97 protein-coding genes, 1 tRNA gene, 1 pseudogene and 1 riboswitch (2 of these 100 only partly in view) are annotated in these 113,752 nt (G+C 65.1%); of the genes and pseudogenes, 52 read left to right on the forward strand and 47 right to left on the reverse strand.

The features are described 5' to 3' along the window. The 3 genes from KVP10_RS00775 to KVP10_RS00785 form a co-directional block, all read left to right on the forward strand. Positions 1-358 carry the end of a Bug family tripartite tricarboxylate transporter substrate binding protein gene (locus KVP10_RS00775; protein ID WP_217962565.1) on the forward strand. 629 nt of this gene lie to the left of the window's left edge, so only the last 358 of its 987 coding nucleotides appear in the window; the start codon falls outside the window, past its left edge; the stop codon is at positions 356-358. 219 nt (positions 359-577) lie between these two features. Next, positions 578-1,564: a Bug family tripartite tricarboxylate transporter substrate binding protein gene (locus KVP10_RS00780; RefSeq protein ID WP_217962566.1), complete on the forward strand. Its 987-nt coding sequence runs from the start codon at positions 578-580 to the stop codon at positions 1,562-1,564. A gap of 285 nt (positions 1,565-1,849) precedes the next feature. Further along, complete coding sequence (locus tag KVP10_RS00785; protein ID WP_217962567.1) at positions 1,850-2,173, forward strand: hypothetical protein; 324 nt, start codon at positions 1,850-1,852, stop codon at positions 2,171-2,173. Between the two features lie 181 nt (positions 2,174-2,354). On the opposite strand, the gene KVP10_RS00790 is transcribed toward KVP10_RS00785, so the two are convergent. From KVP10_RS00790 to KVP10_RS00805, 4 genes are all read right to left on the reverse strand, one after another. Further along, on the reverse strand, positions 2,355-3,596 hold the full coding sequence (locus KVP10_RS00790) for an arginine deiminase (RefSeq protein WP_217962568.1): 1,242 nt from the start codon (positions 3,594-3,596) through the stop codon (positions 2,355-2,357). Positions 3,597-3,612: 16 nt separating this feature from the next. Beyond that, entirely contained in the window at positions 3,613-5,034 is a 1,422-nt protein-coding gene (locus tag KVP10_RS00795) for a basic amino acid/polyamine antiporter (RefSeq protein WP_217962569.1), read from the reverse strand. Positions 5,035-5,062: 28 nt separating this feature from the next. Beyond that, on the reverse strand, positions 5,063-6,139 hold the full coding sequence (locus tag KVP10_RS00800; RefSeq protein ID WP_217962570.1) for an AI-2E family transporter: 1,077 nt from the start codon (positions 6,137-6,139) through the stop codon (positions 5,063-5,065). Positions 6,140-6,961: 822 nt separating this feature from the next. After that, a tRNA-Pro gene (locus KVP10_RS00805) sits at positions 6,962-7,038 on the reverse strand. Between the two features lie 874 nt (positions 7,039-7,912). Between KVP10_RS00805 and KVP10_RS00810 the strand changes: the two genes are divergently transcribed. After that, entirely contained in the window at positions 7,913-8,554 is a 642-nt protein-coding gene (locus tag KVP10_RS00810) for a uracil-DNA glycosylase family protein (RefSeq protein ID WP_343218668.1), read from the forward strand. Positions 8,555-8,623: 69 nt separating this feature from the next. Here KVP10_RS00810 and KVP10_RS00815 read toward each other — a convergent pair whose 3' ends face one another. Continuing rightward, complete coding sequence (locus tag KVP10_RS00815; RefSeq protein ID WP_217962572.1) at positions 8,624-9,577, reverse strand: LysR family transcriptional regulator; 954 nt, start codon at positions 9,575-9,577, stop codon at positions 8,624-8,626. 272 nt (positions 9,578-9,849) lie between these two features. On the opposite strand from KVP10_RS00815, the gene KVP10_RS00820 reads away from it, so the two are divergent. The 5 genes from KVP10_RS00820 (at position 9,850) to KVP10_RS00840 (ending at position 14,272) form a co-directional block, all read left to right on the forward strand. Continuing rightward, positions 9,850-10,635 (forward strand): class II aldolase/adducin family protein, encoded by a 786-nt coding sequence (locus KVP10_RS00820; protein WP_246600224.1) that lies wholly within the window; start codon positions 9,850-9,852, stop codon positions 10,633-10,635. A 119-nt stretch (positions 10,636-10,754) separates the two neighbouring features. Further along, complete coding sequence (locus KVP10_RS00825) at positions 10,755-11,720, forward strand: Bug family tripartite tricarboxylate transporter substrate binding protein (RefSeq protein ID WP_246600225.1); 966 nt, start codon at positions 10,755-10,757, stop codon at positions 11,718-11,720. A gap of 15 nt (positions 11,721-11,735) precedes the next feature. After that, positions 11,736-12,629, forward strand: a complete 894-nt coding sequence (locus tag KVP10_RS00830; protein ID WP_217962573.1) for an amidohydrolase family protein — start codon at positions 11,736-11,738, stop codon at positions 12,627-12,629. Between the two features lie 73 nt (positions 12,630-12,702). Beyond that, the gene (locus KVP10_RS00835; protein ID WP_217962574.1) at positions 12,703-13,794 is read left to right on the forward strand and encodes an alkene reductase; all 1,092 of its coding nucleotides are present in this window, start codon (positions 12,703-12,705) and stop codon (positions 13,792-13,794) included. 82 nt (positions 13,795-13,876) lie between these two features. Then, positions 13,877-14,272 carry a BPTD_2524 family lipoprotein gene (locus KVP10_RS00840; RefSeq protein WP_217962575.1) on the forward strand — a complete coding sequence of 132 codons (396 nt, stop codon included), beginning with the start codon at positions 13,877-13,879 and terminating at the stop codon, positions 14,270-14,272. Between the two features lie 108 nt (positions 14,273-14,380). On the opposite strand, the gene KVP10_RS00845 is transcribed toward KVP10_RS00840, so the two are convergent. From KVP10_RS00845 to imuA, 4 genes are all read right to left on the reverse strand, one after another. After that, entirely contained in the window at positions 14,381-14,839 is a 459-nt protein-coding gene (locus KVP10_RS00845) for a GatB/YqeY domain-containing protein (RefSeq protein WP_217962576.1), read from the reverse strand. Between the two features lie 246 nt (positions 14,840-15,085). Then, positions 15,086-18,349: an error-prone DNA polymerase gene (locus tag KVP10_RS00850; protein ID WP_246600227.1), complete on the reverse strand. Its 3,264-nt coding sequence runs from the start codon at positions 18,347-18,349 to the stop codon at positions 15,086-15,088. 141 nt (positions 18,350-18,490) lie between these two features. Next, the gene (locus tag KVP10_RS00855) at positions 18,491-20,047 is read right to left on the reverse strand and encodes a Y-family DNA polymerase (protein ID WP_217962578.1); all 1,557 of its coding nucleotides are present in this window, start codon (positions 20,045-20,047) and stop codon (positions 18,491-18,493) included. After that, positions 19,977-20,708 (reverse strand): translesion DNA synthesis-associated protein ImuA, encoded by a 732-nt coding sequence (gene imuA / locus KVP10_RS00860; RefSeq protein WP_246600228.1) that lies wholly within the window; start codon positions 20,706-20,708, stop codon positions 19,977-19,979. Before imuA ends, KVP10_RS00855 begins: the two co-directional genes overlap by 71 nt. Before the next feature lie 170 nt (positions 20,709-20,878). On the opposite strand from imuA, the gene ypfH reads away from it, so the two are divergent. Then, on the forward strand, positions 20,879-21,688 hold the full coding sequence (gene ypfH, locus KVP10_RS00865; protein ID WP_217962579.1) for an esterase: 810 nt from the start codon (positions 20,879-20,881) through the stop codon (positions 21,686-21,688). Positions 21,689-21,757: 69 nt separating this feature from the next. Here the strand turns inward: ypfH and KVP10_RS00870 are convergent, their stop codons facing one another. The 3 genes from KVP10_RS00870 to pbpG all read right to left on the reverse strand — a co-directional run bounded on the left by KVP10_RS00870 (position 21,758) and on the right by pbpG (position 24,369). Next, positions 21,758-22,144 (reverse strand): carboxypeptidase-like regulatory domain-containing protein, encoded by a 387-nt coding sequence (locus tag KVP10_RS00870; RefSeq protein WP_217963047.1) that lies wholly within the window; start codon positions 22,142-22,144, stop codon positions 21,758-21,760. A gap of 369 nt (positions 22,145-22,513) precedes the next feature. Next, positions 22,514-23,311: an NRDE family protein gene (locus KVP10_RS00875; protein WP_217962580.1), complete on the reverse strand. Its 798-nt coding sequence runs from the start codon at positions 23,309-23,311 to the stop codon at positions 22,514-22,516. Positions 23,312-23,349: 38 nt separating this feature from the next. Continuing rightward, positions 23,350-24,369, reverse strand: coding sequence for a D-alanyl-D-alanine endopeptidase (pbpG, locus tag KVP10_RS00880; RefSeq protein WP_246600229.1), 1,020 nt, complete (start codon positions 24,367-24,369; stop codon positions 23,350-23,352). A 473-nt stretch (positions 24,370-24,842) separates the two neighbouring features. On the opposite strand from pbpG, the gene aqpZ reads away from it, so the two are divergent. Beyond that, complete coding sequence (gene aqpZ / locus KVP10_RS00885; protein WP_217962581.1) at positions 24,843-25,547, forward strand: aquaporin Z; 705 nt, start codon at positions 24,843-24,845, stop codon at positions 25,545-25,547. Positions 25,548-25,603: 56 nt separating this feature from the next. Further along, positions 25,604-26,251, forward strand: coding sequence for a DNA-3-methyladenine glycosylase I (locus KVP10_RS00890; RefSeq protein ID WP_217962582.1), 648 nt, complete (start codon positions 25,604-25,606; stop codon positions 26,249-26,251). 84 nt (positions 26,252-26,335) lie between these two features. Here KVP10_RS00890 and argG read toward each other — a convergent pair whose 3' ends face one another. Together argG and KVP10_RS00900 are read right to left on the reverse strand one after the other, a co-directional pair. Further along, a complete protein-coding gene (argG, locus tag KVP10_RS00895; RefSeq protein WP_217962583.1) occupies positions 26,336-27,664 on the reverse strand; it encodes an argininosuccinate synthase in 1,329 nt (442 codons plus the stop codon). 124 nt (positions 27,665-27,788) lie between these two features. Then, positions 27,789-28,802: a LysR family transcriptional regulator gene (locus KVP10_RS00900; protein ID WP_217962584.1), complete on the reverse strand. Its 1,014-nt coding sequence runs from the start codon at positions 28,800-28,802 to the stop codon at positions 27,789-27,791. Between the two features lie 311 nt (positions 28,803-29,113). On the opposite strand from KVP10_RS00900, the gene KVP10_RS00905 reads away from it, so the two are divergent. The 3 genes from KVP10_RS00905 (at position 29,114) to KVP10_RS00915 (ending at position 35,264) form a co-directional block, all read left to right on the forward strand. Further along, positions 29,114-30,307 carry an efflux RND transporter periplasmic adaptor subunit gene (locus KVP10_RS00905; protein ID WP_217962585.1) on the forward strand — a complete coding sequence of 398 codons (1,194 nt, stop codon included), beginning with the start codon at positions 29,114-29,116 and terminating at the stop codon, positions 30,305-30,307. Positions 30,308-30,492: 185 nt separating this feature from the next. Then, the gene (locus KVP10_RS00910) at positions 30,493-33,702 is read left to right on the forward strand and encodes an efflux RND transporter permease subunit (RefSeq protein WP_217962586.1); all 3,210 of its coding nucleotides are present in this window, start codon (positions 30,493-30,495) and stop codon (positions 33,700-33,702) included. A gap of 26 nt (positions 33,703-33,728) precedes the next feature. Then, entirely contained in the window at positions 33,729-35,264 is a 1,536-nt protein-coding gene (locus tag KVP10_RS00915) for an efflux transporter outer membrane subunit (RefSeq protein ID WP_246600230.1), read from the forward strand. On the opposite strand, the gene KVP10_RS00920 is transcribed toward KVP10_RS00915, so the two are convergent. Both KVP10_RS00920 and KVP10_RS00925 read right to left on the reverse strand, forming a co-directional pair. Next, complete coding sequence (locus KVP10_RS00920) at positions 35,210-37,552, reverse strand: ATP-dependent DNA helicase (RefSeq protein ID WP_217962587.1); 2,343 nt, start codon at positions 37,550-37,552, stop codon at positions 35,210-35,212. The two genes, KVP10_RS00915 and KVP10_RS00920, sit on opposite strands and share 55 nt — an antisense overlap. Continuing rightward, positions 37,549-39,192 carry a VRR-NUC domain-containing protein gene (locus KVP10_RS00925; protein ID WP_217962588.1) on the reverse strand — a complete coding sequence of 548 codons (1,644 nt, stop codon included), beginning with the start codon at positions 39,190-39,192 and terminating at the stop codon, positions 37,549-37,551. The genes KVP10_RS00920 and KVP10_RS00925 overlap by 4 nt, the downstream gene beginning before the upstream one ends. Positions 39,193-39,445: 253 nt before the next feature. Between KVP10_RS00925 and KVP10_RS00930 the strand changes: the two genes are divergently transcribed. Further along, the gene (locus KVP10_RS00930) at positions 39,446-40,393 is read left to right on the forward strand and encodes a 5'-methylthioadenosine/S-adenosylhomocysteine nucleosidase (RefSeq protein ID WP_217962589.1); all 948 of its coding nucleotides are present in this window, start codon (positions 39,446-39,448) and stop codon (positions 40,391-40,393) included. Between the two features lie 68 nt (positions 40,394-40,461). After that, a complete protein-coding gene (locus tag KVP10_RS00935; protein WP_217962590.1) occupies positions 40,462-40,962 on the forward strand; it encodes a cupin domain-containing protein in 501 nt (166 codons plus the stop codon). A gap of 34 nt (positions 40,963-40,996) precedes the next feature. Here the strand turns inward: KVP10_RS00935 and KVP10_RS00940 are convergent, their stop codons facing one another. Then, complete coding sequence (locus KVP10_RS00940; RefSeq protein WP_217962591.1) at positions 40,997-41,695, reverse strand: FadR/GntR family transcriptional regulator; 699 nt, start codon at positions 41,693-41,695, stop codon at positions 40,997-40,999. A 173-nt stretch (positions 41,696-41,868) separates the two neighbouring features. On the opposite strand from KVP10_RS00940, the gene KVP10_RS00945 reads away from it, so the two are divergent. Both KVP10_RS00945 and KVP10_RS00950 read left to right on the forward strand, forming a co-directional pair. Next, on the forward strand, positions 41,869-43,077 hold the full coding sequence (locus KVP10_RS00945) for a mandelate racemase/muconate lactonizing enzyme family protein (RefSeq protein ID WP_217962592.1): 1,209 nt from the start codon (positions 41,869-41,871) through the stop codon (positions 43,075-43,077). Between the two features lie 262 nt (positions 43,078-43,339). Then, a complete protein-coding gene (locus KVP10_RS00950; RefSeq protein ID WP_217962593.1) occupies positions 43,340-44,308 on the forward strand; it encodes a Bug family tripartite tricarboxylate transporter substrate binding protein in 969 nt (322 codons plus the stop codon). Positions 44,309-44,461: 153 nt separating this feature from the next. Here KVP10_RS00950 and KVP10_RS00955 read toward each other — a convergent pair whose 3' ends face one another. The 5 genes from KVP10_RS00955 to KVP10_RS00975 form a co-directional block, all read right to left on the reverse strand. Beyond that, complete coding sequence (locus KVP10_RS00955) at positions 44,462-45,286, reverse strand: phosphodiesterase (protein WP_217963050.1); 825 nt, start codon at positions 45,284-45,286, stop codon at positions 44,462-44,464. A 61-nt stretch (positions 45,287-45,347) separates the two neighbouring features. Next, positions 45,348-46,394: an ABC transporter ATP-binding protein gene (locus tag KVP10_RS00960; protein ID WP_217962594.1), complete on the reverse strand. Its 1,047-nt coding sequence runs from the start codon at positions 46,392-46,394 to the stop codon at positions 45,348-45,350. 22 nt (positions 46,395-46,416) lie between these two features. Further along, positions 46,417-47,211 (reverse strand): ABC transporter permease, encoded by a 795-nt coding sequence (locus KVP10_RS00965; protein WP_217962595.1) that lies wholly within the window; start codon positions 47,209-47,211, stop codon positions 46,417-46,419. Continuing rightward, on the reverse strand, positions 47,211-48,038 hold the full coding sequence (locus KVP10_RS00970; protein WP_217962596.1) for an ABC transporter permease: 828 nt from the start codon (positions 48,036-48,038) through the stop codon (positions 47,211-47,213). Before KVP10_RS00970 ends, KVP10_RS00965 begins: the two co-directional genes overlap by 1 nt. Positions 48,039-48,057: 19 nt before the next feature. After that, the gene (locus KVP10_RS00975) at positions 48,058-49,071 is read right to left on the reverse strand and encodes an ABC transporter substrate-binding protein (protein ID WP_217962597.1); all 1,014 of its coding nucleotides are present in this window, start codon (positions 49,069-49,071) and stop codon (positions 48,058-48,060) included. Positions 49,072-49,672: 601 nt separating this feature from the next. Here KVP10_RS00975 and KVP10_RS00980 point away from each other — a divergent pair. From KVP10_RS00980 to KVP10_RS00990, 3 genes are all read left to right on the forward strand, one after another. Then, a complete protein-coding gene (locus KVP10_RS00980) occupies positions 49,673-51,517 on the forward strand; it encodes a phosphoenolpyruvate carboxykinase (GTP) (RefSeq protein WP_217962598.1) in 1,845 nt (614 codons plus the stop codon). Between the two features lie 194 nt (positions 51,518-51,711). Next, complete coding sequence (locus KVP10_RS21185) at positions 51,712-52,806, forward strand: NUDIX hydrolase (protein ID WP_246600231.1); 1,095 nt, start codon at positions 51,712-51,714, stop codon at positions 52,804-52,806. Between the two features lie 1,310 nt (positions 52,807-54,116). After that, positions 54,117-57,212 (forward strand): autotransporter outer membrane beta-barrel domain-containing protein, encoded by a 3,096-nt coding sequence (locus KVP10_RS00990; RefSeq protein ID WP_217962599.1) that lies wholly within the window; start codon positions 54,117-54,119, stop codon positions 57,210-57,212. Between the two features lie 177 nt (positions 57,213-57,389). On the opposite strand, the gene KVP10_RS00995 is transcribed toward KVP10_RS00990, so the two are convergent. The 3 genes from KVP10_RS00995 to KVP10_RS01005 are packed head-to-tail and all read right to left on the reverse strand — an operon-like array spanning position 57,390 to position 61,435. Further along, positions 57,390-59,036: a long-chain-fatty-acid--CoA ligase gene (locus KVP10_RS00995; RefSeq protein WP_217962600.1), complete on the reverse strand. Its 1,647-nt coding sequence runs from the start codon at positions 59,034-59,036 to the stop codon at positions 57,390-57,392. A gap of 31 nt (positions 59,037-59,067) precedes the next feature. Beyond that, positions 59,068-60,216, reverse strand: coding sequence for an acyl-CoA dehydrogenase family protein (locus KVP10_RS01000; protein WP_217962601.1), 1,149 nt, complete (start codon positions 60,214-60,216; stop codon positions 59,068-59,070). A 1-nt stretch (position 60,217) separates the two neighbouring features. Next, a complete protein-coding gene (locus tag KVP10_RS01005; RefSeq protein ID WP_246600232.1) occupies positions 60,218-61,435 on the reverse strand; it encodes an ABC transporter substrate-binding protein in 1,218 nt (405 codons plus the stop codon). Between the two features lie 111 nt (positions 61,436-61,546). Between KVP10_RS01005 and KVP10_RS01010 the strand changes: the two genes are divergently transcribed. Then, positions 61,547-62,356 carry an AraC family transcriptional regulator gene (locus KVP10_RS01010; protein ID WP_217962602.1) on the forward strand — a complete coding sequence of 270 codons (810 nt, stop codon included), beginning with the start codon at positions 61,547-61,549 and terminating at the stop codon, positions 62,354-62,356. A 100-nt stretch (positions 62,357-62,456) separates the two neighbouring features. Here KVP10_RS01010 and KVP10_RS01015 read toward each other — a convergent pair whose 3' ends face one another. Continuing rightward, on the reverse strand, positions 62,457-63,512 hold the full coding sequence (locus KVP10_RS01015) for an RNA methyltransferase (RefSeq protein ID WP_217962603.1): 1,056 nt from the start codon (positions 63,510-63,512) through the stop codon (positions 62,457-62,459). A gap of 190 nt (positions 63,513-63,702) precedes the next feature. Here KVP10_RS01015 and KVP10_RS01020 point away from each other — a divergent pair, with 190 nt between their 5' ends. Beyond that, positions 63,703-64,056, forward strand: a complete 354-nt coding sequence (locus KVP10_RS01020) for a DOPA 4,5-dioxygenase family protein (protein ID WP_217962604.1) — start codon at positions 63,703-63,705, stop codon at positions 64,054-64,056. Then, positions 64,053-64,456: pseudogene (gene arfB, locus KVP10_RS01025) on the forward strand (alternative ribosome rescue aminoacyl-tRNA hydrolase ArfB). The gene KVP10_RS01020 and the pseudogene arfB overlap by 4 nt, the downstream one beginning before the upstream one ends. A 356-nt stretch (positions 64,457-64,812) precedes the next feature. On the opposite strand, the gene KVP10_RS01030 reads toward arfB, so the two are convergent. The 4 genes from KVP10_RS01030 to KVP10_RS01045 form a co-directional block, all read right to left on the reverse strand. Then, positions 64,813-65,133, reverse strand: coding sequence for an addiction module antidote protein (locus tag KVP10_RS01030; protein ID WP_217962605.1), 321 nt, complete (start codon positions 65,131-65,133; stop codon positions 64,813-64,815). 37 nt (positions 65,134-65,170) lie between these two features. After that, a complete protein-coding gene (locus KVP10_RS01035) occupies positions 65,171-65,443 on the reverse strand; it encodes a hypothetical protein (RefSeq protein WP_217962606.1) in 273 nt (90 codons plus the stop codon). Further along, positions 65,430-65,762: a type II toxin-antitoxin system RelE/ParE family toxin gene (locus KVP10_RS01040; RefSeq protein WP_217962607.1), complete on the reverse strand. Its 333-nt coding sequence runs from the start codon at positions 65,760-65,762 to the stop codon at positions 65,430-65,432. The genes KVP10_RS01035 and KVP10_RS01040 overlap by 14 nt, the downstream gene beginning before the upstream one ends. A 297-nt stretch (positions 65,763-66,059) precedes the next feature. Continuing rightward, the gene (locus KVP10_RS01045) at positions 66,060-67,031 is read right to left on the reverse strand and encodes a YicC family protein (protein ID WP_217962608.1); all 972 of its coding nucleotides are present in this window, start codon (positions 67,029-67,031) and stop codon (positions 66,060-66,062) included. 281 nt (positions 67,032-67,312) lie between these two features. On the opposite strand from KVP10_RS01045, the gene rph reads away from it, so the two are divergent. The 6 genes from rph (at position 67,313) to ntrC (ending at position 74,435) form a co-directional block, all read left to right on the forward strand. Continuing rightward, positions 67,313-68,053, forward strand: a complete 741-nt coding sequence (rph, locus tag KVP10_RS01050) for a ribonuclease PH (RefSeq protein WP_376810905.1) — start codon at positions 67,313-67,315, stop codon at positions 68,051-68,053. Between the two features lie 51 nt (positions 68,054-68,104). Next, positions 68,105-68,734 carry an RdgB/HAM1 family non-canonical purine NTP pyrophosphatase gene (rdgB, locus tag KVP10_RS01055; protein WP_217962609.1) on the forward strand — a complete coding sequence of 210 codons (630 nt, stop codon included), beginning with the start codon at positions 68,105-68,107 and terminating at the stop codon, positions 68,732-68,734. A gap of 14 nt (positions 68,735-68,748) precedes the next feature. Further along, positions 68,749-70,074 carry a radical SAM family heme chaperone HemW gene (hemW, locus tag KVP10_RS01060; RefSeq protein WP_343218669.1) on the forward strand — a complete coding sequence of 442 codons (1,326 nt, stop codon included), beginning with the start codon at positions 68,749-68,751 and terminating at the stop codon, positions 70,072-70,074. Positions 70,075-70,293: 219 nt separating this feature from the next. Continuing rightward, entirely contained in the window at positions 70,294-71,706 is a 1,413-nt protein-coding gene (gene glnA, locus KVP10_RS01065; RefSeq protein ID WP_217962610.1) for a type I glutamate--ammonia ligase, read from the forward strand. 105 nt (positions 71,707-71,811) lie between these two features. After that, positions 71,812-72,864, forward strand: a complete 1,053-nt coding sequence (glnL, locus tag KVP10_RS01070) for a nitrogen regulation protein NR(II) (RefSeq protein WP_217962611.1) — start codon at positions 71,812-71,814, stop codon at positions 72,862-72,864. Between the two features lie 98 nt (positions 72,865-72,962). Next, the gene (gene ntrC / locus KVP10_RS01075) at positions 72,963-74,435 is read left to right on the forward strand and encodes a nitrogen regulation protein NR(I) (protein ID WP_217962612.1); all 1,473 of its coding nucleotides are present in this window, start codon (positions 72,963-72,965) and stop codon (positions 74,433-74,435) included. Between the two features lie 180 nt (positions 74,436-74,615). On the opposite strand, the gene KVP10_RS01080 is transcribed toward ntrC, so the two are convergent. After that, positions 74,616-75,551 carry a LysR family transcriptional regulator gene (locus tag KVP10_RS01080; protein WP_217962613.1) on the reverse strand — a complete coding sequence of 312 codons (936 nt, stop codon included), beginning with the start codon at positions 75,549-75,551 and terminating at the stop codon, positions 74,616-74,618. 150 nt (positions 75,552-75,701) lie between these two features. Between KVP10_RS01080 and KVP10_RS01085 the strand changes: the two genes are divergently transcribed. The 6 genes from KVP10_RS01085 to KVP10_RS01110 all read left to right on the forward strand — a co-directional run bounded on the left by KVP10_RS01085 (position 75,702) and on the right by KVP10_RS01110 (position 82,188). Next, entirely contained in the window at positions 75,702-76,403 is a 702-nt protein-coding gene (locus KVP10_RS01085; protein ID WP_217962614.1) for a pirin family protein, read from the forward strand. Between the two features lie 204 nt (positions 76,404-76,607). Further along, complete coding sequence (locus KVP10_RS01090; protein WP_217962615.1) at positions 76,608-77,384, forward strand: ferredoxin--NADP reductase; 777 nt, start codon at positions 76,608-76,610, stop codon at positions 77,382-77,384. A 74-nt stretch (positions 77,385-77,458) separates the two neighbouring features. Next, on the forward strand, positions 77,459-77,845 hold the full coding sequence (locus tag KVP10_RS01095; RefSeq protein WP_217962616.1) for a Rid family detoxifying hydrolase: 387 nt from the start codon (positions 77,459-77,461) through the stop codon (positions 77,843-77,845). A gap of 78 nt (positions 77,846-77,923) precedes the next feature. Then, positions 77,924-79,990, forward strand: coding sequence for an ATP-dependent DNA helicase RecG (recG, locus tag KVP10_RS01100; RefSeq protein WP_217962617.1), 2,067 nt, complete (start codon positions 77,924-77,926; stop codon positions 79,988-79,990). Between the two features lie 47 nt (positions 79,991-80,037). Next, complete coding sequence (locus tag KVP10_RS01105; protein WP_217962618.1) at positions 80,038-80,994, forward strand: LysR substrate-binding domain-containing protein; 957 nt, start codon at positions 80,038-80,040, stop codon at positions 80,992-80,994. A gap of 63 nt (positions 80,995-81,057) precedes the next feature. After that, the gene (locus tag KVP10_RS01110) at positions 81,058-82,188 is read left to right on the forward strand and encodes a branched-chain amino acid ABC transporter substrate-binding protein (protein WP_217962619.1); all 1,131 of its coding nucleotides are present in this window, start codon (positions 81,058-81,060) and stop codon (positions 82,186-82,188) included. Positions 82,189-82,394: 206 nt separating this feature from the next. Here the strand turns inward: KVP10_RS01110 and KVP10_RS01115 are convergent, their stop codons facing one another. The 4 genes from KVP10_RS01115 to ugpB all read right to left on the reverse strand — a co-directional run bounded on the left by KVP10_RS01115 (position 82,395) and on the right by ugpB (position 86,896). Beyond that, positions 82,395-83,480: a sn-glycerol-3-phosphate import ATP-binding protein UgpC gene (locus tag KVP10_RS01115; protein WP_217962620.1), complete on the reverse strand. Its 1,086-nt coding sequence runs from the start codon at positions 83,478-83,480 to the stop codon at positions 82,395-82,397. 156 nt (positions 83,481-83,636) lie between these two features. Continuing rightward, complete coding sequence (gene ugpE, locus KVP10_RS01120; RefSeq protein ID WP_217962621.1) at positions 83,637-84,479, reverse strand: sn-glycerol-3-phosphate ABC transporter permease UgpE; 843 nt, start codon at positions 84,477-84,479, stop codon at positions 83,637-83,639. Positions 84,480-84,514: 35 nt separating this feature from the next. Continuing rightward, positions 84,515-85,396, reverse strand: a complete 882-nt coding sequence (gene ugpA, locus KVP10_RS01125; RefSeq protein WP_217962622.1) for a sn-glycerol-3-phosphate ABC transporter permease UgpA — start codon at positions 85,394-85,396, stop codon at positions 84,515-84,517. 192 nt (positions 85,397-85,588) lie between these two features. Next, the gene (gene ugpB, locus KVP10_RS01130) at positions 85,589-86,896 is read right to left on the reverse strand and encodes a sn-glycerol-3-phosphate ABC transporter substrate-binding protein UgpB (RefSeq protein WP_217962623.1); all 1,308 of its coding nucleotides are present in this window, start codon (positions 86,894-86,896) and stop codon (positions 85,589-85,591) included. 272 nt (positions 86,897-87,168) lie between these two features. On the opposite strand from ugpB, the gene proC reads away from it, so the two are divergent. The 6 genes from proC (at position 87,169) to KVP10_RS01160 (ending at position 92,458) form a co-directional block, all read left to right on the forward strand. Further along, positions 87,169-88,002, forward strand: coding sequence for a pyrroline-5-carboxylate reductase (gene proC / locus KVP10_RS01135; protein WP_217962624.1), 834 nt, complete (start codon positions 87,169-87,171; stop codon positions 88,000-88,002). Continuing rightward, the gene (locus KVP10_RS01140) at positions 87,999-88,604 is read left to right on the forward strand and encodes a VUT family protein (RefSeq protein ID WP_217962625.1); all 606 of its coding nucleotides are present in this window, start codon (positions 87,999-88,001) and stop codon (positions 88,602-88,604) included. The genes proC and KVP10_RS01140 overlap by 4 nt, the downstream gene beginning before the upstream one ends. 229 nt (positions 88,605-88,833) lie before the next feature. Beyond that, complete coding sequence (livH, locus tag KVP10_RS01145; RefSeq protein ID WP_217962626.1) at positions 88,834-89,760, forward strand: high-affinity branched-chain amino acid ABC transporter permease LivH; 927 nt, start codon at positions 88,834-88,836, stop codon at positions 89,758-89,760. After that, positions 89,757-90,989, forward strand: coding sequence for a high-affinity branched-chain amino acid ABC transporter permease LivM (locus tag KVP10_RS01150; protein ID WP_217962627.1), 1,233 nt, complete (start codon positions 89,757-89,759; stop codon positions 90,987-90,989). Before livH ends, KVP10_RS01150 begins: the two co-directional genes overlap by 4 nt. After that, positions 90,986-91,756 (forward strand): high-affinity branched-chain amino acid ABC transporter ATP-binding protein LivG, encoded by a 771-nt coding sequence (gene livG, locus KVP10_RS01155; RefSeq protein ID WP_217962628.1) that lies wholly within the window; start codon positions 90,986-90,988, stop codon positions 91,754-91,756. The genes KVP10_RS01150 and livG overlap by 4 nt, the downstream gene beginning before the upstream one ends. After that, positions 91,757-92,458, forward strand: a complete 702-nt coding sequence (locus KVP10_RS01160) for an ABC transporter ATP-binding protein (RefSeq protein ID WP_217962629.1) — start codon at positions 91,757-91,759, stop codon at positions 92,456-92,458. A gap of 30 nt (positions 92,459-92,488) precedes the next feature. On the opposite strand, the gene KVP10_RS01165 is transcribed toward KVP10_RS01160, so the two are convergent. Further along, the gene (locus KVP10_RS01165) at positions 92,489-93,097 is read right to left on the reverse strand and encodes a glutathione S-transferase family protein (RefSeq protein ID WP_217962630.1); all 609 of its coding nucleotides are present in this window, start codon (positions 93,095-93,097) and stop codon (positions 92,489-92,491) included. Between the two features lie 218 nt (positions 93,098-93,315). Next, on the reverse strand, positions 93,316-95,253 hold the full coding sequence (locus KVP10_RS01170; RefSeq protein WP_217962631.1) for a S9 family peptidase: 1,938 nt from the start codon (positions 95,251-95,253) through the stop codon (positions 93,316-93,318). Positions 95,254-95,436: 183 nt separating this feature from the next. Here KVP10_RS01170 and KVP10_RS01175 point away from each other — a divergent pair, with 183 nt between their 5' ends. Continuing rightward, positions 95,437-96,417, forward strand: coding sequence for a D-2-hydroxyacid dehydrogenase (locus KVP10_RS01175; RefSeq protein ID WP_217962632.1), 981 nt, complete (start codon positions 95,437-95,439; stop codon positions 96,415-96,417). A 104-nt stretch (positions 96,418-96,521) separates the two neighbouring features. Then, positions 96,522-97,658: a glycerate kinase gene (locus KVP10_RS01180; protein WP_217962633.1), complete on the forward strand. Its 1,137-nt coding sequence runs from the start codon at positions 96,522-96,524 to the stop codon at positions 97,656-97,658. Between the two features lie 128 nt (positions 97,659-97,786). Here the strand turns inward: KVP10_RS01180 and KVP10_RS01185 are convergent, their stop codons facing one another. Then, positions 97,787-99,220 (reverse strand): MFS transporter, encoded by a 1,434-nt coding sequence (locus KVP10_RS01185; protein WP_217962634.1) that lies wholly within the window; start codon positions 99,218-99,220, stop codon positions 97,787-97,789. A gap of 242 nt (positions 99,221-99,462) precedes the next feature. Between KVP10_RS01185 and KVP10_RS01190 the strand changes: the two genes are divergently transcribed. The 4 genes from KVP10_RS01190 to KVP10_RS01205 all read left to right on the forward strand — a co-directional run bounded on the left by KVP10_RS01190 (position 99,463) and on the right by KVP10_RS01205 (position 103,731). Beyond that, positions 99,463-100,338, forward strand: coding sequence for a LysR family transcriptional regulator (locus tag KVP10_RS01190; protein ID WP_217962635.1), 876 nt, complete (start codon positions 99,463-99,465; stop codon positions 100,336-100,338). Positions 100,339-100,534: 196 nt separating this feature from the next. After that, complete coding sequence (locus KVP10_RS01195) at positions 100,535-101,605, forward strand: type I glyceraldehyde-3-phosphate dehydrogenase (protein ID WP_217962636.1); 1,071 nt, start codon at positions 100,535-100,537, stop codon at positions 101,603-101,605. A gap of 192 nt (positions 101,606-101,797) precedes the next feature. Then, positions 101,798-103,192: a class II fumarate hydratase gene (fumC, locus tag KVP10_RS01200; RefSeq protein WP_217962637.1), complete on the forward strand. Its 1,395-nt coding sequence runs from the start codon at positions 101,798-101,800 to the stop codon at positions 103,190-103,192. 140 nt (positions 103,193-103,332) lie between these two features. Further along, positions 103,333-103,731 (forward strand): DUF488 domain-containing protein, encoded by a 399-nt coding sequence (locus tag KVP10_RS01205; RefSeq protein ID WP_217962638.1) that lies wholly within the window; start codon positions 103,333-103,335, stop codon positions 103,729-103,731. A 17-nt stretch (positions 103,732-103,748) separates the two neighbouring features. On the opposite strand, the gene KVP10_RS01210 is transcribed toward KVP10_RS01205, so the two are convergent. Together KVP10_RS01210 and crcB are read right to left on the reverse strand one after the other, a co-directional pair. Then, positions 103,749-104,075, reverse strand: coding sequence for a DUF190 domain-containing protein (locus tag KVP10_RS01210; protein ID WP_217962639.1), 327 nt, complete (start codon positions 104,073-104,075; stop codon positions 103,749-103,751). A gap of 11 nt (positions 104,076-104,086) precedes the next feature. Continuing rightward, on the reverse strand, positions 104,087-104,470 hold the full coding sequence (crcB, locus tag KVP10_RS01215) for a fluoride efflux transporter CrcB (protein ID WP_217962640.1): 384 nt from the start codon (positions 104,468-104,470) through the stop codon (positions 104,087-104,089). A gap of 206 nt (positions 104,471-104,676) precedes the next feature. Then, positions 104,677-104,756: riboswitch (Fluoride riboswitch) on the reverse strand. A gap of 391 nt (positions 104,757-105,147) precedes the next feature. On the opposite strand from crcB, the gene KVP10_RS01220 reads away from it, so the two are divergent. Together KVP10_RS01220 and KVP10_RS01225 are read left to right on the forward strand one after the other, a co-directional pair. Continuing rightward, positions 105,148-105,648 carry a PCC domain-containing protein gene (locus KVP10_RS01220; RefSeq protein ID WP_217962641.1) on the forward strand — a complete coding sequence of 167 codons (501 nt, stop codon included), beginning with the start codon at positions 105,148-105,150 and terminating at the stop codon, positions 105,646-105,648. Then, the gene (locus KVP10_RS01225; protein ID WP_217962642.1) at positions 105,638-106,060 is read left to right on the forward strand and encodes a PPC domain-containing DNA-binding protein; all 423 of its coding nucleotides are present in this window, start codon (positions 105,638-105,640) and stop codon (positions 106,058-106,060) included. Before KVP10_RS01220 ends, KVP10_RS01225 begins: the two co-directional genes overlap by 11 nt. Positions 106,061-106,117: 57 nt before the next feature. Here the strand turns inward: KVP10_RS01225 and KVP10_RS01230 are convergent, their stop codons facing one another. Next, positions 106,118-106,816: a haloacid dehalogenase type II gene (locus KVP10_RS01230; protein WP_217962643.1), complete on the reverse strand. Its 699-nt coding sequence runs from the start codon at positions 106,814-106,816 to the stop codon at positions 106,118-106,120. A gap of 303 nt (positions 106,817-107,119) precedes the next feature. Between KVP10_RS01230 and KVP10_RS01235 the strand changes: the two genes are divergently transcribed. Further along, positions 107,120-107,371, forward strand: a complete 252-nt coding sequence (locus tag KVP10_RS01235) for a hypothetical protein (protein ID WP_217962644.1) — start codon at positions 107,120-107,122, stop codon at positions 107,369-107,371. Positions 107,372-107,516: 145 nt separating this feature from the next. Here KVP10_RS01235 and KVP10_RS01240 read toward each other — a convergent pair whose 3' ends face one another. From KVP10_RS01240 to KVP10_RS01265, 6 genes are all read right to left on the reverse strand, one after another. Further along, a complete protein-coding gene (locus tag KVP10_RS01240; RefSeq protein ID WP_217962645.1) occupies positions 107,517-108,074 on the reverse strand; it encodes a peroxiredoxin in 558 nt (185 codons plus the stop codon). Positions 108,075-108,260: 186 nt separating this feature from the next. Further along, entirely contained in the window at positions 108,261-109,310 is a 1,050-nt protein-coding gene (locus tag KVP10_RS01245) for an aldo/keto reductase (RefSeq protein WP_217962646.1), read from the reverse strand. A 130-nt stretch (positions 109,311-109,440) separates the two neighbouring features. Then, positions 109,441-111,126, reverse strand: a complete 1,686-nt coding sequence (locus KVP10_RS01250) for an ABC transporter permease (protein WP_246600233.1) — start codon at positions 111,124-111,126, stop codon at positions 109,441-109,443. Between the two features lie 2 nt (positions 111,127-111,128). Continuing rightward, positions 111,129-112,214 carry an ABC transporter ATP-binding protein gene (locus KVP10_RS01255; protein WP_217962647.1) on the reverse strand — a complete coding sequence of 362 codons (1,086 nt, stop codon included), beginning with the start codon at positions 112,212-112,214 and terminating at the stop codon, positions 111,129-111,131. 10 nt (positions 112,215-112,224) lie between these two features. After that, complete coding sequence (locus tag KVP10_RS01260; protein ID WP_217962648.1) at positions 112,225-113,253, reverse strand: ABC transporter substrate-binding protein; 1,029 nt, start codon at positions 113,251-113,253, stop codon at positions 112,225-112,227. 262 nt (positions 113,254-113,515) lie between these two features. Beyond that, positions 113,516-113,752, reverse strand: partial view of an MFS transporter gene (locus KVP10_RS01265; RefSeq protein ID WP_217962649.1) — the final stretch only. It continues 930 nt past the right edge of the window; 237 of the gene's 1,167 nt are visible here — the last part of the coding sequence; the start codon falls outside the window, past its right edge; it ends in the stop codon at positions 113,516-113,518.

The following is a 113,752-nucleotide window of genomic DNA, read 5'->3' on the forward strand; positions in this document are numbered from 1 at the left end:
GAGTATCCTGCCGGTGCTGTCGTTGATCCAGAGCGGCAGGCTGGTCGGGCTGGGCGTGGCCGCCGACGAACGCCTGAAATCCTTGCCGAAGGTGCCTACGCTGAAAGAGCAGGGCATAGACCTGGCAACCGGCACCTGGTTCGGGTTTTTCATTAGATCGGACACCCCCGGGCCGATTGTGCACAAGCTCGATGCGGCGCTGTCTGCGGTGATGAGCCGGCCGGCCATGCGCGACTTCATCGAGAAAGAGGGCGCCCAACCCATGGCGGGCGGACGCAAGGCCTTCATGGAATTCGTGGGCAAGGAAGACCAGCGCTGGAAGAAGGTCATCCAGTCGGGGAAAATCAGCGTGGAATGAGGCCCGCGGGCGCCGGGAGATCAATACTTCCGGCCTAGCCTTAGATCAGGGTCGGAGGCATCGCGGGGCCTGCGTCCGTGGGCATGTGCCGGTTCGTTGCGAAGCGTGGGGGGCGTATCGGCCAGCCGTCATCCGTGAGGATGCATCGATTCAGTCGGGGAGTCGAATCTGTCCGGCCACAACAAGCCCGTATCCGGGCGCACTGATCGAGGAAGACAAATGAAACACATGTTTATCAAGGCCGTCATGTCGGCCTGCCTGCTTGCTTCGGGTTTCGTCGCCGCCCACGCGGCGGCCTCCGGCTCCTATCCCGACAGGCCCATCAAGATTGTCGTGGGCTTCGTGCCGGGAGGCCCCACCGACCTCTATGCGAGGATCGCCGCGCATGGGCTGGAGCAAATACTCGGGCAGCAGTTCGTCGTCGAGAACCTGGCCGGGGCGAGCGGCGCGATCGCGGCGGCGACGGTAGCCAAATCCAAGCCGGACGGCTATACCTTGCTCGTGAATGTCGTGTCGGACATCATTACTCCTCTTGCCAAGAAAAATCCCGGGTACAACCTCGAGAAGAACTTCTCGCCCATAGGCCTGATCGCCGATGCCCCGAACGTCCTGGTGGTGAATCGGGGCGTGCCTGTGGATACGCTGAAGGGCCTGATCGATTACGCGCGCCGGCATCCCCATACGATCAATTACGGCTCCGCGGGCACGGGGACAGTAAGCCATCTGGCAGGCGCGCTATTGGCCTCCGCAGCCGGCATCGACATTACGCATGTGCCGTACAAGGGGACCAACGGCGCGCAAATGGATCTGCTCGCCGGGCGGGTTTCGATGATGTTCGACAATTTGACCAATGGCCTGGCCAACGCGAAGGCGGGCAAGGTCAAGGCCTTGGCCGTCACTTCGCCGCAGCGCTGGCCAGGCGCCAAGGATCTGCCGACCATGGCCGAGCTCGGGTTCCCCGGCGTGACCATAAGTTCGGTGTTCGGGCTGATGGCCCCCGCCGGAACCCCGAAGCCGGTCGTCGAGAAACTCTCGCGCGCCCTTGCCAAGGTGCTGCAGAACAAGGCCTACCGGGAAAAAATCGTTCAGTCCGGGGCGCAGCCCGGCGCGCTGGATGCGAAGGAATACGGGGAATACATCGCCAAGGAGTCGCGGCGCTGGAAACTGTTCTTGCAGAAACACCCCGGCATTATTCCCGCTGAATAAGCTCCGTCTGCGTGTCGAGCATCCAGGGCCGCCGCCGTACCGGTCAAAGGTTGAAACAAGGGTTTCCCCTAGTTACTTTTTGCTCATTTAGGCGGAAACTTTCCGATACGCAGCCACATCGGGCTGATTGTGCGACGGCGGGGCAATCCAGCTCCCATCTCGCAAAGGAAGGTCGCCATGGATCGTACCCAACTTCCCGGCCGGGCTGTACGCGCGGCGAAACGGGGCTCCGCGGTTTGCGCTGTCTTGGCCATGGCCGCCGGCTTGGCGTTCGCCGGCGCCGCGATGGCGGATTCCTCCGGAATCGCTTCCTATGCTCCCATAAGCGGCTTCACCCCCGTCGGTTCTTATGGCCAGGGGCTGGCGACCGACAATCAGAAGTGGCCCTCGACTTTCGGCACCGGCATGCCCTCGTCGTCCCAAAGCGGCTCAAGCCAGGCCGTCGCCCTGCAGACCCTGGACAATAGCGCGTTGGCGCGCAATATAGACGTCGGCCTGAATGCGGGCACGACCGCCGCCATTACTGGCAACGCAAGCAACTTCGTCTCCTCCACGGGCAGCCTGAACAGTACCTCCCAGTCGTCCAACCTCGTCCTGGTCGGTAAATAGCGCCGGCTCGCCTGCCGTGCGGATGGGCGCAGGCCCGCCCGCTGCGCAGTGCATGTCCGGCGCAAGCTGCACGAGCATCGCGTCACCCCCCGGAACCGGATCGCCGTCCCGCTACGCCATGGGAGCATTCCGCGATGCCATGATGTGGGCCTATAACTGTGGGCCTATATCGCGGCCGGAGTCAGGCAGGATCGCGAATGATGGGGCAGGTCATGCAGTGGCCACCGCCTCGTCCACGGCCCAATTCCGCGCCGACTATGGACACCACTTCGATACCGGCCTTGCGCAACAGCGTATTGGTATACACATTACGGTCATAGGCCATGACAACGCCCGGAGACAGACAGACAAGATTGGCTCCGCTGTCCCACTGCGTGCGCTCGCGTAGATACGCATTCCCGCCTGTTTCTATGACACGCATTTTTTTTATGCCCAGCGCCCCGCCGATCACCTCTACGAGCGATCCCTTTTCCCGATGGAGTTCCAGTGCCCCGGGCTTGCTGCCGGGCCGATAGGAAAAAGCCTGAATACCGTTGGCGATGTCGGGATAGATCAGCACACAATCGCGATCGGCAAACGTCAGCACGGTATCTAGGTGCATGGCCGCGCGCAGCTTCGGCATCGCAGCCACAATCACGCGATCGACAACTTCCTGGGCGAACAGGGAAGCGGCCAGCTGGCTGATGGCCTGCCGGGACGTACGTTCGCTCATGCCTATCATCACGGTACGGTTGCCGATGGGCATGACATCTCCGCCCTCCAGCGTGGCAAGCCCGTGATCTTGGGTCGGATCGCCCCACCAGACCCGTGTCTTCCCGGCAAAATCCGGGTGAAAGCGATAGATCGCGGCGGCCAGGATGGTTTCTTCATGGCGCGCCGGCCAGTAGAGCGGATTGAGCGTGACCCCGCCGTAGATCCAGCAGGTCGTATCGCGCGTATACAAGGTGTTTGGCAGCGGCGGCAGCAGGTATTCCGTAACGCCCGCGGCATCCCGTATGAGGGCCAGCTGTTCGCCGCCGATGTCCTCGGGAAATTCCTCGGTCGAAAGGCCGCCGATCAGTGTTTCGGCAAGCTTGCGCGGCGGCAGGCCGTCGAGATAGCCGCGAATCTCGTCCAGCAAGCCCAGGCCCAGCTGATTCGCCACCACCTGGTTGTCCAGGATCCACTTTTTCGCTTCGGGTCGCGTCACGGTTTCGGTCAGCAGATTGTGCATTTCCACGACCTCCACGCCGCGGTCACGCATCTTGTTCATGAAGTCGAAGTGGTCGCGCTTGGCATTATCGACCCACAGCACATCGTCGAAAAGCAAAGCATCGCAATTGGAAGGGGTCAGCCGTTCATGGGCTTTTCCGGGTGCGCAGACCAGTACTTTGCGCAATGTGCCCACTTCGGAATGAACTCCCAGTTCAGTGTTGTTAGCCATTATTTTCCCTTGGATGTCAGATAATGATCCAGCCTTGGTGCAGGCCGGCAACAGCAGCGAGGCAACCGACGAGAGCCACCGCAAATACGACGATTTCCCAGCTCTTGAACAGCTTCCGGCCCCGTTCGCGGCGGGCCCAGTAGTACAAAGCCGTGCCCGGTGCATAGAGCAGTGCCGACAGCAATACGAACTTCAGTCCGCCTGCATAGACCAGGAATGCGGTATAGAGCACTGCGATCCCCGCGACAACCAGGTCTCGGGTGCGGCCGTTGCCGTTTTCGTAAGTTTCTCCGCGCCTGGCGAGCATGAATCCGAACGCCGCCACCAGGAAATAAGGAATCAACGACACGGCACTGGTCAGATTGAGCATCAGCGAAAAGGCATCCGACGACCAGTAGGTGCTGATGACGAAAAGCTGGACAACGATATTGGTAAGCCACAGCGCGGCGGCCGGCACGCCGTTCTTGTTCTCGCTGGCGAAGATGCGCGGCATGTCTTCGTTTTTCGAGGCGGCGAACAGGACTTCGGCGCAAATCAGCGACCATGCGAGGTAGGCGCCGAGGACCGATATAAGCAGTCCTACGCTGATGAAAACGGCGCCCCAATGGCCGACTGCCGACTCCAGCACGCCCGCCATGGACGGCTGGCGCAGCGCGGCAATTTCGCTTTGGTGCATGACCGCGTATGGCAGCAGAGTCACCAACACCATCAGGCAAAGCGCTGTCATGAAGCCGATCAGTGTCGCCACGCCGACGTGCGATCGCTTGATCGCGAAGCGGGAATAGACGCTGGCGCCTTCGATCCCCAGGAATACGAAAACCGTGACCAGCATGGTTCGTCGAACCTGCGCAAAAATACCCTCCGTCCCGAAATCTCCCCACAAGTTCGTCCGGAACAGATCCAGCTTGAAGGCGACAATGAGCATGACGATGAACGCCAGGATAGGAATGATCTTGGCCACCGTGACCACGGCGTTGATAAATGCGGCCTGTTGCACGCCTCGCAGGATCAGGAAGTGGAATAGCCAGATCCCGATTGATGCGGCGAGGATGGCGGGCAAGGTGTTGCCGTTGCCGAATACAGGAAAAAAGGCGCCTAGCGTGGACTTGATCAGCACCCAATACGAAACATTGCCTATGCAGCTTCCAAGCCAGTACCCGAACGCGGACAGGAACCCCAAATAGTCTCCGAATCCCGCCTTGGCATAAGCAAAAATGCCGGCGTCCAGGTCGGGCTTTCTTTGGGCCAGGCTTTGAAAAACCCGGGCCAGCGTGTACATGCCGGCTCCTGCGATGGCCCAGGCAATAATTGCACCGATGACGCCCGTCGCATTGCTAAAAGTCCTCGGCAGCGAAAAAATCCCCGCTCCGATCATCGAACCGACCACCATCCCGGTCAATGACAACAAGCCCAGCTTCTTTTCCTCGCCATTCTGCATTGCTCGCCTCCGATGAAATATTACGTGTTCACATGAGAGAACTTCCTGCTTTTGGATCTTCTCGATTCGGCGAGCCCGGGTCGACGGCACCCGGGTCGTGCGATCGTTGCAGCCCTTGGCTTGTCCAGATCGATGTGGCCGCGATCAGGATGGGCACGCCGATGAAAGTTCCGGGAATGCCCCAAACAAGCCCCCAGAAGAACACCGCCACCATCACGGCCAGCGGGGAAAGGGAAAAGGCGCTACCGGCGAGGCGGGGCTCCAGGTAGCAACCGTAAGCGATCTGGATGACATTCAGGATCAGAAGCACGATGACCGCGGCGTTCAGGGATCCGAATTGCACGAACGCGAAGAAGGACGGGAAAAGCGTGGCCAGCAAAGGGCCGAGAAACGGGATGTAGTTCAGCAAAAACGCCAAGGCTCCCCAGGCCGTGGCCAGCTCCAGTCCCGCGTACATTGCGAACAACCAGACCGTCAGGCCGGTCAACAGACTCGCGACGGTGCGGATCAGCATATAACGCCGCAACTTGGCGGATATTTGCTCGGTTACGTCCGCCCAGTGGTCCGGGTGGCGCGTGATGCGGCGTATGCGCGATGGCACTTCGTCCAGCTCGAAGACTCCAAGCGTGACGAACAGAAATGACAGGAATATGAGGCCGGCCGTGCTGTTGATGCGGACCAGCAGTTCCTGGAGCGCTCGCAAGACCCAGGTCACGTTGAAGCCATCCTGGAACAAGGTCAGCACCAGCGTGAATCGCGGATCCAGGTCAGCCAGCTCGATATTGAACAGACGCTGCAGCCGCGCCGAATTGGCGATTGTCCATTGCGCTACCACGGTGAGCCCCCAGGCCGCCAGGCTCAAGAACAATATCGCCACGCCGATAGTGATGACGAGCGTCAATATACCGGCTGCCATGCCTCCCAGGGCACGCCGCAAAGCGCGTTCCAGCGGCGCCACGAGCGCCAGGATGAACAGGGCGAATGCCAATGGCACCAACACTGCGCTGGCCAGGTACATCAGGCCCAGTGTCAGAAGGGCTGCGATCCAGCACAAGTAGGCGGCAGGCCATATTGTCCCACCCGGCCCCTCGAGGGGGAGCCTCATCTCGGAATTACTCCATCGATGCGTTGGATCAGATAAGGCTGGATGTCATCGAGGCGGGTGCCTGTCGGCGCGAGCAAGAATACGGCCGCAATCGGCCCAAGGGCGCGCAGGACACTTATGGTATGGCTGCATCTAGTACATTGCGTACTGTGTTCCTCGATACCATCGGAGCCCATGGCCTTTCTCCTCCTGGCGCAGCATAGAATGGAACATCACTCTGCAATACCGGATTCCGCAGCTATGGGCATCTGAAGCTTGCTATTGGCGAGGCCGTGCCGCGCATCCCGGAAACACATCATCCCAATGCCCCGAGCCGGTCCGAAACGCGATGGCGGGCCGGCTCGTTGAATTCGCGGATTTCGCTGGCGCTGTATATCGATTGGCTGTGCCACGTCCAGCCCGCCAGGTAAAAAATATTGTTTCTATTCGAGCAAAAACCCGGCTCACTTTATGGCTCTGTTACATGAGCACAGGCTCCGGTAGCCTCAACCGTCGCAAAGCAAGGACAAACGACGCGGAACCAGTTCTATCCAAGAATCGGGGCCAATAAAACCAAGCTCCGGTGTACGACGTCACTTCAAAATTGATATCACAATTCAGATCTGTCTAGCCCAGAGGCCCGACCGGACATCAGTCTTCCCTCTGTGCCTTGAAATACAGGCGAATTCTCTTATATGGAACGTAGTGGATACCCGTGATAGTACCACTCTTCGAAGTGAAGGCCGGGGCGCTCGAGCATAGATTCAAGGGACGGCCCCGCCGAGGCCAATCCCATCAAAGACAAGGGCTTGCAGACCGAAATCTGCAAGCCCTTGGTTTTTCTGGTCGGGACGGCGGGATTCGAACTCGCGACCCCTTGCACCCCATGCAAGTGCGCTACCAGGCTGCGCTACGCCCCGATACCGGACGCCTCGCGGCCCCCGGTTTTGCTTTCCGCGGGCCTTGCCCCCGGTCAGCGAAAGCCGAGATTCTAGCATAAATATTTTGCAGCAGTTTGGGCCGGGAAGAGGCCGCCCGTAACGGGGCTTGCATGGGGTGCAAGAGGCCGCAAGTGCCGTCGATATGTTCCGTCATCGAAGCTTTTGCTTGCATTTTCAATGGCTTTCCCTGCGTTTCCGGCCGTCGTGGCTTTGGTATAAGGATAGGTTTAGCAGCTTTATATCGAGGCCCTGAATATGTCCATGCGAACCTTGTGCCGTTGCGGCGCCGCGTTGTTTCTTGCCATGCTCGCCGCCGGGTGCAGCAGTACTTCGTCGGGCAGCCACCGGGATACGCTGCTGGGCAACCAGTGCAAGTGGAATCCCCGGAGTTGCGATTATTCGGGGCCCTACGATCCCGGAGAGCGGGCTTATGCCGAGAAAGAGGCGGCGCGCCTGAATGAGGCCGAAACCGATAGGTTGCGCCATATCAATCTATCGGGGAAATAAATCCGCGCAGGCACTGTGCCCTCTGTGGCGTGCCCCGTCGAATCGGCCGATAATTTCACATTTGGCTTTCGGTAAATCTCGCATTCCGCACATTTGGTTTTAGGTAAATCTCGCTGCGTGGCCGTGCCGCCCGTCGTTGCCGTGACGCGGGCGCGTGTCGCGGCCTTGTGTCTCGTCCAGCCGGCATCTGGCAGGTTCATGAGCCCGGATTCGATGGATGCACCAGCCGGGCCAGGCACGAGCCCCAGCGAGAGCGGACGGCCATGGCGCGGCTTGTCGACGCCATGCAGGTCGCGCAGGCGCCGAATCCGGGCATGCGAAAACAAACAGGACACTGGATTCAGTCGTGACCAAGAACAAGAAGAATTTCGAGGCGCTGTTGGCCTCTATCCGCGCCTGCAGGGTATGCCGCGATCAGCCGCGCTACGGCGGCCCGCTGCCGCATGAACCGCGGCCTGTGATCCAGGTGTCGGAAACGGCGCGTATCTGCATCGCCAGCCAGGCCCCGGGCGCACGCGTGCATGCAAGCGGCCGCCCGTTCAATGACCGGTCCGGAGTCCGATTGAGGCAGTGGCTGGATATTGAAGAGGGCGACTTCTACGACGCGTCGCGCGTCGCGATCGTTCCCATGGGTTTCTGTTTCCCCGGCAACAAGCACGACGGCAGCGACCTGCCGCCGCGGCGGGAATGCGCGGAAATCTGGCGGGAACAGTTGTTCGCGCAACTGCCGAACTTGACGCTGTTGCTGCTGATAGGCGGCTACGCGCAACGCTGGCATCTCGAACGGCTGGTTCCTGGCCTGCCCAAGCGGGACGTTACGGAAACGGTGCGTTCGTGGCGCGAATTGCGCCGCACGCTGCCGGCGCTGCATGTGTTTCCCTTGCCGCATCCTTCATGGCACAACCAGAATTGGCTCAAGCGCAATCCATGGTTCGAGGCCGAGGTGCTGCCGGTATTGCGGGCGGATGTGCGCAACGCGCTAGCCTGATCGGGTACTGCCGCTGCAAGCCGATAGGCCTCGCGCCGGCGCCATGCATACCGGCGCATGCGCCGGATCCTACACGATAGGCGCCGGCTCGAGCCCTTTCTCGTCGAGGATGGAGGCACCTTCCCAGTCTCCGCTGCGGATCAGGCCGTGCGCCACCTCCCTGAGCACGACGCGGGTGGCCAGGGCGGCGGGAGACAACTCGTCGTCGGGGTGGCTGGTCAGGATGCTGCAGCGGTACAGCGATTTATCGGCGATGGGCACCAGCACGATGCGTTCGTCGTTCGTGACCGATACCGCCGAGCTGGGATGGATCGTAGCGCCCATGCCGGTCTGCACCGCGCCCATCAGGGTGTTCAGCCCGTCGATTTCCGACACCACATTGGGTACGGTGTTGCGCCGCTTGAAGGCGTTCATGATGATGCTGACCAGGGTGTGCCGGCCGCTGGGCAGGATCAGCGGCAGCTTGGACAGGTGCTCCAGGCGCGTGCTGCGCCCGCGCGGCATGCCGGGCAGGTCGCTGCGACCGATGACGTACAGGTATTCCTTGAGCAGCGGCCTGACGTGCATGCGCGGGTCTTCGCCCATGTCGAAGCGCAGGCTCAGGTCGAGCCGGCGGGCGTCGAGCAGCACGGTCAGGTAGGCCGAGAGGCCCTCGACGATATTCACCCGTATCTTGGGATAGCGTTCGCGCATGGCGCGGATCAGGGGCAGCGCCAGGCGCAGCGCGGAGGTAGGCGCCATGCCGATTCTCACCGCGCCCGACAGCCTGCCTTCCTGCGCCGCGTTGGCGGCGATCTCGACCTGGCGCAGCACGGTCTGCGCGTGTTGCCAGAACTCGATGCCCGCGCCGGTGGGCACGACGCCGGTGGACAGGCGCTGCAGCAATCGGGTCGAGAGTTCGCTCTCGAGGCGGCTGATCTGCTGGCTGAGGGTCGAGGTGGTCACGTCCAGCTCGAGCGCCGCGCGCCCCATGCTGCCCAGTTCGACGACCCGCACGAAATAGCGTAATTGCCTGAGTTCCATTGCTTGGATTGATACCTCATAGTGCGGTCTTTTATACGCTCGGTCCGATGGCCTTCGCCGGCCTGGGCGCGCACGGCGGGCCTGGGCCCGAGGGTGGCAAGTCTTTAATTTTATTAAACCCCTCTTGTGCCGTGCTGTCTAGCGCCTGGCTCGAAGAGGGCATAGAGTTTCGAGATCGAGGTCCGCCGCCCTGGTGCGGCAGCGGTTTCGCGCGGCTTGCCCGGTACGGGGGGGCCGTACGCCCATTCAGGCAACAATTGCAGAGGTAAGCCATGGCCGATCAGGCATTGAAGATATCTTCCATGAAGGACAAGTGTTCCCCCGAGGAATGGCAGCGGCGCGTCGATCTGGCCGCCTGTTATCGGCTGGTGTACATGTACGGCATGTCGGACATGATCGCCAATCATATTTCGTGCAATGTGCCGGGCGAGGACGGGGCTTTCCTCATCAATGCCTACGGCATGATGTACGAGGAAATCACGGCTTCCAGCCTGATCAAGGTGGATCTCAGCGGCAAGATCCTGTCCCAGCCCGACTTCGGCTCCCTGAACTACGGGGTCAACAAGGCGGGTTACGTCATTCATAGCGCCATCCACGAAGCGCGCCACGACGTGGCCTGCGTCATCCACATCCACAGCTGGCCCACCATGGCGGTGTCGGCGCTGGAATGCGGCCTGCTGCCCATCACGCAGACGTCCATGCGCTTCCTGAAGATCGGCTATCACGATTACGTAGGCGTGGTGCTCAACGAATCCGAGAAAGAATCCCTGGTGCGCGACCTGGGCGACAGCGAGGCCTTGATCCTGCGCAACCACGGCGCCATCACGGTGGGCAAGAGCATCGGTGAAGCATTCAACTGGATGCACCGGCTGGAACTGGCCTGCCGCACGCAGCTCGCCGCGATGGCCTGCAATACGCCGCTGTCCAAAGTCAGCCCGGAAGTGCTGCAGGACACCTGGAACAATTATCAACCCGGCACCCGCCGGCCTTACGGGCTGATGGAATGGCCCGCGCTGCTCAGGAAGCTCGATCGCATCGACCCTTCCTATCGCGACTGACGTTCCGTGCGCCGGCCGCCTGGCCGGGCATCGGGCGTATTTTGCGGCCTGCGTCCGCCCGGGCGCTGCGCCGCTACCCGCTGTTCATAACTCTTAGATAACGCTCCAAGGAGAACCCCATGTCCACCAACAAGATTTTCAAGCTGTCCCTGCTATGCGCCGCCATGGCGGCCAGCTCCGCAGCGCTGGCCGCCTATCCCGACCGGACCATCACGATGATCGTGCCCTTCGCCCCAGGCGGCAATCTCGACATCACTGCGCGCGCCATCGCCCCGGCCCTGTCCAAGGCGCTGGGTGGCGAATCGGTCGTGGTAGAAAACAAGCCCGGCGCCGGCGGCTCCATCGGTGCGGGCTATGTGGCGCGCACCAAGCCGGACGGCTATACGCTGCTGGTGACCACGCCCAACGCGATCGCCGTCACGCCGTACATGACCAAGACGCCATATAGCCTCAAGAGCTTCCGCGCCGTCGGGCTGGTGGCCTATACGCCGCTGATCATCGACGTCAATGGCAAGAGCAAGTTCAAGACCATCCAGGACCTGATGAAATACGCCTGCGCCAATCCCGGCAAGGTGACGGTGGGCCACTCGGGCATCGGCACTACCAACTACATCGGCCTGATCCGCCTCGAAGAGGCCTCGAATTGCAAGTTCTCGGCCATCCCCTACAAGGGATCGGGCCCCGCTCTGGTGGATCTGCTGGGCAATCAGATCGACGTGGTTGTCGACCAGCTCAGCAGCTCGGCGCCGCAGGTCCATTCCGGCAACCTCAAGGCCCTGGCGGTGATGACGGCCAACCGGGTGCCCGACCTGCCCAATGTGCCGACGTTGCAGGAAGCCGGCGTCAAGGGTGTGGATGCTTCCACCAGCACCGGCCTGCTGGTGCCCGAGAAGACCCCCGACGATGTCGTGAATACGCTCAACAAGGCCCTGCAGAAAGTGGCGCAGGACCCGTCGGTGCGCAATGTGCTCGGCAAGGTGGGCAGCTCGGCCATTTCGTCCACGCCCGAGAAATTCATGAGCATGATCGACGATGAAAGCAAGATCGCCGGCAAGCTCAGCGCCGAAGGCAAACTCAAAAAGTAGGAGATGGCGGTAGATATGTCGAATGCTTGCTGCGCGCCTCTGGACGCATTCCAGAAACTGACTTTCGCGATGCCTGCGAATGCGTGCGATTCCCACGCGCACATATTCGGGCCCTATGATCGCTATCCGCTGGCCGAAGAGCGCAGCTACACGCCGGCGGAAAACGACGTCGGGCGCTTCCTCTGGCATCTGGACAGGCTGGGAATGGCGCGCGGCGTGCTGGTCACGGCCAGCGCCTGCGGCACCGACAACAGCTCGGTGCTGGATGCGCTGGGCAAGCATCCGCAGCGCTTGCGCGCCGTGGCGGTCTGCGACGGCAGCACCGACCGCGCCACGCTGGCGGCCTGGCGCGAGGCCGGGGTGGCGGGCCTGCGCTTCAATCTGTACCGGCTCAATGGCCGTTCGGTATACAAGAACGGCGTGGGCTTCGAGGCGTTGCAGGCGCTGGCGCCGGTCATGCGCGAGCTCGGCCTGCACGCGCAGATATGGGTGCATGCGCCGGACCTGCCCGACCTGGCGCCGGAACTCGAACAGCTCGGCATCCCCCTGGTGGTGGACCACATGGGCCGGATGAATACCGAACTGGGCGTGGACAATCCGGGCTTCAAGAAACTGTGCGCCATGCTGGCCGACGGAACGGCATGGACCAAGATATCGGGGGCCGACCGCAACACCAAGCGCAGGGGCGATTACAGCGATGTCGATGCCTATGCGCTGAGCCTGCTGCGGGCCAACCCCGAGCATGTCGTGTGGGGCAGCGACTGGCCGCACATCAATTATTTCGACCCGGGCCATGTGCCCGACGATGGCGTGCTGCTCAATACCCTGCGGCGCTGGGTGCCCGACGATGCGCTGCTGCAGCGCGTGCTGGTGGACAACCCTGCGACCCTGTACGGCTTCGAGAAATAGTCGGCGGCGCACTTTTTTTGCGTTGCAGCATAGCGTACACTCGGTACCGTGATCTCGACACGGAAGTGAAGCTATGATCGATTTATTCAAGCCCGTGCAGTTCGGGGCGACCCAGCTGAATAACCGCATCGTCATGTCGCCGCTGACGCGCACCCGCGCGTCGGCCGGCCGCGTGCCCAACGACTTGATGATGGAATATTATCGCCAGCGCGCCGGCGCCGGCCTGATCCTGTCCGAGGCGACCTCGGTGTCCGCCCAAGGTGTGGGCTACCCCGACACCCCGGGCATCTGGTCCGCCGAGCAGGTGCAGGGCTGGCGCCGCATCACGCAGGCGGTGCACGAGCGCGGGGGCAAGATGTTCCTGCAACTCTGGCACGTGGGGCGGGTGTCCGATCCCGTCTTCCTCGACGGCGATCTGCCGGTGGCGCCCAGCGCTATACCCTGCGGCGGCCATGTCGCCTTGTTGCGTCCCAGGATCGACTACGTGACGCCGCGGGCGCTGGAACTCGCCGAACTGCCCGGCATCGTCGCCGATTTCGAGCGCGGCGCGCGCAATGCGCTCGAGGCGGGCTTCGACGGCGTCGAAGTCCACGGCGCCAATGGGTATCTGCTCGACCAGTTCCTGCAGGATGGCGCCAACAAGCGTCTCGATGCGTATGGCGGGCCTGTACAGAACCGCGCTCGTTTGTTGCTGGAAGTCGTCGATGCCTGCATCGGGGTATGGGGCGCGGATCGCGTGGGCGTGCACTTGTCGCCCCGGGGCGGTGCGCATTCGATTTCCGATTCCAACCCGGCCGCTGTGTTCGGCCAGGTGGCTGCCGAACTGGGCCGGCGTAGCGTGGCCTTTCTATGCATACGCGAAGCGCTGGGCCCCGATAGCCTGCTGCCCCTGGTCAAGCGCGCGTTCGGCGGTCCGGTCATCGCCAATGAAGGCTTCGACCTGGACAGCGCGCAGCAGGTCGTGGATCGCGGCGATGCCGATGCGGTGGCTTTCGGCAAGCTCTATATCGCCAACCCGGACCTGGCGCAGAGGCTGCGTGGTGATCGCCCCTTGAATCAGTGGGACGCCGGCACTTTCTACGCCTCGGGTCCCCATGGGTATACGGATTACCCGAGCCTGGAATCCGAACAGGATGCCGCCGAGCTGGAGACTTGCAACGGCTGAGCAGGCAGCGGGGCCCCGTAGCCGCGGCGGCCCCGTAGAATACGAACAAACAGCGCGTGCGCGCAGGCCTCAAGGAGCCAGAATGAAAGTTTGGATTTGCGGCTTGCTGGCCGCGGGATTGCTGTCGGGTTGCGCGATCGGCATACAGGGAAATTCCCCCACGATTTCCTATACGGTGCCGCGGGATTACCTGACGGTATACCACCGTGCGGAAGACCAGGCGCAGAAGTGCCTGCGCGGCCAGAACGCCTATAACGTGCGGGGCAAGCTGGATCGTGCCTCGCGTTCGGGCAGCGTCGACGTGCTTGCGCCCCTGGGCGACAGCACGGTGGCGCGCACCCAGTTCCAGGCGCTGGATGCCGGGCATACGCGCGTGATCCAGACCGTTTGGGGGCGTTCCATATGGGATGCCAAGGCGCTGCGGGCCATGCGCGAATCCGTGTTCATGGATACCTCGGTCTGCACCGCGTATCTTTGATCAGGTCTTGATCGGGGATGCCAGCCCGGGCCGAAGGCCGGGCAGGCGCCCCTGGCGGGACACCGGCATCGTGTCGGGATGGCCTGGCGCGGGCTGGCGCCCTCAGGATCAGGCCAGCCTGGCCTTGACTTGGGCCGAAACGGCGGCCATGTCGGCACGGCCGGCCAGTCGCGTTTTCAGCAGGCCCATGATCTTGCCCATGGCAGGACCGCCGCTCAGGCCTTGAGCGGCGATCTCGGCCATGGCCGCCTGGATGGCGGCATCGACCTCTTCGGCGCTGGCGGCCTGGGGCAGGAATTCCTGCAGCACGGCCAGTTCGGCCTGTTCCTGCGCGGCGGTTTCGGCACGGCCGGCCTGCTCGAAGGCGGCAATCGATTCGCGCCGCTGTTTGACCTGTTTCTCGATGATGGCGGTGACGGCGGCGTCATCGAGTTCGAGGCGCTCGTCGACTTCTTTCTGCTTGACGGCAGCCAGCAGGAAACGCAGCGTGCCCAGCCGCGCGGTATCCTTGGCGCGCATGGCGTTCTTGACGGCCTCGGCCAGCCGAGGCTTGAGCGTGTTGCTCATGTTTTATTTCCCATAGTCCGGTGCGGGTTTGCGATGGCGGCGGCAGTTGCCCTGGATAAAACCTGGCCGCGCCTTGCCGGCGCGGCGCGCTTGTTGCGGCGCCTGGAAACCCGCATGCATGTTCCGGCGCCGGCCGATTGCGCGGCGTCGTGCTACCGGCATTTTACCGTGCGCCGCGCGGGCGCCGGGCAGCGATGTAAATCGCCTGCGCCCTGCCCGTTCGACAGTGAAAGCCGCGGGCGCTCTTCAATGGAAATCGCGGCTGGGGACTTCCAGGCCGCCCAGCAGCTGGCTGAGATCCACCAGGCGGTGGGCGATCAGGTGCGCGACCTCGTGGCGCCGCTGCCAGACGCCGTAGACCCCCAGCAGGCGGGCGTGCACGAGTTCGGCGCGCTGGCGCTCGACCAGCTCGGGCCGCACTATCAGATTGACCGCCCCGGTTTCGTCCTCGATGCTGACGAAGACAATGCCCTTGGCGGTCAGGGGGCGCTGGCGCATGGTGACCAGCCCGCAGGCCCGCGCCAGGCGCCGGTCTGGATAGCCGGCGAGATCGGCAGCGCAGGCGAAGCGCCGCGCCTGCAATACCGGGCGCAGCAGCGCCACGGGATGGCGGCCCAGCGTCAGCCCGGTGGCGCGGTAGTCGGCCAGCACGGCCTGGCCTTCGGTGGGGGCGGGCAGCACGGGCTGTTCCGCCTCGACAATGGGGGCGGGGCGCAGCATGTCCCTGAACGGAATGCTTGCCGCCTGCCAGTGGGCCTGGCGCCTATGGCCGCTGAGCGAGCGCAACGCGTCGGCGGCAGCCAGCGCATCCATGTCGTGGCGTTCCAGGCCGGCGCGCAGCGCCAGGTCATGCGTATCGGCATAAGGCCTTGCGCGCCGGGCTGCCTCGATGCGTTGCGCCGCCTGGGACGACAAGCCCTTGACCTGGTTCAGCCCCAGCCGCACTTGGGGACGGGGCACGGCCGGGTCGGGATCGTAAGGCCCCAGATTGCCGGCGGACTGCGCTTGCGCAGTGGGAGCAGGCGGGCCGCCCGGTGTTGCGCGGCCAGGCGCATGCCTGTCCGGTGCAGGCCCATTCGGCGCGTGCCATTCGAAGCCGGCTTCCCAGTTGCTGGCGGCGACGTCCACCGGCAGCACTCGCACGCCGTGCCTGCGGGCGTCCTGCACCAGTTGGCGCGGGGAATAAAAACCCATGGGCTGTGAATTCAGCAAGGCGGCCAGAAAGGCCTCGGGCTCGTGCCGCTTGAGCCAGGCGCTGATGTAGGCCAGGATGGCGAAGCTGGCCGCGTGGCTTTCGGGGAAGCCATATTCGCCGAAGCCTTCCAGTTGCTTGAAGATGCGTTCGGGGAAATCTTCGCCGTAGCCGTTGCTCTTCATTCCTTCTATCAATTTGTCGTGGAACTTGTGGATGCCGCCCTTGCGGCGCCAGGCTGCCATGGAGCGGCGCAGCTCGTCGGCCTCGTCGTCGCTGAAACCCGCGGCTTCCTTGGCGATCTGCATGGCCTGTTCCTGGAAGATGGGTATGCCCAGGGTGCGCCCGAGTATGCCTTCCAGGCCGGGCGGACAGACGTCGGCCTGGAATGTCTCGCGCTGCTGCAGGTAGGGATGCACCATGCCGCCCTGGATGGGGCCGGGCCGCACGATGGCCACTTGCACCACCAGGTCGTAGAAGGTCTTGGGCTTCAGGCGCGGCAGCATGCTCATCTGCGCCCGCGATTCGATCTGGAACACGCCTATGGTGTCGGCGCGCTGGATCATCTTGTAGACCTCGGCATCGTCGCGCGGTATGGCCTGCATGGGCATCGGCTCTTGCCGGCACCAGTGGGTCAGGGCCAGGGCGCGGCGCAGCGCTGAGAGCATGCCCAGGGACAGCACGTCGACCTTGAGCAGGCCCAGGGCGTCGAGATCGTCCTTGTCCCACTGGACCACGCGGCGCTCGGGCATAGCCGCGTTTTCGATGGGCACCAGGCGCGTGAGCTTGCTGCGCGCGATGACGAAGCCCCCGGGGTGCTGCGACAAATGGCGCGGAAAGCCGATCAGGTGCTCGGTCAGCCAGACCCAGGACTGGATCGTGGGGGATTGCGGATCCAGGCCTTGCGCGGCAGCCTTGGCCAGCAGGGCCTGCTTGCCGTCCCAATACTGGCAGGAGCGCACCACGCGTTCTATGAGTTCCAGGTCCAGCCCCAGCGCCTTGCCGGTGTCGCGCAAGGCGCTGCGCAGCCGGTAGGTGATGGCGACCGCGGCCAGCGCGGTACGGTGGCGGCCGTATTTTTCGTAGATGTACTGGATGATTTCTTCGCGTCGCTGGTGTTCGAAGTCTACGTCGATATCGGGCGGCTCGTTGCGCTTGCGGCTGATGAAGCGCGCGAACAGCAGCTTGGTCTGGGTGGGGTCGACCTCGGTGATGCCCAGGCAGTAGCACACGGCCGAGTTGGCCGCCGAGCCGCGGCCCTGGCACAGTATGCCCAGTTCGCGGGCTTGCCGCACGATGTCGTAGACGGTCAGGAAATAGGGTTCGTATTCCAGTTCGGCAATGATGGCCAGTTCGTCTTCGAGCTGTTTGCCGACTGCGTGGGGAATGCCGCCGGGGTAGCGCCGCCGGGCGCCGGCATAGGTTTGTTCGCGCAGGTAGGTCTGGACGCTGTGGCCGGCCGGCACGATTTCTTCCGGGTATTCGTAGCGGATGTCGTCCAGGTTCAAAGTGCAGCGTGCGCTGATTTCCATGGTTGCCCGCAGGGCGTCCACGGGAAAGAGCAGGGCCAGGCGCTCCAGCGGCCGCAAGTGCTGCTCGGCGTTGGCCTTGAGCGCATAGCCGCATTCGCTGATGGGACGCTTGAGGCGGATGGCCGTCAGGGTATCGTGCAGCGACTGGCGCGAGCGCTGGTGCATTTCCACGCCGCCCAGCGCGGCCAGGGGGATGCTCAGCCGCTGCGACCAGGCCCGCAGCGCGGCATCGGGACGCGTGTCGCCGGCCCGATAGTGCCGGCTCAGCCCCAGCCACAAGCGGCCGGCGTAGGCTGCGCGCAGCGCTTCCAGTTGCGCTTGCCAGGCCTGTTGCCGCGACATGTCGCCGGGCTTGAAGATGACCAGGCAGTCCGGCAGATGGCGCAGGTGTTCCCAGCCGCGTGGAGGCGAAAGCATGTCGGACGCTTCCAGGCGGTAGCTGCCTTTGGCGCAACGCGAGCGTGCCAGGGTGATCAGCTCGGACAGGTTGCCGTAGCCCTCCAGCGTGCGGGCCAGGACGATGAGCTCGGCGGGGCCGTCGTCCAGGACGAACCGGCTGCCGACGAGCAGCTTGATGCCGGATTCCTTGGCCGCGACGTGCGCCCGCACGATGCCGGCCAGCGAGCATTCGTCGGCCAGGGCCAGGGCCCGGTAGCGCAGCGCAGCGGCTTGCTCTACCAGTTCATGGGGATGCGAGGCGCCGCGCAGGAACGAGAAGTTCGACAGGCAGTCGAGCTCGGCGTAGCCGGGCAGCGCCAGGCCGGGCATGGCACAGTCGGCGCGCATGGCGGATGAGTCGGGCGAGGCTGGCGGATCAGGCGAGGCGGGAGACATGGCGGGCAAAAGTAGCGGGAAAGTAGCGGGAAAGTAGCGGGAAAGTAGCGGGACGGCGACGGAAGATATGGCGGGCGCGGCCTGTGCCGCGGATCAGGCGAACAGGCCGTGCAGGAACCAGCGCGGCTGGCCGGGCTTGTGGTCCAGGTAGATCCAGTAGCGTGCCGCGGAGGCGTCCTGGGCCACGAAGTAGTCGCGCGAGACATGCCCGGCATCGTCCCACCAGCCGGCCTCTATGCGTTCGGGCCCGCGCACCAGCCGCAGCGCCGCACCCTGGTAGCAGGGGCGGTCGTTGCGGGTTTCGAGGGGAATGGCGGCGCGCAGCAGCCAGAAGGGCCTGTCTGTGCCGGGAAAGCGGCCTGCTGCCTGGCCGTCGGGCGTGTCGGATGCGCCGGCCGCGTCGACGGTGGGCGCGTCTGCTGCTTCTTGAGGCCGCGCGGCGCCGCGGCCGGGATAGGAATCCGGTGTCAGGGGTTCCCACAGATTGGCGTGTTCGGGCCGGTGGTCGGCGCGCGGGCGGGGCTGCCACAGGCCTTGCGGCCCCAGGCGGACGCGCAGCACGTCCAGCAGGCGGCCTTCGCGGGAAGCCCACTGTGTTGGTTCGATGAACAGGCCCTGGCTCTGTCCGGGCCTGGCTTCGATGCGATCGACGGAGAGTTCCAGCGCAATGGCGGGAGCTTCCAGGCTCATGCCGCGCAGGCGTTCGTCCAGGACCGCCAGGAAATCGCCAGCCTGCCATGCGGCCTGCGAGAAGGCCAGGCCCAGGGCGGTGGGAGGCCTGGCGTGGCGGCCTTTTTCGTGATGCAGCAGGAAGTCGAGCCTGTCGGTGGCGCCGTGCCGCGCCTGCAGCCAGCCGCACAGCAGTTCGATGAGCCGGACCGCCGCATGCCGCAGGCCGGCGACGTGCTCGATGCGCTCGATGAAATCGTGGCGCTGCGCGAATCGCGGCGGCGCCTCGAACCATACGAAGTGCTCGTCGGCGTCGCCATAGGCCGCATCCAGGCTGCGAACCACGGCGGGCGCGCTGCGGCGCTGCAGGCCCTTGCGAGGCAGGCAGCGCAACTGGCCCAGCGTGCTGCAGCCTATGTCGTCGAACCAGGCGGCATGGGTCTCGCCGGCGGGCAGCGAGGCGGCAGGCAATTCGTCCAGCAAGCGCCGCAGCGTATCCGTGCAGAGCGTGCGGCGCCGCACGCCCGTACCTGCGCGCCAGGCCAGCATGCAGGCGCCGGCGGCGGTGGGGGCCATGCCCAGGCGGGCCCTGGCCTGCAGCGCGGCGAGACTGGCGGCGAGCCTGCGCCCGAGGGCGCGCGGGCCGCCGAACAGGCGCAGGCTGGCGCCGACATCCAGCACCAGGGTGTGCGCGTCGAAATAGGCCAGGCGCGGCGTGTATTGCAGCATGGCGAGCGCCAGTTGCCGCAAGCAGGCGTCTTCGGCCTGCGGGTCTTCTTCGCGCAGGATGATGCCCGGCGCCAGGCCCAGCGCGCTGCCGCGGCGCATGCCCGGACGCAGCCCCAGGGCCAGGGCGGCCGGCGTGCAGGCGCAGACCCGGCCCTGGCGCAGGACCGCCGCCTGCGGCGCCTCAGCCGACCAGTTCGGGAACAGGGCGTCCAGGCTGTGCGTGGGCAGGTAGAGGCTGATCCAGAGCTGCATGGGACGAGGCGGCGTCGCTGCGGGAACGCATGCCGCCGAAGGACAGGACGATGGGATGCGGGCAGGCCGGCCCGTGCCGCTTGACGATGGTCAGGGATAGCCCTTGCGGCGCGGGGGCCAGTTGCAGGCGCAGCGGCGCGGAGCTGGGCTGGTGCGCGGCTTCGACCGGCCGGAACAGGGCGCACAGCGTGTCGCTGCCCTGTGCCAGCCACTGCAGGCGCCGCAATGCGGGGGAACGTATATGGCCGGCCCAGAGCAGCACGGCGGCGCAAGCCTGGTGCCGCAGTATCTGTTCGACGGCCCACAGGCCGTCGGCGGCCGTGGCGGGGCAGACCCAGAGCAGGCGCCGTTCTTGCAGGCGCCAGCGCTGCCAGCAGGCAATGTCGGGTACATGGGGCGGATCGACCAGTACGATGCGCCGGCAGGGTTCCAGCCGCTGCAGGGCGGGACGCAGCAGCTGGACTTCGCCTATGCCGGGCCGGCAGGGCATGAGTTCGACCAAGGCGCCCAGGGGCCAGCCGCCGCCGGGCAGTTCGCGGTCGAGCTCGGTGTAGCCGGTGGAGAGGGTGGCCTGCCGCCCCTGCGCGAGTTGCGAACCCCGCCACAAGGCGGGGTGGATGCGCTCGGGATGCAGCAGGGCGGGGGAACGCGGGGGCTTCATGGTCTGCCTGGTGCTTATGTTTCGGCTTATGTTCCGGCTATTTTACTGTATAAAAAAACAGTATTGTAGGGGGCATGGCAGGATTGATGTAAGTGTGTATCATCGAAATACGAGCTTGCGCGCGCCGGTGCGCGCCGCAATCCTGCAACGCGACACACCACAGCACCTCTATGCCGATCACGACACCCGCAGCCCCCGAACCCTTGACCCTGTTTCCCGAGCAAGGCGCCCCGCAGCAGCTTTTCGTGCTGGTGCACGACGAGGCGGCCGGCCCGCAGCAACTGCTGCCGCTGGCGCAGGCCTGCAAGAAGACATTCGTCAATGCGCTGGTGGTACTGCCGTATGGCCCGGTCCGCGATGAAAACGGCCAGTACGGCTGGCTGGAACCCGACCCCGATGCCCAGGGCGAAGCGAAGCTGCCCGAACGCGTGGCGCGCGCATTGCCCGCATTGACGGAACTCGTACGGGGCCTGCAGGCCCGCTACGAATTGTCCGGCGAGCAAACCGCCCTGGCGGGCTTCGGCGTAGGGGCGATGCTGGTGCTGGAAGCCTGCTCGGCCCAGCCCGGCCTGGCCGGACGGGCCCTGGCTTTTTCCGGGCGTTACGCCCGCCTGCCGCTAGAGGCGCCGCCGGTCACTACCTTGCACCTGCTGCACGGCGCCGCCGACCGGGTCATCCCCGCCGATCGGGCGCGCGAAGCGCACGCCCACCTGGCTGAACTGCGCGGCGATGCAACCCTGGACATCGCCTCGACCGTCGGCCATGAATTGCACGAAGCCCTGATCCAGCAGGCCCTGCACCGCCTGCAGACCTGCCTGCCCCTGAGAAGCTGGGAAGCGGCGCTGGGCGAACTGAGCCGGCAAGCGCAAGAGCAGGACGATGATGCCGATACGGGCGCAGCGGCATCCGGCGGCTCCGCGTCGGACGATACGCCCTCGGGCACGCCGCCGGACCGTGGCGGCAAGCCTACCTTGCACTGAGGCCGTAAAGGCCCGGCCGCAAGCCTGGTTCCTTACGGGGCATGCCCGCCCGGGCCATTTCCGCCCGGGTCACTTCCATTCGAAGACGGCGCGCGCCGTGCCCTGGTCGTGCACCTGTACGCTGCGCGATTGGGTCTGGCCCTTGTAGGTGGCGAACACTTTGTAGTCGCCGGCGGGCAGGCGCACCAGGAAATAAGGCCCCTGGGACGCGGCGTTCAGCACGCTGGCGTCGTGGCTGTCGCGTATGACCACCTGCACCTCGGCCACATAGGCGGCATTGCCGTCGACATTGCTGGCGAATGTCAGCGCCAGCGGGAACTGGGTGGCGGCTTCTTTGAAGGACGCGGATTCGTCGCTGCCTATGCCGCCGCTGACGTATTCCACCGAGCCTTGGTGTTGAAGGGGCGGCAGCGCGGCATAGGCCTGCGCGCCCGCCAGCACGCCGGCCAGCAGCATTGCCGCCCACGCCAGTTTCGGCGCGGCGCGGCGGCGTGCGCCAGTGGAAGAATGCACAGTGCTTGTGGAAATTTTCTGCATGTTTTTCTCCTGGAGGACTGGCTTTCGATCTACCGATTTTATTCCTGCAGCGGCCGATACGCTTTTTTACGATCGTCCCTGGGGGCGTACGCAAGGCAGCGCCATGTCGTGAAAGGCGAGACTGTGAAAGCGGATGTCACGGAAAAAGCAGCGCCATAGAACCAATGGCACCACAAAAAACAGTGTCGCGACGCGGCCTGTAAAAACAGGGCGTAAAACTAAAAACAGGCAGCAAGACCGAAACCCGCTGCGACCACGATAAACACGAAAGCCGTGTCTATTGGATGATCAGGCGCGGCTCGAGTTCCGCGTCGTGCGCGTGTAGGGCCAGTCATGGCGCTCGATCGCAATGCCTTGCGGATCGTATGTGGTTTCGCTCAGGATGCAGTGGCCGTCGGCGCGCATGGCCACTACGGTGGAGCAGCGCGTGCCGTAGTCGGGGCTGACGATGAAGGGACTGCTCAGCAGCCGTTCGCGCTCGAGCGGAATGCCGGTGCGCGGCAGCGTGTGGTCTTCGGCCGGCGTGCGATCGCGCAAGATCTCGAATACCGGCGTAAGCGAACGATCGAGCCCGGACGGGTCCAGGGCATCCAGGGCGGCGCGCAGCCGCCGCGACTTGGGCCAGGGCGTATCCAGCAAATGGTTGGACAGCACATAGCGGCCGGCGGCCAAGCTGCGCACCTGGCCCGCGGGGTCGCGGTTGCCGAGATAATACGCACCCTCGGCATCGCCCACGATCAGATTGAAGCCGTTATAAGCGGCGGCGCTTGCGTGTACCTGCCGGATGTAGGCGCCGGCGTCCAGGCCGCCCGAGAGGAAATCGCTGACCAGCGCGCCGCGCGACGGCGCCGCGGGCAACTGTCCGGCAGCCGGGTCGCGATAGTTGGTGATCAGTGCATAGCGGCCGTCGCGGCGCACCCCGAGCCAGGTGCCGCCGGCGCGCACGTCGGTGCCGGCGATGATGTCGGGTTGTTGCGGCCATGGCGCGGCCGCGAGGGCGGGGCGTGCGTGGAATTCGTCGCGATTGGCGGCGACCAGCACCGGCCAGTCGCGATGCGCGCCCAGCGCCAGATAGGCTATGCACATGCGGCGCGTACCGGCAAGGCGGGGCGCGGGCCCGCGCCTTACATCATGGCCAGGTTGGTTTCGCGCTCGACCAGGTTGCGCACCCGCACGGCGTCACCGACGCGGGAATAGCGCCCGACCGAGTTCAGCAGCACGATGGCGACTTCGCGGCGGTCGATGCGGGTGAGCATGACCAGGCATTCGCCGGACTCGTTGATGAAGCCGGTCTTGGAGATCTGGATGTCCCACTTGTGGTTGCGCACCAGCCCGTTGGTGTTGTTGAACGCCAGGCGGCGGCCGCGCCCGATGTCGACTTCGTAGTGGTCGGCGGTGGTGTAGCGATGGATCAGCGGTTGCTTGCTGACGGCCACCAGCAGCTTGACCAGGTCGCGCGGGGTCGAAACATTATCGCTGGACAGGCCCGTGGGTTCGAGGAAATGCGTCTTGCGCATGCCCAGGGCGCGAGCCTTGTCGTTCATGGCGCGCACGAAGGCGCGCACGCCGCCCGGATAGTTGCGGGCCAGCGCATGCGCTGCCCGGTTCTCGGATGACATCAGCGCCAGGTGCAGCATGTCGGTGCGGCTCAGGCGGGCGCCCACGACCAGGCGCGAACGCGAATGGCGCAGGTGGTCGACGTCGTCTTCGGTGATGGTAAGCATCTCGTCCATGGGCTGCTTGGCCTCGGTGACGATCAGCGCGGTCATGAGCTTGGAGATCGAGGCGATGGGGCGGACTTCATCGCTGTTCTTGTTGTAGAGCACCGTGGAATTTTCGAGGTCCTGGACGTAGGCGACTTCAGACTTCAGGGATGCGTGGGCGGCCAGCGATTCGATGCTGCGGCGCGCGGCGGTGTCGCGGCTGTCGTAGGAAACCTTGCGCACGCCGGATTCGTGGCCGCGCCGCACATTGGTGCGATGGATGACATGATGGCGATGCACCACCTTGCGGGCGTGATGGACTTTCTTGGCCTTGGTTTGCACATGCGACGCCGGCCCGGCAGCCTGAGCCGCCGTAGGCATGGCAAGGCTGAAAGACAATGCCGCGGCGGGCAACAGGGCCAATAGAATCTTGTGTTTCAAGAAGTGTCGCATGATGATCGCTGGGCGGTTGGGCATCGAGATTCGCGTCGCTCTGGTGGGCGAGCGTAGTGGAGCAGATAATATCAGAGAAAAACAAAAAAGTACCAGTATTATTAGCTAGTTACATCATTTATTTAAGTTGGATTTTAAGTGGAGGCGGGGATTTGTCCGCCCGCTGTCTATTTTCCTGTTGATAGATACAGTGTTTTGCCGCAAGCAAGCGCAAATGTCGATGCGCAAGGCCGCCATGTCGATTATTCGACAAAAATTGTCAATTCGGCTGCGGCGCATGTCCTGATTCCGCATTGCGACATTACCATGTCAGGCCGTGGGCGCGCATCGGTATGAGCATCAGTTGCGTCCGCAAGCGGGTGGCGGCCCGCGAGGGCCGATGCGCCTGGATCGGCATCGCTTGCCGGGGCCGCCCGGTTCTTTCTTGCAATGATCGTAGAACTGAAGAACAGGAGAAAGTCATGCCATTGTCCAAACGCGCCCTGGCGGAATTGATCGGAACCTTCTGGCTGGTATTCGGCGGCTGCGGCAGCGCCGTGCTGGCCGCGGGCTTTCCGCAATTCGGCATAGGCTTCGCGGGAGTCGCCCTGGCGTTCGGGCTGACCTTGCTGACCATGGCTTTCGCCATCGGCCATATTTCGGGCTGCCACTTGAATCCGGCAGTTTCCATAGGCCTGGCCGCGGGCGGGCGCTTTCCCGCTCGCGAGCTGCCGGCCTATATCGTTGCGCAAGTGATAGGCGCCATCATCGCGGCCTCGGTGCTGTATGTCATCGCCAGCGGCAAGGCCGGATTCAGCCTGTCGGCGGGCCTGGCCTCGAATGGCTACGGCGCGCACTCGCCGGGCGGATACCCCTTGCTGTCCTGCGCAGTGATAGAAGTGGTGATGACCGCGGCATTCCTGTTCGTGATCATGGGCGCCACCGACAAGCGGGCGCCGGCGGCCCTGGCGCCGATCGCGATCGGCCTGTGCCTAACCTTGATCCACCTGGTCACCATCCCGGTAACCAATACCTCGGTCAACCCGGCGCGCAGCACGGGGCCAGCCTTGCTCGTCGGCGATTGGGCCCTGTCGCAGCTATGGCTGTTCTGGGTCGCGCCCATCGTGGGCGGCATCATCGGCGCGCTGATCTACCGTTGCGTGGCTGGCGAGCCGCCGCGCGACTGAGTGTTCTATAGTACGGTCATTCGACTGCGGCCGCGGCCGCCAACGGAGTGATCGATATGGGCGAGAATCGGGCAGCCGCAAGCGGCCTGTTTGCGGGCGAAGACAAGCTCAAGCGCTGCATCTGGTGCCAGGCGAGCGAGGCCTATCGCCATTACCACGACCATGAGTGGGGCTTTCCCGTCATCGACGAGACGCGGCTGTTCGAGAAGATCTGCCTGGAAGGTTTCCAGGCAGGCCTCAGTTGGAGCACCATCCTGCACAAGCGCCCGGCGTTTCGCGAGGCTTTCGCCGGCTTCGACATGGAACGCGTGGCGCGCTTCGGCGCGCGCGACGTGCAGCGCCTGATGGACAATGCCGGCATCGTGCGCCATCGCGGCAAGATCGATTCGGCGATCAATAACGCAAAACGGGCGATCGAGCTGCGCGAGCAGTACGGCTCGCTGGCGGCCTACTTGTGGCGCTACGAACCCGAACGCGCATCGCGCCCGAAACGCATCACCTACGAGGCGCTGCGTACCATGACGACGTCGCCCGAATCGGTGGCCCTGTCCAAAGACTTGAAAAAACGCGGCTGGACCTTCGTGGGCCCCACCACCATGTATGCGCTGATGCAGGCCATGGGGCTGGTCAACGATCACGTCGACGGTTGCCACGCCCGCAAGCAGGCGCTGGCGGCCCGCGTCGACTTGCAGGTTCCGGTTTGATGCGGGCCCGGTTTTTGCGGGCCCGGCTTACGCGGATGTGACCCCGGACGGCGATGCCCGGGGATCCGTATCCGCGCGGCGCCTTTATTTTTCTTCGAGCTTGGGCAGCGGGGCGTTGCCGGCGGAACTGAGCAGGCCGCTGCGCGCGTAAGTCATCAGCTTCTCGCGCGTGTCGACGATGTCCAGCGTGCGCATGGTGAGCTGGCCGATGCGGTCTAGCGGCGAGAACGCCGATTCGCCTTTTTCCATGGTGAGCCGCTCGGGCTTGTAGGTCAGGTTGGGCGAGGTGGTGTCGAGGATCGAATAGTCGTTGCCGCGGCGCAGTTCCAGCGTGACTTCGCCGGTGACGGCGCGCGCCACCCAGCGCTGCGCGGTTTCGCGCAGCATCAGCGCCTGCGGGTCGAACCAGCGGCCCTGGTAGAGCAGCCGGCCCAGGTGGCGGCCATTGTCGCGGTACTGCTGGATGGTATCTTCATTGTGGATACCAGTGACCAGGCGTTCGTAGGCGGCGAACAGCAGCGCCAGCCCCGGGGCTTCGTAGATGCCGCGGCTCTTGGCTTCGATGATGCGGTTCTCGATCTGGTCGCTCATGCCCAGTCCGTGGCGCCCGCCGATGCGGTTGGCTTCGAGTATGAGTTCGACGGCGTCGGTGTATTCCACTCCATTGAGAGCCACCGGGCGGCCTTCTTCGAAGCGGACCCGGACTTCTTCGGGCTTGACGGCGACGTCTTCGCGCCAGAAAGCCACGCCCATGATGGGCTGCACGATCTTGATGCCGCGGTTCAGGTGCTCGAGATCCTTGGCCTCGTGCGTGGCCCCCAGCATATTGGAATCGGTCGAGTAGGCCTTTTCCGCCGACATGCGATAGTCGAAGCCGGCCTGGCGCATGAATTCGGACATTTCCGCGCGTCCGCCCAGCTCATCGATGAAGGCCTGGTCGAGCCAGGGCTTGTAGATCTGCAGGTTCGGGTTGGTGAGCAGGCCGTAGCGGTGGAAGCGCTCGATGTCGTTGCCCTTGAAGGTGCTGCCGTCGCCCCAGATATTGACGTCGTCTTCCTTCATGGCGGCCACCAGCATCGTGCCGGTCACGGCCCGCCCCAGCGGCGTGGTGTTGAAGTAAGTGATGCCGGCGGTGGAAATATGGAAGGCCCCGGACTGCAGCGCGGCAATGCCCTCGGCCGCCAGTTGCTGGCGGCAATCGACCAGGCGCGCCTTTTCCGCGCCGTATTCGCGGGCGCGGCGAGGGATGTCTTCGTAGTCGGGCTCGTCGGGCTGGCCGAGATTGGCGGTGTAGGCGTAGGGAATCGCGCCTTTCTGGCGCATCCAGAGCAGGGCCGCACTGGTGTCCAGGCCGCCGGAAAAGGCAATGCCGACGCGCTTGCCGGTGGGGATATGCTGCAGAATGTGGGTCATCGGTATGGATTTGAAGAATATGGGTCGTGGACGGACGCCGCAGTGTCGCCCGGCGCAGGGCGGCATCTCGGCGCCAGCCCGTCATTGTACGCGGTCGCCGTGCGGCCCGCAGGGCGGCGCGAACTCAGAATGCGCTTTCGGCCAGGTTTTTCTCTTCGAGTATGTCGCGCAAGGTATTGGACCGCGAGTGCCCCCCGAAGCAGCAGTCTGCGGCTTCGTCGGCCAGCCCGCAGCCGCCCAGCAGCGGGCAGCGGCCGAAAAGCTCCGCCAGCCAGTCCACGAACACACGCACTTTGGGCGACAAATGCCGGTTGCGCAGGTAGACCACTGAAATAGGCATGGGCGCGGGCACGCATGCCGGCAGCACCTCGCGCAGCGCGCCCGATTCCAGGTGCGGCAGCACCATGTAGCGCGCCACCTGGATCAGCCCGAAGCCCTGCAAGGCGCAGGCCACGTAGGCTTCCGCGTCGTTGACCGAGACGGTGCTGGACATGGCCACATCGGTGGCGGCGCCGTCGATCATGAAACTCCAGTCGATATTGCGCCCAGTGCGGCTGGAAAAATAGTTCACCGCGTAATGGTTCTGCAGGTCTTCCAGGCTTGCGGGTTCGCCATGCCTTTCCAGATAGGACGGCGCCGCGCAAGTGACGCTGGAGAAAGTGCCTATGCGCTTGGCCACCATGCTGGAGTCCTGCAGGGCGCCCACGCGTATCGCGCAGTCCACCGCTTCCTGCACCAGGTCCACGGGACGGTCGCCCAGGCCTATGGCCAGTTCGATGTCCGGGTAGCGGCTGTGGAACTCGCATAGCGCGGGAATCAGGACCAGCCTGCCTATGGACGAAGGCGCATCGATGCGCAGGCGCCCCTTGGGGCCGCGGGTCACGTCCTGGAAGGCCGCTTCCGCTTCTTCCAGGTCGGCCAGGATGGCGGCGCAGCGTTCGTAATAGGCGGCGCCGTCCGGCGTCAGGCTGAGCCGGCGGGTGCTGCGGTTCAAGAGCCGCACTTGCAGGCGGCGCTCCAGCCTCTGGATGGCGTTGGTCACGGTTGCGCGGGGCAGGCCCAGGCTGTCGGCGGCCTTGGTAAAGCTGTTGGCATCGACGACGCGCATGAAGACTTGCATGGCTTGGAAGCGGTCCATGGATGGATTCCCGGAGGCGTGTCGGGCGCAGCGCGGCCGTGCTGGACGGAAGCTGCGCCGGACGGATTGTTCATTCTGGATGAATAGTGTTCGCAAATAATAGATATTTATCTGGATTCAATCAACATTAATAATGCATACCTTTCGGACGATTCCGCCGGCGCCCGCGATGGCTGCCCGCGGCGACTGGCCCTGGGGAGGGCCGCGCCGCGTGGGCTGGAACTTGTCGGCCCGTCGAGGCCCGCGCCCTCAGGGGTGGCCTGACGACACGGCCGGCGGATACGCGAATCACAATATCCAAGAGGGATTCCATGCATTTCCCATACAAACGATCGGCCTTTGCGGCCATCGCCCTGTTGGCCGCCATGGGCGGCGGGTTTGCCGCCCTGCATTCCGACGCGAGCCAGGCAAAGGCCGGCGCCGCGTCACAGGCTCCTGCCGTCCCGGTCGACGCGGCCGCGGCGCTCGGCCGCGACATAACCGACTGGCATGAATATTCCGGCCGGCTCGAAGCCGTGAACCGGGTCGAGATCCGGCCGCTGGTGTCCGGCACCTTGATCGCCGTGCACTTCAAGGACGGCAGCCTGGTGCACAAGGGCGACGAACTGTTCACCATCGATCCGCGCCCCTATGCTGCCGCAGTGGATCGCGCACGCGCCCAATTGGCGGCGGCGCGCGCCCGGGCCGCCTATGCGGATTCCGACCTGGCCCGCGGCCGGCGCCTGCTGGCCGACAACGCCATCGCGCGGCGCGATTTCGACGAGAAGCGCAACGTCCAGCGCGTGGCCGCGGCCGATCTGCAGGCGGCGCAGGCCGCGCTGGAATCCGCGCAGCTCGACCTGGAACACACGCGCATCGTCGCGCCGATTTCGGGCCGGGTCTCGCGCGCCGAAATTACCCCGGGCAATGTGGTGTCGGCCGACGCAGGCTCCAGGCCGCTGACTACCCTGGTGTCGGTGGCGCGCATGTATGCCTCGTTCAATGTGGACGAGCAAAGTTTCCTGCAGTTCGTCGCACCGGCCCACGGGGCGCAGTTGCCGGTGTACCTGGGCCTGGCCGACGAGCGCGGCTATCCGCGCAAGGGCCGGCTGGAATCCGTGGACAACCGGCTGGATACCGCTAGCGGCACCATACGCGTAAGGGCGGTGTTCGACAACGCCGACGGCGCACTCGTGCCCGGGCTGTATGCCCGCATCCGGCTGGGCGGCGGCGTCCCGCACCCGGCGGTGCTGGTCGACGAAAAAGCGGTGGGCACCGACCAGGACAAGCGCTATGTGATCGTCATCGATGCCGCGGGCCGCGCCCATTATCGCGGCGTGCGCATAGGAAGCGCCTACGAGGGCTACCGGGTCGTCGAAAGCGGCCTGAAACCGGGCGAGCGCATCGTCGTCGACGGCCTGCAGCGCGTGCGCCCCGGCGACAGGCTGAATGCCAGGACGGTCTCCATGCAAGGGGCCGACGCGAACCTGGCGGCGGCCGAGCCTGCGGGCGCCGGCAAATCCTGAGCGCGCCGCGCCGGCCCGGACGCTGACTCGACTGCCGCAACGCGGCGCTCGGGGCCTGGCCGGCCGCCCGAGGGCCCCGCGTGTCCCCGGGACAAGCCGGGCGCCGGGCCGCGCAGGCCGCGGCAAGCTGGTGCGCCAAGATGGGCGCGGCCCTCCGCTTGCGCCACACATCAATCGGAAACTCCATGAATATCTCGAAATTCTTCATCGACAGGCCCATATTCGCCGGCGTGCTGTCGATCCTGATCCTGCTGGCCGGCGCGCTGGCGATGTTCCGCCTGCCGATATCGGAATACCCCGAGGTCGTGCCGCCTTCGGTGGTGGTGCGTGCGCAATACCCGGGGGCCAATCCCAAGGTCATCGCCGAAACGGTCGCCGCGCCGCTGGAAGAAGCTATCAATGGCGTGGAAGACATGCTGTACATGCAATCCCAGGCCAATAGCGACGGCAATCTGACCTTGACGGTGAATTTCCGCCTGGGCGTGGACCCCGACAAGGCCCAGCAACTGGTGCAGAATCGCGTGGCGCAGGCGCTGCCGCGCCTGCCCGAGGACGTGCAGCGCCTCGGCGTCACGACGGTCAAGAGTTCGCCCACGCTGACCATGGTGGTGCACTTGATCTCGCCCGACAATCGCTATGACATGACGTACCTGCGCAATTATGCGGTGCTGAATGTGAAAGACCGGCTGGCGCGCATCCCCGGCGTGGGCGAAGTGCAGCTCTGGGGCGCGGGCGACTATGCCATGCGCGTCTGGCTCGATCCGCACAAGGTGGCGCAGCGCGGCCTGACGGCGGCCGACGTGGTGGCGGCCATACGCGAGCAGAACGTGCAGGTAGCCGCCGGCGTGATCGGCGCGGCGCCCAGTTCGCCCGACGTGCCCATGCAGTTGTCCGTCAATGCCCAGGGACGCCTGCACACTGCGGAAGACTTCGCCAATATCGTGCTCAAGACTTCGGACGATGGCGCGGTGACCCGGCTGGGCGACGTGGCGCGCGTGGAATTGGCGGCTTCGGAATACGGGCTGCGTTCGCTGCTGGACAACAAGCCGGCGGTGGCGCTGGGCATCATGCAGTCGCCGGGCGCCAATGCGCTGGCGGTTTCCGACCAGGTCCGGGCGGCCATGAAAGAACTGTCCGCCGACTTCCCGGGCTCGGTGCAGTACCGCATTGTCTATGATCCGACGCAGTTCGTGCGTTCCAGCATCAAGGCAGTGGTCGAGACGCTGCTGGAAGCCATCGCCCTGGTGGTGCTGGTGGTGATCGTGTTCCTGCAGACCTGGCGCGCCTCCATCATCCCGCTGCTGGCGGTGCCGGTCTCCATCATCGGCACTTTCTCCCTGCTGCTGGCCTTCGGCTACACCATCAATGCGCTGTCGCTGTTCGGGCTGGTGCTGGCCATAGGCATCGTGGTCGACGATGCCATCGTGGTGGTGGAAAACGTCGAACGCAACATCGCCGCCGGCCTCGCGCCGCGCGCGGCTACCTATCGCGCCATGCGCGAAGTCAGCGGCCCCATCATCGCCATCGCGCTGACGCTGGTGGCGGTGTTCGTGCCCATGGCTTTCATTACCGGCCTGAGCGGGCAGTTCTTCAAGCAGTTCGCCATGACGATCGCCATTTCGACGGTGATCTCGGCCTTCAATTCGCTGACGCTGTCGCCGGCCCTGGCGGCGCTGCTGCTCAAGGGGCACGATGCGAAGCCCGATGCGCTGACCCGTGTCATGAACCGCGTGCTCGGCGGCTTCTTCGCGCGCTTCAACCGGTTTTTCGGCTGGTCCTCGCGGCGCTATTCCACGGGCGTGTCGGGAGTGATCGCGCGCAAGGCATCCTCCATGGGGGTGTACCTGCTGCTCCTGGCGCTTACGGCGGGCGTGTCCTATATCGTTCCGGGCGGCTTCGTGCCGGCGCAGGACAAGCAATACCTGATCGCCTTCGCCCAGTTGCCCAGCGGCGCATCGCTGGACCGCACGGAATCGGTGATACGCAGCATGAGCGACATAGGCCTGAAGCAGCCCGGCGTCGAAGACGCGGTGGCATTTCCCGGCCTGTCCATCAACGGCTTTACCAACAGTTCCAGCGCCGGCATCGTGTTTTTCACGCTCAAGCCCTTCGGCCAGCGCCGTGGCGCCGACTTGTCCGCGCAGGCCATCACCGCCGCGCTCAACCAGAAGTTCGCCGCCATCAAATCGTCCTTCATCGCCGTCTTTCCGCCGCCGCCGGTCATGGGGCTGGGCACCATGGGCGGCTTCAAGCTGGAACTGGAGGACAGGGGTGCGCTGGGCTACAACCAGCTCTATGCCGCGACCCAGGCCTTCCTGGCCCAGGCGCGCAAGACGCCGGAACTCGGCCCGGCGTTTTCCAGCTACGAGGTTAATGTGCCGCAACTGGACGTAGACCTGGATCGCGTCAAGGCCAAGCAACTGGGCATACCCGTTACCGATGTGTTCGACACGATGCAGATCTACCTCGGATCGCTGTACGTGAACGACTTCAACCGCTTCGGCCGCGTGTACCAGGTGCGGGTGCAGGCCGATGCGCCGTTCCGCGCGCGACCCGAGGACATCCTGCAGCTTAAGACCCGCAACAGGGCCGGCGACATGGTGCCGCTGTCGACGCTGGTGAAGGTCGAGCCCGGCCATGGGCCCGAGATGGTGGTGCGCTACAACGGCTACACGGCGGCCGACATCAACGGCGGCCCGGCGCCCGGCTATTCGTCGGACCAGGCGCAGGCCGCCGCCGAGCGCATCGCCGCGCAAACCCTGCCGCGCGGTGTCAAGTTCGAATGGACGGACCTGACCTATCAGCAGATCCTGGTGGGCAATGCCGGCGTCTGGGTGTTTCCCATCAGTGTGCTGCTGGTGTTCCTGGTGCTGGCCGCCTTGTATGAAAGCCTGGCGCTGCCGCTGGCGGTGATCATGATCGTGCCCATGGGCGTGCTGGCCGCGCTGACCGGCGTCTGGCTGACGCGCGGCGACAACAACATCTTCACCCAGATCGGCCTGATGGTGCTGGTGGGCCTGGCTTGCAAGAACGCCATCCTGATCGTGGAGTTCGCCCGCGAACTGGAACTGCAAGGCAGCAGCGCGGTAAAGGCGGCGATCGAGGCATGCCGCCTGCGCTTGCGGCCCATCCTGATGACGTCGATCGCCTTCATCATGGGCGTGGTGCCCCTGGTCACCGCCAGCGGCGCGGGGTCCGAAATGCGCCATGCCATGGGCGTGGCGGTGTTCTTCGGCATGCTCGGGGTGACGTTCTTCGGGCTCTTCCTGACGCCGGTGTTCTATGTGCTGCTGCGCGCGCTGGGCAAGCGCAGCCTGCATTCGGCCGCGCGACACGAGGCCCCGGCGCCGCTGGGCGCGGCCGCGGGCGAGGCGCAAGACGCGCCTTCCGCCTGACACGTACCGCACTCTCTGGAATTTCTATGTGGAACTTTGAAAAATTTATCGGCAAGGCCGGCAGGCTGTCGGCCGGCATGATCCTGGCGCTATTGGCCGCCTGCGCCACGCAGCCGCGCTACCAGAAGCCGGCGGTGGACACGCCGCCGGCCTTCAAGGAGGCTTTCATGCCGGCGCAGGCGGCCCGGCAATGGAAGGCCGCGCAGCCCGCGGAAGCCCTGGCGCGCGGGCAGTGGTGGAAGATATTCGGCGATGCGCGGCTCGATGCGCTCGAGCAACAGGCCATGGCGGGCAACCACGACGTGCAGGCCGCGGCCGCGAGGCTCGGCCAGGCGCGCGCCATGTTGCGCGGCTCGCGTTCGGCGCTGCTGCCGCAGGTCGACGCGGGCTTCGGGCCGACCCGCCAGCGCGCGTCCAATGCGTCCCAGGGCTTGCCGCAGGACGCGCCCAATGCGCCCTTTACCTTGTGGCGCACGCAACTGGGCATTTCGTACGAAGCCGATTTGTTCGGCCGGGTGTCCTCGTCCGTGGATGCCGCGACTGCCGACGCGCAGCGTAGCGCGGCCCTGTACCGCTCCGTCCTGCTTGCGCTGCAGGCCGACGTGGCGCAGGCCTATTACCGCATACGCGAGCTGGACGCCGAGCAGGCGCTCTACCACGAGACCGTGGGCTTGCGCGAACATGCCTTGCAACTGATGCAGCGCCGCTACGCGGACGGCGACATCGGCCGGCTGGACGTGGCGCGGGCCGAATCCGAGCTGGCTTCGACGCAGTCCGATTCCCTGGGCATCGCGCGGCGCCGCGCCGCCGCCGAGCATGCGCTGGCGATACTGCTGGGCAAGGCGCCCGCGGAATTTTCCATGGCGGCGCAGCCCTTGCAGCGTGTGGCGGTGGATATCCCCGCAGGCCTGCCGTCGTCGCTGCTGGAACGGCGTCCGGACATCGCCGCGGCCGAGCGCGCCATGGCCGCGGCCAATGCCCGCGTGGGCGCGGCCCGCGCGGCATTCTTCCCGCGGCTGGACCTGACCGGCGCGCTGGGCTATGAATCCGCGCAGTTGAGCGATGTGTTCCTGTGGTCCAGCCGTACCTTCCTGGTCGGGCCGCTGGTGGGCACCATGCTGTCGCTGCCGATATTCGACGGCGGCAGGCGCCAGGCGGGCCTGGATCGCGCCCGTGCCCAATACCAGGAAGACGTGGCCGACTATCGCCAGAAAGTGCTGGTGGCTTTCAGGGAAGTGGAAGACAGCCTTGCCAACCTGCGCATCCTAGGCCAGCAGACCCAGGTGCAGGACAGGGCGCTGCAGGCCTCCGCGTACGCCGCCCGCCTGCTGCACGTGCAATACCGGGAAGGCTCCATCAATTACCTGGACGTGATCGACGGCGACCGTGTCCTGCTGCAGCAGCGCCGCACGGCCGTGCAGCTGGACGGCGAGCGTGCCGCTGCAGCGGTGAGCCTGGTACGTGCGCTGGGCGGAGGCTGGGGCCGGCCGCAAGCGGCCGCGCGGGATCAGGCTCCGCCGTCCGTGGCCAGCCTGTCCATGGACGCCACCCGCCACCACTGAGGCAGCAACTCGCGCACCTCGCTGCGCTCGTAGCGGTCGTCGATCAGGTACAGCACGCCGCGGTCGTCCTGGCCGCGGATGACGCGGCCCGCGGCCTGCACCACTTTGCGCAGGCCGGGATACAGATAGGCGTAGTCGTAGCCGCGGCCGAAGGCGGCGTCCATGCGCCGCATGATTTCTTCGTTGACGGGATTGATCTGCGGCAGCCCGAGCGTGGCGACGAAGGCGCCGATCAGGCGCCGCCCGGGCAGGTCCACGCCTTCGGCGAAGGCGCCGCCCAGCACCGCGAAGCCTATGCCGCTGCCGTGCTCGGTGAAATTTTCCAGGAAGGCGTGGCGCTCGGCTTCGTTCATCGAAGGCGCCTGCACCCAGACGGGAATGTCGGGGTGCAACTGGCGGAACATATCTGCGAGCTGCCCGAGATAATCGAAGCTGCTGGCGAAAGCCAGGTAGTTGCCGGGCCGCGCCCGGTATTGTTGTGCCACCAGCTGGGCCATCGGCGCGAGCGAGGCCCGGCGATGCTTGTAGCGCGTAGAGATATGCCGGGCTACATAAACCTGCAACTGCTCGGCCTTGAACGGCGATTCCACGCCGGCCCAGGCGGCCTGGGCGGGCAGCCCCAGGGTGTCCACGTAGTAATTCCAGGGAGCCAGCGTGGCCGAGAACAGCGTGCAGGTATGCGCCGCGGCGTAGCGCTCGGCCAGGAACGGGGCGGGGATGAGATTCCTGATGCACAGCGTCGATAGCCCGCGCGCGCCGCCCGCCGCGGGCGCTTCGGCCAGGCTCGTGTCCAGCACCGAATGGGCGCGATCGTAGAGTTCGGCCATTTGCAGGAAATGCAAGGCATCGAAATAGAAGCGCAGCAGCGCGCCGTCGGCGCTGCGCGGGTTCGCTTCCTGGTCGTCGGACAGCACGCCGACGGCGCGCTGCAGGGCGGCGATGAGGGCTTCGGGCAGTTCGTCGCGCGTCTCGTAAGCCTGGGCCTGGTCCGCGACCAGTGCGCTCCAGCGGCGCGCCACGGCGTCCAGCGCGCTCCTGGCTTCGGCGGGCGCTTCGCGGCGCGCCGCCGACAACTGGGATCGGTGCAGTTGCGCCGTGTACATGCCGCGCGCGCGATCGAGCAGATTGTGGGCTTCGTCCACCAATACCCCGACACGCCATTCATGGTCTTGCGCCAGGCGATACAAGGGCGCGTGCAGGTCGAAGTAATAATTGAAGTCGCCTACCGCCACATCGCACCAGCGCATCAAGTCCTGCCCCAGGTAATAAGGGCACACTTGATGTCGGGCCGCAACTGCGCGCAGGGCAGGGCGGTCGAGCTGGGCTCCGTGCAGCGCTTCTGCCCGGGCTGCGGGCAGGCGATCGTAGAAGCCCTGGGCCAGCGGGCAGGACTCGCCGTGGCAGGCCTTGTCGGGATGTTCGCAGGCCTTGTCGCGCGCCTGCAGTTCGAGCACCCGCAAGGCGCCGGGCGCGGCCTGGGCCGCCGCGATCCGTTGCAGCGCCTGCAGCGCCGGCGCGCGCCCCGGCGTCTTGGCCGTCAGGAAGTAGATCTTGTCCAGGCCCTGGGCCGGCATGGCCTTCAGCAGCGGAAACAAGGTGCCAATGGTCTTGCCGATGCCGGTCGGGGCCTGCGCGCCCAGGCACAGCCCCTTGCGCGCGGCGTTGTAGACGGCCACGGCCAGCGGCCGCTGGCCGGGCCGGAAGCCGGGGTAGGGGAATTGCAGTTGCGCCAGGGCCGCGTCGCGCCGCGCGCGGTGCGCCAGTTCCTGTTCGGACCATGCCAGGAAGCTCGCGCACAGCGCCTCGAAGCGCAGGCGCAGGTCCGCCGCGTCGTGGGTCTCGGCAAGCACGGTTTCCCGTTGCGTGCCGATGTCGAGATAGACCAGCGCCACTTCGATCCGCGCCAGCCCCCGTTGCCGGCACATCAGGTGCGCATAGGTAAGCGCCTGGGCCCAGTGCAGGTGACGGTGGTTTTCGGGCATGCGCCGCAGCTCGCCGCGGTAGGTCTTGATTTCTTCGAGGCGATTGCGCGCCGGATCGTAGCCGTCGGCGCGGCCGCGCACCCGCAGATGGCGGTACTCGCCGTCGAGGGCCACTTCGGCCTGGTAGCCGGCGCCGCGCTGCGACCTGACCCAGGCATGGCCGGCAATGCCTTCGCGGGCGCTGGGCGCCGGCGTGAAGCGCAGGTCGAGGTCGCCGCGGCGCGCGCCGAATTCGCACAGGGCGCGCACGGCGATGGTGTAGACACTTGCAGAGTCGCCGGGCCGTTCATCTACCAGGGCATTCATGTTGCCGCGGCTTCCCATTGCACGTGGCACACCGCCACCGGCATGCCGTGCTCGATGCAGTCTTCGAGCCAGCGGCGCTGATTGTCCTGGACCCGGTCGCCCGGCCCCTTGACCTCGACCAGGCGGTAGCCGCGGGCTTCCGGCCAGAACTGGATCAAATCGGGCAGGCCCGAGCGGTTGCCGGCCGGGTCGGCCAGCAGGCGTTCGAACCAGCGCCGCAGGTGCGCCGGCGGAATACATTCCAGGGCAAGTTCCAGCAGTGTCTCGTCCAGGGCCTGCCAGGCGACGAACTGGGACTGCAGGCCGGTCTTCTCGCGGAAATTGCGCAGGATGGCGCGCTTGTATGCGCCGTCGTCCAGGCGCGCCAGGCATGCGTCGAACAAGGCCTGGCGCCGCTTGCGGAAATCCGGGCTGCGCAGGTCCGCCGGCCCGCTCTGGAACGGATGGAAGAATGCCCCCGGTATTGCGGCATACAGCGCGTCCCAGCACAACAGGCCGAACAGCGCGTTGATCAAGGTGTTCTCGACGTAATAGGCCGGGCCGCCGTCTTGTTCCAGATGGGCTCTGGCCGCTTCTTCCACCCAGCCCGGCGCCGGCGGCAGGCACAGATGCATGACGGGAATGGCGCCTGCCTTGCGCACCGGCGTCGCGGGCCGGCCCAGATTGCGCCGCAGCCTGGGCCCGATGCGCCGCAAGGCCTGCAGTTCCGCCTCGCCGGCGCGCCCTTGCTCGACAATGGCTTCGAGCCAGCGCAGCGCGGCGCGTTCGCGCTCCAGGCGTTCCAGCACGCGGATGGCGCGCACCCGGCATGCGCCGGGACCGCCGCGCCGGTAGGCTGCGAGAGCCGTGGGCAGTTCGCCCGATCTTTCGAGCTGCCTGCCGATATGTTCCAGCAGCCGCACGCGCCGGCGTTCGACCCATTCATTGGCGTAGGGCCGCGGCGCAATCGAGGGCAGCAGGGCGGCGGCCGGTACGCCGGCTTCCAGCCGTGCGCCGCAGTCGTGCAGGAACAGATAATCGTCGATATCGGCGCGGCGCTGGAAGGCGCGCGCCGACGGCGCGAAATCGACTTTTTCGTAGCGATACATGCCGAGATCGGCGAGCACGAATTCGGTCCAGTCCTGGCGCAGGTTGCCGAAGAACATCAGGCGCACGCGTTCGCACAACGGCATGACTCGCAGTTCATAGACGCGGCCCGCGGCCTCGGGGTGCCAGGCGGACAAGGCTTGCGCTTGTTCGCGGCCCGGCAGCAGGGCTGCCAGCAGTTCGACCTTGCGGCAGGCCGCCGCCGCGGGCCTGCCGAACATTTGTGCCAGTTCCGCCTTGCCGTACAGGGCGAAGAGCTGTTCGAGATCGAGCAGGGGGTCGGCTGCGACCCAGCCGCGTTCGGCCAGGGCGGCCGCGGCCGCATCGGGGCAGCCGATTTCCGGGTAGCGCAGCTTGTCGCTGCGAAACAATGTGCCCTTGCGCACGACCATGCGCACGAGCAGCGCCCGCGACGCGCGCGGCAGCGTGGGGAATTCGTCGATGAAGCCCAGTTCCGCGGCGTCGAGCAGGTCGGCGCTGCGCGTGCGCACCCAGTCGAGCGCCGTCTCGAAGTTGGTGAGGTAGTAGTAGGGATCTTCCAGGACCCGCTTCATGGTTGCTGATTGGGCTTCGAGGCTGTCATGGCCATATCGGCATGGCGCGATGGCTGTGCCGATAGGCGCGGCAGCGCAAATAGGGCGATGGAACGTGGCGGCAAATGCATGGCCTGCCTGGGGATCCCGTGCGGCATGCGTAGCGGAAACCCGCCTGGCGACATACTGTACATCAATACAGTATGCGATGCACATTTACATGCATTTACAATGCATCGCACGCGGGCCGCCCGCACACCTCCTGGAATCCACGATGCTCATTTCGAAACTGCCGTACCGGTTCATGTTCGTCCTTGCCGTGCTGCTGTTCTCGGGAGCTTCCTGGCTCGGCCTGCCCAGGCCGGCGGCCGCGGCCGAGCTGCTCGATCGCACGCCGCGCATCGCCGTGATCTCGGCCTTCGAGCCCGAACTGGCCTTGCTGCTGAAAAAAGTGCATGCGCCGCACAGGTATTCGGCCAATGGCGTGCAGTTCACCACCGGCACGCTGCAGGGCAAGCCCGTGGTGCTGTTTCTCAGCGGCATCAGCATGACCAATGCCGCCATGACCACGCAGCTCGCGCTGGATCGCTTCCGCATCAGCCATATTGTCTTCAGCGGCATCGCCGGCGGCGTCAATCCCGACCTGCACATTGGCGATGTCACCGTGGCGCAGCGCTGGGGCCAGTACCTGGAGCTGGTGATGGCGCGCGAAACCGGGCCGGGCGTATTCAGCCCGCCGCCCGGCAAGGATTCCCTGAAGCTGCCTCATTTCGGCATGATGTTCGTCCGGCCCGTACGGGTGCGGTCGGCCGCGCATCCGCAACTGGAAAGCAAGTTCTGGTTCGATGTGGATCCGCACATGCTGGCGGTGGCGCGCGGCCTGGGCAAGGTACACCTGGGCGCCTGCGACCACGCCGGCAAGTGCCTGAACCGGCCGCCCGAACTGGTGGTGGGCGGCAGCGGTGTCTCGGGCTCGGCCTTTGTGGACAATGCGGCGTTTCGCCGCTACGTATACGATACTTTCCATGCCAATGTGCTGGACATGGAAAGCGCGGCCTGCGCGGCGGTAGCCTACAGCAACGGGGTGCCGTTCATCGCCTTCCGTTCGCTCAGCGACCTGGCCGGAGGCGGCGAAGGCGTGAACGAAATGCATACCTTCCTGAGCATCGCGGCGGACAATTCCGCCAAAGTGCTGCTGGCTTTCCTGGCCGCGTGGCACTGATTTACGTATCCTGAACGCAGGCCTGCGGGCCGGGCAAGCAGGCCACCGTCCATTCCACGAGGCGCTCGATGAACGACATTGCAGCAGAACTGATCCGCCGCCTCGGCCTGCAGCCGCATCCCGAGGGCGGCCATTATCGCGAGACCTATCGCAGCGCGCAGCAGGTGCTGCGCACCGCCGCCGGCCCTGCACGCAGCGCCGGCACGGCCATCTATTACCTGTTGCATGCGGGGGCTTATTCCGCCTGGCACCGCATCGCCTCGGACGAAATCTGGCATTTCCACGCGGGCTGCGACTTGCACGTGCACGTCCTGCGGGCTGGGGCGGGCCTGGCCAGCCATAGGCTGGGCGATGCCTTGCGCGATCCGGCGGCGTCTTACCAGGTGGTGGTGCCGGCCGGCAGTTGGTTCGCCGCGGAACTGCTCGAACCCCAGGGCTATGCGCTGGTGGGCTGTACGGTGGCGCCAGGCTTCGAATTCAGCGAGTTCGAGCTGGCCGAGGTAGCCGCGCTGCTGGCCGATCATCCCGATCACGCGGACTTGATTCGCAGGCTTGCGCCGCAGCACTGAGCCTGCGCCGTTGCGGCCGGCGCGCGCCCCGGCCTTACTTGCCGAACAGGCGCGCGATGCCTCCCACCAGGTGCGCGGTCATGGCGTCGCGGGCCGCCGCGGGGTCGCCCGAGGCGATCGCCTGCTCGATGGCGGCATGTTCGCGATATACATCCTGCATGCGCAGCGCCAGCGGCCGGTCCGACAACTGGCGTATCAGCCCGATGCTGAATCGGGTCTGCTCGGCCAGCGCTTCCATGGTCATGGAAAAAAAGCGGTTGCCGCTGGCCTGGGCTATGGCGGCGTGGAAGGCGATGTCTTCTTCGATGCCGTCGCCGCCGGCCGCCATGGCGGATTCCAGCCGGCGGCGGCGCCGGCCGATTTCGGCGAGGCTTTCGCGATCGTGGTGCACGGCGGCGCGCGCCGCCATTTCCCCTTCCAGGCTGCTGCGGAATTCGAGAAAGCTGCGCACGTCGGGAATGCTGGTCAGCGGCCCGAAGCTGACTTTCGGCGTCGTTGCGGCCGAGCTGTCGGCGACATAATTCCCCGCGCCTTTGCGCGTGGAAATCCGCCCCTCGGCGCGCAGCCGGGCCAGGGCCTGCCTGAGCACCGGCCGTGAGACGCGCAAGCGCTGCGACAGCTCGTTTTCGGACGGCAGCCGCGATTGCGGCGGCAGCTCTCCGGAACCCAGCAATGCCGTCAGTTCTTCGTAGACCACATCGCCCAATAGGCGTTCTGCGCGAGGATTGTTCATGGGGCGTAAGTGTGAGGCAAGTTTCGGGGCATGAGCAAGCCGGGCCGGCTTAGCATGTAAAATCAGTAAATCATAAAATTAATAATACAAGAATTTGATTGACAGATTTTACACGGCTGAGCAGAATACCGTGCATTCGCATTCGTCAACCAAGCTCGTGGGGCCTCCTTCTTATGTCACGCATCACCGCAATACGCAGCATACGCATTGCCGAACGACCCAATCTCATCTGGGTGGAAATAGAAACCGAAGACGGGCTGACCGGCCTGGGGGAATCCTTTCGCGGCGCACAGGCGGTGGAGGCCGTGCTGCACGAGCAGGTGGCGCCCTGGCTGCTGGGGCGCGACGCCCGGCACATCGAGGCAGTCTCGAACCATCTCATGAATCCCTATCTGGGCTTCGACGGCACGGGCGCGGAAATCCGCGCAGCCAGCGCCGTGGACATTGCTCTCTGGGACCTGGCCGGACAGCGCCAGGGCGTGCCCGTGCATGTGGCGCTGGGCGGCGGTGTGCGCGACAGCATCCGCGTCTATAACACCTGCGCCGGCTATGCCTACAACACCGCGGGCGTCAACCGGCGCCATGCGACGTCCGGCGATGCCATGGCGGGCCCCTACGACGACCAGGTGGCCTTCATGACGGACGCCGGCCGCCTGGCGGAAAGCCTGCTGGACGAGGGCTATGCGGCCATGAAGATCTGGCCCTTCGACAGCTATGCGGCGGCCAGCGGCGGCCATCTGATCACGCTGGCCGACCTGAAGGCGGGGCTCGAGCCTTTCCGCAAGGTGCGCCAGGCGGTGGGCGATCGCATCGAAGTCATGTGCGAGCTGCATAGCCTCTGGGATGCGCCGGCCGCGGCGCGCATCTGCCAGGCGCTGGAAGACTATGGCGTGTTCTGGGCCGAAGACCCGATATCCAAAATGGGCGATGCCGTCGCGCTGGCCGACTTGCGCGCCCGCACCCGTACGCCGATCTGCGGCAGCGAGACCCTGGGCGGCGCCCGCTCGTTCCGCGAGCACCTGGCCGCCGGCGCCCTGGATATCGTCATGCTCGACCTGGCCTGGTGTGGCGGCCTGACCGAAGGGCGCAAGATCGCGGCCCTGGCGCAGACCTATGCCAGGCCCATCGCGCCGCACGACTGCACCGGCCCGGTAACGCTGATGGCCGGCCTGCAACTGGCCCTGCATGCACCCAATGCCATATTCCAGGAGGTGGTGCGAGCGACGCTGGCGAGCTGGTACCGCGACCTGGTCACCGGCCTGCCCGAGGTGCGCGAGGGCATGGCCCAGGCGCCCACCGCGGCGGGACTGGGCATGGCCCTGGCGCCCGACGTGCACCGGCGGCCCGACGCCACGCTGCGAGTGAGCGGGGCGGCGCGATAGTCTGCCGCCGATCGGCGCGCCGCCCGCCATGCGCTGCCGGCGAGGCCGCTATACCAGTGTTGCCGAAAGAGCGGCCCCGGGCAGAATCCGGGTCGAACTCGATTGACAGATTCCATCTTCATGCCCGAGAATTCAGCTCGGCCAAATTCTTAAAATCTGACGTCGTACAACTTGGAAAATATTTAATGAATACCAAGTAGATATTTAGAGTTGTGTAGTCAGAACATATCGTATTTCACATTTTTACTGCCATGGAGGACACATGTCCAAGTTCAAGATCCTGATGGGCGCCGCACTGCTGGCGGCCGGCGTCGCGACCGCCCAGGCCGCGCCTTACCCGAACCATGCCGTCACGATTGTCGTGCCGTTCCCGGCCGGCGGGTCCACCGACTATGCAGGGCGGCTCGCGGCCGACATTCTGTCCAAGCAACTGGGCGGCAATTTCATCGTCCAGAACAAGCCCGGAGCCACCGGCTCCATAGGCGCGGCTGAAGTCAAGCGGGCCGCGCCCGACGGCTACACCTTGCTGGTGTCTTCGCCCGCCGTGTTCTCCATCAACCAGTACCTGTTCAAGAGCCTGCAATACGATCCGGTCAAGGACTTCGATCCCATCACCATCCTGGTGCGCGCGCCCAACGTGCTGGTGGCCAATCCCAAGGCCCCGGCGCTGGACGTGCCCAGCCTCATCAAGGCGCTTAAAGAGCATCCCGGCACCTTGACTTTCGCCTCTTCGGGCAATGGCGCCACCGATCACCTGACGGCCGAGCTTTTCTGGCAGAAGACCGGCACCAAGGGCCTGCATGTGCCTTACAAGGGCGGTGCGCCCGCCATCGCCGACCTGATGGGCGGCCAGGTGCAGTATTCCTTCCAGAACGTCAATGCCGTGATAGGCCAGATTCGCGCCGGCAAGCTCAAGGCGCTGGCCGTGACGGCCGACGAGCGCTCGCCTGTGCTGCCCGACGTGCCCACCATGGCCGAAGCAGGCGTTCCGGGCCTGGCGGTCTATTCCTGGCAGGCCGCCGTGGCCCCGCATGGGATACCCGCCGATATCCAGGCCAAGCTCAACCAGGCGCTCGCCAAAGGCCTGCAGCAGCCGGACGTCAAGGCCAAGCTCGAGCACCTGGGCTTCCAGGTCGTGGGCGACACGCCCGAGCAGTTCCGCCAGTTCCAGTTGCAGGAAATGGCGCGCTGGAAGAAGGTCATAGAAACCGCGCACATCAGCATCAACTGATAGCAAGGCCCGGCGCGGCCCCAGCGGCAAGCCCAGGGTCGCAGGGCCTTGCCGCGTCCGGAGCCGCGGGCAAGCAAGCCCCGGCCGCCGTGCATCGCACCCCAAAAGCTGGACGCCGGTCCAGCCCTTGGGGTGTTTTTCATGGCTTGCGCATCAATCGATCAGCTTGCCCTCGGCATCGTAAAAAGGATACCTGCCGCCGTAGTCTTCGACGTATACGGTGTGGGTTACCCAGCGGCCCTGCACGCGGGCGTGCATATGCAGCGCGGGCGGCTCCATGATGAAGGCGCTGGGGCCGTCTGGCACGAGGTCGTAGGCCACCTGGTGGGCCGGGGAAGGGCAGATGCTGGCCACGGTGTGCGCATAGCGCATCGTCACCGAGCGATGCACGTGGCCGCAGATCAGGCGCTCGACGTTGTCGTAGCCCGACAGCAGCGCTTCCAGGCGCTGTGCGTCGGCCGGCGCCAGCGCCTGCCTGTCCATGTGATCGATGCCGCAGGAAAACGGCGGATGGTGCATGCCTATCATCACGGTCTTGCCGCGCCGCGCCTCGAGCTGCGCAGCCAGCCACGACAAGCGTTCGCCGTCGAGGCGGCCGCCGCTATTGGGCAGGTCTTGCGTGTCCAGCGCCAGCAGGCTGATTTCGTCGAAGTCGATGGCGTACTGCACATAGCCCGGGCCGCTGCCCAGGTAGGTATGCTCCGGAAAGGCTGCGCGCAGGTTCTCGCGATGGTCGTGGTTGCCCACCATCAGGTAGTAGGGCATTTCCAGCAGCGACAGTTCGCGGCGCAGCGAGGCATATTCCTGCGGTGCGCCGAAATCGGCGAGGTCGCCGGTGATGACCAGCGCATGCGGGCGCGGTGCCAGCGCGTTGAGCTTGGCCACGCAGCGGCGCAGATAGGCCGTGGTGTCGACTTTCTTGTAGGCCAGCAGGCCCGGCCTCTTGATGTGCAGATCGCTGATCTGCGCTAGCAGCATGCTCATTGATGTACCTTTCCGTCGCGTTGCGGCATTTTTTCCGGGTGCGGGGCGCGCGGCCTCATTGCCCGCCCACGATCAGCAGGCGCTCGGCGGGGATGCGCACGCCCACTTCCTCGCCCGGCTGCAAGGTGCTGCGGCTGGGGGCTTCCACGCAGACGCGCGTCTCGGACAGGCCGTCCAGGTAGACGCGGCTGCGGTCGCCCAGGAACTGCACACTGGCCACCGTGCCCCGCAGATCGGCCTCGGCCGCGGGCAGCAGGCTGGCGTCCTCGGGCCTGAAGTGGATTTCCGCGAGGCCCGCGGCGCCTTGCGGGCAGGGCAGCCTGCCGCCCCGCACATGGAATTCGCCGTCGCGGAATTCGCCGCGCAGGCTGTTGAGCGAGCCCAGGAACTGCGCCACGTGGCGGCTGCCCGGGTGGAAATAGATTTCGTGCGGCGTGCCAGCCTGTTCGATGCGGCCGTTGCTCATGACCACGACGCGGTCGCCCAGCACCATGGCCTCGGCCTGGTCGTGGGTGACGTACACCGTGGTCACGCCCAGGTTCTTCAGCAGCAGGTCCATGTCGGTGCGCAGCGTCTCGCGCAGCTTGGCGTCCAGCGCCGTGAGCGGCTCGTCCAGCAGCAGCACGCGCGGTTCCGGGGCCAGGGCGCGAGCCAGCGCCACGCGCTGCTTCTGGCCGCCCGACAATTGCGAGATCTGCTTGTCGCCGTGTTCGGTGAGGTGCACCAGTTCCAGCAGCTCGTCGACCCGCTGGCGGCGTTCGCGGACGGGCGTCTTCTTGATCTTCAGGCCGTAGCCGATGTTGTCGCGCACGCTGAAATTGGGAAACAGCGCATAGTTCTGGAACACCATGCCGACGCGCCGCTCTTCGATGGGCTTGGCGGTGACGTCCTCGTCGCCGAAGTACACGCGGCCGCCCGGATCGGGGCGTTCCAGGCCGGCGATCAGGCGCAGGGTCGTGGTCTTGCCGCAGCCCGAGGGGCCGAGCAGCACCACGGTCTCGCCGGCGCCTATGCTCAGGCTGGTGGGCTGCAGCACCCGGGCGTTCGAGCCGTAGGTCTTGGCGCAGTCTTCCAGCCTTATGGGGATCGAGTTCAGCTTCATTGGCGATGTGTTCTTGATGCGTTCAGGGCTTGCGGCGCTGCGAGCGGTCCATGGCCTGCAGCGCCAGCAGCAAGGGTATGACGATGACGAAGAAAATCGTCGTGTAGGCGCTGCCCACCTCGATGCGCAGCGACGCATAGGCATCGGCCAGCCCCACCGGCAGGGTCTTGGTTTCCGGCGTATGCAGCATCCAGGTCAGGTTGAATTCGCCCAGCGACAGGGTCACCACCATCAGGGCCCCGGCCGTGATGCCGGAACGGATGTTGGGGATCACCACGGTCGTGAAGCGCTGCACGAAGCGCGCGCCCAGGCTGGCCGCGCCTTCTTCGAGCAGGCGGATGTTCTGGCCGGCACAGGCGGCGGCCACCGAGCGCACCATGAAGGGCAGGGTGAACACCACGTGGCCGACGATGATGAACCAGAGGCTGACGCGGAAGTCGCGCAGGCCGCCGTAGACGCTGATGATGGCCAGGGCGCTGGCCAGGCCGGGCAGGGCGATGGGCAGGGTGATCAGTTCTTCGATCAGGCGCGCGGCGCGGCTCTGCCAGCGCGACAGCACATAGCCGGCCGGCACCCCGACCAAGGTCACGACGACCAGGGTGCACGCGGCCACCAGCAGCGAATTGACGATGGCGCCGTGGTAGTCGGTAAGAACCTGAATCACCCACTTCAAGGTCAGCCCCGCCTTGATGCCCCGGAAATAATTGACCGAGAAGCCGGTCAGCGCCGAGGCGATCACCGGCACGAACAGGAACGCGCATAGCGCCAGCGTAACGACAAGCTGCGCGGCGAACAGCAGGCGCTTGCGCAGCTTCATCAGCCCCCCGCCGCCATGGTGGCCGGGCCGGCCGCGTTGCGCGCCAGCATGAGTATGGCCCAGGTGACCACGCCGAGAATCACGCTCAGCGCCGCGGCCGTGACCAGATTGGCATTGAGCGTGAACTCGGTGTAGATCGTCATGGGCAGCACATTGATGTCGGTGGCCAGCGTGAAGGCCGTGCCGAAGGCGCCGATGGAAGTGGCGAAGCAGATGGCCCCCGAGGCGATCAGCGAGGGCGCGAGCGCGGGCAGGGTGACGTCGCGCATCACCGCCCAGGACCCGGCGCCCAGCGAGCGCGCGGCCTCGGCCACCGACTTGTCCAGCGATTGCGCGGCGGCCATCACCGCCAGCACGATCTTGGGTATGGAAAAGTACAGGTAGCCCAGGAACAGGCCCGACATGGAATAGGCGAACACCAGCTTGTGGCCGAACAGCGCCTGGCTGGCGCTGCCGATCAGGCCCTGGCGCCCGGCCAGCATGATCACCATGAAGCCCACCACCACGCCGGGGAAGGCCAGCGGCAGCGTCAGCAGCGACACCAGCAGCCGCTTGCCGGGAAATTCGTGCTCCGTCAGGAACAGCCCGGCGATGACCGACAGCACGATGGTGGCGGCGGTCACCACCAGCGACAGCAGCACCGTCTGCCACAGACTGCTGAGATAGCGCGCATCGGTGAGTATGGCCGCGTAGGTGGCCAGGAAATGCCCGCCCGCGCTGATGCGCACCAGCACCGCGATGGGTATCAGCCAGAACGCGGCGAACAGGCTCAGTGCGGGCAGCAGCAGCGCCAGGCGCCACTGGGCGGGCAGGGTCAGGTCACGCATGGGGCGGCCGGCTTGCGCGTCAGTGGACTTGGTCCAGGTACAGGCGCTGGAAGGGCTCCTGCTGCTTGGCGACCTCCGCGTAGTTCACCGTCTTGGCGCGCGCATAGTCCGAGGCCGGCAGGAACTTGGCCGCGATGTCGGCGGGGATCTTCACATTGCGCACCGGCTTCAGGAACGCATTGGCCCAATGCGCCTGGCCCTTGTCCGACAGCAGGTAGTCCAGCACCTTGTGGGCGTTTTCCGGATGGGGCGCGCCCTTGACCATGGCCATCACGTACGGGAACGAGACCGTGCCTTCCTTGGGAATCACGAAGGCGATATTGGCGTGGTCCTTGTACTTGCCGCGGTAGGCATTGAAGTCGAAGTCGATCAGGATGGGAATCTCGCCCGAGAGCACGCGCGCATAGGCGGTCTGCTTGGGGATGATGGCCTGGTTCTGCTTGAGCTTCTTGAAGTAGTCGATGACCGGCTTGAAGTTGGACAGCGAGCCGCCCAGCGACTGGTTGATGGCGATGGCCGCGGCATAGCCGACGAAGGCGCTGCTGGGATCCAGGCAGCCCACCATGCCCTTGTACTCGGGCTTGAGCAGGTCGGCCCAGGATTGCGGCACCGGCTTGCCTTCGAGCGCGTCCTTGTTGATGAACAGCCCGACGGTGCCGGAATGGATCGCGAACCAGTGGCCGTTGGGGTCTTTCAGGTCGGCGGGGATTTCGTCCCAGTGCTTGGGCTTGTAGGTGCCCAGCACGTCGTACTTCATGGCCTCGATGGCCGAGGTGATGCCGAGGTAGACCACGTCGGCCACCGGGCTTTTCTTCTCGGCGATGATCTGGGCCAGCGACTGCCCGGAATTCTTGTTGTCCAGCGGCACGGTGATGCCGATGTCGCGCTTGATGTTCTTGACCTGGCCGGCCCAGTCGGCCCATTCGGGGGGACAGTTGTAGCAGATGGCCATTTCGTCGGCCCGGGCCGCGCCCGCGGCCAGGCAGGCCGCCATCGCGAACAGGCCGATCAGCCCACGCAGTAATGTCTTCATGTCTCGATTCCTTTGAAGTGGAGCGGGCGCCCGGCGGTGGATGCCAGGCCGTCGCCTGCCGCCGGCCCGCCCTGGTCAGTGAGCCGCAAAGGGTGGGCCACCCCTTGTGGAAGGCCAGAAGCTTCCCACGGACTCGTGACGCTTTTGTGACCGGCTTGCGCCATTTTTTTTCCGTATGGTTGAAAACGTTTTCATATGGCCCGGATGAAGTGTATATCAAGCCCCGGAGGATTCATCCCTAGGGAAACTACCGAGGCCAGGTGTCGGGAAGCACGCGGCGCCTTGCGTCTCGCTCCTGTACAGGTCCAGGGGTTCCGGACGGCTCTCGTGAATTCGGCATTGCCGGCGCGCGCACGGCCCCGGCTGGCACCGCTTAGGCGCGTCGGCCGCTGGCCTGCGAGGCGGCCCGTCGCGGCATCGGTAAAGATTGAGTACAGCTTGCGGCGGCGCGGGGCGGCAATCGGTCTTAAAATGGCCTATTTCGCCGCCGCGTCCGCCATGGCCCATGGGCCGGGCGCCACGCAGGCCGGCGGCGGCGCGGCCCGGTGCCGCGCCGCCTTGCTACAGATTCCATCCATCGATACCACGGAGAATCCTGTCCATGAATGCCGCAGCCGCTGTAGGAACCCCTGTTGCCCTGAATGCCCCCGATTGGGTGCGCCATGCGCGCCTCAAAGAATGGGTGGCGAGCATCGCCGCGCTGACCCGCCCCGACCGCATCGAGTGGTGCGATGGTTCCCAGGAAGAATACGACCGGCTGTGCGCCGCCATGGTCGAGGCCGGCACCTTGCGCCGCCTGAGTCCGGCCAAGCGGCCCAATTCCTACCTGGCCTGGTCCGACCCGGCCGACGTGGCGCGCGTCGAAGACCGCACCTTTATCTGCTCGGAAAAGCAGGCCGACGCCGGCCCCACCAACAACTGGGTCGCGCCGGCCGAAATGCGCCAGACCCTGAACGGCCTGTTCGACGGCTGCATGCGCGGGCGCACGATGTACGTCATCCCGTTTTCCATGGGCCCGCTGGGCTCGCCCATCGCCCACATCGGCGTGGAACTCAGCGATTCGCCCTATGTAGTGGCCAATATGCGCATCATGACCCGCATGGGCCGCAAGGTCTACGACGTGCTGGGCGCCGACGGCGAGTTCGTGCCCTGCGTGCACAGCGTGGGCAAGCCGCTGGCCGCGGGCGAGGCCGACGTGGCCTGGCCTTGCAACACCACCAAATACATCGTGCACTTTCCCGAAAGCCGCCAGATCTGGTCCTTCGGCTCGGGCTACGGCGGCAACGCGCTGCTGGGCAAGAAATGCTTCGCCTTGCGCATCGCCTCTACCATGGGCCGCGACGAGGGCTGGATGGCCGAGCACATGCTGGTGCTGGGCGTTACTTCGCCCGAAGGCAAGAAAATGCACGTGGCCGCCGCTTTCCCCTCGGCTTGCGGCAAGACCAATTTCGCGATGATGATCCCGCCGCAGTCGCTGGCCGGCTGGAAGGTCACCACCATCGGCGACGACATCGCCTGGATCAAGCCGGGTGCCGACGGCAAGCTCTACGCCATCAACCCCGAGGCCGGCTATTTCGGCGTGGCGCCGGGCACCAGCGAGAAAACCAACTACAACTGCATGGCCTCGCTGCGCGAGAACGTGATATTTACCAACGTAGCCCTGACCGACGACGGCGACGTCTGGTGGGAAGGCATGGGCCCCGCGCCCGAGCATTGCACGGACTGGCAGGGCAATGACTGGACACCTGGCTGCGGGCGCAAGGCGGCCCACCCCAATGCGCGCTTTACCGTGGCCGCGGTGCAGAACCCGGCCATAGACCCGGAATGGGACAACCCCGCCGGCGTGGCGATCGACGCCTTCATCGTCGGCGGCCGGCGTTCCGACACGGTGCCGCTGGTAACCGAGGCGCGCAATTGGGCCGAAGGCGTGTACATGGCGGCCACGCTGGGTTCCGAGACCACCGCGGCCGCTGCCGGCGCGCAAGGCGTGGTGCGCCGCGACCCGTTCGCCATGCTGCCTTTCTGCGGCTACAACATGAGCTCTTATTTCGCCCATTGGCTGAAGCTGGGGGAACAGTTGCGCAAGGCCGGCGCCAAGCTGCCGCGCTTTTTCTGCGTCAACTGGTTCCAGGTCGACGACCAGGGCAAATTCATCTGGCCCGGTTTCGGCGAGAACATGCGCGTGTTGAAGTGGATGCTCGATCGCATCGAAGGCAGCGTGCAGGGCCAGGAAAACCTCATCGGCATTTCGCCGCGCTATGAAGACATCGCCTGGGAAGGCCTGGATTTCAGCGCCGGCGATTTCGCCCGCATCACGGCCATCGATGCCGCGGACTGGCGCAAAGAGCTCGGCCTGCACGCCGAACTCTTCGATCGCCTGAAAGACCGCCTGCCCGCCGAGCTGCTCAGCCACCAGCGCGGCCTGCTGCAACGCTTGCAGGCCTGATCGAGGGCGGCGCGGGCATGCCGCCCGCGCCAGCCGTCCGTTCCGGGCCTTCGCTTGCAAGGGCCCGGGGCTCGAGGGCGCGGAGCCCGTCCGGAATGCGAGACCCAGTCCATGGGCACGCCCCGGGCTGCAGGCCATAGACAGGCCGGGGCCGCAGGCTCCCTATAATAAAAACTTTCCCAGCCTAGTAGCGCATGGCCATCATTCCGTCCCGCCTTCCAGATTCACCATCTTCCGATACCGCCGCCGCTTCCGTGCAGACCGAGCTCGTGGCGGTGCTGGTGGCAGTCAATGGCGGCCAGCCCAGGGTGCTGACGCGCGGCCGCCTGGACCTGCTGCCCGCCGGGCCGTTCCAGTCCGGCCACCGTTCCTTGCAGGCCGGCCTGCGCGCCTGGGTCGAGACCCAGACGCACCATCCGCTGGGCTATGTCGAACAGCTCTACACTTTCGCCGACGGCGACCGCGCCAATTGGCAGGGCCAGCGCATCATCTCCGTCAGCTACCTGGGCCTGACCCGCGAGGGGGCGGGTTCGGATGACGTCCAATGGCAGGACTGGTACCGCTATTTCCCCTGGGAAGACTGGCGCGAGGGCTGTCCCGCCATGCTGGGCGATTACATACTGCCGGCGCTGCAGCGCTGGTGCGCGGCGCAGCCCGACGCGGCGCTGCACCGCGAGCGGCGCCAGCGCGTGGATTTCACTTTCGGCTCAGACGAAGCCTCGTGGAACGAAGAGCTGGTGCTGCAACGCTACGAGTTGCTGTTCGAGGCCGGGCTGGTGCAGGAAGCCGCCCGTAGGACCCAGGCCGGGCGGCCAGGCTCCGTGGCGCAAGAGGCCATCGAGCAGGCGGATACCGGAATATCGAGCACTGCCGCGCAGGCGTACACAGTGGCGTCGGCCGCGGCGGCGCAGGCGACCTGCGCGGCGCCAAGCGCGCCTGCGGCGATGCAGGCATTGGTTCCCGGCGCCGCCATGCAGCATGACCATCGGCGCATCCTGGCCACCGCCATGGCGCGCTTGCGCGCCAAGATCCGCTACCGGCCGGTGGTGTTCGAATTGATGCCGCCCGAATTCACCTTGCTGCAACTGCAGCAGGCCTTCGAGGCCGTCGCCGGCCGCAGCCTGCACAAACAGAACTTCCGCCGCCTCATCGCCCAGCAGTCGTTGGTCGAGGACACCGGCCGCATGACCCGGGGCGCCGCGGGCCGCCCCGCCAAGCTGTTCCAGTTCCGGGGCGACGTGGTGCTGGAACGCGCCATCTCGGGCAGCAAGCTGCCGCTGTCCAGGTAGCGGGCCCCGGATCGGATAGTCGATTTGGCATCGGGAGATCTGTCCCAAGTCGGCTGGCCGACCGTGCTTTTGGGCACCTCTATATCTGGCCACCCCTATATCTGCTCGTCTCTACAATCGGGCGTCCTTACATCTAGTTCTCCCGCCCGCCTCGCACTGGATCTGCTCGGTGCCAGGCCGCTGGTCTCTCTCCGGAATTCCGCGTAGTCGACCCACGATCACCCCACCAAGCCGATATTTGGCGAGGTATCGCCTCTGCTGGGTTTTGTTGCCATTTTGTGTATTTTTAATTACAACTTGCAATTTATAGTATTGCTTCTATCATTGTCCTTGAACTTTTTGCTATATGCCGTAGTTCTGGCTAACAGCAAACTTCTGGCAATAAATAGATTTTCGCTGCATTACATACGGTTACGGAAGAAGGGCTGAAGCCCGCGAGGGTCGATACGCTGCGCATCCAGCAACTGCATGGCAGCCGTAACCCCGCGTAGAGTCAAGGAGACTCGATGTCCAAGTCCGTATCTGCCGTCCGCGGAGCGCATGCGCGCTCGCTCTCCAAGTCTTCTTCATTTCGTTCCACCGCTACAAGCGCTATCCGTGCCGCCAAGGCAAGTACGCCGGTGCGCTGGAAGCTGGCGGCTTGTACGTTTGCCGTGCTGGGCGTGTTGTCTCAGCCCGTTTGGGCTGATGGCGGTAGTGGTTCGTCAAGTGCCATCGGGATTGAGGGAGGGGCGGGCGGCATGGCTACCAACCCTGACGGTACAAACGGTACTCCCGATCAACTCACTAGCCCAGCTCCTGCTGGCGGCGGTGGTGGTGGCGGTGGTGGTGTCAGCCTAACAACCGGTGTGGCAGGTAAAGGGGGGGACGGTGGCGGTTCGCCCGCCAACGAGAGCGTCGGGACCAGCGGCGGTACAGCGGGGACAGTGACTGATACGACGACATCGAACAACAATGGGCACATTATTGGTGGGGCTGGCGGTACGCCTTTGGATGGCGTAGGTGGCGGTGGAGCAGGGGGAGGCGGTGGCGGTGGCTTTGGGCTGGTTCTTGGTGTCTCGGGCAATAATAGCGGCATTATTGACGGAGGCGCTGGCGGAAGCGGTGGCAACTCTCCCCTACAGTCCGGCGGCGCGGGCGGCGGTGGTGAAGGGGGAGGCGGCTTATTGTTTATCGTGAATGGTACTTATGGCAATGCTGCTGGTGGTACTTTGGCCGGTGGCGTGGGTGGAGCGGGCGGCAATGGCGGCCTTGTGGACGGCGGCATGGGAGGTTCCGGCGGCGCTGGCGCCGTCTCCACCAGCGGAGGCATGCTTAGCAACGCCGGCACGATAACTGGGGGGGCGGGCGGCCTAGGCGGGTCGATTACTTCCGGAGGAAGCGGGAGCGGAGGCGCCGGTGGAGCGGGTGGCGCTGGCCTGATAGGTTCGGACCTGACGATCATCAATATCGGCGGCACGATCACCGGTGGCGCTGGTGGCAACGGCGGTACTGGCGAAGATATCGCCACTTCGGGAGCAAACGGTGCCGGAGGTGTCGGCATCATCGGGTCGAATTTATATATTGTCAATGGCGCCGTGGCTGGCGTCGCCAATGGCACTATCACCGGCGGCGCGTCGGGTGGCGGAGGCCAGGCCGATGCCATCCAATTTACGGGCGGCGACAATACGCTCGAACTTCGTGCCGGAGGCTACATCAACGGCGTGGTGGACGCCAGAGGCGGAGACCACAACACGCTGATCTTGAGCGGCGACTACAACAGCACTTTCAATGCCTCATCGATTGGAGAGGACGGCCAGTACTGGGGGTTCGATTCTTTCGAAAAAACAGGGACAAGCGATTGGACCTTGCTCGGCAGCACCTCGGCGGTCACGCCCTGGGTGGTGAGCGGGGGTTCTTTGTACATCGGAGAGGACGGCAGCTTGGGCGCCACTTCGGGCGGTTTGACACTCAATGGCGGCATGCTGGCGACGACCGCAGGTTTTGCTACCAGTCGGGCGATCACGCTGGACGGAGTAGGGGGCACGATCCAGGCCGGCATCGATTCTTCGCCCCTGGAGCTCAATGGCCTGATCCAGGGCCCGGGCAGTTTGACCTTGACGGGCAATGGCTTGGTCGAGATCAATCACGCCAATACCTATTCGGGCGGCACGAATGTGTACGCCGACGTGGACGTGCGCACCACGGGGGCATTGGGCACCGGCCCGGTGGCCGTAGTGGGCGGTATGGACAGCGGCTCGGAAGATCCGATCCTGACCTTCGAGAACGGCGCCAGCGCCGGCAGCCTGTCGATCACCAATAGCGTGAGCGCGGTCACCGGCTTTGCGGACACCGCTACGGCGGGCAATGCCGCGATCATCAATACCCAAGGCGGCGTGACGGCCTTCTACGACACGGCCAGTGGCGGGTCCGCCTCGATCATCAACCAGAATATCGGCGCAACAGCCTTTGCCGAAAACGCCAGCGCCGGCAGCGCGACGATCACCAACCAGGATCATGGCGCGCTGCTGATCCTGGATCGGGCCACGGCCGCGGGCGCCAAGGTGATCAACCAGGCGGGCGGCGTCGTGGACATCAGCTACACGGACACCGGCACGAGCATCGGCTCGCTGTCGGGGGCGGGCGATGTCTACCTGGGCGGCAAGCAACTCAGCCTGGGGGCCTTGGGGGGCAACGACACGATCTCCGGCGTCATCTCCGACGGCAGCCTTTTGGCCAACACGGATGCCACGCTGGGCGACGTGGCGAATGCGACGGGCATTACCCATGCGGGGACACAGGCGGACATGGGCGGCAGCCTGGTGAAAGTGGGTACTGGAACGCTGATCCTGAACGGCGCGAACACATATACCGGCGGCACCACGGTGGATGCCGGTACGCTGGCAGTGGGCGATGCGGATCATGCTTCGGCCAGCATCCTGGGCGATGTGCAGGTCAACGCGGCGGGCACGCTGCGCGGCCACGGCAGCATCGCGGGCAATGTGAACAGCATCGGCACAGTCTGGCCGGGAGGGTCGATCGGCACGCTGACGATAGGCGGCAACTACACGCAGTCGCCCAGCGGCACGCTGCAGGTGGAAGTCAGCCCGACGGCGGCTTCGCAACTGAAGGTGGGTGGCACGGCCACCCTGGCCGGCACGCTGAGCCTGCTGTATGCGCCGGGCACCTACACCACCAAGACCTACACCCTGGTCAGCGCGGGCTCGGTCAATGGGGCCTTTTCCACGGTGACGGGCAACGCCCCCACCGGCGTGACGCAAGGCATCACCTATGCGTCGAATGCCGTCGGCCTGAGCTTGACCGGCTCGGGCTCGGTGCAGCCGGTAGTAGTGGCCCCGACGCAGGCGACCATCTTCGGTGCCGTAGGTTCCTCGGCGCTGCGCGCCGGGCAGGGCGCCAATGAGGTATTGCTGGATCGGCTGGCCGGCCCTTGCGGCGTGGCCGCGAGCAGCGCTGCGTCGCGGGGCGCGGCCGGTGGGAGTTCGGCGGGCACATCATCCATGGCCAGCGGCCAAGCAGCGGGCGCATCAGGCGCGTCCGGCGCCTCAGGCTCCGCCGCGCAATCCCTGTCCTGCCCGCGCCAAGGCAACGGCCTGTGGATCCAGGCGCAGGGCACGGACACCCGCATCGACGGCAACCACGGTGCGCCGGATTCACGCGACCGCCGCTACGGCTTCCTGACCGGCGTCGATCACCAATGGAAGGGCTGGACGGTCGGCGTAGCCGGCGGCTACAGCCATGCCGACGTGACCGAGTCGGGCAATGGTTCCAAGGGTACGCTCGATACCCTGCGCATTGCCGGCTATGGCGCAAAGAACCTGGGCGCCTACACCCTGGCTGGGACCTTGGGCTACGCCTATGACTTCTCCTCGACCACGCGTTCGTTCGGGGCGCTGGGCAGTGCGAAGGGCGATGGTCACGGCCAGGAATTCACTGCCGGCCTGCAGGCCAGCCGTCCCTGGTCGCTGGGCCCGGTGGTGCTGACGCCGCGAGTCGGGGTGCGCTACGCCTATCTCGACGGCCTGGGTACCGATGAGACCGGCCCGACGGCGCAGAACCTGGGCGTGGCGAACCAGCACCTGCAAAGCCTGCAGCCCTACGTGGGCGTGACGCTGGACTATCCCTTTACCTTGCGCAACAGCGACAGGCCGGCGTCGGTGCAACTGCGCGCGGGCTATGCCTACGAGACGCAGAGCGCGGGTCGCAACGTCTCGGTGACGGCGGCTGACGGCACGGGCTTCGTGATTGCGGGTACGCGCGACACGCGCGGGCTGGTGACGGCGGGGCTGGGGGCGACGCTGCCGGTGGGCAAATCGACCAGCGCTTATGTGCGCTACGACAGCGTGCTGCACATGGGCAACGTGAATGCCCAGTCGCTGCAGGCGGGAGTCGACTACCGGTTCTGAGGCCGGGCGGTGGCCGGCGGCAGCCGGCCACCAGGCTTTATTCGTTGCGGCTCTTGCATGTAAGCAAGGGGCTGTAAAGCAGACTTGCCTTCGTGCTCGATGCCGTATTGCGCGATGCCGGTACCGCTATTGCGGTCAATCGCCATTCTTACGCAAGATGAATTGCCTGCCTCGAGTTCAGGCGGAATTCGTGATTTGGCGCAGGCGCGCTTTATTCAATTTGCCGGTTGCCCCCTTGGGCAGTTCTTTCAGTATCACGAAGCGTTCAGGGATCTGCCAGCGCGGGAAACGCGCTTCGAGAAAGGCGGCAAAATCGGGCTGCGGCTGATCCCAGTTGTCTACCAGCGATACAAAGGCGAGCGGACGTTCCTGCCAAACCGGGTCGGGTATCCCGATCACGGCGACTTCATGGACCGCGGGATGTTCCGCCATCGCCGACTCCAGATCCAGGCTTGAAATCCATTCTCCGCCGGATTTGATAAGGTCTTTGGAGCGGTCGACGATTTTCACATAGCCGTCGGGGCTGATGTTGGCGATATCGCCTGTTTTCAGCCATCGACGGCCTTGAGAATCGACGTCGAAACAATTTTCCCCGCCGCGGCGACTCTCGCTGTCGGGGTCGAAATAGGCATCCGCTATCCATGGCCCCCGAATCTGGAGTTCTCCCGTCGATTTTCCGTCCTCTGGTGCGAGAGTACCCTTGTCGGTAATGACCCGCACTTCGCAGCCAATCTGGGGCAGACCCTGGCGCATGCTCATTTCGGCCCATTGCGTATCGTTCAGCCATGAGCGCCGTGTGGACACCAGGCCCAACGGGGATGTTTCGGTCATGCCCCAGCAATGCCGCACCTTGATTCCATACTCGAGCAGGCCGTTGAGCAGGTCGGCCGAGACCGCTGCGCCGCCCACCGGCAGGCTCTTCAAGGACGCCAGCGTGTCCGGCTTGATTTCGCCGCTGCGCAGTTTTTCCAGCAGATTGATCCAGACGGTCGGCACGGCGGTGGCCAGGGTCACCCCGGCATATTCGATGAGAGCGGCCAGGGTCTTGGGATCGGATTGACGGACACTGAACGCCTGCCCGGCCCCCGCCAGGCAGGATGCGTAGGGGAAGCCCCAGCCGTGCGCGTGGTACATGGGTACAACTGTCATGCACGTGTCGTGCTCGCTCAGCGCAATGCCGTCGGCGAACAGCATGGACATCGCATGCAGTACCGTCGAGCGATGGCTATACACCACGCCTTTCATTTTCCCCGTAGTCCCGGATGTATAGCAGATGCCGCAAGCCTCGTTTTCATCCAGCTCCGGCCAGTTGAATTCGGGGCCGCCCGAGGCCATGAAAGTTTCGTAGTCCAGCCAGGGTATGCCCTCGACTGCGGGGTCCAGCTGCTGCGCGTCTTTGTGCAAACCCGCCACGACGACCGCCTGCACCGAAGCGGGCAGTGTGGTCTTGCGCAGCACGGGCGCCAATGTTTCGTCCACCAGGATCAGTCTGGGCAGGGTTTCACCCAACATGACCTGGATGGCTGCTTCGGACAGCCGCGCGTTGATGGTGTGCAGAATTCCGCCCATAGCCGGCACGGCCAGATAGGCCTCCAGGTGCTCCTGGGAGTTCCACATCAGTGTCGAGACGCAATCCCCTTGCCTGAAGCCGGCCAGCTTGATGGCACCGGCCAGCCGGTTTGCGCGTGCCACCGTCTGCGCATACGTGGCTTGATGGTAAATGTCACGGCGCAGCGTAGTGACCGTTTTATTCGGATACTGGCTGTGCATGCGGCGCAGTATCATCGATACGGTCAAGGGGAAATTTTGCATTAAGCCCAGCATGGCGACTGTGTTTCCTTGATATTACCGTGCTTCAAAACTGGCCTTTGAGACATTCCCTGCCTACGATTTGCCGCATCATTTCCGATGTCCCGTCCAGGATGCCCACTACCCGCGCCTCGCGCCACATACGCTCTATCGGGCCGCTTTTCGCATAGCCATAGCCGCCGAAGAGCTGCAGCGTGTCATTGGCCACCTTGAAGACCATATCGGCGTTGGCCAGCTTGGCCATGGCAGCGTAGAGGGCCCTGTGTTCGGGTTCGTGGTCGAACCTCCAGGCGGCATCGTAAGCGGCCAGTTGCCCGTTGTGTATCGCAGTGGCCAGTTCGGCGATCTTCCATTGCGTTGCCTGGTTCTCGGACAAGGGCCGCCCGAATTGATGGCGGGTCTGTGCGCGCTCCTTGGCCAGTTCGAACATGGCCCGTGCCAGGCCCGCACTGTACGCGGCCCAGTGCGTGCGGCCGTGATCGAGGCAATACATGGCCAGCCTGAACCCCTGGCCCTCTTGGCCCAGCAAGTTTTCCCGGGGAATGGCGCAATCCTCGAAACTTACCTCGTTGTGAAACGATCCCGAGCCTCCCAGCATTTCGATGGGGCTGCCGATCACCAGCCCCGCGGTATCTTTGGGCACGATGAACGCGGACAAGCCCGACCGGCCTCCTGCTTCGGTACGGGCAATCACCGTAAAGCAATCGGCAATCTGCGCATTGGTGATGAATATTTTCTGCCCATTCAGCACATATTGGTTTCCGTGAAGGCTGGCGCTTGTCGCGATGGCCGCGGCATCGGAGCCTGCGCCGGGCTCCGTCATGGCAAGCGCACCTATGAAATCGCCCTTGGCCAAGGGGACCAGGTACTGCCGCTTTTGCGTTTCGGTGCCGGCCAGCTCTATCGCCTTGGAGCCGATGTGCACATTGACGCCGCAGGTATAGTAAAAGGCGATGTGCGCGGCGGCGAGCTCTTCGATGGCAATGCAGCTTCCTAGCATCGAAAGGCCCAGGCCTCCATATTCTGTCGGAGTATGCGTGCCGAACAGGCCCGCTTTTCTCATCTTGCCCAGAACGTCCTGGGGAATGAATCCCTGGCGTTCCACTTGGTCCGACAGCGGAACCAGTTCGGACTGGACGAATTCGCGGATTTGTTGCCGCCAGGCTTCGAGTGGCGCATCTAGAAACGGGTTCATATCAACTCTTCGTCACGAGGGGGCAGGTCGATTCGGAAAGCGGGATCGCCACTTGGTCACGCGGCAAAGTTTCCACGACCTTGTAGTAATCCCAAGGGTATTTCGATTCGGCCGGCGACTTCACCTGCATCAGGTATGCCTGGTGCAGCATTTTCCCGTCCTTGCGGATAGAGCCGTTGGCGGTGAAAAGATCGTTGATCGTGGTTTTATGCAGCACGGCCATGACCTTGTCGGAGTTCTTGGTTCCGGCCGATTTGACTGCGTTCAGGTAAGTGGTGATGGCCGAATACGTGCCGGCCTGGGCCATGTTCGGCATTTTTTGCATCTGGGCGAAATAGCGCTTGGCGAATGCCCGGGTCTTGTCGTTCATGTCCCAATACCAGGCTGTCGTCAGGTACATGCCCTGCGCGACGGGAAGCGTAAGACTGTGTATGTCGTTGATGAACAACAGCAGGCCGACGAGAGACTGTTTTTTCGTCAGCCCGAAATCGTGCGCGGCCTTTATGGCGTTGATGGCATCGCCGCCCGCATTGGCCAGGCCGATCGCATTCGCCCCCGAACTTTGCGCCTGCAGGATATACGATGAAAAATCGGAGCTGTTGATGGGATGGCGGACGGACCCTTTTACGCTTCCGCCGTCTTTCTTTATGGCCTCGCTGGCGCTGGCCTGCAGCGAATGCCCGAAGGCATAATCGGCCGTGATGAAGAACCAGCTTTTCTTGCCGCGTGCGACCAGTGCCCGCACGGTGTCTATGGACAGCATGTAGGTGTCGTAGACATACTGGACGGTATAAGGCGTGCAGTCTTCATTGGTCAGCCGGGTGGTAGCCGATCCGGTGTCGAAATCGATCACTTTCTTTTGGGCCGCCACCTTGGCGATAGCCAGGCCCGTAGCCGAATTCGCGCCGTTCATCACCATATCGACGTGGTCCACGTCGATCCACTGGCGTGCCCGGGAGCTGGCGATGTCGGGCTTGTTCTGGTGGTCCCCCGTCAACAGCTCCACCTTCCAGCCTGGCGTTTTCTTCAGGAAATCCGCAATGGCCAGGTTTGCGGCCACGATTTCTCCTTTGCCGCTCACGTCGGCATAGACGCCCGACATATCGGCCAGCAGGCCGATCTTTACATTTTCCGCATAGGCTGTGGCGCTACCCAGCGCGGCCAGCCCCAACGCCAGATTCCCCAGCAAAATGGGGAAGTTGAATTTGGAATGCATCATTGTCGCCTCCTTATCGATGTCATTGACGCCAGCTTAGTAGGAAAAACAACAGCGATATTCATTAAAATAGCCAGTTGATTTATTTTTTATGCCAATCTTTTTATTGCGGCCATGTACGGGAAAAGCGAACGCCTGGAAGACTACGAACACGCTGCCGGCACGGCGCAGGCCATGATGACGACCCTGGTTTCGGGCACGACTCGTCCCTTTGCGCCGGCGGCGCGAGGCAGGTTGTTCATCGCCCAGGCCGGAGCCGTCCAGTTCACGATCGACGGTCAACTGTGGGTGCTGGGTCCGGGCGGCGGGATCTGGGTGCCTCCCGAAGCGTCGGGGACATTCGTGGCGCGCAGCCGTTGCCGATTGGTCGTGGTCTTCATCGCGTCCACGGCCAAGAAGCGCTTGTTGCATGAGGCCAAGCGGGTGGTCGTCAGCCCGCTTTTGAGTGCCTTGTCGCACGCGCTGGCCGAGGCGCCGCAGGGGCGCCAGGATGCGCGATCGAAACGCATCGCACGGCTATTGGTAGGGGACGTCCACTACTTGCCGGTCAAGGCGATCGAGTTGCCGCTGCCGTGTTTGCCCAGGCTGAAGCAATTGTGCATACGCATGCGCGAGGATCCCGGCGCTGCATTGCCGGCAGCGGCGGCGGCACGAGAAATGGGGGTGTCGCAGCGTACCTTCGGCCGCCGTTTCGAACGCGAAGCCGGCATGTCGTACGCCGCCTGGAGCCGCAGCGCAAAAATCCTGCACGCGCTCACGCAAATTGCAAAAGGCGATTCGGTCTATAACGCCTCGATCGCCGCGGGCTTTTCCGGCGCCTCTTCGTTCTGCTCCACGTTCAGGCGCGTCGCCGGAATGACACCCAAAGAGTATTTTGACAGCAAGGGAAGTCTCTGGGATTCCGACGAAACCATGTTCGGCTAAAGGGCCGGCCAGTCAGGCTTTCGCCGCTGATTCCCACCTTTCTCCCGTTCCGGATGCTTGCTCGAAAGGGCGTTCACGGCCAGGGACGGATAGCCACAGCTCAGGCGGCTTCTGGTTTTGCGGCGCGCTTGCGGCGCTGTCCGACTGCCTGCGCCGCGCCGATGGCGCGAGCGCGCAGTTGGCCGCAGCCGCCGTCTACGTCCTGTCCGGCGCTGTTCCTCACCTTGGCCAGCACGCCGCGGCTGTGCAGATAGCGGGTGATCTCGCGAATACGTTCGAGATCGGGGCGCTTGTAGTCGTCCCCTTCGAGACTATTGAAGGGGATGACGTTGAGCACGCCGTACTTGCCCTTGAGCAGGCGCACGGCTGCGTCGAGTTCGTCATCGCCGTCGTTGATGCCCTTGAGCAGCACCCACTGGTACTGGATCGGGTAACCGGTGTCGCGTGCGTATTTCTCGCCGAGCTCGATCAATTCTTCCGGCGGGATTTTCGGCGCCCGCGGCAGCAGGTGTTCGCGTAGTGCGGCCTTGGTCGTGTGCAGCGACAGCGCCAGTGCCGGTTTGACGCGTTGTCGTGGCAGGGCTTCGAACACGCGCAGATCGCCCACGGTGGAGAGCACGAGGTTCTTGTGGCCGATATTGCCTTCGGTGCCGAGCAAGCCTATTGCCTCGAGCACGTTGTCGAGGTTGTGCGCCGGTTCGCCCATGCCCATGAAGACGACCTTCTTTACCGTACGCAGACGCCGCGCCAGCACGACCTGGGCAAGGATTTCCATGCTCGAGACCTGGCGAATCAGGCCGCTCTTGCCGGTCATGCAAAAACGGCAGCCGACCGCGCAGCCGACCTGGGTGGAGACGCAGAGCCCGTCGCGCGGCAGCAGTACGCTTTCCACCATTTGCCGGTCGGCGAGTTCGACGAGCAGGCGCGAGCCGTCGCTGCCGGCGTGTTCGGAGCGGATGCGGGCGAGGCTGTCCAGTTCTGCCGTCAAGGCGGGCACGGCGTCGCGCAGTTTCAGCGGCAGGAAGTGCTCGGAGCGCCGCCGCCGCGTGCCGCTGTCTAGCGCTTGTCCGTTCAGCCAGACGCGCATGACCCGGCCGCGATGCACGGGCAAGGCGCCGAGGGCGGCGAGGCGTAGGTCGAAGTCGGAGTAGCGCATGGGTGGCGGATTTTACTGTACCCCGGAGCATGGGCCTGAAGAGCGGGCGTTCTGAATCGGTGTGTAAATCGCAAAGCCGCATATCGAACGCAGTCTGTCGCGTACACATACATGGGGCAAGCCGATGCTGGTAGCATTCAATGTGGACTGGAGACCCGCACACTCGGCGGCGACCCAAAGATAGAACGATATGACTATTCTCGACACAAACCAGATCGAAAACTGGCATGCCCATGTCTATTTCGACGCGGCGAGCCGCGATGCCGCCTGGGTTTTCCGGCAGGAGATCGACCGGCGTTTCGGCGCCGTCGTGCAACTCGGCCGGTTTCACGAGCGTCCGGTCGGGCCTCATCCGCAGTGGTCGTATCAGATTGCTTTTACTGTGGACTGTTTCGCGGAAGTGATCAGTTGGTTGACGCTGAACCATGGCGCCCTCGATATTTTCGTGCACCCCAATACAGGGGATGCCGTGCGCGATCATCGCGATTCTGCAGTCTGGATCGGCCGCTCTTATGACTTGGTTCTGTCCGCATTAAGTAAATGATCGTGCGCTACACCGTCGCTCCCCACGAAATCGAGCTTGTCGCCGTACGTGCGCAGGGTGCGGGCGGGCAGAATGTGAACAAAGTGCGAGCGCCATACATTTGCGTTTTGACGTGCGGGCTTCCGGGCTGCCGGAAGCGCTGAAGAAGCGCCTGCTGGCGCTTCACGACCGGCGTGTCACACGCGATGGCGTGATTGTCATCAAGGCGCAGGAATACCGTACCCAGGAACAGAATCGCGCCGCGGCGCTGGAGCGTCTCGAAGCCTTGATCGCCAGCGTTTGCACAACCCGCAAAGTCCGTGTGGCAACGCGCCCGACCCGGGCATCGCAGCGGCGCCGCCTCGAGAACAAGGCGCGTCGCAGCGAGGTGAAAACCGGGCGAGGGCGCGTTTCCGACTGAATTTTTGAGTGATCAGCTCGAAGCAGACATCGCGCATCTGCAGTGCCTCTAGGCGTCAGTCTTAAAACACGAGACCAAGGGTAGTTGCTGTTTCAAACGGATCGGCAACTGTCAGCCATCCAAATGGAATTGCCTATCGCGCTTGAAGCCAAAGCAGGGCGGTCAAACCCGCATCACGCCTGGATTCCTGCTATTTAGGTTTCGTGTTGGGTACACGCTTGGGTTCACGGTTTTGCGGGGTGCTCGCGGTGCGGCATATGACTGGGGCGCAGTGCGGTGCATGGGTCTTCGCGTGGGCTATCGCTTCCCGCAAACCTTGCTGGATACGTTCAAAGGCCGTCATGGAAGCGCGCCATTCATGCATGCGCAGTTTCTGCGTGCAGCTTCAGGCCCAGGGCGCGGATCACCTTCATGATGGTGCCGAACTCCGGGTTGCCCTCCGCCGACAGAGCCCGATACAAGCCTTCGCGCGACAAGCCAGTTTCACGGGCAAGCTGGCTCATGCCATGCGCGCGGGCGATGTCGCCCAGCGCGGCGCGGATCAGGCTGCCGTCGCCAGGGTCTTCGCCAAGGCACGCCTCGAAATAAAGCGCGGCATCCTCGTCGGTCTTGAGGGTGTCGGCGGCATCCCAGCGGCTAAAACCTTCGGGGACGTTGATGGTGAGAGATTCACTCATGGTTCACTCCTTCCAGAGTTCGGCGAGCCAGATAGTCTCAACGCGATTTCTCACGGCGTTGCTGTGTAGTTACAAGCTGGGCAAGCTGCTGATTCAGTTTCATGGATTCACCGAGTCGAGCCTGTAGGCTGTCGACTAACGGTTGAATGTAAAGAAATGCTTGCATAGTGGCGTCATTTTCTGGTGCAGCAACACCACCTCTTTGAGCAGTCTTCATATTGCGGGCAGCTCCACCTGAGCGGAGTTCGCCAGTTTTTGGGTTGAGAGCTTGTGTAGTCCAGCCCGCTTTGTAGTCATCAGGATTTTGCATCGGATTTTTCCTTAGAAGGGGATGCTCCCCTCCAAACTTTGGAAAGACCGATAGCGCGCTTGATGTCGGCGTCTTGTTTGCCTTTGTCGCCTCCGCACAGCAGCACCACAACGGTGTTGCCGTGCCGTGTGAAATACAGGCGGTAGCCAGGACCCACGTCGATACGCATTTCCGAGATGCCATCACGCAGGGGTTTCCAGTCGCCCAGGTTGCCGTGCCCGGCAAGCCGAATCCGGGCAGAGATACGAGCGCGGGCGATCTTGTTGCGCAAGCCACCGTGCCAAGCCTTGAAGTCGTCGCTCTGGATAATCTCCAACATGGCCTATTGTGAATCATGGCACACAGTGATGTCAATCATGGCACACAGATTGAGCTGTGTTTAGTTGCCATGTATTTCTTCCGCCGTGGACGCTTGCGCGTAGATCGCCGCCAAGCTATGGCATTCGCTTAAGGCCACGCTCATCAAGTCCACGGCCTCGCCCAGTTGGCCCCCGAGTTCCAGGGTGCGTTCGTTGCTTACCTGATATCCCCCGCCGCCAGTACATCCCGGTTTATCCGCTCCGTCGGCACCATCGAGCCGCAGCACGGGCAGGCCTCTATGCCCTTGACCACTACACTACTCGATATTCTGGGCCTGTTCCCGCATCTGCTCTATGAGCAGTTTCAGGTCTATGGCGGCGCGGGTGACGTCCAGGCCGCCGGCCTTGGAGCCCAGGGTATTGGCTTCGCGGTTCATTTCCTGGAACAGGAAGTCCAGGCGCTTGCCGGTGCTGCCGGCGGTTTTCTTGGCCGCCGCGGCCGGCGCGGCGCCCTTGGTCTTGTTTTTGCCGCTGCCGCTAGCGGCTTCGCCGCCGCGCAGCAGGTGCTCGAGTTCGGCGATGTGCGAGCGCAGGCGCGACAGTTCTTCGGCCACGTCTATGCGCAATGAGAAGAGCGAGGTTTCCTGGGCAATGCGGGCCGAGAGTTCGGCGCCGCTGATCTGGGTGAATCCTTCGGGGCTGACAGCTTCCAGCGTTTCGCGCAATCTGTTCGCGAGCCTTTCCTGGTGTTCGGCCAGCAACTGGGGCAACTGGCTTTCCACTTGATCCACGATGACGCCGGCCTGTGCGGCGCAATCCAGCATGACGGCCGCCAGGCGCTGTCCTTCGCGCTCGCGGTTGGACTGGAATTCTTCCAGGGCCTGCCTGGCCGCCTGCAGGCAGGAAGCCGTCCAGGCATCCGGGTCGGCGGCGTCGGACTGCGACCCGTTCGAGCCGTTGAGCAATTCGCTCAGGCGCGGCGCCCGCAGGTCCGGGATGACCGCGCGCGCGGCGGCAAGTTGCTGCGCGACCGTGGCCAGGTAGGCCGGGTCGATCTGGGCTTCGGTCTTGGCCTTGGCGCGCGCGTAGGATGCGCGCACGTCGATCTTGCCGCGCAGCAGCGCCTGGCCGATCAGTTCGCGCAAAGGGCCTTCGGCCAGGCGCAGTTCGTCGGGAAGACGGAAGTTCAGGTCGAGGTAGCGGCTGTTGACGCTACGCAGCTCGATGCTGAGGGTACCTTCGGGGGATTCGGCCCGCGCGCCGCCAAAGCCGGTCATGCTGCGTATCATGGGATGTCCTGCGTGAAATATCGTGAAACCGATATTATTGCCGATCTTGCCTGTGGCACGTATGTATCGTCGATCTGGTCCGCGGTCCACGGCCCGCGGGCCGTGTGTCCTGTCGGCCAGGACGCTAGTCGTATAGCGGGCCCATCGCCCACCGCGCTCATTGCCCGTGTTCATTGCCCTGGTTTATCGCCCGAACCGGGCTGCCGCGCGCCGCGTTCTAAAATACGCCTTTGGCCGCCCGCGCGGCACGGGCCTCGGCCTGCAACTCCCACCCTGGAATCATGATGTCGTCTGATAACTCCGCCGTCCGCGCTTCGGGGCGCGCCCTCGACGAATTGCGCCCGCTGTCGATAGAGACTGGCTACACGCGCTATGCCGAAGGCTCGGTGCTGATCCGCGCCGGCGGCACGCACGTATTGTGCAATGCCAGCGTGCTGGACAAAGTGCCCCCTTTCCTGAAAGGCAAGGGGCAGGGCTGGGTCACCGCGGAATACGGCATGCTGCCGCGCGCCACGCACACCCGCGGCGACCGCGAGGCCGCGCGCGGCAAGCAAAGCGGCCGCACGCAGGAAATCCAGCGCCTGATCGGCCGCAGCCTGCGCGCGGTGTTCGACATGCAGGCGCTGGGCGAGCGCACCCTGCACCTGGACTGCGACGTGCTGCAGGCCGACGGCGGCACGCGCTGCGCCAGCATTACCGGCGCCTGGGTGGCGGCGGCATTGGCGGTGCGCGGCCTGCTGGCCGCCGGCACCATCGAGGCGGACCCGATCCGCGACAGCGTGGCAGCGGTGTCGGTCGGCCTCGTGGGCGGCGTGCCCATGCTCGACCTGGACTATGGCGAAGATTCGGGCTGCGACGCCGATGTGAACGTGGTGATGACGGGCGCCGGCGGCTATGTGGAAGTGCAGGGCACGGCCGAAGGGCTCGCTTTCGAGCGCGCCACGCTGGATCGCCTGCTCGACCTGGCGCGCGACGGCAATGCCCGCCTGGCAGGCCTGCAGCGCGAAGCGTTGGGGTCTTGACCGGGCTTGCCGCGGCCACGCATATGTAGATAGCAAAGGAAACACGCATTCATGTCTCAAGATTCCAGCCACGGCGGCAACCCCGACAAGCGGGTGGTGCTGGCCTCCAATAATGCGGGCAAGCTCAGGGAGTTTGCCGCCATATTGAGCCAGGCCGGCCTGGCCATGGTCGCGCAAGGCGAGCTGGGGGTGGGCGAGGCCGAAGAGCCTTATGGCACCTTCGTGGAAAATGCCTTGACCAAGGCGCGGCATGCCGCGCGCCACACCGGCCTGGCGGCGCTGGCCGATGATTCCGGCCTGTGTGTCGATGCGCTGGGCGGTGCGCCCGGGGTGTATTCGGCGCGCTACGCCACGCTGCACGGCGGGGAAAAGTCCGACGCCGCCAATAATGCCTGTCTGATGCGCAATCTGGCGGGCGTCGACAACCGTCGCGCTTCATATGTGGCAGTGCTGGTGTACCTGCGCTCGGCCGACGATCCACGGCCCTTGATTGCCCAGGGCGTGTGGCGCGGCAGCGTGCTCGAGCAGCCGCGCGGCTCGAACGGCTTTGGATACGATCCTTATTTTTACCTGCCCGAGCTGGGGCGCAGCGCTGCCGAGCTCGAGCCCGCCGAGAAGAACCGCGTCAGCCATCGGGCCCAGGCCCTGGCCAGGCTGCTGCAGGCCTTGCGCGAAGAATAGAAAGGCGGGAATCCGTGCCGCATCCGATTTTTCCCATATGCCCCGAAGCAAGCATGCGCCAGGGCGGCGCTGCTGCCGATCCCGAGACGCACACTGCGGCCTCGCCCAAAAGCGGACGTGCCGGGCCGGACCACGGCGCGACGGCGGCGCCGGGCACGGCATCCGCCGGACTGCCACGCCCCGAGTCGACCGGCCTGCAAAGCCTGCCGCCGCTATCCGTGTACGTGCACGTGCCCTGGTGCGTGCGCAAGTGTCCGTATTGCGATTTCAATTCGCATGCACTGCGCGGCGAGCTGCCCGAGCGCCAGTACCTGGATGCCTTGCGCGCCGATATCGAGCAGGCGCTGCCGCTGGTCTGGGGCCGCAGGGTCACTACCATCTTCATAGGCGGAGGAACTCCCAGCCTGCTGTCGGCCGCCGCCGTGGACGAGATGCTGGCCATCCTGCGCAGCTACCTGACCGTGCTGCCCGATGCCGAAATCACGCTCGAAGCCAACCCCGGCACGGCGGAAGCCGGTCGCTTCGCCGAGTACGCCCGCAGCGGCGTAAACCGGATTTCGCTCGGCATACAAAGCTTCGACGACCGTGCCCTGCAGGCCCTGGGCCGCATCCACGATAGTCGCCAGGCGCGCGCCGCGGTGGACATGGCACAGAAGGCGGTGGACCGGGTCAACCTCGACCTGATGTACGCCTTGCCGGGCCAGACCTTGGACGGCTGCGCCGAAGACTTGCGGCTGGCCATGGCCTGCGGCACCAGCCATCTGTCGCTGTACCACCTGACCATGGAACCCAATACGGTGTTCGCCAAGTACCCGCCGACGGTGCCCGACGACGACACTAGCGCGACCATGCAAGAACTTATCGCCAGCCACACCGCCCAAGGCGGCTGGGAACGCTACGAGGTCTCGGCCTACGCGCAGCCCGGGCAGCGCTGCCTGCACAACGTGAACTACTGGGAATTCGGCGACTACCTGGGCGTCGGGCCCGGCGCCCACGGCAAGCTGTCGTTTCACGACCGCATCCTGCGCCAGGCCAAGGCGCGCAACCCGCAATCCTGGATGGAACGCGCGGTGCTCATGGATGGCAGCCATATTGCCGAAGAGCGCGTGGTGCAGGCACAGGAACTGGGTTTCGAGTTCATGCTCAATGCGCTGCGCCTGAAAGAGGGCGTGCCGGCCTCGCTGTTCACCGAGCGCACCGGCCTGTCCATCCTGGCGGCGGCGCCCGCGCTCGAAAGAGCGGTCGCCCGCGGCCTGCTCGCGGCGGATCCCACCCGGCTGCAGGCGACCGAGCTGGGCTGGCGTTTTCTGAATGACCTGCTGGCCGAGTTCCTGGAATGAGCGGGATTGGCGATCAATATCCGAATTTGCACCTTTATGGTGCGTTGTTGTTGCGGTAGTGCACTATAATTCGCACCATATTGGTGCGAATAGTGTTTCGATGACGCCGCCGAGGTGCAAAAATGCTTCCGGCTTCTTGCACTCGAAGTTGGCACGAGTATTGCTTAATGCAAGGCAGACCTGTTTTCGGTTTGACCTATTTCCAGTCCAGGAGCCCCTATGTCCACCCCCGAAGATGTCGTAAAGCTCATCAAAGACCGTGAAGTCGCCTTCGTCGATTTCCGTTTCACCGACACGATCGGCCGCGAACACCATATATCGGTGCCGGCCCATACCGTGGACGAAGACAAGCTGGAGTCCGGCCAGGCCTTCGACGGCTCGTCCATCGCCGGCTGGAAGGGCATCGAAGCCTCGGACATGCTGCTGATTCCCGATGCCTCATCGGCGCGTCTGGACCCTTTCCGCGAAGAAACCACCCTGATCCTGACCTGCGACGTGGTCGAGCCTTCCGACCTGAAGGGCTATGACCGCGACCCGCGTTCGCTGGCCAAGCGCGCCGAAGCCTACCTGAAGTCCAGCGGCCTGGGCGACACGGCCTATTTCGGCCCCGAACCCGAGTTCTTCGTGTTCGACAGCATCACCTGGAACGACGACATGTCGGGCTGCTTCGTCAAGATCAAGTCCGAAGAAGCGCCCTGGTCGCGGGGCCTGGAACTGGACGGCGGCAACCTCGGCCACCGCCCCGGCGTCAAGGGCGGCTATTTCCCCGTGCCCCCGGTCGATTCCTTCCAGGACATGCGCTCCGAAATGGTGCTGCTGCTGGAACAGCAAGGCGTGCCCGTCGAAGTGCACCACCACGAAGTGGCTGCGCCCGGCCAGATGGAAATCGGCACCAAGTTCAGCACGCTCGTAGAGCGCGCCGACTGGAGCCAGATCATGAAGTACACCATCCACAACGTCGCGCACGTCTACGGCAAGACCGCGACCTTCATGCCCAAGCCCATCGTCGGCGACAACGGCTCGGGCATGCACGTGCACCAGTCCATCTGGAAAGACGGCCAGAACCTGTTCGCCGGCAACGGCTACGCCGGCCTGTCCGAGTTCGCGCTGTACTACATCGGCGGCATCATCAAGCACGCCCGCGCGCTCAATGCCATCACCAACCCGGGTACCAACTCGTACAAGCGCCTGGTGCCGCACTTCGAAGCCCCGGTCAAGCTGGCCTACTCGGCGCGCAACCGCTCGGCCTCGATCCGCATCCCCTACGTCAGCAACCCCAAGGGCCGCCGCATCGAAGCCCGCTTCCCCGATCCCCTGGCCAATCCCTACCTGGCTTTCTCGGCCCTGATGATGGCCGGCCTGGACGGCGTGCAAAACAAGATCCACCCCGGCGATCCCGCCGACAAGAACCTGTACGACCTGCCGCCGGAAGAAGACGCCAAGATCCCGACGGTATGCGCCTCGCTGGAACAGGCCGTGGAATTCCTGGACAAGGATCGCGAGTTCCTGACCCGCGGCGGCGTGTTCAGCAACGACATGCTGGATGCGTACATCGAACTGAAGATGGCCGAGATCACCCGCCTGCGGATGACCTCGCACCCCGTCGAGTTCGACATGTACTACAGCCTCTAAGCGGCTGCGGCCCGCGGGCTGCGCGGGCCCGCCGTGCATGGCGCACGGCAGGCCCGGCAAGCCGGCCCGTCGCGGCTTTCGATTTCAGTGGACTGGGGTAGCGGCATGGATGTTTCGAGCTACGACTTGCTGGCCACTGCGGTATTGCTCCTGGACGAGCAGGGAAGGGTGGCGCATGTCAATGCGGCCGCCGAGGAACTGTTCGGCCTGTCGCGCAAGCAGTTGGCCGGTGCGCCCGCCCACGGCTTGTTCGCAGGGGGTGCGGGCCTGCAGGCGCGCTTTTCCCAGGCAATGCAAGGCCGCTTCGGCGTGCTGCGCCAGGACCTGGTGCTGGCCCGTCCGGACGGCAGCGTGCCGGTCAGCGTCACCTTGGTGCATTTGCAGCGCCAGCCCTGGGCTGCGCTGCTGGAAGTGCGCGAGCTCGAACATCATGTGCTGATCGAGCGCAATCGCCATCTCAGCCAGGAACTCGACGTGCAGCGCGAATCGCTGCGCAACCTGGCGCATGAAGTCAAGAATCCGCTGGGCGGGATCCGCGGCGCCGCCCAGTTGCTGGAAGCCGAACTGGACGACGGTTCGCTGCGCGAATACACGCGCGTCATCATGTCCGAGGCGGATCGCCTGAGCGGCCTGGTCGACAGGCTGATCGCGCCGCAGCGCCAGGCGCTGGACACTGCGCGTTTCAACATTCACGAGATCTGCGAGCGCGTATACACCTTGCTGCAGGCCGAATACGGCCCGCGCCTGGAGATCGTGCGCGACTACGATGCCTCGGCCCCGGACCTGATGGGCGACCGCGAAAGGCTGCTGCAGGCGCTGCTGAACATCGCACGCAATGCGGCGCAGGCGCTGACCGAAGACGCCTCGGTCAAGACGCCGCTGCTGACCTTGCGCACCCGCATCGGGCGCGGGCTGATACTGGCGCGGCGCTCGGTCAGGATGGGCATCGTGGTGTCGGTCATCGACAATGGCCCCGGAGTGCCCGAGGCATTGCGCGACAAGATTTTTCATCCCCTGGTCACGGGCCGCGCCAGCGGCACGGGCCTGGGCCTGAGCCTGGCACAGGAATTCGTGCAGCAGCACGGCGGGGTCGTCGAATTCGATTCGACCGCGGGCCACACCGAGTTCCGCATGATCCTGCCGCTGGAGCTGCCATGAATGCCGGGGCCGAAGCGCGGGGCCGCTGCTGCAGCGGGCCGCGCGCGCAAGCCCGGTTGCCGGGCGGTATTGCCGGACAGCACAGGGAGGTTGGCTGAATGAACCCCGTCTGGGTGGTCGACGACGACCAGAGCATCCGCTGGGTGCTGGAAAAGGCGCTGGCCAAGGTGGCGATCGAGGTGCGCAGTTTCTCGAACGCCGCTGCGGTGCTCGAGGCGCTGCGCCTCGAAACGCCTTCGGTGCTGGTCACCGATGTGCGCATGCCGGGCCAGGACGGCCTGAGCCTGCTGCAGACCATCAAGCAGGAACATCCGGGGCTGGCCGTCATCGTCATGACGGCGTTCACCGACCTGGACAGCACCGTCAAGGCTTTCCAGAAGGGCGCCTTCGATTACCTGGCCAAGCCTTTCGATGTCAATGAGGCGGTGGCGCTGATCCGCCGCGCCGCGCAGGAACGCGAGGCGGCGCCGCAAGCGCAGCCCACGCCCGGCCCGGCCGTCATGCTGCAGTCCTCGTCGCTGGCCATGCAGGAGGTGTTCCGTGCGATAGGGCGGCTGGCGTCCTCGCGCGCCACCGTGCTCATCACCGGCGAATCCGGCACCGGCAAGGAACTGATCGCGCGCGCCCTGCATACCCACAGCGTGCGCGCCGGCGGCCCCTTCATCGCCCTGAACGCCGCCGCCATCCCGCGCGACCTGCTGGAGGCCGAGCTGTTCGGCCACGAGCGCGGCGCCTTTACCGGCGCCACCACCTCGCGCCAAGGGCGTTTCGAGGCGGCGCACGGCGGCACGCTGTTCCTCGACGAAATCGGCGACATGCCGCTGGAACTGCAGACCCGGCTGTTGCGCGTGCTGGCCGAAGGCAGCTTTTACCGGGTAGGGGGCTCGCAGGCGATCAAGGTGGACGTGCGCATCGTCGCCGCCACCCACCAGCCCCTGGAACAGCGCGTGGCTCAGGGCCAGTTCCGCGAAGACTTGTTCCACAGGCTGAACGTCATACGCCTGCGCCTGCCGCCGCTGCGCGAGCGCAAGGAAGACATTCCGGCGCTGGCGCAACTGTTCCTGGACAATAGCGCGCGCAGCCTGGGCGTGCCGGTGCGCCGGCTGACCCCCGCGGCGCTGCAGGCGCTGCTGGATTTCGATTACCCGGGCAATATCCGCCAACTGGAAAATTTCTGTCACTGGATGTCGGTGATGTCCGCCAGCCAGGTGGTCGACATCGGCGACCTGCCGCCCGAAATCCATACCGGCGCCAGTGCCGGCGCGGCGGACGCCCAAGCCCATGGAGAGCCGCCCAGGCCCGCACGCATGGACGGGGCGGCCTCCGGCACCCCGCAAGGCGCGGGCGTGGCCGGCGGCTGGTCCGCGCTGCTGGCTGCCGATGCCCGGGCCCGGCTGGAACGCGGAGAGCCCGCGGTCATGAGCACGCTGACGCGCGATTTCGAGCGCACCTTGCTGCGCGCCGCGCTGGAACACAGCCGCGGCAAGCGTGTCGAGGCCGCGCAGCGCCTGGGCATAGGGCGCAATACGCTGACACGCAAGTGCCAGGAACTGGGGTTGGAAGAAGAGTGAAAGGCTAGAGCATTTTCGGCTCAAGTATTTACACTTTTCAATGCGCTGTATCAGGTAAGCGCTGCAAAATTCCGTACACATTTGCGCCGAACTTGCTCTAGCGCAATTCCGGTCCGGAGGTTTGCCGCTGCATGGGGCGGGTGCTGCGGGAAGGCGGCATGCATTTGCGCCAGGCTGGCTCTATTCGCCGGCCTGCCCGGTGCGCTCGCCGCCTGTCAACATGGCGTGCAGGCGCGGCGATTCGAGCCGCTGCAGCCACCATTTCAGGCCTTCGCCCTTGGCCGGTTCCTGCCAGGCGTAGACGGCCTGCTCGCGTATGGGTATGCCGGTATCGGTCTGGCGCGTCACCAGCAGGCCCTGGTCCAGCCAGGGCCGGGCCATGCACAAGGGCAGGTGGCTGACGCCCAGGCCGTGCGTCAGGGCGTCGATCTTGCTGTGCATATTGGGCACGATCAGCAGCGGCTGGCGTGCGTTGTAGCCGCGGTCCTGCGGCTCCAGGCGGCGGCTGGTGTCGCTGACGACGATCGCGTGGCAGGCCAGCAGGTCTGCGGCGGCCAGCACCCCCGTGCGCTGCGCCAGCGGATGGCTCGGCGCCATGCACAACACGAAGTCCACCGCCCCTATAGGCCGCGAATTGAAGCCGCCCGCCGGCGCATGCAAGGCGTCGGCGCCGATCAGCAGGTCGGCGCGGCCGGCCAGCAGCGCGTCCCAGTTGCCGCTCAGGACTTCTTCGGTGAAGCGCAACCGCGTCTGCGTGGCCAGCGCCTGGAAATCGGCCACCAGGTCCCAGATAGGGGCGGGATCCACGCCCGGGCTCAGGGCGATGCGCAACTCGGTTTCCCAGCCGGTGGCGATGCGCCGCACGCGGCGTGCGATGTCTTCCAGTTCCGCCAGCACGTGGCGGCCGTCCTCCAGCAGCGCCCGGCCGGCCGCGGTCAGGGTGGCATGCGGGCCGCGCCGGTCGAACAGCAGCACGTCCAGGTCGTCCTCGAGCTTGCGCACGCTGTAGGTGACGGAAGAGGGCGCCTTGTCCAGCGCCTGGGCGGCGCGCGCGAAGCTGCCGTAGCGCGCGATCGCGTCCAGCATCACGAACATGTCGGGGGTCAGGCTTTGCATGAGGCTATCATTCGAAAAATTCGAACGTAGAGTTTAAAACTCCTGTGTCCGGCAGGCAATAAAACGTGCAAGAATTACTTCATGGCGGTTGGTATGTCGATAAATTTCCGGCCTGGGCCAGCCATTCAATATTTTAAAACGGAGTAAACCATGATTGTCCTGCGACGCGCCAACGACCGAGGCCATGCCGAGCATGGCGGTTGGCTGAATTCCTATCACACGTTTTCCTTTGCCAATTACTACGATCCCGAGCACATGGGCTTCGGCGCGCTGCGCGTCATCAACGACGACCGCATCGCCGCCAGCCGCGGCTTCGGCGCCCACCCGCATCGCGACATGGAGATCATCACCTATCCGCTGGCCGGCCTGCTGCGCCACCAGGACAGCATGGGCCATGGATCGACGATACGCCCGGGCATCGTGCAGCGCATGAGCGCGGGCCGCGGCGTGGTGCACTCGGAAATGAATCCGAGCCCCGACACCGAGGCGCATATCCTGCAGATCTGGATAGAGCCCGACGTGCGCGGCATCACGCCCGAATACGAAGAGAAGTCCTTCGAAGAGGTGTATGTGCCCAACGCGCTGGTGCCCATCCTGTCGCCGGACGGCCGCGACTCGACCATGCGCATCCACCAGGATGCCGTCATGTACGCGGGCAAGTTCGACGGCGAGCTGCAAGTGGTCCACAAGCTGGAGCCGGGCCGCAAGGCGTGGCTGCATGTGGCGCGCGGCAGCCTGCGCGTCAACGGCCAGGACCTGCAGGCCGGCGATGCGCTGGCCGCGTCGGACGAGACCGAGCTGCGCCTGGAACAGGCCGATGGGGCGGAAGTCCTGTTGTTCGACCTGGCGTAAGCGGGTGCGGCGGGCCTCCCTGGCCTGTTGCGCCGTCCGCCGGCATGCCGCCGCCGGCGGACTCGCCGCGGGCCAGCCCGCCTGCCCGCGGCTTGCGCGCAGCCCCAGTCGGGTAAAATAGGGGCATCCAGCGGCCTCTCGCGGCTCCGGTCTGACGCAGGCCGGGCTCGAGCAGGCCGCGCCCATGTTTTCCGCGAATATCTTATGGCAGCTTTCAATTCCGAACAGGTTCTCAGTGTCCGCCACTGGAACGACACCTTGTTTTCCTTCACTACCACGCGCGATTCCGCGCTGCGCTTCGACAACGGCCATTTCGTCATGCTCGGCCTGGAAGTCGACGGCAAGCCGCTGATGCGCGCCTACAGCATCGCCAGCGCCAACTACGAAGACAACCTGGAATTCCTCAGCATCAAGGTGCAGAACGGCCCGCTCACTTCGCGCCTGCAGCACCTGCGCGAGGGCGATTCGGTGCTGGTCAGCCGCAAGCCGGTGGGCACGCTGGTAGTGCATGACCTGAAGCCGGGCAAGCACCTGTACCTGTTCGCCACGGGCACGGGCCTGGCACCCTTCATGAGCATCATCAAAGACCCCGAAGTCTATGAACGCTTCGAGAAAGTGGTGCTGCTGCATGGCGTGCGCTATGCCAGCGAGCTCGCGTATTCCGACTTCATCCAGAACGAGCTGCCGGCCAACGAATTTTTCGGCGATCAGATCCGCGACAAGCTCATCTACTATCCCACCGTCACGCGCGAGCCTTTCCGTAACCAGGGACGCATCACCGACCTGGTCGAAAGCGGAAAACTGTTCGAAGACATCGGCCTGCCGCCGCTCGATCCGGCCACCGACCGCGCCATGATCTGCGGCAGCCCGCACATGCTGGCCGACATCAGCGGCATGCTCGATCGGCGCGGTTTCGTGGTCTCGCCCGGCGTCGGCCAGCCCGGCGACTACGTGGTGGAACGCGCTTTCGTCGAAAAATAAGCCCCGGGGGGCTGTTAATGTTCTCTATAGATGATTACACTTCGATAGTTGTTTTCGTCTCATAGAGGTTAGGCATGGCCAAGCAGATCATACACACCGACGCGGCCCCCGCGGCGGTCGGCCCTTATTCCCAGGCCGTGGCGGCGGGTTCCGGCAAGACCGTCTACCTGTCCGGCCAGATCGGGCTGGAGCCGGGCACCGGCGAACTGATATCGGAAAACTTCGAAGGCCAGGTGCGGCAGTCCTTTGCCAACTTGCAGGCGGTGGTCGAGGCCGCCGGCGGCACGCTCGACAATATCGTCAAGCTCACGCTGTTCCTGACGGATCTCAGCAAATTCGCCAGCGCCAACGCCATCATGGCCGACGTCATTCCGCAGCCGTATCCGGCGCGCTCCACCATCGGGGTGGCGAGCCTGCCCAAGGGCGCCCAGTTTGAAGTCGAAGCCGTCATCGTGGTCTAGGGCCGCCATGCCGCAGCCGTTCCACGCCAGCCGGCGGCCGCAGCAGCGGCCCGCTCCGGCGGCGCGCCGCATCCAGGGATGAGCGCCTCGTCTGCCGGCCGCGCCGCACAGCGCGGCGCGAACCCGGCCGCCACGCTCGAACGCAAGTTCCAGCGGCTGGGCCTGCGGGACGTCCAGGATTTCATCGTGCACCTGCCCATGCGCTACGAGGACGAGACGCAGATCGTGCCCATAGGCGGCCTGCACGCGGGCCAGACCGGGCAGGTCGAGGGCGAGGTGCTGCATTCCGAAGTCCAGTACCATCCGCGGCGCCAGTTGCATGCCTTGCTGGAAGACGGCACCGGCAGGCTGGCGCTGCGCTGGCTGCATTTCTATCCCAGCCAGCAGAAGCAACTGGCGCGGGGCAGGCGCCTGCGGGTGCGCGGCGAGGTGCGCGGCGGTTTCGCCGGCATCGAGATGGTGCACCCCAAGGTCGCGGCGGCGGACACCGAACTGCCCGATGCGCTGACGCCGGTCTATCCGAGCACCGACGGGCTGTCCCAGCCGGCGCTGCGCAAGGCGATCGACCAGGCCCTGCAGCGGGCCGATCTGTCCGACACGCTGCCCGAACCGATACGCGAGCGCTACGGGCTGCTGCCGTTCGACCAGGCGATCCGCGTACTGCATCATCCACCGCCCCAGGTGTCCTACCACGACCTGATCGAGCGTGGCCATCCGGCCTGGAGCCGCATCAAGTTCGACGAGCTGCTGGCCCAGCAATTGTCGCTGGCGCAGGCCCGCGCCGCGCGCCTGCGCCAGCGCGCCCGCGGCCTGGACCGTGACGACCTGGTGCGCAAGCTGCGCGCGGGGCTGCCTTTCAAGCTGACGGCGGCCCAGGAACGCGCCTGCGCCGAGATCGCAGCCGACCTGCGCCGGCCCTTTCCCATGCATCGCCTGCTGCAGGGCGACGTGGGCAGCGGCAAGACCGTGGTCGCGGCGCTGGCTGCAGCCCAGGCGCTGTCCTGCGGCTCGCAGGTAGCGCTCATGGCGCCCACCGAAATCCTGGCCGAACAGCATTTCCGCAAGCTGGCGGACTGGCTGGAGCCTTTGGGCGTGGAGATTGCGTGGCTGACCGGCAGCCTGGCGCCCAAGGCCCGCAAGGCTGCGCAGGCCGCCATCGCCGAGGGCAGGGCCGGACTGGCCATAGGCACGCAGGCGCTGATCCAGGACAAAGTGGAATTCGCGCGCCTGGACCTGGTCATACTCGACGAGCAGCATCGCTTCGGCGTCGGCCAGCGCCTGGAACTCAGCCGCAAGGGCGAGACCCGCGGCGAGCGGGGCTACATCCCGCACCAGTTGAACATGAGCGCCACTCCTATCCCGCGCACCCTGGCCATGACTTTCTTCGCCGACCTGGACATCTCGGCGATCGACGAGCTGCCGCCGGGGCGCAGTCCGGTGCTGACCAAGCTGGTGTCGGATGCGCGGCGCGACGAGGTCGTGGCACGCGTGGTGGAAGAAGTGCGCCAGGGGCGCCAGGCCTACTGGGTCTGCCCGCTGGTCGAGGAAAGCGAGGCGCTGCAATTGCAGACGGCGGTCGACACCCACGCGCGGCTGGCGCAGGCGCTGCCCGGCCTGAATGTAGGCCTGGTGCACGGACGCCTGAAACCGGCCGAGAAGGCGCAGGTCATGCAGGCGTTCCGCGACGGCGCCATAGACCTCCTGGTGGCCACAACGGTGATCGAGGTCGGCGTCGACGTGCCCAATGCGTCGCTGATGATCATCGAGCACGCCGAGCGTTTCGGGCTGGCGCAACTGCACCAGTTGCGCGGCCGGGTGGGGCGCGGCTCGGCGCAGTCGGTCTGCGTGCTGATGTACCAGGCGCCGCTGTCGCAGCTGGCGCGCCAGCGCCTGCGCGCCATGTACGAAACCACCGACGGCTTCGAGATCGCGCAGCGCGACCTCGACCAGCGCGGGCCCGGGGAATTCCTGGGGGTGCGCCAGTCGGGCGTGGAATTGCTGCGCTTTGCCAGCCTGGAGACCGACACGCAGCTCGTCGAGCGCGCCCGGGCGGTGGCGCAAGAATTGCGGGAATCCTTTCCCGAGCATGCGCAGGCCCATCTCGAACGCTGGATGCGCGGCCGCCAGGATTTCCTGCGCAGTTGAAACTTTGTCTTAGCCCATCGCAGAATTTGCCATTGCAGGATGCAGATATGACCCTGACCGAATTGAAATACATAGTGGCCGTGGCGCGCGAGCGCCACTTCGGGCGCGCGGCGGAAGCCTGTTTCGTCAGCCAGCCCACGCTGTCGGTGGCCATCCGCAAGCTCGAGGACGAATTGGGCGTAGTGCTGTTCGAGCGCGGCGGCACCGAAGTCGGGGTGACGCCGATAGGGCTGAAGGTGGTGGCGCAGGCGCAGCGCGTGCTGGAAGAGGGCGCGAACCTGCGCGAGATCGCGCGCGAGGGCCACGATCCCCTGGCCGGACCGCTGCGCGTTGGCGTCATTCATACCGTCGGGCCGTACCTGCTGCCCAGGCTGGTGCCCACGCAGATCGCCGCCACGCCGCAGATGCCGCTGCTGCTGCAGGAAAATTTCACCATCCGCCTGCTCGAACTGCTGCGCCAGGGCGAGATCGATTGCGCCATTGTCGCGCTGCCCTTGCCCGAGTCGGGCCTGATGATGCGTCCTTTGTACGACGAGCCCTTCGTGGTGGCCGTGCCCAAGAACCACCCCTGGACCAAGCTCAAGGAAATCGACGCCAAGGATCTCAAGCAGGAAACCATGCTGCTGCTGGGCACCGGCCACTGCTTCCGCGACCAGGTGCTCGAGGTCTGCCCGGAGCTATCGCGCTATTCGGCCGCCAGCGACGGCATCCAGCGCACCTTCGAGGGCTCGTCGCTGGAAACCATACGCCACATGGTTGCCGCCGGCATAGGCGTGACGGTGCTGCCCAGCAGCTCGCTTTCCATGCCCGGACTGAACAACGACCTGCTGAGCTACATCCCTTTCAAGAAGCCTGTGCCGGACCGGCGCGTGGTGCTGGTCTGGCGCAAGAGCTTTCCGCGCCCCGCGGCCATCGAGGCCCTGGTGTCGGCGGTATATGCGTGCGAACTGCCCGGCGTGAGCTACTTGCAGGAAGAAAAAGCGGGCGAGCTGGCCGAGGCTTGAGGCGGCTGCGGGGCCCAGGCCGTTCGTGTATGCTTTGAAGCGTCACGACAAGGAGGGCTTCCCATGAATATCCGCTATATCCCCGCAGCCGCCGCATTCGGCCTGGCCATAGGCATGCTGGTGTCGGCCAGCGCCCGCGCCGCAGACACCATACGCATCGCCGTTGCCGGCCCCTTCACCGGCCCGGTCACGCAATACGGCGAGATGGTCAAGCAGGGTGTGGACACGGCCATAGAACAGATCAACGCCCAGGGCGGCGTGCTGGGCAAGAAGCTGGTCGCCGTCACCATGGACGACGCCTGCGAGCCCAAGCAAGGGCCGGTCGTTGCCAACCGCGTGGTCAACGACAAGATCCATTACGTGGTGGGCCACGTGTGTTCGGGCGCCACCATCGCCGCCACCGACATCTACAACGACGAAGGCGTGGTCATGATCTCGCCTTCGGCCACTTCGCCGGCGGTCACCGACGGCAAGAACTACGACTTCATCTTCCGCACCATAGGCCGCGACGACCAGCAGGGCCCCGCGGCGGCCGACTTCATTGCCAAGCAGATCAAGCCCAAGCGCGTCGCGATCCTGCACGACAAGCAGTCCTACGGCCAGGGCATCGCCACCGCCGTCAAGAAAGAGCTCGAAAAGGACGGCGTCAAGGTCGTGATGTTCGAAGGCATCAACGCCGGCGACAGCGATTATTCGGCAGTCATCACCAAGCTGAAATCGGTGGACGCCGACTTCGTGTACTACGGCGGCTACCACCCCGAAATGGGCCTGCTGCTGCGCCAGGGCGCCGAGCAGGGCCTGAAGGCGCGCTTCATGGGCCCCGAGGGTGTGGGTAATGCAGACATCAATGCCATCGCCGGCCCCGCCGTCGAAGGCATGCTGCTGACGCTGCCGGCCGACTATTCCAAGAACCCGGCCAACGCTGCGGTGGTCAAGGCTTTCAAGGACAAGAAGCGCGACCCCAGCGGCGCGTTCCAGCTTACGGCCTATTCGGCGCTGCTGGCCATCGCCGACGGCATCAAGGGCGTAGGGGCCGACGATCCGACCAAGGTTGCCGCCTACCTGCACAGCCACGCGATCGACACGCCGCTGGGCAAGATCTCCTGGAACAAGCAGGGCGACCTGACGAACTTCAAGTTCGAGGTCTTTACCTGGCACAAGGACGGCACCAAGACCGCCTACGCATACAAGTAATGCGGCCCAGCCGGGGAATGCGGCCTGGCCGGGGCTGAACCTGCCTCGCCACGCCGCAAATCTCTGCGGCTTGCGGCGTGCCTGGAAAATCCAGGCGGCAAAATCTGAGCGGCAATTAGCCTGCCAGACAGCCAAGCCCCTGCGGATCGCAGGGGCTGTTTTTTCTACAGGCCGTGTGCTTGCGCCTTGCGGCTGCCGCGCGGCCTTCAGTCTCCGATGCGCCTGCCGGTCTCGGGGTCGAACCAGTGCAGCGCGCGGCCCGAGACGCTGCCCACCTCGATCTTGTCGCCTACCCGCACCGGCTGGTCGGCAGTCAGGCCCACGGGGCAGCGCAGCACGATCTGGGCGTCGCCGTGGCGGCCGTGTATTAGTTGCTCGGAACCCAGGATTTCGACCATTTCGATCTCGACCGGGATGCCGTGCGTGTGCAACTGCATGTCTTCGGGCCGCAGGCCCATGATGGCCTTCTTGCCGGCCAGCGCCGCGGGCACGGCCTCGGGCTTGATGCTGAGCGCGCTGCCGGCATCGCCGACGACGCGGCGGTCGGCGTCGATCTGCACCGGCAGCAGGTTCATGGGCGGCGAGCCTATGAAGCTCGCGACGAAAGTCGAGGCGGGCTTCTCGAATACCTCTATGGGCGTGCCGATCTGTTCAGGGATGCCCTTGTTCATGACCACCATGCGGTGGGCCAGCGTCATGGCCTCGACCTGGTCGTGCGTGACGTACAGGCTGGTGGTGCCCAGCCTGCGGTGCAGCTTCTGGATTTCGAGCCGCATCTGCACGCGCAGCTTGGCATCCAGATTGGACAAGGGTTCGTCGAACAGGAACACCTTGGGCTCGCGCACGATGGCGCGGCCCATGGCCACGCGCTGGCGCTGGCCGCCGGAGAGCTGGCGAGGGCGGCGTTCCAGCAGGTTTTCGAGCTCGAGTATCTGCGCCGCGTTGTCCACGCGCTGGCGGATCTGTTCCTTGCTGAACTTGCGTATCTTGAGCCCATAGGCCATGTTGTCGAACACCGACATGTGCGGATACAGGGCATAGTTCTGGAACACCATGGCGATATCGCGCTCGGCCGGTTCCAGCTCGTTGACGACCTTGTCGTCGATGGCGATCTCGCCGCTGGTGATGCTTTCGAGCCCGGCCACCATGCGCATCAGGGTGGACTTGCCGCAGCCCGATGGGCCGACGATGACGATGAATTCGCCATTGGAGACATCCAGGGTCACGCCATGGATCACGGCGACGTTGCCGGGATAGGTCTTGGTGACGTTGCGAAAGCTCAGTGTTGCCATGTATGGGTTTCCTATTGAGCGCGCCGGCTTGCGGCCCGTGGCCTTATCTTATTGCGGGCCTGCAATCGGGACGAGAACTGGGCGTGCAGCCGCTGGCAGTACGAATAGTACGGCAAGGCGAAGCAGCGCTGTCATCTTCTTGATTGCAGGTTCGCATCATTTTTCGGAATCGACCAGGCCCTTGACGAACCATTTTTGCATGAGAATGACCACCGCCGCCGGCGGCAGCATGGCCAGGATGGCGGTGGCCATCACCAGGTTCCAGGATGTGACGCTGTCACCGCCCGCGATCATGCTGCGGATGCCGATGACGATGGGGTACATGCGTTCCTGGGTAGTGATGATCAGCGGCCAGAGGTACTGGTTCCAGCCGTAGATGAACTGGATCACGAACAGCGCGGCGATGCTGGTGCGCGACAGCGGGAACAGGATGTCCTTGAAGAAGCGCATCGGGCCCGCACCGTCGATGCGCGCGGCCTCGACCAGCTCGTCGGGCACGGTAAGAAAGAACTGCCGGAACAGGAACGTGGCGGTGGCCGAGGCGATCAGCGGCAGCGTCAGCCCCGCGTAGCTATTGAGCATGCCCAGGTCGGCCACCACCTTGTAGGTCGGGGCGATGCGCACTTCTACCGGCAGCATCAGGGTGACGAAGATCATCCAGAAAAAGAACATGCGCAGGCGGAAGCGGAAATACACCACCGCGAAGGCCGACAGCATGGAGATGGCAATCTTGCCGATGGCGATGACCAGCGCCATGACCGTGCTGACCCACATCATGCGGCCCACCGGCGGCGTGCTGTGGTCGGCGCCCAGCAGCACCGTCGTGTAATTGTGCAGGAACTGGTTGCCCGGCAGCAGCGACATGGGCGCCTGCGCCACCTGCTGCATGGTCTGGGTCGAGGCGATGAAAGTGATGTACAGCGGGAAGGCGATCACCACCACGCCGACGATCAGGATGGCGTGCGCGAGGAAATCGAGGAAGGGGCGGCGTTGGATCATGGCTAGTCGTCAGTGGCGTTCCGTATGTGGCGTGCTCAGTAGTTGACCTTGCGGTCGATGTAGCGGAACTGAACCACGGTCAGTGCGATGACGATCAGCATCAGTATCACCGACTGCGATGCCGAGGAGCCGATGTCCAGGCCCTTGAAGCCGGCGTTATAGACCTTGTACACCAGGATCGCGGTCGAGGTGCCGGGGCCGCCCTGGGTCATGATGTCGATGATCGCGAAGGTATCGAAGAACGCATAGATGACATTGACCACCAGCAGGAAGAAAGTGGTGGGCGAGAGCAGCGGGAAGACGATGGTCCAGAAGCGCCGCGAGGGGCTGGCGCCGTCTATGGCCGCGGCCTCGATGAGCGAGCGCGGTATGGATTGCAGGCCGGCCAGGAAGAACAGGAAGTTATAGGAAATCTGTTTCCACACCGAAGCCAGCACCACCAGGGCCATGGCGTCGTAGCCATCCAGGCGCGGATTCCAGGCAAAGCCCAGCCGCGCGAGATACACCGCTATCACGCCCACCGACGGCGAGAACATGAACGTCCAGAGCACGCCGGCCACCGCCGTGGCCACGGCATAGGGCCAGATCAGCAGGGTCTTGTATACCGCGGCGGCCTTGACGACGCGATCGGCCATGGCCGCCAGCAGCAGCGAGATGCTCAGGCCCAGCACCGCTACCAGTATCGAGAAGACGGCCGTGACCTCGAAGGAATTGATGTAATCGGAATTGGTGAACAGGTCGGCGAAGTTGCTCAGGCCCACGAATTGCGAGGATAGGCCGAACGGGTCTTCGATGTGGAACGACTGCCACATGGCCTGCCCGGCGGGCAGGAAAAAGAACACGACGGTAATGGCAAGCTGCGGCGCAAGCAGCAGGTAGGGCAGGACTTTATGAGTGAAGACTACGCGTTTTTCCATGTTCCTGGCCTGTAGGCACTAAGGGTGCCGAATTTCTGCCGATAGCCTTGGCCCAGGGCCTGTTGACGCTAAAAGAGGCGCCTGGGCGGCGATGCGTATGCCATTTTGACAGGCTTCGGTAAAAAAACCGCGAGGAATGTCCCTGTGTCCAGGGGGCCTCGCGGTTGTCGGCATGCGCTCGTGGCGACCTTGTTATTTCACGCTTTTCTGGAAACGCTCCAGCAGTTCGTTGCCACGCTTGACCATGATGTCCAGGCCTGCCTTGGCATCGACCTTGCCGGCGAAGATCTGTTCCATTTCGCCGTCTTCGATGTCGCGGATCTGCGGCAGGTAGCCCAGGCGCACGCCGCGCGAGTTCGCGGTGGTGTTGGCATTGAGTTCCTGCACGGCGATCTCGGTGCCCGGGTTCTTTTCGTAGTAGCCCGACTTCTTGGTGAGGTCGTAGCCGGCCTTGGTGATGGGCACATAGCCGGTGCCCTGGTGCCAGGCCGCGGCTTGCTCGGGGCTGGCCAGGAACTTGAAGAACTTGGTGATGCCCTTGTAGACCTCGGGCTTCTTGTTGGCGAAGACCCACAGCGATGCGCCGCCGATGATGGTGTTCTGCGGCGCGCCCTTGACGTCGGGGTAATAGGGCAGGGTGGAGGTGCCGAGCTCGAACTTGCCATTCTTGAGGATGCTGGCACGGGTGCCACTGGACCCGGTGAACATGCCGCACTTGCCCGAGATGAACAGCGCATTGGCGGTGTCGCCGCGCCCGCCGTAGGTGAAGCTGCCGTCCTTGGCCATGGCGGCCAGGAACTTCATGTGGCGCACGAAGATCGGCTTGTCGATCTGCAGGCGCGCGCCCAGGCCGCCGAAGCCGTTGTCTTCGGAAGCGTAGGGCACATTGTGCCAGGCCGCGAAGTTCTCGAGCTGGATCCAGGACGGCCAATTGGTGGTGTAGCCGCATTCCATGCCCGCGGCGCGCAGCTTCTTGCCGGCCGCGGCCACTTCTTCCCAGGTCTTGGGCGGTTTGTTGGGGTCGAGGCCGGCCTTCTTGAAGGCGTCCTTGTTGTAGTAGAACACCGGCGTGGAGCTGTTGAACGGCATGGACACCAGCTTGCCCGACGAGGACGAATAGTAGCTGGCCACGGCCCCGAGGAACAGCTTGGGATCGATCGGGTCGCCGGCCTTTTCGGACATTTCCTGCACGGGAACGATGGCGCCCTTGGCGTACATCATGGTGGCGGTGCCGACCTCGAAGACCTGCAGGATGTCGGGGGCATTGCCGCCGCGGAAGGCAGCGATGCCCGCGTTCATGGTTTCGGGGTACGAGCCCTTGTACACCGCATGCACGACGTAGTCGGACTGGCTCTTGTTGAATTGGTCGACAATGGAATTGACGCGCTCGCCCAGGGGGCCTTGCATGGCGTGCCAAAAGGTGATCTGCGTCGCCGCGTGGGCCGTACCCAGCGTGGCAAGTACGCCGGCCAGGGATAAGGCTAGGTGTTTCGCTCTCATGAGCTTGTTCTCCTTGAAAAAACCTGTCATGCAATGGTGTGCACGGCCGGATTCGTGAGCAGTCTATGACGCGTTTGTGACGATGACGTGAATGTAGCCACACCGGACTTATCGGTCAATGCATATAAGTACCATGCATATGGGCCGAGCATGGGAAGATGGGGAAAGAAAACGGAAGGGCCGCGCGGCGGGCGGATCCGCAGCCGGGCCGGCCGACGCCAGCATCGCCCCGGGATGGGCGGGCCGGCGGAAAATCGTACAATACGGCTGCTATGAATCCCGAACTCAAACTTTCCTTCATAGGCGGCGGCAATATGGCCACCGCCCTGGCTGCCGGCCTGATCGGCAAGCGTTGTGCAGCGCAAGATGTGCACGTCATCGATCCGACCGAGGCCGTGCTCGAGCAATGGCGCGAGAAGGGCGCCACGGCCGCGCCCGCGCCCGGCGAGCAACTGGCCGCCTGCCGGGTCTGGGTCTTCGCCGTCAAGCCCCAGCACCTGAAGACCGCCGCCCAGGCCTGCAGGCCGTTTTTGCGGCCCGATACCTTGGTGATAAGCATTGCCGCGGGCATCCCCAGCGGCACGCTGGCGCGCTGGCTGGGCGAGCCGGGCCGGCCCTGGCAGCGCCTGGTGCGCTGCATGCCCAACACGCCGGCACTCGTCGGCGCCGGAATCACCGGCCTGATGGCATTGCCCGGCGTGTCCGAAGACGATCGCGCCGTGGCCCAGCAGATGCTGCGTGCGGTGGGCGAGACTGTCTGGGTCGACGACGACGCGGCGCTGGACGCGGTTACCGCACTGTCGGGCAGCGGGCCGGCCTATGTATTCCTGTTCCTGGAAGCCCTGTTGCAGGGCGGCAAGGATCTCGGCCTGAACGGCGAGCAGGCGCGCAAGCTGGCGCTGGCCACGCTGTCGGGCGCCACGCAACTGGCGGCGCTGTCGCCCGAATCGCCCGCCACCCTGCGCGAGAGGGTCACTTCCAAGGGAGGCACCACGGCCGCCGCACTGGCCGTGTTCCAGCAGCGCGATTTCGCCGGCATCGTGCGCCAGGCCATGGTCGCGGCCCGCGATCGCGCCGCCGAACTGGCCCGGGAGCTCGACGCATGAAAACGGCCCTCGCATCCTCGCCCGCAACGCGGCGGCGAGTCTATGTGCCCATGACCCCGGCACAGTTCCTGCTGGCCGTGCTGGCCATGGGCGTGGTGGTGGTCGGCTCCAACATCCTGGTGCAATACCCCATCAGCCGCTGGCTCACCTGGGGCGGCCTGTCGTATCCGGTGGCGTTCCTGGTCACCGACGTGCTGAACCGGCGCTTCGGGGCTCCGGCCGCTAGGCGCGTGGCGGTGGCGGGCTTCGTGGCCGCCCTGATCGTCTCCGTATGGGTTGCCACGCCGCGCATCGCCGCGGCCTCGGGGCTGGCCTATTTGTGCGCGCAACTGGCCGACATCCATGTATTCGACCGGCTGCGCGACCAGCGCTGGTGGCGCGCTCCCCTCATCGGCGGGGTGGCCGGCGCCATACTCGACACCTGCGTATTCTTCAGCGTGGCCTTTGCCGGCACGGGCGTGCACTGGGTCGCCCTGGCGCTGGGCGACCTGGCCGTCAAGCTGGCGGTCAACGTCACCATGCTGGCTCCTTTCCGGGCCATGATGTGGAACCTGGCGCGGCCCGCCACGGCCGCTCCGGTCGCGGCGCAGCAGAATATTTAGGGGCTATTCCGTAGTGACTGGCCTCGCCCGGCTCTGCAAAATGGCGGCGCCCTGAACGGGCACCGGGCTTGCGGCTGCCAGGCTTGTAGGCATCGGGTTTGCAGGTAGCGAGTTTGCAAGCGCCGTATGGGCGCATGCCCGTTCTTGCCGCCCGGCCGCAAATCGCGGGCGTCCTGCAAGGCAGGCCGGCGAGGAGGCTTGCAGGCGTAAAAAAGGGGGGCCTTGCGGCATGTCAGATTTCATTCCCGAGCTAACTCAGCAATTGCTCAATGGCCTGTCGCTGGGCGCCATCTATGCGCTGATCGCCATCGGCTACACCATGGTCTACGGCATCATCGGCATGATCAACTTCGCCCACGGCGACATCTACATGATCGGCGCCTATGTCGGGCTGGTGACCCTGTCGGCGGTGGGGGTGCACAGCGGCCTGCCGCTGCCCTTGCTGGTGCTGGCCATGCTGGTGGTGGCGGCCGGCGTCACCGCGGTCTACGGCTACGCGATCGAGAAAGTGGCCTACGCGCCGCTGCGCAAGAGCCCGCGGCTGGTGGCGCTGATCTCCGCCATAGGCATGTCGATCTTCCTCGAGAACTGGGTGGCGATCGGGCAGGGCGCCCGCGACATGGCGGTGCCGGCGCTCATCAGCGGGTCGGTGCAGTTCAACATGAGCCCGGACTTCCGCGTCTCGGTGCCCTACGCGCGCATCATGATCATTGCCGTGACAGTGCTGCTGATGATCGCCCTGACCTTGTTCATCAAGTATTCCCGCACCGGCCGCGCCTCGCGCGCCTGCTCGCAGGACATGCACATGGCCAACCTGCTGGGCATAGACACCAACCGCATCATTTCCTTCACCTTCGTCATCGGCGCGATGCTGGCCGCGGTAGGCGGTGTGCTGATCGCCCTGGCCATCGGCAAGCTCAACCCCTTCATCGGCTTCCTGGCCGGCATCAAGGCCTTTACCGCCGCCGTGCTGGGCGGCATAGGCAGCGTGCCGGGTGCGATGCTGGGCGGGGTGCTGCTCGGCCTGGCCGAGACGCTGTCTGCGGCCTATATCTCTTCCCAGTACAAGGACATCGTGGCTTTCGCGCTGCTGGTGCTGATCCTGCTGTTCCGGCCCACCGGGCTGCTGGGCAAGCCCGAGGTGGAGAAGGTATGAAGGGCCGCAATGTCACGCATGCCTTGATCGCCGCCGTCATGGCCGGCGTCATCATCGCCCCGATATTCGGGCTGCAAATCGTGCGCCGCGGCATGCAGACGCAATTGCAGCCCGACTGGATCATGATCGTGGCCGGCATGACCATCGTCTTCGTATTCCAGCTTCTGCGGCCGCTGGCGGCGAAACTGCCGGGCGTACGCGGCCGCGCCCGCCTGCGCATGCCCGTGCTGGGGGATCGCGGCCGCCGCCGGATGCTGTGCGCCCTGGTGGTCTTCGCGGCCATCTGGCCTTTTTTCACCGGCAGGGCGCAGGTCGACCTGGCCACGCTGGTGCTGATCTACGTGCTGCTGGGGCTGGGCCTGAACATCGTGGTGGGCTTTGCCGGCTTGCTGGACCTGGGCTTTGTCGGTTTCTACGCGGTGGGCGCCTATACCTATGGGCTGTTGTATCACTGGGCGGGCTGGGGCTTCTGGGAAGCCCTGCCGCTGTCGGGCCTGTTCGCGGCGCTGTTCGGCTTTGCCCTGGGCTTTCCGGTGCTGCGCCTGCGCGGCGATTATCTGGCGATCGTCACCCTGGGCTTCGGCGAGATCATCCGCCTGCTGCTCATCAACCTGTATCCCCTGACCGGCGGCCCCGACGGCATCTCCAGCATACCCAAGCCGACTCTCTTCGGCTATGCCATGGTGCGACGCGCCCCGCGCGGCGAGACGACCTTCCACCAGTTGATGGGCTGGAATTTCAATCCCAACGACGTGGTCATCTATCTCTACCTGACCGCGCTGCTGCTGGCGCTGCTGGCCCTGTTCGTGTCCTCGCGCGTGATCCGCATGCCCATAGGCCGGGCCTGGGAAGCCTTGCGCGAAGACGAGATCGCCTGCCGTTCCCTGGGCTTGAACCCCACGCGCATCAAGCTGTCGGCCTTCACCATGGGGGCCATGTTCGCCGGGCTGGGCGGCGCCTTCTTCGCGGCGCGCCAGGGGCTGGTCAATCCGGAATCCTTCACCTTCATCGAATCGGCCCTGATCCTGTCCATCGTGGTGCTGGGCGGCATGGGCTCGCAGGTTGGCGTCATTCTTGCTGCCATCATCCTGACGGTCGTGCCTGAATTGGCGCGCGAATTCGCGCAATATCGCATGCTGATCTTCGGCCTGGTGATGGTGCTGATGATGATGTGGCGCCCGCAGGGCTTGCTGCCGGTCAAGCGCCCGCAGGTGGAGTTGCCGGCATGACGGGCGCAGCGCTGCTGAAAGTGTCGGGCCTGAGCATGCGCTTCGGCGGCCTGCTGGCCGTGGACGGCGTCGAATTCGAAGTAGGCGGCGACGAGGTCTTCGCCATCATAGGGCCCAACGGCGCGGGCAAGACCACAGTGTTCAACTGCGTGGGCGGTTTCTACAAGCCCAGCGGCGGTTCGATATTCCTGGAAGGACGCCGCATCAACGGGCTGGCCAGCCACAAGGTGGCGCAGCAAGGCCTGGTGCGCACCTTCCAGAATGTGCGCCTGTTCAAGCAGCTCACCGTGCTCGAGAACCTGCTGGTGGCGCAGCACATGCGCTTGCAGACCGGTTTTCTGCAAGGCCTGTTCAAAGTGCCTTCTTATCGCCGCTCCGAACGCGGCGCTCTGGAAAACGCCGTGCAGTGGCTGAACTTCATGGGCATACGCGAATACGCCAACCGCGAAGCCGGCAATCTCGCCTACGGGCACCAGCGCCGCCTGGAAATCGCGCGCTGCATGATCACCCGGCCGCGCCTGCTGATGCTGGACGAGCCCGCCGCGGGCCTGAACCCCCAGGAAAAGCACGACCTGCAGCGGCTCATCGATCGCCTGCGCAAGGAATTCAACGTGGCGGTGTTGTTGATCGAGCACGACATGAGCCTGGTCATGGGGGTGTCCGACCGCATCCTGGTCATGGAGCACGGCAGGCCCATCATGACGGGCCTGCCCGCCGAAGTGCGGGCCGACCCGCGGGTCATCAAGGCCTATCTGGGGGAAGAATAAGTGCTCAAGCTGGAAAACGTGCACACCTATTACGGAGCTATCCAGGCCCTGGACGGCGTGTCGATCGATGTCAACAAAGGCGAGATCGTCACGCTGATCGGCTCCAACGGCGCGGGCAAGACCACGCTGCTGATGACGGTTTGCGGCTCGCCTCGCGCGCGCAGCGGGCGCATCAGCTTCGAAGGGCAGGACATCACCGGCGACGACACGCACGCCATCATGCGGCGCGGCATCGCCATTTCACCCGAAGGGCGCCGGGTATTCCCGGACTTGAGCGTCACCGAAAACCTGCAGATGGGCGGCTTTTTCCTGGACAAGGCCGGCGTGGCCGAAGGTATCGATCATGTATATACCTTGTTCCCGCGCCTGAAGGAACGCGCCCGCCAGCGGGCGGGCACCATGTCCGGCGGCGAGCAGCAGATGCTGGCGATCGGGCGGGCGCTGATGACCCGCCCCAAGCTGCTGCTGCTGGACGAACCCACCTTGGGGCTGGCGCCGCTGATCATTGCCCATATCTTCGAGATCATCCAGGCCATACGGCAGCAGGGCGTGACCGTGTTCCTGGTCGAGCAGAATGCGCACAAGGCCCTGCAGATCGCCGACCGCGGCTACGTGCTGGAAACCGGCAGGGTGATCCTGGCCGATACCGGAGCCAGGCTGCTGAGCAACGACGAGGTGCGGCGCGCCTATCTGGGCGCTTGAGACGGGCGCGATGCGCGCCCGGGTCCGCGATTACTCCAGGCCCTGTTTCTTGAGGGCTGCCTGTACGCCGGCATCGGCATGCAAGCGGTCGTAGTGGGCCTGCAGATTGGCCAGGCCGCCGATGTCGAGCTTCTTGGCCTTGGCCCAGCGGGTAATGGTGTACAGGTAGGGGTCGGCGATCGAGCGCAGGCCGGTCAGCCAGTCCCGGCCCGCCAGTTGCTTGTCGACGACGCTGAACAGGAACACCACGCGCGCGGAAGCCTTCTCGGCCAGTTCTTTCTGTCCGGCATCGCTGTCGGCATAGGCCGCGGGGCCGAAGACCAGGCTGAAAGTGCGGTGCAGGTCGGAATTGCAGAAGCCCAGCCAGCGATGCGTCTCGGCGCGCTGGCGCGGGGTGTCCCCGACCAGGCCGGCCTTGGGATGCAGGTCAGCCACGTATTCCAGCGTCGCCGCGCTTTGCGTCAGGACGAAGTCGCCGTCCACCAGCACGGGCACCGAGCCCAGGGGGTTCAAGGCCAGGTAGGCAGGCTCCTTGATTTCGCTGCGGCTGACGGCTTGCAGCTCATAGGGGGTGGCGGTCCATTCCAGCACGATCTGGGTGGCCAGCGGGCAGGCGCCGGGCAGGTAATACAGTTTCATATACGCATTGCGCGGAATACCCCGGGCCTGTGCGCCGGGGCGGGATAGCGCGCCACGAGCAGATGCGTGGCCCTGTTCCGCGTCCTCCTTCATGTCGGAATGCTATCTTGCTGTTGCCGGGAAATTGCGGGAATCCGGATGGCCGCAGCGTCCGCGCCGGTCTGGCGCAAGCCTCGTGATCCGGGGCGCTGCGACTGTCGACTATCTTATCAGCGGCGTCAAGACTCGCCTTCGCCGGCATCGGAGCGCAGGTGCAAGTCGAGGAATTTCTCCATGCGGTCGTAGAACTCGAACTTGTTCTCGTCGTTATGGAAGCCGTGCCCTTCGTTGTCCTTTACGATGTATTCCACTTCGACGCCGCGTGCGCGCAGCGCTGTCACCATCTGGTCGCTTTCGTCCTTGTTCACGCGCGGGTCGTGCGCACCCTGGGCGATCAGCAAGGGCGTGCGGATGCGCCCCGCGTTCAGCGCGGGCGACGTGGCCTCCAGCCGTTCGCGGTCGCGTTCCGGATCGCCCACCATGCTGTGCATTTTCTCGAGCATGGGCTTCCAGTACGGCGGAATGGTGTTGAGGAAAGTCAGCAGGTTCGACACCCCCACATAGTCCACCGCCGCGGCGTACAGGTCCGGCGTGCACGTGATGCCCGCCAAGGTGGCGTAGCCGCCGTAGCTGCCGCCGTAGATGGCGATGCGCGAGGGGTCGGCGATGCCTTGGCCGATCAGCCACTGCACGCCATCGGTAATGTCGTCCTGCATGGCCAGGCCCCATTGGCCGAAGCTGGCTTCCCAGAAGCGGCGGCCGTAGCCGGTGGAGCCGCGGAAATTCATTTGCAGCACGCAATAGCCGCGGTTGGCCAGGAACTGCGCTTCCGGATTGAAACCCCAGCCGTCGCGCGCCCAGGGGCCGCCGTGCGGATTGACCACGCAAGGCAGCGCCTGCGCCGGGCGCCCCGGCGGCAGGGTCAGGTAGCCGTGGATCCACAAGCCGTCGCGGCTGCGGTAGCGTATCGGGCGCACCTGCGCCATGTCCTGTTCGCGCAGCCGCGGGTTGATGTCGCCCAGCTTGCTCACTTCGCCGGTGTTCGCATCGTAGATATGGCGGCTGCCCGGCGTCCTGTCGCTATAGGCTGCGACGATGAACTTGGTCTCGTCGCGCGTGGCGTCCTGGAATGCGATCTCGTAGCCGGGCAATAGCGCGCGCACCTGCTCGTAGCGCTTCCGGCTGAGCTCGTCGAAAAAATGGTATTGCGGCTTGTCGGTCTGGTAGACGGCCGCCGTCAGCACCTTGCGCAGCCGCGAATAAGAGGCGCCGTCGAGGTCGACGCTGTCGGCGCCGTACACCAGGTGTTCCTCGTCGGGCGCTTGCGGGTCGATGCGCACCAGCGCCAGCAGATCGCGCCCGCGATTGCTCAGCGCATACAGCGACTTGTCGTCGAAGTCGAAGAACACGGGGCTGACCGAAGTGCGGAAATCGGTGTCGACAATGGCCCTGAAGGCGTCGCCTTCATCTTCGCGATACAGCACGGTGGTGCGCAGCCCGTCGCTGGCTATCGCCACGCGCACCCGGCCCGCATGGTCGGTCTGCCAGCCGACGATATTGCCCGGGTTCTCGGCCACTTGCTGCAGCTCGCCGCTGCGGATGTCGGCGCGATAGACGTCGAACACTTCCGGGTTGCGGCCGTTGTGGCCGATGAGTATATGCTGCGGGTCGTCCGGCAGGTCGTCCTCGACCCCGGCCCGCACCCCCTCGAAAGGGGTAAGGTCGGTGACGGCGCCGCTGGCGACGTCCACGGCGAGCACGTGGAAGTTCTCGTCGCCATTGAAATCCTTGGCGTACAGAATAGTGTGCGAGCCTTTCCAGAAGAACTGGCCTATGTCGCGCAGTGTCTCGGACGTCAGGCGCCGCGGTTCGCCCACGAGGCGGCTGCCCTGTAGCGCCTGTACGAATATGTTCATGCGCGCCGGCTGCCCGTCTATGGATACCGGCTCCATGAATGCCAGCGTGGCGCCGTCTTCCGACAGGCGGTAAAAGCCCCGATCGGGGTTGCGGAAAAAGTCTTCTATGGGGTAGCGGGGCGGCAGGCCCGGCGCGGCGGCCGCGGATTCCGGCACCGCGGACGAACGGAACAGCGGCTTGAATAATCGGTTCGGGAACATAGGGTATCCGTAGGTGATCGGCGATGCGTGGGCGCGCTTTTCGCCGCGAGAGGCGTGCGCCGCTGGTATCGCGCGGCGCCCCGCATTTTGCTAACTATAATACTCAATCACTCTATAGGCCGGGGCGCTGCGCCGCGGTTTGCACTTGGCGCGCACCGCGCCGGTATGCCTTCCGGGAACCCCATGATAGCTCGCCCCTTGCGTGTCGTTTTTCTGGACCGCGACACGATTTCGCCGCAAACGGTATTGCGTACTTTGTCCTTTCCGCACCAGCTGACGGTGTACGACCGCACGCGCAAGGACGAAGTGGCGGCGCGCATCGCCGCGGCCGACATTGTCATCAGCAACAAGGCGCCGCTGCCGGGCGAGGCGCTGGACCAGGCGCCGGACTTGAAGATGATCGCAGTGGCGGCCACCGGTACCGATATGGTCGACCTGCAAGCCTGCGCGCGGCGCGGCATCGTGGTGTCCAATATACGCGGCTATGCCGTGCATACCGTGCCGGAACACACTTTCGCGCTGATTTTCGCCCTGCGGCGCAGCATCGTCGCCTATCGCGAGTCGGTCAAGGCGGGGCGCTGGCAGCAGGCCGCCCAGTTCTGCTATTTCGACTATCCCATCCGCGACCTGGCCGGCTCCACGCTGGGGCTGATAGGCTCCGGCGTGCTCGGGCAGGCCGTGGCGGACATTGGCCGCGCCCTGGGCATGCGGGTGCTGTTCGCCGGCCGCAAGGGGCAGGCGCAGCCCGCGGCGCCTTACACGCCGTTCGAGCAAGTGCTGGAACAAAGCGATGTCATCAGCCTGCATTGCCCGCTGAACGAGCAGACGCGCGGCATGATAGGCGAGGCGGAATTCGCGCGCATGCAGCGCCGGCCGCTGCTGGTGAATACCGCGCGCGGCGGCCTGGTGGACGAGGCGGCGCTGGAGCGGGCGCTGCGCGGCGGCCGCCTGGCGGGCGCCGGCTTCGATGTGGCCACCCCCGAGCCTCCCGCCGCCGACAGCATCCTGATGCGCTTGCTGGAACTGCCCAATTTTATTCTTACCCCGCACGTGGCGTGGGCCAGCGACGAAGCCGTGCAGGTGCTGGCCGACCAGCTCATAGGCAATATCGAGGCATACTGCCGCGGCGAGCCGCGCAATGTGGTCGCGGCCGTTGCGGCTTGACGTTTTGCGCGGCCATGGCTGGTCAGCGATTCGCGTGGATCCTTCGATTCCTTCGTAGCCCGACACCCTCGATACCTTCCTTCTTTTCTTTATAAGCAGCGAACATGCGCATCGTCATAGCCCCCGATTCATACAAGGAAAGCCTGAGCGCGGCCGAAGTCGCGCGCGCCATAGAAGCCGGCGTGCTCGACGCGCTGCCGCAGGCGCAGACCGTCTGCGTGCCCATGGCCGACGGCGGCGAGGGTTCGCTGGCCGCGGTGGCCGCGGCGACCGGCGCCGAACTGCGCAAGGCCGCAGTACGCGACGCCAATGGCCGCGACCGGGAGGCCGAATGGGCCTTGCTGCCCGACGGCTCGGCCTTCATCGAAATCGCCGCCGCCGCGGGGCTCGAGCAGATCGAGCCGGACCAGCGCAATGCCTTGCGCGCCACCAGCTACGGCGTCGGGCAGCTCGTCCTGCAGGCGCTCGATGCCGGCGCGCGGCGCATCACTATAGGCCTGGGAGGCAGCGCCTGCAACGACGGCGGCGCGGGCATGCTGCAGGCGCTGGGCTTGCGCTTGCTGGATGCGGCGGGACAGGACCTGGGGCCGGGCGGATCCGCCTTGCGAGGCCTGCATGTGCTGGCGCGCGAGGGCATGGACCCGCGCTTGGCGCATACCGAATTCGAAGTGGCCATGGACGTCAACAACCCCTTGTGCGGCCCGCAGGGCGCATCGGCGGTGTTCGGCCCGCAGAAGGGCGCCGATGCGCAACAGGTCGAGGAACTGGACGCCGCGCTGGCGCATTTCGCCGACGTGTGCGCGGCAGCCATGGGCAGGGACGAACGGAACACCCCGGGCGCCGGTGCGGCGGGTGGGCTGGGCTATGCGATCAGGCAGTTCCTGGATGCGAGCTTCCGGCCCGGCGCCGAGCTGGTGGCCGAACTGGCCGGCCTGCCCGCCGCCTTGCAAGGCGCCGACCTGGTTTTCACCGGAGAAGGGCGCATGGATGCCCAGACCCCGCATGGCAAGACGCCCGTAGGGGTGGCGCGCTATGCGCAGCGCCTGGGCATACCTGTGTTCGCTCTGGCCGGATCCCTCGGCCCGGGCTACGAGGCCGTGTACGCTGCCGGCATCACTGCCGCCTTCAGCCTGGCCCCGGGGCCGGTGACGCTGGAGCAGGCCTGCCGCGAAGCCCCGCACTACCTGCGCCAGCGCGCCGGCGACATCGTCCGCGCCTGGCGGGCGAGCGCCGCATCGTGATTTCCCTCGATATGCGGGCCCCGAGCGTAGCCCGGGGCGGTCTGCTGCGCGGGCCCGCACCGCACGCGGCGCGCGCATAAGCCCTGGCCGGCGGCGGCCCGTGTGCCCGCCGGCCGGCGCAAGCCCGGTCAACGTGCGGCGCTGCCCATGCCCGCCGCGGCGGGCAGGCTCCTGGCGACGATCAGCATGGCCGCCAGATAGGCCACGGCGATCAGGCTGAAGCAGATTTCCAGCCTGGCCGGCCAAGTTGCCAGCCCGTGCAGGGCCACGCCCATCGCCGCCACGCCCACTAGCACGCCGACCTGTCGATTGGCATTGAGCGCAGCCGCGGCGATGTTGGCATGATGCTGGCCGCCGAGCTGCATCATGGTGACCGTCATGGCCGGTATGGCCAGGCCGCAGCCCAGATTGGCCAGCGCCATCAGCACGGCGAAAACCCCATAGGGCATGTGCGCCGCGCCCGCCGCCAGGACGGCGGACAGCAGCGCCGCGACCGACAGGCCGGCCAGCATCGTGACGCGCGGGCTCCAGCGTGCACTGACGCGGCCCGAGAGCAAGTTGCCGATAGTGAACATGGCCATCAGCGGCAGCAGGGCGAGGCCAGTATGCCAGGCATTGGCATGCAGCGCGTCCTGCAGGTACAGGCTTACGAAAAACAGGCCGCCGAAGCCGCCGATATTGATGAACAGCCCCACGCCATTGATCGCGACGAAGCGCCTGTCGTCCTGCAGTTCCCGCGGAACAATGGGAGCCGCCGCGCGCCTCTCGCGCAGCGCGAATAGCGCCAGGCTCGTCCCGCCGAGCGCGGCCGCCGCCAAGATGGGCGCGGAGGTCCAGCCATAGGTCGAGCCCTCGATCAGCGCGAAGGCGACGCTCGCCAGCCCCGTCATGGCCAAGGCATGGCCGGCGCCGTTCAGCGCCTGGGTGTGCCGGGGCGATGCCTGGAGAAAGCGCAGGCTCATGATTGCGCCCACGATGCCTATGGGTATGTTGAGCCAGAAAATGCAGCGCCAGCCTGCCGCGGCGACGACAATGCCGCCCACCAGCGGACCGGTGGCGGCCGCCACCGAGACGATGGCGGACCACAGCGCCAGCACGCGGATGCGCGCGGCGTCCTCCGGATAGGCCTGGTTCAGCAGGCTCAGCGAGGCGGGCATGAACAGCGCTGCGCCCATGCCTTGCAACAGGCGCGCGCCGACCAGCACGGCAGCCGTGGGCGCCGCGCCGCACAAGGCGGAGGCGGCGACGAACAGGGCCAGCCCCGCCAGGTAGGCATTGCGTGCGCCGTAGCGGTTGGCCAGGGCGCCGCCGACCAGCAGCAGGGCGGCGAAGGCCAGTGTGTAGCCGTCCACGACCCAGACCAGGCCCGCCAGGCTCATGTGCAGGCTCGTCTGGATATGCGTCAGGGCCACGTTGACGACGGTGACATCGAGCATGGCCATGACGAAGCCCAGGGCCACGGCCAGCAGCGGCCAGGGGCCTGCACCCCGGGCCTGGGCGGCGGCCCGCGCCGGGGCCGGATATACGGCAGCGGCGGCAGTGCAGGAAGATTGCGTAGTCATGAAATTTGCCTCGAGAGACGATCGGACTTGCCGACTGGAGGCGCCATGCTACTCTCGTCTTTGCGATGCAAAAAAGCCATATAATCGCATTATAGTGATGCAAAAATGCATCATGATGCCAATTGTGGCGAGGCCAAATCCGGCTGCCAGCCTGGCCGGGCTGGGCCCCGGCAGGGCCTGCCGGTTTCATCTACTCCTCGCCAAGAATTCATTCTCTTTGGCGGCGCTTGCGGGATTCATGCATGGACTGGGACAACGCCAGGGTATTCCTCGCCATCTACCGCGTAGGCACGCTGCGCGGCGCCGCCGGGGTGCTGCAGATAGACCAGGCGACAGCCGGGCGGCGCCTGGCGGCGCTGGAAAAAACGCTCGGGGCCAGGCTGTTCCTGCACACGCCGGCGGGCTATGTGGCCACGCCTGCAGGCGAACTGGCCTTCCAGGCCGCCGAGCGCATGGAGCAGGCAGCGCACCAGTTGCAGCGCCAGATGCAGGGCACCGACGAACAACTGTCCGGCACAGTGCGGGTCGCCTGCACCGACGGCACGGCCGCCTACGCGATCATGCGCGCCATGCAAAAGCTGCACGCCGCGCATCCGGAGATCCGGGTGGTGCTGACTTCTTCATCGCAACTCAGCAATCTGACGCGGCGCGAGGCCGATCTCGCGGTGCGCGCCTTGCGCCCGGACAGTCCCGACCTGATCGCCCGGCGCCTGGCCAGGCTGGAGCTCGGCTTGTACGCGTCGCGTTCGTATCTGGCCGAACGCGGCATGCCGCGCCAGGGAAGCGCGCTCGAAGGCCACGACGTCGTCATCTACCAGCGCGAAGTGTTGCGCTACCAGAGCGAAACGCTATGCGGCGAGCCCATACGCAATGCCCGCGTGTCGATGGAAGTGAACACCAGCCTGATGCTGATGCATGCCGTGCGCAATGGCCTGGGCATCGGCGAACTGTCCCGTCCATTGGCCGAAACGGAGCCCGAACTGCGCCGCATCTGGCCGGACAAGGCGACGGTCTTTGACATGTGGCTGGTGCTGCACGGCGACCTCAACCGCAGCGCCCGGGTGCGCGCCGTGTCGGGCGCGATTACCGAGGTATTCGAAGAGCTGGCGGGGCGCTGAACGAGACTGGGCACGATCGATTGCGCCGTTCTTGCGCACGTGTAGAAAACAGGCGTGCCGCCCCGCGCCGGGGCAGCGCGACGAGGCCGCACCGTCTTCGCGCGCGCACGGAAAGTAGTACAGTGACATCGAGACGGCGCGCATGGCGCGGCAGCGCTCCCGGCTGCGCCCGTACGCTTATTTTCGGAACATCCACATGCCTCATCCCATCCGCCTTGCGATCAACGGCTACGGCCGCATAGGCCGCTGCTTCCTGCGCGCGCTGCACGAGTCGCCGCTGCGCGCTTCGTTCCAGGTCGTCGCCATCAACGAACCTGCCGATCTCGATTCCATGGCGTATCTGACGCGCTTCGATTCCACGCATGGAATATTCCCGGGCGAGGTGCGGCAACTGGATCAGGGCCTGGAGATCGACGGGGCGCCCATACGCGTCAGCCATGCCCGCAACCCCGAAGAGGTCGACTGGGCAGCGCTGGACATCGATATCCTCGTGGAATGCTCGGGCCAGTACGGCAAGCGCTCCGAACTGGAGCGTTTCCTGGCGGCGGGCTGCCCGCGGCTGCTGCTCTCGCACCCCGGGCGCAGCGCGCAAGACATCGATTTCACCTTGATATACGGAATCAACGACGGCGAACTCACGGGCCGCGAACGCCTGGTTTCCAACGCCTCTTGCACCACCAATGCCGTGGTGCCCGTATTGGACCAGTTGCACCGGGCCTTCGGCGTCGAGCATGCTTTCCTGAGCACGCTGCATTCGGTCATGAACGACCAGCCCCTGATCGACGGCTATCACCATTCCGACTTGCGGCGCACCCGCTCGGCCATGCAATCCATAGTCCCCGTGGCCACGGGGCTGGCCCAGGGGGTGGAGCGCTTCCTGCCGGCGCTGGCGGGCAAGGTACAGGCCAAGGCGATACGCGTGCCTACGCTGAACGTGTCGGCCATCGATATCATGGTGCAGCTTTCCCGGGACGCCAGCGGCGCAGAGCTCAACGCGCTGCTGCGCGCCGCGGCGCAACGCCAGCCGCGCCTGCAAGCCTATTCCGATGCGCCGCATGCCTCGGTGGATTTCAACCACGATCCGCATTCCGTCATCGTCGACGGCAGCCAGACGCGCATGAACGGGCCGCGCCTGGCCAATGTCTTCGTCTGGTTCGACAATGAATGGGGTTTCGCATGCAGGCTGCTGGACGCGGTGCAGGCCTGGTCGGCGCTGTTCGCTTCGCCCGCCGAAGAGCTGGCGGCCGCGGTATCGCGGCACGGCTGACGGACTGGCCTCCCGCAGGCCGGACTCCGTCCCGGGGCTTGGCGCCGGAACCCGCGTATGCCGGGCCCCGGGCGGCGGGGCCCGCCGTTGCCCGGAATGATATGCAATCCGGATGTATATTCAGAATCTTGTGTACATGAAAAGAGGGCGCGCATCCCGGCGCCCGCAAGCATAGCGACAAGGAGTTGCACAATGGCTTCAACCCGCGTTGAAAAAGATTCGATGGGCTCCATCGAGGTTCCCGCCGACCACTATTGGGGCGCGCAGACCCAGCGTTCGATACAGAACTTTCCCATAGGCGTGGCGCGCTTCAAATGGCAGGCGCCCATCATCGAGGCCCTGGGCATACTCAAGAAGTCCGCGGCCCTGGCCAATGCCGAACTGGGTGAACTGCCGCAGAACATCGCCGATCTCATCGTGCGTGCTGCCGACGAAGTCATACGCGGCGAGCGCAACGACGAATTCCCCTTGGTGGTGTTCCAGACCGGTTCCGGCACGCAGTCGAACATGAACGCCAACGAAGTCATCGCCAACCGCGCCATCGAACTGGCCGGCGGGGTCATGGGCAGCAAGGCGCCGGTGCATCCCAACGACCACGTCAACCGCGGCCAATCGTCCAACGACACGTTTCCCACGGCCATGCATATCGCCGTGGGCCGTGAACTGCAGCGACACCTGTTTCCCGCCGTCGAACTGCTGCGCGACACCCTGGCGGCCAAGTCCGCCCAGTACCAGGACATCGTCAAGACCGGCCGCACGCATCTGCAGGACGCCACGCCCATTACGCTGGGGCAGGAAATAGGCGGCTGGGTGGCCCAGCTCGATTTCGGCCTGGAAGTCATACGCCAGGCGCTGCCCGGCATCTACGACCTGGCCATCGGCGGCACCGCGGTCGGCACCGGCCTGAACGCCCATCCGCGCTTCGGCGACACGGCGGCGGCGCACATCGCCGAAATCACCGGGCTGCCGTTCCGCTCGGCCAAGAACAAGTTCTTCGCGCTGTCGGCGCACGACGCGCTGGTCAACCTGTCGGCCACCTTGCGCACCTTGGCCGGAGCGCTCATGAAGATGGCCAACGACGTGCGCTGGCTCGCCAGCGGCCCGCGTTGCGGCATAGGCGAATTGCACATACCGGACAACGAGCCCGGCTCGTCCATCATGCCGGGCAAGGTCAATCCCACCCAGTGCGAAGCCATGACCATGGTCTGCGTGCAGGTATTCGGCAACGACGCCGCCACGGCGTTCGCCGGCAGCCAGGGCAATTTCCAGCTCAATGTGTACAAGCCCGTGATGGTGCACAACGTGCTCGAAAGCATACAGTTGCTGGGCGATGCCTGCCGCGCCTTCAACGATCATTGCGCGGTCGGCATAGAGCCCAACCTGGACCGCATCGCCGCCAATCTCGAGAAGAACCTGATGCTGGTGACCGCGCTGAACCGCCACATAGGCTACGACAAGGCCGCCGCCATCGCCAAGAAGGCGCAGCACGAACAGACCACGCTGCGCAGCGCGGCGCTGGCCCTGGGCTACGTCACGGCCGAGCAGTACGACGAATGGATCGTGCCCATGGACATGACCCATCCCTGATCGGACGACAGCGGGGCTCGCCGCGGCGGGCTCCGCTGCACCTGGAACATCCGGGCATTCGGGGGTAGGGGCACAGAGAGCCTGCTCATCCCGAAAAAAGAGCCCGCCCCGCCATGAACAGGCCCTGATTCGAGACAGCCATGACGACTCGCATACAGATCAAGCGCGCTTACGAAGAGGCCGAGCCGTCCGACGGCTACCGGGCATTGGTCGACAGGCTATGGCCGCGCGGCCTGTCCAAGGAAAGCCTCAAGTTCGATGCCTGGTACAAGGACCTGGCTCCCAGCGCCGAGCTGCGCACCTGGTTTTCCCACAAGGTAGAGCACTGGGAGCAATTCAAGGACAGCTATCGCTCCGAGTTGCACGCGCCCGATCAAGAGGCGCGCATGCGCGAACTGCTGGCTGCTGCGGGCAAGCAAGAAATCACCTTGTTGTATGCGGCAAAAGACACCGAACACAACCAGGCAGTGGTGCTGGCCGAAGAACTCCGATCCCTGGGCGCGCCCGCGCATAAAAAGGCGCGGCGCACGGCGGCCTGAAACCGGCCGCTCCGTAATCAGTCCTCGGCTTCGCCGATGACGCCGAACTGCACCGGCACCTTCGAGTAGAACAGGCGCAGGCCGGGCTCGGCCTGCAAGGCCTGCAGGATCGCCTCGCATTCGCTTTCCGAGACCACCATGGTGATTTCTATCGGCTGGTCCGCAAGTTCGAAGAAGCGCGCCGAATGGACGCGGTGCTTGCTGCCCAGGCCTTCCTGCGCGGCGATCATGGTGGCGCCGCGGATCTGCATGGATTGCGCCAGGTCCAGCAGCCATTGGTGCAGGGCCTTGCCCTTGTGGCTGCGGCTCTGCTGCATGAAAAAGCTCAATTGATAACCGGTCATGGCGTTCCCCTTCAGGCTCGGGATACATACTGCACGATGAAAATGCCCAGCAAGGTGAGCGCGACCGACCCTATTACATGCAGGCCGATTTCCATGGCCGCCGCGCCTGCTTCGCCGCCTTGCAGCAGGGTTGCGGTTTCCAGCGAGAAAGTGGAAAACGTGGTCAGGCCACCCATGAAGCCCGTGATCACGGCCAGCCGCCATTCGGGCGGCAGTCCCGCGTGATTGCGGAAGAACTCGTTGGCCACGCCAATCAGCAGGCCGCCTACCAGGTTTGCGACCAGCGTGCCCAAGGGTATGGTGGGCCACACTGCATTGAGCGACATGCCCAGCACCCAGCGCAGCAGTGCGCCTAGCGCCGCCCCAATGGAAATGACGACAATCGCGCCGCTCATGGCCGGCTCCCGGCAGCGAGCCGTGCCTGGCCTTGCGGCGGACGATGGAGCATAAGGAATGCAAGCGCGCAACGAGCGCCTGTGCATGCGTAGGGATGTCGAGGAAATTGCCGCCTGTACGTGGTCATGAAACTAGATCCTTGTGTATGGGGACCCGGACCACGATTCGGACTCGTGCGCACACGCCCACAGCCCCTGTGGCCAGGAAACCTGTAGGCATCATCAGTCGGCGTACCGGCGGTTTCAGTGTTGCGACACTGGGAGGAATGCCATCTCCGTTGCGCGCAAAGTGTAGCAAGCAGCGCCATGCCGCGCAATTGCACGGCACGGGAGCGATGCCCGGTCGCTTGCGGCCACGCGTGAGCGCGGTGCTGCATCATGGCCGTGTCGATCGGTCCATATTACGGATAGGTGACTACCCGAATAGCGCTGCCGCTACTCTTGTTGAGGAATGGGCATTGCTCTATCATCAAGCCCGGATATCAGCCGGCACGTAGCCTGGGTCCATATCATGAACCCGTGGTATGAGCTCAGCCCCGGGCCCTGACAATAGGGACCCATGCCCGCGGCGGTATCCGGCATCACGCTTGCGCGGCTCACAAAGCCTGTGCGGGCGGCTACCCGTAATCGAAGCGCGGTGCGCCAAAAGCCACCGTATCTTTGCGAGGATTAACGCCATGAGCAGCAGGATCCTGGCGGTCGACGATAGAGACGTCGACTGCTTTCAATTGCATATCGCGGCAGGGCAGGGCATCTGGGCCGGCGTGCGCCAGGCGCTGGGCCAAGCCGGCATACACTGCGCGCAGATCGAATTCGGCTCCGGATGGCTGGATGCCTCGGTCTACCACACCGCGCCTCCCGAAACCTCGGGCAAGACCCTGGTCAAATATGGCGCCGGCATCGATGTCGGCAGGGCGCTGCTGCTGTCGGCCAATGCCACCTATGGCTATGGCAACGACGGGGCGCCGCTGCTGCATTGCCATGGCCTGCTGCTCGCAGCCGACGGCCGCATGCACGGCGGGCATCTGGATACGTCGCGCTGCATCGCCGGCGCGGCGGGGCTGCGTGCGCAGCTGATCGCCACGCGCAACAGCGGCTTCGAGCTCGACCTGGATCGCACCTCGAACATGCGCGTGTTCCACCCGGTGAAGCGACAGGAGGCCCGCCATGGAATCTAGGCTGGTCGGCGGCCGCTATGGCCGCGTGTTTTCCGCCAGGCTGTTGTGCAACGACGACCTGGTCGAAAGCATCGAAGAACTGTGCGCGGCCAATGGCGTGCGCAATGCCATAGTCAAGGGCGGCCTGGGCAGCCTGTTCAGGGCCAGGCTGGAACAGGCCGCGGCGGATCCGTCCAGGACCGTCGATGTGCAAGGCTATGCTGTGGAACTGTTGTCGCTGACCGGCAGCGTGGCCACCGATGCCGCGACGGGCCGGCCCAGGGCCGATTTGTTCGGCATCGTGGCGGACAACCGCGGCGCCTCTTACGCGGGCAAGTTCGTGCGTGGCGCTACGCCCACCTGCGTAACTGTCGAACTTACCGTGCAGGAATGGCTGCCCGAAGCCGCGCCGGAAATGACTTCAGTGCAATAGCTCTGCAAGCGCGGCAGCGCATTGGCGGCCGTACACTGCGCGCCATGGGCTGCCGGATCAGCCTTGGGACATTTCCAGGTGATCGAGGTATTCCGGCAGGCCCTTGAGCGTGGTGGCCGTCTTGCGCGGCGGAGAGTCCAGGCGTTCGATCGGCATGCCCTGGCGGTTCACCCAGTAGGGGCGGAATCCGTACCAGCCTGCGCCGGCGGCATCCCAGCCGTTGGCCGACACGAATACGATGCGCTGCGCCGGCACGCCCAGGGTGCGGCAGGCCAGTTCGTAGACCGCCGGAGCGGGCTTGTATTGCTGCACGGCGTCGGCGCTGAGCACGCGCGTGAAGAGGTTTTCCATGTGCGCGTTGGCGACCAGGGCTTGCAGCATGGCCGGGCTGCCATTGGACAGGATGGCGAGCTGGCGCTGCGATTCGCGCAATGTCATCAGGACTTCGAGCGTTTCGGCAAAAGGCGCAAGCTCGGTGTAGGCCTGCATCAGGCGGTGCCGGGCGCCGGGGTCCAGGGGCAGCATCAGCGCGTCGCAGGCATACTGCAGCGACGACTCGGTAACGGCCCAGAAATCGACGTAGCGTTCGCCCAGGGTGCGCAGGAAGGTATATTCGAGCTGCTTGCTGCGCCACAACTGCGAGAGCTGTGTGCCGCGCCCGGGAAACAGCCTTTCGATGGTCGATGCGGCGGAATGCACATCGAACAGGGTGCCGTAGGCATCGAACACCACGGCGTATGAGCTTGCGGACGGCATGAAGCACCTTCGGGACTGCAGCAGAGCTACCATATTGCCTCAAGTAGGCATTCGGGGCAATCCCACTTGACATTCCGTTTGATTTGCAGGGAATTAGGCCGGATGGCCGGCTTCGGGCACGCTGCGCCACGGGGCTCTTGCCCCGGCCCGCCGGGCCCGCCGGCCTCATGCTTCCGGCGGCGCGCGCCGTGTCCGGTCGCCATCCACGAAGCGATGTAACGATGTATGCTATTTCCGGCAGGCCCGAATGGACCGGGCCTGCCGGCAAGGGCGCCGGAAACTTTGCCGCCCCGGAGACGAAACATGAAGGCGCACACCCAGACCATACAAGAGCTGTATACCCGCAAGGTCGGCGGGGAAATTTTCCGCTACGAGCTGCGCTATACGCACGGCCACAGCGTCAAGTGGAGTGCGCACGTCTATCATGACGACGTCCTGAAGGGCACGCCCCAGGGCGTCATCGAAGATCACGACATGGACGAGGCGGCCTTGCGCCAGTACCTCGTCAGCTACGTCGAAGGGATGATAGAACGAGGCATGGGCATCGCGGAATAGGGCGTCGCCCCGCGCCCCTGGCCGGGCGCCCCAGGCCCCGTGCGGATACGCGATCGAAAAGACTAGAGCCTTGCTGCGCGTGGCCGCGGCGTTTGGGCCGATCGCGGCCATGCGCTGCGGATTTCCTGCCGATCACGAATCCGCATCAGTGGTGCGCTTGCGCCCACTTCTTGACGGCCGCCATGGTCTTGGCCACGTGGCCGTCGGGGTTGGAACTGCTGTATTCGTAATAGACCTTGTGATCCGGCGTAATCACATAGGATATACGGTTGGCCCGGCTGGCATTGAATGCGGCCTTGGCGTCGTAGGCGGCAATGATCTTGGCCTGCGGGTCGGCGCCCACCGGAAACTTGCTGCGGCACTCGCTGACCGAGAACTTGCGCAGTTTGTCCAGATTGTCGGCCGAGACCCCGAGCACGGTAGCGCCGTAGCGCTTGTATTCGTCGATCGCGTCGGCGAAATCGTGGGCCTCGATGGTGCAGCCCTTGGTGAAGGCCGCGGGATAGAAGTACAGGACCACCGGGCCCTTGCGCAGCGCCTTGTCGAGCGAAAAACCGAAAACCTTGCCGCCCAGCGTGGCCTGGACATTGAAGTCCGGCGCCGGGCTGCCTAACGCCAGGGCGGCCTGGCCGGTCGTCGGCAATGCCAGCATCAAGCTGCAGGCGCCGCAAGCCAATGCGCCGGATAAACGTAGCGATATCATGGTGTGCCTCGTTGCATGAGCGAGCCGGCCGATGCGGGCCGGCCCTGTGTCAATTAAAGCAGAGTTCGCGGGTTTCGGGCGTTTTTTTACCCTTTGCGCAGATCTGCGGCTACCAGGCTGCGGGGACCGACCCCGCGTTGCGTCCCCACTTCGGCTGGCCGACTGCTCGGGCCCCTGCGGCAGGCTTCAAGTTTCCGTGGTTTCCTGCATCTGTGCCCGCCGGTATGCGCCCAGCCTGTCTATCATCCAGCCGGGATATTCGGCCGGCAGCCGGCTCGCGGCGTCGAGGCGCGCAAGTTCGTCCGTGTCCAGCGCGATGTCCGTGGCCGCGATATTGTCCTGAAGCTGGTCCATGCGCCGGGCGCCGATGATCACGCTGGTCACGACGGGCTGGTGCAGCAGCCATGCCAGGGCGATCTGTGCCACCGAAACCTTGCGTTTTTCGGCCATGGGCCGCATCGCGTCTATGCAGTCGTAGGCGCGCTCCAGGTCTACCGGCGGGAAGTCGAAGCTGCGGCGCCGGCTTTCTTCTTGCGGCTGCGACTGCCGCCCGTACTTGCCGCTGAGCAGGCCGCCGGCCAGCGGGCTCCATACCATCAGCCCCACGTCTTCGCTTTGCAGGCAGGGCACGACTTCGCGTTCCAGGTCGCGGCCAGCCACGGTGTAATAGGCCTGCAGGGACTCGAAGCGCGCCAGCCCGCGTTCGCGCGAGATTCCCAGGGCTTTCATGATCTGCCAGGCGGCCCAGTTGGATACGCCCACATAGCGCACGAGCCCCTGGCGCACCAGGCTGTCGAGCGCCATGACCGTTTCCTCGATGGACGTGGCCGGATCGAAGCCGTGGACCTGGTAGAGGTCGACGTGGTCGAGCTGCAGCCGTTCCAGGCTGGCCTTGATGCCGTTCATGATGTGGTAGCGCGACAAGCCGCGCGAATTGGGCCCCTTGGTGCCGGTTTCGCCATGCACCTTGGTGGCGATCACCACGTTTTCGCGCGGCACGCTCAGGTTCCGGAGCGCCCGGCCGACCATGGTCTCGGAGCGTCCGTCCGAATAGATGTCAGCCGTGTCGATGAAGTTGATACCCTGTTCGAGCGCCTGCCCGACCAGGCGGTCGGCCTCGGCCTGGCCCAGATCGCCGATCTGCCGCCACATGCCGTCCTGGCCGCCGAAGGTCATGGTGCCCAGGCAGAGTTCCGAGACGAACAGGCCGGTGCGGCCGAATTTCCTATAGCGCATTGCGTAGACTCCCGGATTAGCGGCACGGCCGGCCGCGCGAACCTGTCCGCGCATGGCCGGCGCTGCGTGTCGATCCCTGTAATTTAAATCTTTTCTGTGGGTCTGCGCAGGCCGGCCCGGGCCGGGTCCTTCAGTGGGAGACCTGCATGGTCCGGAATTTCTTGCCGGCCAGGCTCGCCAGCAGGACCAGGCCGGTGGAAATCAGGATCATCACGATGCCGAGCGCCGACAGCTTGCCCCACAGGCCGTCATCGGCGAAGTTGAGGATCTGCACCGCCAGCACTTCGCTGCCGGGGCGCGACAGCACGACCGACACCGTCAGTTCGCGCAGGAACATCGTGGCCATCAGGATCCAGGCCGAGACTATGCCTGGTATCAGCAAGGGCACGATGATGCGGCGCAGGGTGGTCATCGGGCTCGCGCCGCACACCAGCGACGATTCCTCGAGATGGGAATGCAGCTGCACGAAGGCGCTGGCCAGCGGCCGCACGCCATAGGGCAGGTAGGTGGCTATATAGGCCAGCAGCAGCGCCGACAGCGTGGCGTACAGCGGCGTCTGCACGAAGAACCACATATAGCCTATGCCGATCACGATGCCCGGAAAAGCGAAGGACAGGAAGCTGAGCGATTCCAGCAGGCCGGCGGCGCGGGTGCGTACCTTGACGATCACGTAGGCCACGAATATCGACAGCAGCACGCCCAGGGTGGCGCCTACCACGCCCAGGAACACGCTGTTGCGCAAGGCCAGCAGCGACACCGGATCCTGCAGCACCTCGACCCAGTTCTTCCAGCTCATGAGCGAGAATGCGTGGGCGCTGGGCACCATCGCGTAGGGCACCAGCGAGGTATAGAGCAGCACCAGCACCGGCAGCACCGCCATGATCAGGCATAGCAGCGCCACCACGCAGAACAGCGGCCCGCGGGCGCGCTTGAGTTCGATGACGGCGGGGCGAAAGCCCCGGCCCGCAACCGTCACGAACTTGCCGCCGTCGGCGGTCAGCGCACGGTACAGCACGATCAGGCCTATGGAGGCCGCCAGCACGCTCATGCCCAGGGCCGCTGCGCGGCCATAGTCGGGCGCGAAACCCGTGGAGATCATCTGGAACAGATAGGTGGCCAGCACGTCTACCCGGCCGGGCGTGCCCAGTACGCGCGGCACGGCATAGGAGGCCAGGCTGCGCACGATGCCCAGCACGAAGGCCGCCAGAATGGCGGGCCGCAGCACCGGCAGCGTCACGCGCACCAGCGTGCGCCATACGCCCGCGCCGAACACGCGCGAAGATTCTTCCAGGGAAATGTCGAAGGACGACAGGGCGGGGGCAATGATCAGGTAGGCGATGGGCATGTTGAGCAGCCCCTCCACCAGGATCATGCCGGGCAGGGAATAGATATTGAATGGCGCGTGCTGCAGCGACAGCACGTCTTTCAGAAAAGTATTGAGCATCCCGTTGGAAGGGTTGAGCAGCAGCGCCCAGCTCACCGAGAACAGCACGTGCGGAATCATCATCGGGACGATGGACAGCACCGTGAACAGCGGCTTGAACGGAATGTCGGTGCGCGTGTTCAGGTACGCCAGGAACAGCGCCAGCACGGTCGCCAGCAGCGACGAGCCGAGCACGAAGACGACGGTATTGAAGAGCACGCCCAGCAGCGCCGGATCGGTGTAGGCGGCCACGTACTTGGCATAGGTCAGCTTGCCGAAGGCGGTCAGGCCCTGCGAAAAACTGCCCGCCAGCAGCATGGCCACGGGACACAGGGTCAGGAAGCCGACGATGGCGATGAGCAGCCAGGTCAGTTTGTTGCGGGAAGAATTCATACTCAGGCCGAGAGCAGCATGCAGTGGGCGGGCGCCACGCTCAGGTCGACTGTGTCGCCTTCGCGCACCGGCACGTCGGGATCGATGCGCGCGAGCAAGGTCCGGTCGCCCACGCGGATCTCGGCTTCGTAGACCTCGCCGACGAATTCCATGGAGCGGATGCTGCCCTTGAGCGGATTGCCGTCCGGGTCCTGGGCGCCGCGCGTGACGTGCAGGAACTCGGGCCGGATGCACAGTATGGTTTCGCTGCCGGCCGGCAGGTTGCGCTGCTGGCAGCGCAGCACGCCCAGGCCGGACTCGACCACGGTATGCCCTTGCTCGTGGGCGCGCACGCGCGCCGGCATCAGGTTGGCGCGGCCGATGAAATCGGCCACGAACTGGTGCTCGGCATCGAAATAAATCTTTTGCGGGCTGCCGATCTCGACGATATGCCCCTGCCGCATGACCGCGATCGAGTCGGACAAGGCCAGGGCCTCGACGCGGTCATGGGTGACGTAGACGGCCGTGATTTCCAGCGCGCCCAGGAAGCTGCGCAATTCCTTGCGGGTCTCTTCGCGCAGCTTGGCGTCCAGATTGGACAGCGGCTCGTCGAAAAGTATCACCTTGGGTTCGCCCACCAGCGCGCGCGCCAGGGCGACCCGCTGTTGCTGGCCGCCCGACAGGCGCGTGGCGGAACGCCGCTCGTAGCCTTCCAGTTGCACGAAGCGCAGCGTCTTGGCGACCTTGTCGCGTATGACGTCCTTGCTCATGCCCCGGACCTGCAGGGGGTAGGCCACATTGTCGAAGACGCTCATGTGCGGCCAGATCGCGTAGGTCTGGAACACCATGCCCAGGCCGCGCTTCTCGGGCGGGACGGCAATGCCCTTGGCCTTGGACCACACGACGTCGCCGCCGATGCGGATCTCGCCTTCGTCGGGCGTTTCGAGCCCGACTATGCAGCGCAGCAAGGTGGTCTTGCCGCAGCCGCTGGGCCCCAGCAGGGTGAAGAACTGGTTGGCGGGAATGACCAGGTCGACGCCGTCCAGCGCCTTGACTTTTTTGCCTTCGGAAACGTAGTGCTTGGTAAGGCCTTCGATGCGGATTTCCATGCTGGGCCGATTACTTGGCGAAGATCTGGCCGAACTGATGGCCCCATTTCTCGATTTCGGCGTCGGGCAGGTCGCGCACCGGCAGCACCTTCACCTTGTCTATGCCTTCGATGGGCGGATATACCCCCGGGGCCAGCACGTATTCGCCGACCTTGCTGGCGAGCAGGCCCATGGCCTTCTTGGACAGCCAGAACTCGAGGAAAGCCTTGGCCGCATTGGGATGCGGAGCATGCTGCGGCATGCCGATGGCACGCGGCGTGCCCAGCAGCGGCTGGCCCGAACGCGGACCCCAGGCCAGCGGCGCCGGAGCCTTGGTGACGATGTACTTGGGCATGGAAATGCCGATGAGCTTTTCGCCGCTTTCCACCGGCGCCGGCGTCGGGCCGAAGGAGGCCACGAACATGGGCTTGTTGGCCGCCAGCCCCTTCAGGTACTGCATCCAGTCGGATTCGGACTTGAACACCAGTTCTTTCAGGCCCACCAGCCAAGAGATCGTCGACGAGTGCGTGGAAGGATCGGCCATCACGATCTTGCCTTTCCATTTCGGGTCGGTAAGGTCTTCGTAGCGCTTGGGCGCGTCGGCGTCCTTGACGTGATCCGTGTTGTACAGGTAGGACACGTATTCGATGCCGAACATCGTCATGTGCGGATCCTTGCGCGCCCATTCGGGATAACCGGCAGCGGCGGGCGGCTGGTAGGCATCCAGCACATTCTGCGCGTTGAGCAGTTCGAGCATGGGGCGCGGCGCCTGCACCACGTCGGCCAGCAGCTTGCCGGCGGTGAATTCGGTCAGTATGGTGGGGATGAACTTCGAGCTGGATATGCGGGTGTATATGCCGTCGATGCCGGTATCGGCATTGAAGGCCTTCATGACGGCCGACACCGAAGTGATGTTGGCATAGAACACCGCCTTGCCCTCGGCCTTGCCCTTGGCAAAGATGTCGCTTTCGGCAGCCAGCGCCGGCGTCAGGCCCGGTATCCCGGCCAGCCCGGCCGCGCCCGCGAGTTTCAGGAATTCGCGGCGATCGATCTTGTTCATTGTCTTCATCCCCTTATTGGTGGCGGTTTTCGTGGATTCTGTGTCGTGCGACGGCCGGGCGCGCCGAACCGTCCTGGGCGAATCTTAGCGTGTAGATCAGGTCGATACAAGAAAATACGCAGCCGGCCGCTATCGGCAGCGGTGTCGCTGCGGACGAGGCCCTCGGGCGCGAAACCGGCCGGGGCAATGGCTCGTGGACGCTCATGCGTCGAGGGTGAAATGCCGCGGGATTGTGCACGATCATGTCTATCGTGCCGGAGCCTCAGGCTCGCGGGACCAGGCGCCGGGCGAGGCGCCGCACCGGCACCAGCAGGGCGACCGCGGCCAATTGCGTCAGCAGGCAGAATGCGACGGCGGCGGCTATGGAATGGTCGTAGAGGGCTCCGATCGCCACGCTGCCCGCGAACCAGAATACCCCATAGCCCGCGGTGAACAGGCCGAAGGCCGTGGCGCGCATATGCGGCGGCACCATGGGGGAAACCGCCGCGGGGATTATGGA

It is taken from the genome of Candidimonas humi (assembly GCF_019166065.1).
GTDB classification, from domain to species: Bacteria; Pseudomonadota; Gammaproteobacteria; order Burkholderiales; family Burkholderiaceae_B; genus Candidimonas; species Candidimonas humi.

What these genes read in the sequence shown, in the direction of transcription:
- KVP10_RS01105 (WP_217962618.1), top strand. Translation starts at nt 80,038, where the DNA reads ATGACCCTGACCGAATTGAAATACATAGTGGCCGTGGCGCGCGAGCGC.
- KVP10_RS01220 (WP_217962641.1), top strand. Translation starts at nt 105,148, where the DNA reads ATGAGCAGCAGGATCCTGGCGGTCGACGATAGAGACGTCGACTGCTTT.
- KVP10_RS01015 (WP_217962603.1), bottom strand. Translation starts at nt 63,512, where the DNA reads ATGCGCTACTCCGACTTCGACCTACGCCTCGCCGCCCTCGGCGCCTTG.
- KVP10_RS00875 (WP_217962580.1), bottom strand. Translation starts at nt 23,311, where the DNA reads ATGTGCATAGCCTATCTGGCGCTGGGCGCGCATCGCGACTGGCCGGTG.
- KVP10_RS00800 (WP_217962570.1), bottom strand. Translation starts at nt 6,139, where the DNA reads ATGAGGCTCCCCCTCGAGGGGCCGGGTGGGACAATATGGCCTGCCGCC.
- livG (WP_217962628.1), top strand. Translation starts at nt 90,986, where the DNA reads ATGACGGGCGCAGCGCTGCTGAAAGTGTCGGGCCTGAGCATGCGCTTC.
- KVP10_RS01090 (WP_217962615.1), top strand. Translation starts at nt 76,608, where the DNA reads ATGGCAGCTTTCAATTCCGAACAGGTTCTCAGTGTCCGCCACTGGAAC.
- ntrC (WP_217962612.1), top strand. Translation starts at nt 72,963, where the DNA reads ATGAACCCCGTCTGGGTGGTCGACGACGACCAGAGCATCCGCTGGGTG.
- KVP10_RS00780 (WP_217962566.1), top strand. Translation starts at nt 578, where the DNA reads ATGAAACACATGTTTATCAAGGCCGTCATGTCGGCCTGCCTGCTTGCT.
- KVP10_RS01175 (WP_217962632.1), top strand. Translation starts at nt 95,437, where the DNA reads ATGATAGCTCGCCCCTTGCGTGTCGTTTTTCTGGACCGCGACACGATT.
- KVP10_RS00945 (WP_217962592.1), top strand. Translation starts at nt 41,869, where the DNA reads ATGTCACGCATCACCGCAATACGCAGCATACGCATTGCCGAACGACCC.
- KVP10_RS01210 (WP_217962639.1), bottom strand. Translation starts at nt 104,075, where the DNA reads ATGACCGGTTATCAATTGAGCTTTTTCATGCAGCAGAGCCGCAGCCAC.
- KVP10_RS01170 (WP_217962631.1), bottom strand. Translation starts at nt 95,253, where the DNA reads ATGTTCCCGAACCGATTATTCAAGCCGCTGTTCCGTTCGTCCGCGGTG.
- KVP10_RS00785 (WP_217962567.1), top strand. Translation starts at nt 1,850, where the DNA reads ATGGCGGATTCCTCCGGAATCGCTTCCTATGCTCCCATAAGCGGCTTC.
- KVP10_RS00905 (WP_217962585.1), top strand. Translation starts at nt 29,114, where the DNA reads ATGCATTTCCCATACAAACGATCGGCCTTTGCGGCCATCGCCCTGTTG.
- rph (WP_376810905.1), top strand. Translation starts at nt 67,313, where the DNA reads ATGATGTCGTCTGATAACTCCGCCGTCCGCGCTTCGGGGCGCGCCCTC.
- KVP10_RS01110 (WP_217962619.1), top strand. Translation starts at nt 81,058, where the DNA reads ATGAATATCCGCTATATCCCCGCAGCCGCCGCATTCGGCCTGGCCATA.
- KVP10_RS01045 (WP_217962608.1), bottom strand. Translation starts at nt 67,031, where the DNA reads ATGATACGCAGCATGACCGGCTTTGGCGGCGCGCGGGCCGAATCCCCC.
- KVP10_RS01140 (WP_217962625.1), top strand. Translation starts at nt 87,999, where the DNA reads ATGAAAACGGCCCTCGCATCCTCGCCCGCAACGCGGCGGCGAGTCTAT.
- KVP10_RS00850 (WP_246600227.1), bottom strand. Translation starts at nt 18,349, where the DNA reads ATGCGCGCCGACTGTGCCATGCCCGGCCTGGCGCTGCCCGGCTACGCC.
- proC (WP_217962624.1), top strand. Translation starts at nt 87,169, where the DNA reads ATGAATCCCGAACTCAAACTTTCCTTCATAGGCGGCGGCAATATGGCC.
- KVP10_RS00925 (WP_217962588.1), bottom strand. Translation starts at nt 39,192, where the DNA reads ATGAAGCGGGTCCTGGAAGATCCCTACTACTACCTCACCAACTTCGAG.
- KVP10_RS01115 (WP_217962620.1), bottom strand. Translation starts at nt 83,480, where the DNA reads ATGGCAACACTGAGCTTTCGCAACGTCACCAAGACCTATCCCGGCAAC.
- KVP10_RS01250 (WP_246600233.1), bottom strand. Translation starts at nt 111,126, where the DNA reads ATGAATTCTTCCCGCAACAAACTGACCTGGCTGCTCATCGCCATCGTC.
- KVP10_RS00910 (WP_217962586.1), top strand. Translation starts at nt 30,493, where the DNA reads ATGAATATCTCGAAATTCTTCATCGACAGGCCCATATTCGCCGGCGTG.
- KVP10_RS00990 (WP_217962599.1), top strand. Translation starts at nt 54,117, where the DNA reads ATGCTTAGCAACGCCGGCACGATAACTGGGGGGGCGGGCGGCCTAGGC.
- KVP10_RS01225 (WP_217962642.1), top strand. Translation starts at nt 105,638, where the DNA reads ATGGAATCTAGGCTGGTCGGCGGCCGCTATGGCCGCGTGTTTTCCGCC.
- KVP10_RS00995 (WP_217962600.1), bottom strand. Translation starts at nt 59,036, where the DNA reads ATGCTGGGCTTAATGCAAAATTTCCCCTTGACCGTATCGATGATACTG.
- KVP10_RS01165 (WP_217962630.1), bottom strand. Translation starts at nt 93,097, where the DNA reads ATGAAACTGTATTACCTGCCCGGCGCCTGCCCGCTGGCCACCCAGATC.
- KVP10_RS01085 (WP_217962614.1), top strand. Translation starts at nt 75,702, where the DNA reads ATGATTGTCCTGCGACGCGCCAACGACCGAGGCCATGCCGAGCATGGC.
- KVP10_RS00975 (WP_217962597.1), bottom strand. Translation starts at nt 49,071, where the DNA reads ATGAAGACATTACTGCGTGGGCTGATCGGCCTGTTCGCGATGGCGGCC.
- KVP10_RS00980 (WP_217962598.1), top strand. Translation starts at nt 49,673, where the DNA reads ATGAATGCCGCAGCCGCTGTAGGAACCCCTGTTGCCCTGAATGCCCCC.
- ypfH (WP_217962579.1), top strand. Translation starts at nt 20,879, where the DNA reads ATGCCGATCACGACACCCGCAGCCCCCGAACCCTTGACCCTGTTTCCC.
- KVP10_RS01260 (WP_217962648.1), bottom strand. Translation starts at nt 113,253, where the DNA reads ATGAACAAGATCGATCGCCGCGAATTCCTGAAACTCGCGGGCGCGGCC.
- argG (WP_217962583.1), bottom strand. Translation starts at nt 27,664, where the DNA reads ATGACCCACATTCTGCAGCATATCCCCACCGGCAAGCGCGTCGGCATT.
- KVP10_RS00795 (WP_217962569.1), bottom strand. Translation starts at nt 5,034, where the DNA reads ATGCAGAATGGCGAGGAAAAGAAGCTGGGCTTGTTGTCATTGACCGGG.
- KVP10_RS00900 (WP_217962584.1), bottom strand. Translation starts at nt 28,802, where the DNA reads ATGGACCGCTTCCAAGCCATGCAAGTCTTCATGCGCGTCGTCGATGCC.
- KVP10_RS00855 (WP_217962578.1), bottom strand. Translation starts at nt 20,047, where the DNA reads ATGCAGCTCTGGATCAGCCTCTACCTGCCCACGCACAGCCTGGACGCC.
- KVP10_RS01255 (WP_217962647.1), bottom strand. Translation starts at nt 112,214, where the DNA reads ATGGAAATCCGCATCGAAGGCCTTACCAAGCACTACGTTTCCGAAGGC.
- KVP10_RS01245 (WP_217962646.1), bottom strand. Translation starts at nt 109,310, where the DNA reads ATGCGCTATAGGAAATTCGGCCGCACCGGCCTGTTCGTCTCGGAACTC.
- KVP10_RS01150 (WP_217962627.1), top strand. Translation starts at nt 89,757, where the DNA reads ATGAAGGGCCGCAATGTCACGCATGCCTTGATCGCCGCCGTCATGGCC.
- ugpB (WP_217962623.1), bottom strand. Translation starts at nt 86,896, where the DNA reads ATGAGAGCGAAACACCTAGCCTTATCCCTGGCCGGCGTACTTGCCACG.
- KVP10_RS00955 (WP_217963050.1), bottom strand. Translation starts at nt 45,286, where the DNA reads ATGCTGCTAGCGCAGATCAGCGATCTGCACATCAAGAGGCCGGGCCTG.
- KVP10_RS01230 (WP_217962643.1), bottom strand. Translation starts at nt 106,816, where the DNA reads ATGCCGTCCGCAAGCTCATACGCCGTGGTGTTCGATGCCTACGGCACC.
- KVP10_RS00915 (WP_246600230.1), top strand. Translation starts at nt 33,729, where the DNA reads ATGTGGAACTTTGAAAAATTTATCGGCAAGGCCGGCAGGCTGTCGGCC.
- rdgB (WP_217962609.1), top strand. Translation starts at nt 68,105, where the DNA reads ATGTCTCAAGATTCCAGCCACGGCGGCAACCCCGACAAGCGGGTGGTG.
- KVP10_RS00965 (WP_217962595.1), bottom strand. Translation starts at nt 47,211, where the DNA reads ATGAAGCTGCGCAAGCGCCTGCTGTTCGCCGCGCAGCTTGTCGTTACG.
- KVP10_RS00940 (WP_217962591.1), bottom strand. Translation starts at nt 41,695, where the DNA reads ATGAACAATCCTCGCGCAGAACGCCTATTGGGCGATGTGGTCTACGAA.
- ugpE (WP_217962621.1), bottom strand. Translation starts at nt 84,479, where the DNA reads ATGATCCAACGCCGCCCCTTCCTCGATTTCCTCGCGCACGCCATCCTG.
- glnA (WP_217962610.1), top strand. Translation starts at nt 70,294, where the DNA reads ATGTCCACCCCCGAAGATGTCGTAAAGCTCATCAAAGACCGTGAAGTC.
- KVP10_RS21185 (WP_246600231.1), top strand. Translation starts at nt 51,712, where the DNA reads ATGGCCATCATTCCGTCCCGCCTTCCAGATTCACCATCTTCCGATACC.
- KVP10_RS00825 (WP_246600225.1), top strand. Translation starts at nt 10,755, where the DNA reads ATGTCCACCAACAAGATTTTCAAGCTGTCCCTGCTATGCGCCGCCATG.
- livH (WP_217962626.1), top strand. Translation starts at nt 88,834, where the DNA reads ATGTCAGATTTCATTCCCGAGCTAACTCAGCAATTGCTCAATGGCCTG.
- KVP10_RS00840 (WP_217962575.1), top strand. Translation starts at nt 13,877, where the DNA reads ATGAAAGTTTGGATTTGCGGCTTGCTGGCCGCGGGATTGCTGTCGGGT.
- KVP10_RS00835 (WP_217962574.1), top strand. Translation starts at nt 12,703, where the DNA reads ATGATCGATTTATTCAAGCCCGTGCAGTTCGGGGCGACCCAGCTGAAT.
- KVP10_RS00790 (WP_217962568.1), bottom strand. Translation starts at nt 3,596, where the DNA reads ATGGCTAACAACACTGAACTGGGAGTTCATTCCGAAGTGGGCACATTG.
- KVP10_RS01095 (WP_217962616.1), top strand. Translation starts at nt 77,459, where the DNA reads ATGGCCAAGCAGATCATACACACCGACGCGGCCCCCGCGGCGGTCGGC.
- KVP10_RS00970 (WP_217962596.1), bottom strand. Translation starts at nt 48,038, where the DNA reads ATGCGTGACCTGACCCTGCCCGCCCAGTGGCGCCTGGCGCTGCTGCTG.
- KVP10_RS01000 (WP_217962601.1), bottom strand. Translation starts at nt 60,216, where the DNA reads ATGAACCCGTTTCTAGATGCGCCACTCGAAGCCTGGCGGCAACAAATC.
- KVP10_RS00830 (WP_217962573.1), top strand. Translation starts at nt 11,736, where the DNA reads ATGTCGAATGCTTGCTGCGCGCCTCTGGACGCATTCCAGAAACTGACT.
- KVP10_RS01240 (WP_217962645.1), bottom strand. Translation starts at nt 108,074, where the DNA reads ATGATATCGCTACGTTTATCCGGCGCATTGGCTTGCGGCGCCTGCAGC.
- KVP10_RS01005 (WP_246600232.1), bottom strand. Translation starts at nt 61,435, where the DNA reads ATGATGCATTCCAAATTCAACTTCCCCATTTTGCTGGGGAATCTGGCG.
- KVP10_RS01035 (WP_217962606.1), bottom strand. Translation starts at nt 65,443, where the DNA reads ATGCAAAATCCTGATGACTACAAAGCGGGCTGGACTACACAAGCTCTC.
- KVP10_RS00920 (WP_217962587.1), bottom strand. Translation starts at nt 37,552, where the DNA reads ATGAATGCCCTGGTAGATGAACGGCCCGGCGACTCTGCAAGTGTCTAC.
- crcB (WP_217962640.1), bottom strand. Translation starts at nt 104,470, where the DNA reads ATGAGCGGCGCGATTGTCGTCATTTCCATTGGGGCGGCGCTAGGCGCA.
- KVP10_RS00950 (WP_217962593.1), top strand. Translation starts at nt 43,340, where the DNA reads ATGTCCAAGTTCAAGATCCTGATGGGCGCCGCACTGCTGGCGGCCGGC.
- glnL (WP_217962611.1), top strand. Translation starts at nt 71,812, where the DNA reads ATGGATGTTTCGAGCTACGACTTGCTGGCCACTGCGGTATTGCTCCTG.
- KVP10_RS00960 (WP_217962594.1), bottom strand. Translation starts at nt 46,394, where the DNA reads ATGAAGCTGAACTCGATCCCCATAAGGCTGGAAGACTGCGCCAAGACC.
- KVP10_RS01020 (WP_217962604.1), top strand. Translation starts at nt 63,703, where the DNA reads ATGACTATTCTCGACACAAACCAGATCGAAAACTGGCATGCCCATGTC.
- KVP10_RS01180 (WP_217962633.1), top strand. Translation starts at nt 96,522, where the DNA reads ATGCGCATCGTCATAGCCCCCGATTCATACAAGGAAAGCCTGAGCGCG.
- KVP10_RS00890 (WP_217962582.1), top strand. Translation starts at nt 25,604, where the DNA reads ATGGGCGAGAATCGGGCAGCCGCAAGCGGCCTGTTTGCGGGCGAAGAC.
- KVP10_RS00935 (WP_217962590.1), top strand. Translation starts at nt 40,462, where the DNA reads ATGAACGACATTGCAGCAGAACTGATCCGCCGCCTCGGCCTGCAGCCG.
- KVP10_RS00870 (WP_217963047.1), bottom strand. Translation starts at nt 22,144, where the DNA reads ATGCTGCTGGCCGGCGTGCTGGCGGGCGCGCAGGCCTATGCCGCGCTG.
- KVP10_RS00930 (WP_217962589.1), top strand. Translation starts at nt 39,446, where the DNA reads ATGCTCATTTCGAAACTGCCGTACCGGTTCATGTTCGTCCTTGCCGTG.
- KVP10_RS01030 (WP_217962605.1), bottom strand. Translation starts at nt 65,133, where the DNA reads ATGAGTGAATCTCTCACCATCAACGTCCCCGAAGGTTTTAGCCGCTGG.
- KVP10_RS01185 (WP_217962634.1), bottom strand. Translation starts at nt 99,220, where the DNA reads ATGACTACGCAATCTTCCTGCACTGCCGCCGCTGCCGTATATCCGGCC.
- KVP10_RS01205 (WP_217962638.1), top strand. Translation starts at nt 103,333, where the DNA reads ATGACGACTCGCATACAGATCAAGCGCGCTTACGAAGAGGCCGAGCCG.
- KVP10_RS01195 (WP_217962636.1), top strand. Translation starts at nt 100,535, where the DNA reads ATGCCTCATCCCATCCGCCTTGCGATCAACGGCTACGGCCGCATAGGC.
- fumC (WP_217962637.1), top strand. Translation starts at nt 101,798, where the DNA reads ATGGCTTCAACCCGCGTTGAAAAAGATTCGATGGGCTCCATCGAGGTT.
- KVP10_RS01010 (WP_217962602.1), top strand. Translation starts at nt 61,547, where the DNA reads ATGTACGGGAAAAGCGAACGCCTGGAAGACTACGAACACGCTGCCGGC.
- recG (WP_217962617.1), top strand. Translation starts at nt 77,924, where the DNA reads ATGAGCGCCTCGTCTGCCGGCCGCGCCGCACAGCGCGGCGCGAACCCG.
- KVP10_RS00820 (WP_246600224.1), top strand. Translation starts at nt 9,850, where the DNA reads ATGGCCGATCAGGCATTGAAGATATCTTCCATGAAGGACAAGTGTTCC.
- KVP10_RS01190 (WP_217962635.1), top strand. Translation starts at nt 99,463, where the DNA reads ATGGACTGGGACAACGCCAGGGTATTCCTCGCCATCTACCGCGTAGGC.
- imuA (WP_246600228.1), bottom strand. Translation starts at nt 20,708, where the DNA reads ATGAAGCCCCCGCGTTCCCCCGCCCTGCTGCATCCCGAGCGCATCCAC.
- ugpA (WP_217962622.1), bottom strand. Translation starts at nt 85,396, where the DNA reads ATGGAAAAACGCGTAGTCTTCACTCATAAAGTCCTGCCCTACCTGCTG.
- KVP10_RS01080 (WP_217962613.1), bottom strand. Translation starts at nt 75,551, where the DNA reads ATGCAAAGCCTGACCCCCGACATGTTCGTGATGCTGGACGCGATCGCG.
- KVP10_RS01235 (WP_217962644.1), top strand. Translation starts at nt 107,120, where the DNA reads ATGAAGGCGCACACCCAGACCATACAAGAGCTGTATACCCGCAAGGTC.
- aqpZ (WP_217962581.1), top strand. Translation starts at nt 24,843, where the DNA reads ATGCCATTGTCCAAACGCGCCCTGGCGGAATTGATCGGAACCTTCTGG.
- KVP10_RS00815 (WP_217962572.1), bottom strand. Translation starts at nt 9,577, where the DNA reads ATGGAACTCAGGCAATTACGCTATTTCGTGCGGGTCGTCGAACTGGGC.
- KVP10_RS01040 (WP_217962607.1), bottom strand. Translation starts at nt 65,762, where the DNA reads ATGTTGGAGATTATCCAGAGCGACGACTTCAAGGCTTGGCACGGTGGC.
- KVP10_RS00845 (WP_217962576.1), bottom strand. Translation starts at nt 14,839, where the DNA reads ATGAGCAACACGCTCAAGCCTCGGCTGGCCGAGGCCGTCAAGAACGCC.